Source organism: uncultured Enterovirga sp. (assembly GCF_964242715.1).
GTDB lineage: Bacteria > Pseudomonadota > Alphaproteobacteria > Rhizobiales > Beijerinckiaceae > Enterovirga.
Map to the genome: position 1 here is coordinate 1 of NZ_CAXTAZ010000001.1, position 111,323 is coordinate 111,323.

Sequence of the window (111,323 nt, forward strand, 5' to 3'; positions counted from 1 at the left end):
TGCCCTACAAGTATTACGGCAACCAGCAGGGCGTGCCGGATTACGGCTTCAAGGAAGAGTGACACGCCCCGCGCCGCGACGCGGATTGCCATGGCCGTGACGGTTCGGCCGTGACAGGATCCCGGCGACGGAGGGGGAAGACCGGATGAACGCGGCGGACTTCATGGCGCGGGCGATCGCGCTGTCGCGGCAAGCGCTCGAGACGGAGGGCGCCGCTCCCTACGGCGCCGTGGTGGTGCGAGCGGGCGAGATCGTCGGTGAAGGCCTCAACCACGTCCGCGCCCGCCACGACCCGACCTCGCACGGCGAGGTCGAGGCGATCCGCGACGCCTGCCGGCGCCTGGGCACGACGGACCTGTCCGATTGCGACCTCTACTCGTCCTGCGAGCCCTGCGCGATGTGCGTCGCCGCGATGTCGCTCGCCGGCATCCGCAAGCTCGTCTACGCCGCGTCCCTGTCCGACAGCGCGGAGACGCTCGGCCACGTCTCGCCCAAGGTTCGGACCCGCATCGACTCCGGCCTTCTCCGCCGCGAGGCCGGCCTTCCCCCGGGCGAGCGCCGGATGCCCTCCGAACAGATCGGCCGAGAGGCAGCGATGGCCGCGATGGAGAGCTGGGCGAAGGCGGTCGGCGGCGAAGCCCGGTAGCAGGCCCCTGGCCAGCATCCTGCGCGTCACGCGCGAGCGGCTGAGTAATCCCCACGTTTGTGTGATGCCGTGTGTCGGGACTCCCGACCCTGGTTCGTCCTCCGGACACAGGCCGGCCATCCGGGCCTGGGATTCCGGGCGCCCACGAGGCAGGATCGACGCCTCACGCCCGAAACCGAGAGGGAGCGCCCACATGACCTATATCGACGGCTTCGTCATTCCCGTCCCGACGGACAGGAAGGACGCCTATCGCGAACTGGCCGCCAGGGTAGCGCCGGTCTTCATGGAGCACGGCGCGACCCGGGTCGTGGAATACTGGGGCACCGACATTCCCGACGGCAAGGTCACCGATTTCCGCCGCGCCGTGTTGGCCGAGGCCGCCGAGACGGTCGTGTTCTCCTGGATCGTCTGGCCCTCGAAGGAGGCGCGCGATGCCGGCAACGCGAAGGTCATGGCCGACCCCCGCATGAAGCCAGACGGCGAGATGCCCTTCGACGGCAAGCGCATGATCTTCGGCGGCTTCGAACTCCTGCTCGATCACGGCTGAGCGCGGCACGCACGCACATCTCCGGCGATCGCGATCGACTGCGGCGTTCTGGGTTGCTTCGCTCCGCTCGCAAGGACGAAGGAGCGGCCCCGACCCCGTCAGAGCTTCGTCGTCGCCCGGGCGAGCAGGAGCCAGTCGGAGCCGCGCTTCTGCCAGACCATCAGGACGTGAAGGTTGGTGTCGGTCGTCCGGCCGTCCGTCGCGACCTGCTGACCGACCCAGTTGAAGCGCACGATCGCGGCATAGTCGACGATGCGAATGCTGGGATTGCGGTATTCGAGCTTGGTGAACCTGCTGCGGCCGGCGGTCGCGTTCGTGATGAACGCGGCCTTGTCCTCGACGCGCCCGTCCGAGTGGCTGTAGGTGAGCTCGGGCGCGCAGAGGGCGTCGAGCGCCTTCGGGTCGGCCGCCACCTGCGCGGCCCGGAAGGCCTCGACCCGCTGGGCGACCGCGTCGTCGGCCGGGGATGCGGCGCGCAAACCCGTGGCGGCCGAGACGGCGGCTGCCGCCAGCAAGACAGGGATCGTTCGACGGGTCGTAGTCATGTGATCCTCCCTCGTTCTTGGCCGCCACGGTAAGACGGCGGCGAGAGAGATGCCAGCGCACGTTCGCCGTCGCTGAGCGGGGTGCTCGTCGATCCTGTCGCAGGATGCTCTGCCGCGACATCGGACGGCCCGACGGCGGCCCGCCGCATCGTCCCGGTCTGCGGCTCCGTCCCGACCGCGCCTTGCGCCATGCGGCGTAGGGCGAACTCGTCGAAAGATGAGAGCAGAGTCTGTTCGCAAGGTGCCCCGAGAGGTCGCCCCGTTCGAGTCCTGAGCTGGCCGAAAGCGGCCACCCCGAATCTCCGGTCTCGGGCGAGCGCGTGATGTCCGGAGTTGGCGCAGGACCGACCAAGTCAGTCGGAATGCAAGTGACGCGGCACGAGGCGAAGCGTCTCGCGTCGCCACCAGCGCGCGAGCAGCATGAGGGAGACCGCCGCGAGCCCGATGGCGAGGCCGATCCAGAGACCGGTCCCGCCGAGCTTGCCCGGGAAGGCCAGCAGCAAGCCCGCGGGCGTTCCGATCCCCCAATATCCGAGCGCCGCATAGAGCATCGGCCGGCGCGTATCCTTGAGGCCGCGCAGCATGCCGGCACCGACGACCTGCGCCCCGTCGGCGAGCTGGAAGACGGCCGCGAAGAACAGGAACTGCACCGCGAGCGCGATCACCGGGCCGTTGCCCACGGCCGCGGGATCGAGGAAAGCGCCGACCAGCATCCCCGGCACGGCGACGAGCAGGAGCGCCGTCAGGCAGCCGAATCCCATGGCGACGCCGAACGCGGCCCAGCCGGCGATGCCCACGGCCGCCGGATCAGCGGCACCCAGGGCATGCCCGACCCGGATCGTCGCGGCCTGGCCGACCCCGAGCGGCACCATGAAGCAGAGCGCCGCGATCTGCAGCGCGATCGTATGCGCGGCGAGTTCGGTCGTCCCGATCACGCCCATGAGGAGGCCGGCGCCGCCGAAGAAGGCGACTTCGAAGGCGAGGGTCACGGCGATCGGCAGGCCGATGCGCCAGATCGACCGGAAGCGGTTCCAGTCCGGGCGCCAGAAGCGGCCGAAGAGGTGATAGCGACGGAACCGCCTGTCCGTCATCGCTACGGCGGAGAGCGCCGCGAAGGCGAGCGCGGCCGTGATGGTGGTCGCGATGCCGGCTCCGGCGAGGCCGAGGGCCGGCGCGCCGAGCCGGCCGAAGATCAGCATCCAGGCGAGAAGAAGGTTCACGGGCAGCGCGAGCAGGCCGATGGCGAGCCCCCAGCCCGGGCGGCCGAGCGCTGCCATGAACAGGCGCAGGACCACGAAAGCGAGATTCGGCAGCAGCGCCCATTGCAGGGCGTGCAGATACCCGCCCGCCGCGGCGGCGAGCGTCGGCGTCTGGCCGAGGGTCCGGAGCAGCGTCTCCCCCTGGGAGAGGAAGAGCCAGGACGGAGCGCAGATGGCGATCGCGACCCACAATCCCTGCCGGACGCTGCGCCGGATGTCGCGCACGGAATGGCGGCAGCGGCCGTATTCGGCCGCGACGAGCGGCGAGACCGCGGTGACCAGACCGATCGCGCTGATCAGCACGGCATGGAAAAGGTTGGTCGCGAGCGCCGCGGCGGCCAGGGGCTCCGGCCCGAGCCGGCCGATCAGGACGAGGTCCATGGTCGCGAGCGCCGTCCCGGCGAGGTTCGACAGGATCATGGGCCAGGCGAGCGTCAGCGTCGCCGCCACCTCGCGCATCCAATCGGCCCGCAGCGCCGCCCGCCTGATCTCGCCTGCCGTTGCCTGATTCATGGGCAGCGTGTAGCCGTGCTGCCCGTCTGGTGCCAGGAGCGCCGGATTCCTCCGCTGTGAGGGCACCTTCGAAACGATTGCTGTCGCCGACGACGAGGGATGCGTGACCGCCGAGGAATGCCCCGTCCTCCCGGCCCGCTTCCCTCGTCGCACCGGCCGGAGGCGCTGGCGCGACAGCGCGAGGCGCTCGGCCGGCCGACCGCAGCCCGAAGCGGCAGGGCGACATGGTCGACCATGCCGCAGTCAGGAGACCGCGAAGCCCCGGCTCTCGGCCCGGCGAGGCCAGGCCTGACATGGGTGGCCCTACCGCAACAGGGCCGCCCAGGCCGGCAGGGTCACGAGCGCCGCCAAGTGTTGCAGCGTGATGGTCGCGGCCATCAGTCTCGCATCGCCGCCGAGCGCACGGGCCATGACATAGGCGGTGGTGGCGGTCGGCATCGCCATCACGAGCACCGCGACCGACGCCGCCTGCCCCTCCAGGCCGAAGGCCCAGGCGAGTGCCAGCGTCACGGCCGGCACGGCCACGAGTTTCTGCACAGTGATCGCGACCTGGGTCGCGGGCGCCTCGCGCAAGGATGCGAGGGACAGTCCGGCGCCGACGCAGAGAAGGCCGAGCGCCAGCGACGCCTGGCCGAGCGATCTCGCGAGCGGCCCGATTCCGGGCGGCATGCCGCCGGCTGCCGCGAAGGCGAAGCCGACGAGGCAGCCGAGCAGCAGCGGGTTCGAGACGACCTGGACCAGGATGCGGAGCGGCGACACGCGCCGCCCGTCGCTCACCACAAAGACGACGGCCAGGATGGTCTGCGCCCCGGTCACGACGAGACCTCCCACGACGCCGCCGAGGGCGAGCCCCTCCTCGCCGTAGAGGCCGGCCGAAATGCCGAGCGCGGTGTAGGTGTTGAACCGGATGCCACCCTGGACGATCGAGGTCATGGCGGCCCGGTCATGCCCGAACAGGCGGGAGATCCCGATCGCCGAGGCCGTCGCCAGGAGGAGCGTCAGCCAGAGGACCGTGCCCAGCGAAGCGAGCGGCAGGGTCGAGAGTTCGACCCGCGAGATGGAATGGGCGAGGAGCGCCGGAAGCAGGACCCAGAAGGTGAGCGTCTCGAGGCCGCGCCACACGGCGGCGTCCGTCAGCACGCGCGCACGCAGGATGCTCCCGAGCGCGATGAGGCCGAAAGTCGGCAGGAAGGCGTCGATCCAGGCCGTCATCGGGCCCGTGTGCCGCGCCCGGCTTCCCGGCTCAAGCGCATGGCCCGCATGGCCGCCCGGAGGTCGACGACGGCCCTCGCGCAGGCTATCGGCGGAGGATGCGCACGGCCGAGAGCGACATCATCATCGTCCCGGGATTGGGCGGCTCCGGCCCGGACCATTGGCAGACGCGCTGGCAGCTGAAGCTCTCGACCGCCCGCCGGGTCGAGCAGGAGGATTGGGACCGGCCCGATCCGGCGAGCTGGAGCGAGCGCATCGTCGAGGCCGTCGCCGCGAGCCGCCGGCCCGCGCTCATCGTGGCGCATAGCCTGGGCGTGGTGGCCGTCGCGCATGCGGCTCCGGCCTTTCCGGAGGGTATCGTCCGGGGCGCGTTCCTCGTCGCGATGCCGGATGTGGAGCGGCCCGACCTTCCGGCCCATCTCCATGCCTTCTCGCCGATCCCGCGCGATCCCCTGCCCTTCCCGTCCCTGCTGGTCGCCAGCCGCAACGATCCCTATGCCGATTATGCCCGGGCGGAAGACCTGTCCTATTCCTGGGGCGCCGCCCTCGTCGATGCGGGCGAGGTCGGCCATCTCAACGCGGAGAGCGGGTTCGGGCCATGGCCGGAGGGCCTGATGCGGCTGGCCGGCTTCATGAGACATCTCTGACCGGGTCTCATGCGGGACCAGCGGCGTGAAAGATGGCCGCATCTCCTACATCGGTTGCCGGCTATCCCGCCGCGAGCAGGGCATTCTGGGCTGCCTCGACCTCAGATACCCGCGATCCGGAGGCCGGAGCTGGGATGCGGCGGTGACCCGGATGGCGCGCTCGCTTCGCGTCTAGCGAGCGCAGATGCGAGCGCCCGTCCCGTCGCCGATCCAGCAGGCCCGATCCCCCTTCGACAGCCGATAAGGCCCCGGCAGCGACACGTTCCGGCCCGTACCGAAATCAGCGAAGACAGAGGCGATCCCGGGCTCGTCGACCTCGATCACATAGGTCGGCTTTCCCCTGGCCGAGATCCGGAAGCTGCCCTTGCCGTCGGTGGGCCGGAAGTCGCAGGCGTAGCGGCCCTCGTCGGTGGTCTCGCAGGTCGCGGGCCGGGCGGCGGCGACGCCGTGGCCGAGGACGAGCAGAGCGGCAGCCATCATGATCCTGATCGTCACGTCGACCTCCCGTTCGTGGGCCTCAATAGCGGATGATCGCCCTCAGGCCCGCCACGGTGGCGTTGCCGATCGGCCGGCCATACGGGTCGCGCGGATTGATCACCCCTCCGCCCGGACGGATGATGTATTGCAGGTCGGGCTGCAGCGTGATGCCGGGCGCGAGCACGGCCTGGTAGGTCGCCTCGAGCACCGCCTCGCCCGACCTGACCGGGACCGGCTGGCCGCCGAAAAGCGCGACGTCCCGGTCCAAGGCGGACGCGGCCCGGGAGATCCGGGACACGCCGAACCCGAAGCCCATCGTGTCGTTGGGCCGCCCTTCGAACAGGCCTTTGTAGGCGATACCGGCATCCAGGTAGAGATCGACGAGGTTCCGGTCCGACGGTGAAGCCGAGGCCCGCAGGAAGACGCTGGCGCCGTTATTCTGGTTGTCGGCCTCGCGATAGATGGTCTGGTCGATGATGCCGTAGACGCCGCTATTGCCGCGCAGCCGTCCCGCATTCCCGCTCGAGGACGGGTCGGCGCGTGAGAGCCCGTCCGCGTCGAAGCGCTGGCTGTCGAAGCGGGAGAGATGGTGCCAGCCGCCAAGGGTTACAGTTCCGGGCTCGCCAGGCGAGCCCTTCTCGGTGTTGTAGGCGTAGGCCGCCTCGCCGATGAGGAAGGCGGGGTCACGAAGCCGGAAGTCGGTGCCGCAGCAATTTCGTCGCTGCGGGTCGGGGACGTCCGACGTGGGGCCGGCCGGGTCGCCGTTGAACAGGCCGACCTGGAGTGACAGGCCTTTGGCCGGCAGGAATTTCGCCCGGATGCCGGGAGTCGCGAGCGGATAGCTCGGGCCGCCGCTCGGCAGGTTCACGCCCGTGATGTTCGGCCAGCCGAAGGTCGAGTTCACGAACAGGGTGGCGGTCTGGCTCACCAGGAATTCGGTATCGGCGGCAAGCTGACCGACACGGATCGAGAGCGCGTCGGCGAAAAGCTTCTGCTCGAACCAGATCTCGTAGAGTCGCGAGGCCGGAAGAGCCTCGATCGAACTCACGGTCAGGAGATTGCCGACGAACCGGCCAGAAAGCCCCTGGCCATGGATGAAATAGGCATTGGTGTGGAAGGTCGCCCCCTTCCAGCCGGCGAGCGTCTCGAGATCGGCGTCGAGCTGCAGGTCGAGCCGACCCGTATAGACGGCGCCGCGCCGAACCCCGCCGCGCGCATTGCCGAGCGTCTCGGCGATGTAGGTCGCGCTGTATTCGATCCCGCCCGACTTGAGGAAGGACCGCACCCCGCCCGGATCGCCGAGGGGCCCGAGCGCGTCCTGGATCGACGTCGTGAGATCGGCCGAGGGTCGCGACGAGGCCTCCGCTTCTGCCACCGCGGTCTGCGGGTCGCCGCCTGCGCCGGCTCCTCCGATGTCGTTCGCCGGGCCGGTCGCCGTCTGGCCGAGCGCTCCGCCCGCCTGCAGCACGCTTACGACGATCGCCGTCGCGCACCATCGTCCGCCGAGGCTGAGCGACGCGCCCAGCCACCCGGTCGACCAGTTCATCGAGGGCAGCCCTTTTCGCGCTCGACCTGCGCGATCACCGCCGCATTGGCACGCTCGACCCGGCTGAGCGGGACCGCCGCCATGTCATCGAAGCGGCAGCCCTCGTTGCCGAAATAGCTGATCGCCCGCGCCGTCCGAAAGCAATAACCCCTGTCCTTGAAGATCTGATTCCGCATGGCCCACAGGAACTCGCAATTCGGACCGCCGCGGAGATCGGCCGCGCGAAAGTCATCGCGCTCGGTGCACCCGAACACGTCGTAGCAGGCGGCCTCCGCCGCCGGGCTCCAGGCCAGCGCAAGGAGACGAGGGCAAAGGTCAACGAGCGTTTCAAGATTGCCACCGTTCCGTTTTTCAGGCGGCGCGATCCTGTCCGGCGCGAGCCGTTTGTCCAGAGCCACGGTGCGGTGCCGCACAATGTCGCCCGGCCTCTCGGGCGTTCCTCCGGGAACGTTGCTCCGGGACAACAGAAGCGGAGAGCCAGCGATCTCTCAGCCGGGGACAAATTCGCGGGGCTCCCGCACCGGCACGCCGAAGCCCGCCAGGCCGAGGAAGCCGTAATGACGGCCGAGTTCCTGGGCATCGGTCCTAAACCAGCCTGAGATCCAGGCGCGATACTCGGCCTCCGCGGCGGCAGCCGGCATGCTGCCACCGAGGATTCCGGACGCGAGATGCGCGGCCATCATGCCGGACATGACGGCCTTCAGCATGCCGTGCGACGACAGGGGGTCGAGGCGGGCGCCCGCGTCGCCGACCAGGAGCCAGCCCGGGCCGGCGGGCTCCCGCGAGAGCTGCCATGTCACGTCTGCCCCGCGAGCCGGACCCGTCGGCGTCAGCCCGGCCAGGATCGGGGGCGGCTGCCGGTCCGGCTCCGCGCCGACCCCGAGCCTCACCCAGCCGTAGAGCCCCGCGCCCACCCGGGCCGTCCAGGACCAGCCTCGCGGTGCGCTCTCGAGCCAGGGTGCCTCGTCGCGCTCCGGGCAGGTGCCCCGGGCATAGCCGTAGCGGGCGAAGAGCCGCGGGGAACAGATGGACGAGGCGAGACCGAGCTTCCGTTCCAGCCAGCGCGCGGAGGCGCTCGCGTCGATGAGGTAGCGGCATCGGACCGGGCCCGACCCGGTCGCAACCTGCCAGGTCCCGTCCGGATCGCGCGCGATCTCGCCGACCCGACAGGGTTGACGGATCTCGGCGCCGGCCTCCCGGGCGCGCTCCAGCAGGAGCGTGTCGAACGCGGCCCGGCCGACCTGGTAGCCGAGCCACGGACCCGCCTCGTCCCTCCCGAACGGCTCGAAACGCGGCTCGCCCGCCCAGCTGATCCAAATTCCGGGATGACGCGCGCCGACGACGTCAGCCAGCCGCCCAGCCAGTCCGAGTTGGCCCAGCAACGGCTCGATGCCGGGATGCAGCGACTCGCCGGGCCTTTCCCCCACGAAAACGTCGCGCTCGACGAGAACGACGCGAAGCCCCCGGGCAGCGCAGGAGATCGCAGCCGCGCTTCCGGCCGGTCCCCCGCCGACGATCAGGACGTCGGGATCGAGGCGTCGAGCTGCCACGCCCCGTCCCCCCGCTTCAGGAGGACCTGGCCTGATCCGACGAAGGCGACCGCCTGTTCCTTCAGCTCGACGAGGACGCTCGCCATGTCGCTCGGATGCCGTGTCTCCTGGCCGGGGCGGAAGACGTGGAAGCGGTAGCGGCGCTCACCCGCGAGCCGGGCCGACGTCGCTGCCTCGGCCGCGGCGAGTTCCGGATCCCCCGGCTCCGCCGCCCGGAAGGACAGGACGGCCCAGCCGGCCTTGTCCTTGATGGCGTCGATCACGGCCTGCCGGTCTTCCGGCGTAATCGCCCGGCCACCCGCCGGCGGCTCCGGATCGCGGAGCCCCAGCGCCCAATAGAGCGACGCCGTCGCCAGGACCCGGGCCTTGGTCTCCGGCAGGTCGATCTTGGCCAGCAGCAGGGCCGTCATCCGCTCGAGACCGGTCAGGTAGTCGACCCGGTTGATGTCCGGGTAGCGAACGCGGGCTCCGTCGCCGGCGGTCTCGAGACGGGGACCCCGCACCCCGTCCCAGGGCAGGTAACGTTCGCCCTCGACCGGCACGATCCCGAGTTCCACGTCGGTCAGCGGCACCACCGTCGGCCAGGGATAGTCGAAACCGGGCCCGCGCCGGAGGGGCGAGAAGGTGCGCGAGCTGTCGGGCGCGACCCCCGGCCAGTAGCTGCCGAGCGCGGCGCAGAGCTTCACGTCCTCGACGAAGGGCGTGCCGAGGCCGAAATTCTGCATGTAGGGCTGGAGCGTGTCGGGATCCCCGTAGCGCTGTCCGAGGCTCGTATCCCAGCCCGGATCGAAGATCCCGGGCGAGGCATCCGGCAATCCGGAATAGCGGTTCGTGCGGGCCGCCTTGGTCGCGAGCTCCGGCAGGGCGGGCGCGTCCGACGTCGTCCGGAGGGCGGGCTCCGCCCGAGCGGTCGGATGGGAAACGAGCGCCGTGATCGTCGTATCGTTGATGCTGAAGCCGAGCCCGAGATTGACGTTGCCGGCGAGCCGGCGCTCGGCCAGCGAGGTCGGCGGCACGGCCCAGAGCGCGCCGCGCAGCCGGGTCGGCACCTCGGTCTGCCACCAGATGCTGAGATCGCGCTGGCTGACATAGGGGAAGAAGTCCGGCGGCGCGATCATGCAATAGGCCGGAAGGCGCGTCTTCACCTCGCCTGCCAGCTGGGGGACGGTGGCCATCACGGCGCCATCGCCGGCATAGTCGATGAAATGCTGCGCGCGGTAGCCGCCCTTGGCGATGATCTCCATCAGCTCGGGGTGAGCGCTGAGATTTTCCAAGGTGCCGTCGGGCCGGACCCGATGCCGGATGCTGATATATTCGGGCGCGGGCCGGTCGGTCGTCGGGCCGAGCCCGTGCATGTAGCTCGGCGCCGTCTCGGCCCCGCCCGGCAGCAGCTGGGCGGTCGAGAAATACATGACGCCGGGGCGTCGGACGAAATCGGGCGGCACCTCGAAGGTGAGCCACGTGTCCTGGTAGCGGGCCCGGATGGCGAGCGGGCTCGGCTTCGGCTCGATCACGCCGGCCGCCATGTCCGGCCGGCGCGAGAAATTCGCGATCGCCTCGTCCCGGATGATGAAGGGGAAGCGGTTGAGGTCCTCGCCGCCCCAGCTGCTCGGAAAGCCCTCGATCTCGAGATAGCGGTGGAAGCGGCGGAGCTTCTCGTTCTGCAGCGAGCGCGTGAGCTGTACGCGCAGGTCAAGCCCGGCCAGGCATTCCCGGCCGTCGAAGAGCTTGTGGAGCGGAACCCAGAAGCCGAGTTCGTCGTCGCCCTTCAGGAAGTCGCGCGGCAGGTAGGTAGCCTCGTCCCCGGAGAGCCGCACGGCCAGATAGGCCGCGAAACGCTGAGGAATCGTCCGGAAGCCGAAAGGCCGCGCGGGATCGAGCGGCTCGAAGGCCCGGGCCTTCGCGTCGTAGCGAGGCTCGAAGGTGCCCATCCGGGCGATGCCGGTGCGAGAGAAGCACAGGTCGGCGTGACGGCCCTGCGCGGATTCCGCGGCGCGCCGGTATTCCAGGCTGAACACGGCGATGGCGAGCGGATGGTCGCCGGCCCGGCGCCGGATGGCGTCGAGGCTCGGCGGCTCGGCGCCGTAGACGTAGTTCTCGACCGCCTCGATCTCGGACATCGTCGGGAAGCCCCCGAGAGGCCTGCCCGTCGCATCCGCGACGACCTCCGAGGAGGCGAGCGCGTGGTAGAGGAGGCTTGCGGCGGGCTGGCCCGGCTCGACGCCGCGGCGGCCGTCAGGCGTGAACTCGGCCAGCCCCGGAAGCGAGCGGTCGATGCGCGTCAAAGGTTTCGCGAGTTCGGCCCGAAGATCCCGGGCCAGGATGTCGAGCTCTCCTCCGGTCGCGGTCAGGAGGTAGCCGCGCCAGCCCTGAGGTCCGAGCCGGCGGCAGGCGGCCGTCACGCCGTCGATCAGTCGACGGGATGCCGGTGCGGCCACGGCCTCGAGACAGACACCGGTCGCAACACCGACTGCCGCGCCCTCGAGCAAGCCGCGCCGTGTCCACATGCTTCCCCCCAATCCTATGCAGACTGGGAGCAACTTAGATTCAAGCTTGACCATTCGCCGCGACGACATGACGCCGCAGCCTACTCACGTCAGCCGCCGAGTCCGGGCGGATCCGAGTCGGGGCGAGCGAAACGCCTCGCCTGTCGGGATCAGGCCCTGGACGCGGTCCGGGCCAGCGGCCGCGCGCGGATCGGCCGGCGCTCGACCAGAACCGACCGATGGCCGGCCGAGATCGACACGGTCCGGGGCGGCAGCTTGGGGACATGGGGCCGAACCTCTTCGACGGAGACGCCCATCAGGCCGGCCGCGATCTCGACCTGGCTGTCCGGGTCCGACGTCAGGCCCTGCGCGGCGCTGACCGCCTCGTCGATGGTCGGATATTCGCGTCGGACGCGAGGAGGAGGAAGGACCCGTTTGGGTTTCGCTTTCATGGCGCGACCGTCAATTCCTGGGTTCATGCTGCATTGCACCATAAGCGCGGCCGCTTGTCGAGATCCGTCCTGACCTGAGGCCGTGTTTACTGCTACGTCGAAACAGGCAGGTGACGACCCAGATGCACGACGGCTATTTCGAGACGCTGACGCTCGAGGCCATGAGCCCCGACCAGAGACGGGTGGCGGACCGGATCCTGGCGGGGCCACGCGGGAGCCTGCAAGGACCGTTCCAGGCGCTGCTGCGATCTCCCGGTCTGGCCGATCCCGTGCAGCAGGTGGGCGAGCATATCCGCTTCAACTCCTCGGTCCCCCGGAAGCTCAACGAACTTGCGATCCTCGTGACCGCCCGGGCCTGGTCCTCGCAATTCGAGTGGTACGCGCATCACCGCATGGCGCTCGACGCCGGGCTCGATCCGGCCATCGCCGAGGCCGTCGCCGAGGGACGCCGACCCAACGGGATGTCTCCGGACGAGGCGCTGGTCCACAATTTCGCCCGCAGCCTGCTCGCGTCCGGCGGGGCGTCGCTCGAGATGACGGACGCGGTCCGGGAGCGGTTCGGCGAAGGCGGGCTGGTCGACCTCACCGGCGCGGTCGGGTTCTATTGCCTGATCTCGCTCGTCCTGAACGTGGCACGCGTCCCCGTCCCGGACGGAGTGGAGCCGCCGCTGAAGCCCCTCCCGAACCAGCCTCGGGGTCAGGGAGGCTGAACCGCTACTCGAGCCTCTCGTCGTTCCGGTTCAGCGACAAAGCCAGCTGAAAATGCGGATCGGCCTGGAGAACCTCTCGCCAGAGCTCCCCGAACCGCTCCCGCTCGGCCAGGAATCGGGCGCGTTTGCTGCCCCGGTCGAGCCCGCGCGACGCCGATTCGCGATGCCGCAGGACGGCATGGGGCGTGTAGATGTTCCTGAGACCCCGAGCCTGGAGCCGCAGGCAGAAATCCACGTCGTTGAAAGCCACCGCGAAGCTCTCGTCGAAGCCGCCCACCGCCACGAAATTGGCCCGTGAGACCGCCAGACAGGCAGCGGTGACCGCCGACACCTGGTGCCGGGATGCCCCCCGGCCAAGATGATCGAGCGCGCCGTCCGGCATCAGCCGGCCGAAATGTCCGGCATAACCGCCCCAGCCCACCACCACGCCGGCATGCTGGATCCGGCCATCCGGATAGAGGAGCTTCGCCCCGACCGCGCCGGTCCCGGGACGGCGCGCGAGCGAGACGAGTTCGGTCAGCCACCCGGGTTCCAGCACCTCGGTGTCGTTGTTCAGAAGCACGACGATGTCGGCCTCGACCTGGGCGACGGCCATGTTGACGATGCGGGAAAAGTTGAAGGCACCCGGCACCTGGAGGACCCGCAGCCCGGGTCGCTGCTGCAGGGCGGTCAGGTAGTCCAGCGTCGCGGACTCGCCGGAATCGTTGTCCGCAACGATGAGCTCGAAGGCGGGATGCACCGTGCGGGCGAGAACGCTCTCGACGGCGGGACGCAGGAGGTCGAGCCGGTCTCGGGTCGGCATGACGATCGCAACGGCCTCGGAACCGGGCGGATACGACACCTGAACGCGGCCGTGCGACGCAACGATCCGGCATTCCGGAGAGGTTTCGGCCAGATGCGCCTCGACGGCCGGCAGGATGTCCAGGTCTCGAACCTGCCTCTTGCGCGAAGGATCATGCTGGACCGCGACCCTGGCGAGATGCCCGGTGCGATCGCCGCGCAGCCGATCCGCCGCCCTCAGGAGCATGCGGCGCGAGAACGACACGTCCTCCGGATCGAGCCCCGCCGCGAGGGAGCGGGCCACGCCGGCCTCGACGAGGCAGAGTCCTTCGGGCTCCCGTCCGGACAGCAGGAATTCGGGACACCAACCGGCCTCCAGCCGCACCGCCGAGAGCTCGCCGGCAGCACCCGCGGTCGCGCTGTCCGTGGTCAGAAGCGCGAGACCCGGCCGGGCCCCGATTTCCGAGCGGAGCGCCAGCACGGCCCAATCCGGCAGACGATCGCCCGGCGACAGCCAGCCGAGCCAGAGAGACCCGGCCCCATCGAGCCAGCCTGGCAGGCCCGCCATGCCGCCCAGGCGGACGGCGACGCGCTCCGTCAAGCCGGCCAGCTTGGCCTGATCCTCGATCCGGGCGGCGCTTTCGGCCGTCTCCGCAAAGACGGTCAGCGACCAATGCGGGTCCGCCTGGCGGCCGAGCGAGGCGAGGGTCGGGGCGACATCGTCGCCCTCGCCGCGAACGAGCAGGAGGAAGCCGATCTTTGGTGCGACCTCGGGAGAGGATACGGGGTCGAAGGAACCGGCCTCCAACGGCCGCGACCGCGCCCTGGCAAAGCGATCGACACGGGACGGCGGCTCCTGCAGCAGAGCCATCCGGACATTGTTGACCCGGCCCCGCGTGGTTCGGATCAGCCCGGGGACGATCTCCTTCAGGAAGGCGAAGGGGTGTTTGGCCGCGAGTCGGAGGCGCATCAGCCAGTTCGGGACCGAGGAGATGCGCTCCATCCGGAACAGGGCTGCGTCCGGCAGGGCCGCCCAGATCTCGTAGCGGATCAGATCGCCCGGCATGAGCCCGACCCATCGCCCGCGACCGAAGATGGCCGCCGGAAGAATGGCATCGTGACGAGCGCCGTTGCTCCTCCAGACCCGCAGCATCGGCCGAACGGGCCGCCAGGCGAAGCTCTGAGCGTAGTCCAGGATCAACCATCGGCCCCGCAGGCCATCGGTCCCCTGGGCCTCGCTCACCTTCCGCATGGCGCGGGGAGGCTCGGCCGGTTCGTTCGGGCTCGAAACACCATCCGCAGCCGGGACGACCGGGGCTTCGGATCGCGTTCGGAGGTGAGGCGGACCACTCTCAGGAATCGAGAGCCTCCTCGTCACAGATCACCTGGCTCGTTTGCGCGGCCTCCCGCGTCCAATCCGGCGAGGTCGCGACAGGGCCGTGCGCCTCGCCTCCCGCGTGACGGAGAAACAGCCGCATGACGTGGCGAATGCCGGCCTCGTTCACGGAGCGGAGATCGTCGCGAAAATACCGTCCACCGGCCACGGGCGAGGTAATGATCTCGAAGGACGGGAAGTAGAACACCTCCGGCCGGGCGCGACACACCTCCTCGGCGGCCACCCGAAGGGCCGATTTCGAATAGGCGTTCGACACCATGACATGACGGTCCTCCATGGTGGCGACCATCGGAACCGGGGAGACGGTCAGGATCACCCGAGACGGCGGGTTCAGCTCGCGCAATCCGTCCACGAACCTAACGAGGTCATCGGTCATGGACGAGGCCGTCGCGTTCACGAAGGCGTAGCGGTCGCGATCCCAATCCCCCGCGACGACGCCCGGCGGGACGGGAAGCGCCGCGCCGTCGAGGCGGTCGGTCCAGCCTTCCGTCAGCCCGAGCGTGAAAACGAAGGTGTCGAGCGTCTCGAACAGGTCCCGCACGCAGGCCAGATGCATCTCGCGCGCGGCTTCGACCTCGGCCGGGCTGCCGTAGCCGGACGGCTCGACGGTGGGCCGGAACGGGTCGACGAAGCGTCCGTCCGGACGCTGCCAATGCGAGAGGGCCGGCCGGAACCGCCCGCGAGCCCGGTCAAGCAGCTGAACCAGATGGCGCGTCGTGTAGATATTGCCGTATCGGGCCGAGAAGAGGGTCCCCGCCTCGGGGGAGGCGGTCTCGGCACGGGCGGGCGGCGGCTCCGCCACATGATAGTGATAGCCGGAATCCTGCAGCACCCGGGCGACCTCCTGGGCGAAGCAGCTGCCGGCCGTCGCGATCTTCTCGGTGCGGGTCAGCTGGAAAGCGTCGGGCCGCGTGGGATCCAGCGCGAAGGGCGGGACACCGGCCACCGCCTTGCGCCAGTACCGCTCGGCCGGTAGCCTGGCATAGGGGTGATCCGCCATTCGTTCTCTCCAGATCGCGCCGCGGCTTTGGGGCGCGAGGTCCCTCCGCACCCGTCTTACCGACCTCGTCTCCCGTGGACCAGCCAGCTGGTTCTCGGACGGAAGACGGGCGGGGTCTCCCCGCATCGGGGTGATCGGCAACTGCCAGGCTTCCGCCGTGGGCCAGTCCCTCAGGCTCCTGCTGCCCGAGGCAGAGGTCACGTTCCAGAATATCTACAAGCTCTCGAACACACACGGGGGAATGGAGGCCTTCATCGTCGCCCATCGGGACTTCGACGTCATTCTGGCGTCCAGCATTCCCGCGAATAGCGGAAGTCCTTCCGATCCGACGCTCCTCGGCCCGACCCCTCGCACCGTTCTCCTGCCGAACATCTTCTTTCCCGCCTTCCACCCAGACCTCGTCTATGTCGGCGACGTCGACGGTCCGCCGCGCGGCCAGCTCGAATCGCCGGTCGGACCCTATCATTCTGCTCTCGCGCTCTACGGGTTTCGTCGCGGCGCTTCCGTCGAGGACACGCTGGGTCTGTTCCGACGGGAAGTTTACGCCCGGGTGGGCTACCTCGATGCCTGGCCCGGGGCCACGAAGGGTCTCTCCTGGCTCGCCGGCCAGGCCGGTTGGGAGATCGGCCCGGACTTGGCCCGCTGGTCTCGGCGAGGCGCCTTCATGCATTCCCCGAACCACCCCCGCATGTTCGTGGCGGCCGACATCGCGCGGAGCTTTCTCCGGAAGGCGGGCATCGCGTTCGACGATTTCGACATCGAGCCCTACCTGCATGACGAGCTCCTCGCCCAGGGCTCGTGGCCCGTCTATCCCGAGATCGGGGAGCTGTATGGGCTCGCGGGTGCCTACGTCTTCTTGCCGCGCTCGCGCCGCGGCAGACGGCAGCCCGAGCCGTTGACCCTGCGGAGATTCGTGGAAGGCAGCTTCGCCATCTACCGTCGGCGAAGCGCGTCCGACCTCGCCTGCGCGAGGGTCGAGGCCTGGCTCGTGGACGAGACGCTGGCCCGCGATCTCCGGGACCACCTCCACCGCTGACGGCGCTCCAGCCAGTGCCGGGCCGACGTCAGGCCATGTTGTTTCGGACGAGCGACACGAGCCCGCAGAGGATCAGCCACGAGACGAGACCGACCGCGAAGGTGACCCCGATATTCCACGCCCGACGCGGGTAGCGCGCCTCCTCGGCTGCGACCGGCCGGACGAAGCTCGTCAGGTAGATCTGCTTCGACAGACTTGCCGCGCGGGCACGCTCCAGCGCCGCCGTCGCCCCGCCATATTGCGATTCGGCGATCTGCCGCTCCAGATTCGCAGCCGAGAGGCGGGTCATGGACGCCGACAAGGTCGGACCTTCGACGGCCGTCTTGGAGCGGGTGAGCTCCGCCTGGAGCTGCTCGAGCTGGCGCTCCGCGGCCTGGATCTGGAGGCGCAAGTTCCGCATCTGGGGCGCATCGGGAGACACGGTCCCCTTCACGGAATCATATTGCTGCTGCATCTCCAAGAGGCGGGTCCGCACGTTCCCGATCACGGTCCCGGCCTTGCTCGCCTCCGTCGAGGCGTCGAGCAGACCTTCCTGGTTGCGGACGATCTCGAGCTCGGCCCGGACCGCCGCCAGGCGCTGGGCCGCCAGCCTCAGCTCGCGGTCGGCCTGCTCGACCGCGTCCCGGCGGCTGCGCTCATTCATGTCGTTGACGAGCTTCTCGCTGGCCGCAACCACGGCATCGACGACCTTGACCGCTTCCTCCGGCGTGAAGGCCCGCACCTGCAGCTCCACGATGCCGCCCGGCATATGGATCGAGGAATAGGACATTTTTTTCCAGTATTTGACGATTTTCTCGATCGGCTCCTCAGGGTCGAGGCGCGCGAAGTAATCCGCCTCGGGCCGGGCGTAGATGGCCTTCAGGTCGAGCTTGCCGGACAGGTCGTCCAGAAGGGCGCGGCTTTCGACGTAGTTCGTGACGACCTGCGTGTCCTGGATGATCTGGACCGAGGGGACGCCCGTCAGCGCCGTGAACGCATCGAGGCCGGCGGTGACGCCGCTTCGGACGGCGAAGCGGGCCTCCGCCACATACTGGTCGGAGGCGAGGAAGCTGAAATAGACCAGGGAGGCGAGCGTCGGGATCGCGACGAGCGCCAGGAAGCTCACAACGTTCGTGACCCGGACGAGCAGCCGGCCTCGTCGCGCCCGCAGGCTGTCGCCGGTGCCGCGACGCCCGCCGGTCGTGAAGCGGAGAACCCGCGCGGCCTCGGCCAGCTGGCGCGAGACGCGCTGGGCGCGTTCCTGCGGCGACAGCGCCTGAGGCGGCGTGATGACCGGTTCGGCGCTCATCGCCCTGTCTCGCGCTGGCTCATGGTCGGTCCGGTCCTCGCCATCAGCGGTTCAACCGATTGTACATCTCGATCGCCTGATCGACATCCTCGAACATCAAGATGCGACCGTCGACCAGGACGGCGCCACGGGTGCAGAATGCCTTCACGGTCGCGATCGCGTGCGAGACGACGATCAGATCCGTGTTCTCGCGCCGGCGCTTGAAGACCTCGTCGCACCGGGCCGCGAAGCGGGAATCGCCCACCGCCGTCAATTCGTCGATCAGGTAGCATTCGAACTCGATCGCCATCGAGAGGCCGAAGGCGAGACGCGCGCCCATGCCGGACGAATAGGTCCGCATCGGCGCGTCCATGTAATCGCCGATCTCGGCGAAATCCTCCACGAAGCGCGACACGCGGATCGGATCCTCGCCGTAGATCCGGGCCACGAAATGCACGTTCTCGCGACCCGTCATGAGCGGGTGGAATCCTCCGGAAAAGCCGAGCGGCCACGAAATCCGGGTCGTCCGGCGGACCCGGCCGGAATTCGGCAGCTCGGTTCCGGCGATGATGCGGAGCGTCGTCGACTTGCCGGCCCCGTTCACGCCGAGCAGGCCGTAGGACCAGCCCGATTCGAAGGTCGTCGAGACATGGTCGAGCACCACCTTGCGATGGCGTTCGGTCTTGTAGAATTTCAGGACGTTGGCGAGCTGGATCATGTCCGTTCGGTGCCGGCTCGCGCCACCATTCCTTGCAGCTGCAGGTCGGCTCTGGCGTGTCCGGCACCGTCATCCTGTCTCTCCGGAATGGGCATCCATGATGGCTTCTTCAAGACATCGTCACCTGGCTCCGGGTGCAACGCTCGACGTCCCGCCCTTGCCGGACCGGCCCGGCTGGCGCGACGGCGGGCGAACCGATACCTGACGTGATCCCCACGGACCGCGCGCGCCCTCCCCTTCGATGCTGTTTCCCGTCATCCTCCCCCGCACGGTCGGGCTGAAGCGAACGGGCCCGTTCCGCTGGCGCGCGATCGACGACGACCCCCAATTCAAGTTCCTGCTCGGGTGGTGGCGGCCGCGGCACCTGATCTTCGTGCTGGACGGTCTCGACGCGCAGGTCGACCCAGCCCTCTACCTGGATATCGGAGAGGGGTTCGAGGAGCATGTGAGCGCGAGCTTCCGATCCGCCGGGCGGTTCGTGTGCCGCATCGACCTCCACCAAATGCCCGAGGTCCGCCGCGTCCGCCTGGACCCAGCCTCCCGGCCGGCATCGATCGGCCTCGTCGCCTGGGCGGCCGCGAGCTCGATCGCGGCGAACTGGCTGATGAAGCGCCTCAGCCGAAGCCGCGTCCCGACCGGGCCGACCCGCGTCCAGACCGTGCGGGAGAGTGCAATCGCCACGGTCGACTTCGGGTCGGGGCTCGAACAGCGCCGCTATCCGAAGACCGAGGATCACTATGCCGAACTCCTCGCGATCCGCCCGGACTGGGCCGCCGCCGCGCGACCCGGCGCGAATCCCGTCATCTCCTTCCTGATCCCGACCTTCGACACGCGCCCGCGCTTCCTGGACGATCTCCTGCGATCGTTCCGGGCGCAGCCGGACGGGCTCGCCGAACTCGTCTTCGCCGACGACGGATCGTCATCGGCCGAAACCCACGCCTGGCTGGCTGCCCACGCGGACGAGCCGGGCGTAACCATGGTCCCGGGCGGCACGAACCAGGGGATCGCCTCGGCCACGAACCGGGCGCTCGCGGCAGCGACCGCGCCCTGGGTGGCGCTGCTGGACCACGACGACGCCCTGACGGAAGGCGCGGTCGGCCTCCTCGTCGGCACGCTCGAGCGGTACCCCGATACCCTTCTCCTCTACACCGACGAGGCCGTGTCCGGCATCGACCTGCGGGTGCGCGACTACCTCCTGAAGCCGGCCTACGATCCGGTGCTCCTGTCCGGCGTGAACTACATCAACCACCTCTCGCTCTACCGCCGCGACCGGCTGAGCGAGATCGGCGGACTGCGGGACGGGTATCAGGGTTCCCAGGATTACGACCTGCTGCTCCGGTATCTCGACGGCATCGACCCGGCCCGGGTGCGCCATCTCCCCTATCCGGCCTATGTCTGGCGAAGGCACGAGACGAGCTTCTCGTCGGAGCATGAGGGCGTGGCGGTCGCGAGCGCCCGCCGTGCTCTCGCAGAGCGCTACAGCCGGGACGGGGTCTCGCCGTCCGTCGAGCCCGCGCTCTCGCCCTCGCTCCATCGAATCAGGTTCGACCGGGGCCGCACCGCCTGGCCCCGCGTCTCGGTCATCATCCCGAGCCGGAACGCCTTCGCGCTGATCCGTCAGGTCCTGGAAGGGCTGACCGGCCGAACGGACTACCCTCGCCTCGAGATCATCGTCGTCGACAACGGTTCGGACGATCCCGAGGTCGCCGAGCTCTACGAGAGGCACCGGCGCGAAACGCCGGACTTCCGGGCGGACATCGTCGTCGAACCCTTCAACTTCTCGCGCTCCGTCAATCGCGGCCTTTCGCACGCCACGGGCGAATACGTCCTGCTCCTGAACAACGACATCGAGATCGTCGAGCCCGGCTGGCTGAAGGAGATGGTCAGCTGCTTCGCCTATCCGGGTACGGGGATCGTCGGCGCGCGGCTCCTCTACCCGGACCGCACCATCCAGCATGCGGGGGTGATCGTCGGCGCGGGGGGCCTTGCCGGGCATTGGTACGAAAGGAAGCCCGAGCACTTCCGCGGTCCGCTCGGCCGCCTAACCGTGCGCCAGACGATGACGGCCGTGACCGGGGCCGCGATGCTGGTCTCCCGCCGCTGCTTCGATGCGGTCGGCGCGTTCGACGAAGAGCTGTTTGCGATCGCCTACAACGACATCGATTTCTGCCTGAGGGCCCGGGAACACGGCTATCGCGTGGTCTGGACGCCCTTCGCGACGCTGATCCACCACGAATCGGCGAGCCGCGGCAGCGACGTTCTGCCCGAGACCATCGAGCGCTTCCGGAGGGAGCAGCACAATCTGCGGACCCGGCACGGGACGCAGAGCTTTGCCGACCCGGCCACCAATCCGTGGTATACGCGGGACCGCTCCGTGCCGCTCCTGCGCGGGTTGGACGAACTTCCCGAGTCGCGCTGACGGGGGTCGGTCTCCCGCCGGGAAGCCGTCGCGATCTCGGGGCGCGCCTTCAAAAAGTCAGGAATCGGGGGCTAGGGTGATGGTCTTCAACCGAGCGAGCGGGGACATCGGGCCGGGCGCCCGGTTTGTTGGGCTGGGTTGATGGCTTCGAACAGAACGTCTCGGGATCAAGTCATCGACGTCAGGAGCGAAGTGGTCGCTCCCGTCTCCGGTGTGCAGACCGCGGTCGAGCGCGCGTCGAGCGATGGGCGCGCGGTCAGGACCTACCGTAAGGCCCGAAGCCTGTTCCGCCGGAACGATCCCCCCGTTCCGCGGGCGCAGGTGGCGTATCTGCCGAGCGATCTGCCCCGCACCTCACATTTCCCGATCGGCCCCGTCAGCTTCGCCATCTGCGTCCTCGTGCCGGCGATCGTCGCCGCGATCTATTTCGCGCTGCTGGCCACCAGCCAATACTCGGCCGAGATGCGATTCGTGATCCGGCAGGGCGCGCAGGACACTGGGCGTTCGCTGATGTCCTCCGTCGGGGGGGTGTCCGGAGCTGGGGGCAGCGCCGCAGGCGGCGCGCTGGCGGTCGCGGCCGGGGGCGGATCTTCCGGCACGGCGGCCGAAGACGCCCACATCGTCACGAGCTACATCCACAGCCGCGCGATGATCGACGACATCAGCAAGGTCGTGAACCTGCGCGAGATCTTCAGGCGACCGGAGGCGGATTTCTACGCGCGTCTCGGACAGGACGTCACCGCGGACGAACTCCTCACCTATTGGACCAAGATGACCACCACGGCCATCGAGGGCACCTCGGCCATCGTGACCGTCATCGTGCGGGCCTTCCGCCCCGAAGACGCGGTCCTGCTCGCCGAGGCGGTCCAGAGGCTGAGCGAGAAGCTGGTCAACGACATCTCCGCCCGGGCCCGCCGCGACACGCTTCAGCGTGCGACCGACGAGGTGGCGCGCGCCCAGGGCCTGATGACCGAGGCCCTGCGCGAGCTGGAGCGCTATCGCAACGCGGAAGGGCTGATCGATCCGATCCAGACCGCGACCGAGACCGGCCGGCTCCTGACGCGGGTGCTGACGGACCAACTCACGGCGGAGAACCAGCTTTTCGTCATGCAGCGCTCGCTCGGCGCCGATTCACCGACCGTCAGGAACCTGCAGACCCGCGTCGACACGTTGAGAAAACAGACGACGGCCCTCCGCGAGCAGATGGCCGGGACCAAGGGCGACACCCGGAACGTCGCCTCCGCGCTCGTCAGGTTCGAAGAAATCCTGGTGAAGCAGAAGGTGGCCGAGACGCTCTACGCCCTGGCGGAGGGCGGTCTCGACCGGGCCCGGCGGTCGGCCGAAGCGCGCTCGGTCTACCTCACGCCCTTCGTCCGCCCGAGCTTGCCCGAGGAGGCGTCCTACCCGAAGCGGGTGATGTTTCCGATCGCGGTCGCGGTCATCTGCCTGGTCCTGTGGAGCATCGTCGCCCTGATCTGGGCGTCCGTGGAAGACCACCGGATGCGCTGAGTCGGGCGCTCCCAGCCGGGCGAATTCCGCAGCAGAGGCCGGAGTGCGGCACCCGACCGGGACCTCTAGACCCACCGCATCGACGGATGCGGAAAGGGAGCGGGTCATGGATACCGCAGCAGAGCTGAGCCGGATGGAGCCGATGGTCGCGGGAGCGGAAACCGACACGGATCCAAGATGGTCCTCCATTGCGGCCCGAGACGCCGCCGCGGATGGGCGCTTCGTCTATGCGGTGACGACGACCGGGGTCTATTGCCGCCCATCCTGCGGATCGCGCCTCGCGAAGCCCGAAAATGTCCGGTTCTTCCAGGACGGCCCCGAGGCCAGGGACGGCGGCTTCCGGGCCTGCCTGCGTTGCCGGCCGGACGAGGCGCCGCTCTCGCAGGATCACGCGGGCCGGATCGCCCTCGCCTGCCGGGCCATAGAGGCAGCCGAGACGGCTCCCTCGCCGGAACGCCTGGCCAGGATCGCGGAGCTGAGCCCGTCGCATTTCCACCGGGTGTTCAAGGCCGTCACCGGACTGACGCCCAAGGGCTATGCCGACGCGCACCGCGCCCGGCGGGTCCGCGAGGAACTCGCCCGGCCGGACACGAACGTGACGGAAGCGATCTACGAATCCGGGTTCAACTCGAGCGGCCGCTTCTATGAAGCCGCGGACGGCGTGCTGGGCATGAAGCCGACCGCGTTTCGCGCGGGCGGCGCCCGGACGGAGATCCGGTTCGCGGTCGGCGAATGTTCGCTCGGCTCGATCCTGGTCGCCCAGAGCGAGCGCGGGATCTGCGCCATCCTGATCGGCGACGATCCGGACGCCCTCGCCCGCAACCTCCAGGACCGTTTCCCGAAGGCCCGGCTGATCGGCCAGGATTCCGGCTTCGAGGCGCTGGTCGCCCGCGTGGTCGGCCTGGTGGAGGCTCCGGGCATCGGTCACGACCTGCCGCTCGACATTCGGGGTACGGCCTTTCAGGAGCGGGTCTGGCGAGCGCTGGCCGACATCCCGGCCGGCACCACGTCGACCTATGCCGAGATCGCGAAGCGGATCGGCATGCCGGGCTCGGTCCGGGCCGTCGGCACGGCCTGCGGAGCCAACGCCATCGCCGTCGCGATACCCTGCCACCGCGTGGTCCGAAGCGACGGCGGGCTCTCCGGCTATCGCTGGGGCGTCGAGCGAAAGCGCACGCTGCTGGACCGCGAAAGGGCGGCGCGATGAGCTCGGCCGCCGCCACCCGGGCAATGCCCTCGCCTATGCAGGATGTGGCAGCGCTGGACTGGATCCGGATCGCACGCGAACTGGACGAGGTCGGCTGCGCCGTCGTGGGCCCGCTTCTGGACGAGCCCGGCTGTCGGCGCCTCGCCGGCCTCTATCCCGAGGAGGCGCCGTTCCGAAGCCGGATCGTCATGGCGCGGCACGGCTTCGGACGAGGCGAGTACAAGTATTTCTCCTATCCGCTCCCGGACACGGTCGCGTCGCTCCGGGCCCCGCTCTACGAGCGGCTCGTTCCGACGGCGAACCGGTGGAACCAGGCCATGGGCATGCCGGCCCGCTACCCGGCGGAGCATTCGGCGTTCCTCGAACGCTGCGCGGCTGCCGGTCAGACCCGGCCGACGCCGCTGCTGCTGCGCTATGGCCCGGGCGACTATAACTGCCTGCACCAGGACCTCTACGGCGAGACCGTCTTCCCGCTCCAGGTCGCGATCCTGCTCTCCGAACCCGGCCGGGATTTCGCGGGAGGCGAGTTCGTCCTGACCGAACAGCGGCCGCGGATGCAGTCGCGGGCCGAGGTGGTGCCGCTGCAGCAGGGCGAAGCCGTGATCTTCGCCGTGGCGAACCGGCCGGTCCAGGGCACGCGCGGCACCTACCGGGTGAACCTGCGCCATGGCGTCAGCCGGCTGCGCTCGGGCGAGCGGTTCACGGCCGGCATCATCTTCCACGACGCGGCCTGAACGAAGCCGAGCGTCCCGGGCAGGCTTGACGCCCTGTTGGCGCGACCCGACAAGGCGCGCCCATCGGGAGCGCCTCCTCTGTCCGAACCCCGCCATTCGGCCGATCCGGCCCAGGCCGATGCCGCGCGCGGCATCGCGCTCATGCTCCTCGGCATCCTGGTCTTCTCCCTCAACGACGTGATGGGGAAATGGCTGGTCTCGACCTATTCGGTCGGGCAGGTGCTCCTGTTCCGGAGCCTCGCGGCCTTGCTGGTGCTCCTGCCGTTCATCGGACGGCCGGGTGCGTGGCGGATCTTCCATGGTCGGCCTGGGCTCCATGCGACGCGGGTCGTCCTGTCCACCGCCGAGGTGATGCTGTTCTACGGCGCGGTGGTCTACCTTCCCCTCGCGGACGCCATGACCTTCTGGCTCGCCGCGCCGATCTATGTCGCAGCGCTCTCGCCCCTGCTCCTCGGCGACCGCATCGGATGGCGCCGCTGGACCGCGATCGCGGTCGGCTTCGCCGGCGTCCTCGTGGCGCTCCAACCCTCCGCCGCGACGCTGACCTGGCCGGCAGGGGTCGCGCTCGCGGGCAGCGTCGCCTTCGCCTTCATGATGGTGACGGGCCGGCTCCTCAGGGACACGCCGGACATCGCGCTCATCTTCTGGCAGACGGTGGGAGCCCTCGCGGCCGGACTCGTGACCGCTCCCTTCGGCTGGGTCACCCCGAGCGGGCGCGACCTCGCCCTCCTGTCACTGCTCGGCATCGTCGCGACCGGCGCGCATATGTGCATCAACCGCTCGCTGAAACTCGCCTCCGCCGCGACCGTGACGCCGTTCCAGTACACGCTCCTCCTCTGGGCCCTCTTGTTCGGCTATCTCGTCTTCGGCGACGTGCCTCGACCGTCGATGCTGCTGGGAGCGGCCGTGATCGTGGCCGCGGGCCTGTTCATCCTGTTTCGTGAGGCGCGGCGTCAACGAGGCGTCCCGAGCCGTCCGAGCGCGATCGAAGGTCTTTGACAGCGGGGCCCCCTAGCGACAGCATTCGCCCGCGGTTGGAGAGCTGCCGACCGAACGGAGCCCGAGCGATGGACAAGCCCCCTGTCATCGATCTCGCCAGCGTCACGCGCGAGCTCGCCGAATCCGGCCGGCGCGTGAAAGTGCTTTGGCAGGAGCCGGACTCGCTCGCCTTCGTGGCCCGCGGCCGCGAATACCGGAGCGAGTTCCACATCAACGACAGCGACGAGTTCACCTACATGATCCGGGGGACGATGAACCTCCACTACCGCACGCCCGAAGGAAAGGAGGAGGTCTGCGTCATCCCGGAGGGCTCGACGAATTTCATGCCCGCCAACACCCCGCATTCGCCGCGTTTCCCGCCCGACGCCTTCGCCCTGATCACCGAGCGCGGCCGCCGCACCGGCGAGATCGACCGCTTCCGATGGTATTGCCCGCGTTGCGACGAGCTCTTGCACGAGGAGCAGGCGGCGGTGGACGATTACGGCAAGGATTACGTGAGCCAGGCCTACCGCAACTTCTTCGACAGCCTGGAGCACCGCACCTGCGGCAGCTGCGGCCATGTCATGCCGAGACCCGAGGGGGTTTGACATCCTCGCAGCACCGGGCCGGGCCTTTGCTCGCGACCTGATTGGCGTAGGGTGAGCATCGAGTCGGCGGGACTCCAAACGGCGAGCGAATCGACGGCGTGGCGATGTTCGACTGAACCAGCGCGCACGAGATCGTGTCTCAGTGCGCCGGCAGCGCAGGGAACGGAGGCCGCACCTCTCGCTTGACGGGCTTCTAGCATCGGAGGCGCGGGCGAAAGCGCGTGGCTCCGGTACCGTGGAGCCGAGATTGCGCGTGCGATTGAAGCCGATCCGAGAGCAGGTGGTCGTCGTCACCGGTGCGAGTTCCGGCATCGGGCTCGTCACGGCCCGGCGTTTTGCCGAGGCGGGTGCAGCGGTGCTCCTGGTCGCCCGGACCGAAGCCACGCTCCGCGACATCGTGATGGACATTCGTCGCCGTGGCGGCAGGGCCGAATACGCGGTCGCCGACATGGGCGACGAGAGCGCGGTACAAGGCGTCGTCGAGACCGCCGTGGCGCGGTTCGGCGGCTTCGACACCTGGGTCAACAATGCGGGGGTCGCGATCTATGCGCGGCTCGACGAGACCCCGACCGCCGAACACGAGCGCATGTTCCGGACCAATTACTGGGGCGCGGTCTTCGGCTCGCTCGCCGCCGTCGCGCATTTGAAAGCGCATGGCGGCGGCGCCCTGATCACGGTCGGGTCTATCGCGGCCGACATGGGTACGCCGATCCTCGGGGCCTACGCGGCCAGCAAGCATGCCGTGAAGGGTTTCATCGATTCGCTTCGGATCGAAATCCTGCGCGACGACGCGCCGATCTCGGTGACGCTGATCAAGCCGAGCGGCATCGACACGCCGCTCGCGCATCACGCGGCAAACCATGTCGGGGCGGGATTGCGCATTCCCCCGCCCGTCTACGCACCGGATCTCGTCGCCGACGCGATCCTGGACGCGGCGCAGCATCCACGGCGCGAGGTCACGGTCGGCGGCATCGGGGCCGCGCAGACGGTCTTCGCGACGCACGCGCCGGCGCTCTTCGACAGTCTGGCCGGCTACATGGAACCGCTCCTCTCGGACCCTCGCCGGTCTCCGGAGCCGCGGGACAACCTCTTCGAGGCCGAAGGCGGCGGGCGCGAGAGGTCCGGCATCATGTGGGGACGGCCGTTCAGCCTCCACGCCACGATCCGGAACCGCGCGCCGCTTCTGGCGGGCGCGGGTTTGGTGGCCGGGCTCGCTCTGCTGGCGTCGCGCCGGTCAGGCCCACGCGGCGGCGCATCGCCCCGGTTGCGCAGCCGGGGACGGTAGCGGGCCGGAGCACGCCGGGCGCCGGGCTTCGAGCATCGCGCCGGCGCGGAGTATGTACGTTTCGTGACGGGCGGACCCGCCGGCGGGCGGCGCTGGCCGCTCGGGCCCCTCCAGCCCGTTCGGCTCCGAGGGCCCGTGCTTGACGCTGTTGGAGCCTTCTGTAGGGGTACAAAGCTCTCCGGGCGGCGGCGGCATCCTGCTGGCGGGCCGGAGCGTTACAGGAGGGCCTCGACGTCGTCGGCCCCAGAGGTCCAGGCCGTGCCGATGCCGCGTTGCACTTCCGTCAGACTCGATTTCGCGTCAGCCCAGATTGAAGCGGGAGGCGGCTGGTGAGCCGCAAGCTGCGCGTCGGCCTGGTCGGCGTCGGCAATTGCGCCTCATCCTTCGTCCAGGGCCTGACCTATTACGCTGACGCCGCATCGAACGAGCCCGTACCCGGCCTGATGAATGTCGATCTCGGCGGCTACCATGTCGGCGACATCGAGGTGTCGGCGGCCTTCGACGTCAGCGCCCGCAAGGTCGGGCTCGACGTCTCGGAGGCGATCCTCGCCGGTCCGAACAACACCTTCGATTTCGCCAAGGTCCCGACTTCGGGCGTCAGGGTCGAGCGGGGTCCTACGCTGGACGGCATCGGCCGCTACATGGCGGACGAGATCCAGGAATCCGACGAGCCGGTGGGTGACATTGCGGCGATCCTGGCCCGGACCCAGACCGACATCCTGGTCTCCTACCTGCCGGTCGGGTCCCAGCGGGCGTCGGAATTCTACGCCGAGCAGGCCATCGAAGCAGGCTGCGGTTTCGTGAATTGCATTCCGGTGTTCCTCGCCTCCGATGCCGGGTGGCGGCGCCGGTTCGAGGAGCGCGGTCTGCCGATCGTCGGCGACGACATCAAGAGTCAGGTCGGCGCGACCATCGTTCACCGCGCGCTCGCCAACCTCTTCCAGGAACGGGGCGTCCGGCTGGACCGCACCTACCAGCTCAATTTCGGCGGCAATTCCGACTTCCGGAACATGCTGGAGCGCGAACGCCTCGAATCGAAGAAGATCTCCAAAACCCAGGCCGTGACGAGCCTCCTCGACGTGCCGCTCGCGCCCGACCAGATCCATGTCGGGCCGAGCGACTTCGTGCCGTGGCTCACGGACCGGAAATGGGCCCATATCCGGCTCGAGGGCACGACCTTCGGGGGCGTGCCGCTGAATGTCGAGTTGAAACTCGAAGTCTGGGATTCCCCGAATTCGGCCGGCGTCGTGATCGATGCGGTCCGCTGCGCCAAGCTCGCGATGGACCGCGGCATAGGCGGCGCCCTGATCGGGCCGTCGAGCTATTTCATGAAGTCGCCGCCGAAACAGTTCACCGACGATGAGGCGCGCGAACGCTGCCGCGCCTTCGTGGACGGCAAGAGCTGACGAATGGGCGAAGCCACGACCGTCTACCTGGTCCGCCACGCCGCGCATGACCGCGTCGGGCGCGTGCTGTGCGGCCGGATGCCGGGCGTGTCGCTCGGGGCCGCCGGACGGAGCGAGGCCGCCGCACTGGCCGCGCGTTTCGTGGGCGAGGAGATCGCCGCCGTGATGTCGAGCCCGCTGGAGCGGGCACGCGAGACCGCCGGGCCGATCGCGGCCGCGCTCCGTCTTCCGGTCACGACGTGCCAGGACCTGAACGAGATCGACTTCGGCGCCTGGACGGGACGGGCCTTCGCCGATCTCGACGGCGACCCGGCCTGGGCGGACTGGAACCATCATCGGGCCGAGGGCTGCCCGCCCGGGGGCGAGGCGATGCACGTAGCGCAGAGCCGCGCGGTCGGGGCCGTGCAGGGCTGGCAGGGGCTGTTCCCGGGCCGAGCGGTCGTCGCGGTCAGCCACGCCGACGTGCTGAAATCCGTGATCTGTTCCGTCCTCGGTCTCTCGCTCGACCGGCTGCACAGCTTCGACGTCGCGCCGGCCTCGGTCAGCGCCCTCGTGCTCTGGGCCGGTGGCGGCAAAGTGCTGTCGGTGAACGAGAGGGTCGCCGGCCCGACAGAGGCCAGCCTCTCCGGGCTCGCGGCATGAAGATCGTCATCTTCGGCCTGACGATCTCGTCCTCCTGGGGCAACGGTCACGCCACCTTGTGGCGGGGCCTGGTCGGCGCTCTCGCGAGGCGCGGGCACCACGTCGTCTTCTTCGAGCAGGACGCGCCCTATTACGCGGCGGCCCGGGACCTCACCGAACTGCCGGGCGGCGAACTCGCCATCTACCCGGATTGGGAGAGCATCGCCCGCCGCGCCGAACGCGAGATCGCTTCCGCCGACGTCGCGATCGTGACCTCCTATTGCCCTGACGCGCTCGCCGCGACCGAGGTCGTGCTCGCCGCGCCCCGGGCGACCCGGGTCTTCTACGACCTCGACACGCCCGTGACCCTGTCGCGGCTCTCGCGCGGCGACGCGACCGGCTATGTCGGGCCGGACGGGCTCGCCGGGTTCGACCTCGTCCTCAGCTATACGGGCGGGGGCGCCCTCGACGAATTGCGGACGCGGCTCGGCGCGAAGCGGGTTGCGCCGCTCTACGGCCATGTCGACCCGGCCGTGCACCGGCCGACCGAGCCGAGCGAGCGTTTTCGCGCCGACCTCTCCTATCTCGGCACCTATGCGGCCGACCGCCAGGCGGCGCTGGAGACGCTGTTCGTCGCGCCGGCGAGGCGCGCGCCGGAGCGGCGCTTCCTGATCGGCGGCGCGCAATATCCGCAGGATTTTCCCTGGACGCCGAACATCTATTTCGTGCGCCACCTGCCGCCGGCCGAGCACCCGGCCTTCTTCTCCTCCGGCCGCCTGACCCTGAACGTCACCCGCGAAGCCATGGCCGCCATGGGCTGGTGCCCGTCGGGGCGGCTCTTCGAGGCCGCCGCCTGCGGCGCGCCCATTCTGAGCGACAATTGGGAGGGCCTCGACGCCTTCTTCGAGCCCGGCCGCGAAATCCTGGTCGCCGGCACGACGGAGGAGGCCGAGATCGCGATAGCGACCGGCGACGACGATCTCGCCCGCATGGCGAGGGCCGCCCGGGAGCGCGTGCTGGCCGAGCATACCTCGGACCGACGGGGGCAGGAGCTGGTTGGCCTCCTCGAAGCGGCGCGCGCGCCCGCCCTTGCGGAGGCCTGAGCGATGGCTCGCCTCCCGCTCATCCCGGCGCAAGCCGGGATCCAGGACCGCCAGGGCAGCGAGCCCGCAAGCTGGGCCCCGGCTTCCGCCGGGGTGAGCGGCCGCCACCACGCCGCGGAGAGCTGAGCCATGTGGGGGATCGTTCCGGCCGCGGGCCGCGGCAGCCGCATCCAGCCGCTCGCCTTCTCGAAGGAATTGCTGCCCGTCGGCAGCCGCCTCGAAGGCGGGATCGAGCGGCCCTGCGCGGTGAGCGAGTACCTGGTCGAGCGCATGATCCGGGGCGGCGCCGACAAGATCTGTTTCGTGATCTCGCCCGGTAAGTCGGACATCCTCGCCTATTACGGCGCCGGCTATCAGGATGCCGCCATCGCCTATGTGGTCCAGCCGCAGGCCTCCGGCCTCTGCGACGCCATCTTCCGGGCGGCGCCGCTGATCTCGCCGGACGAAGCCGTGATCGTCGGCCTGCCGGACACGGTCTGGTTTCCGGCCGACGCCCTCGCCGAACTCCCGGATGACCAGCTCTCCTTCCTGCTCTTCCCGGTCGACGATCCGGCGCATTTCGACGCCGTCGTTCAGGATGAGGACGGAAGCGTTCTCGAAATCCAGGTGAAAAGCCCCGATGCCCGCTCGAACTGGATCTGGGGCGCCTTCAAGATGCCGGGCTTCGTGCTGCACGAACTCCGCGCGCTCTGGCGCGAGCGGCTCTGCGCCGACGAGTATATCGGTACCCTGGTCAACGCCTATCTGGCTGCGGGGGGCCGGGCCGTCGGGGTCAAGGCCGGTCAGGCCTATGTCGATGTCGGGACGCTCGGCGGGTATCGCTCGGCCGTGACGCTCCTCGGCGAGGCGGGCGAGGACGGGCATGCGCTCGGCTCCGGCGCCCGCGTCGGCCTCGCGCGCCCGTCGGGCCAGCGGGCGCTCGAAAGCCATGCCGAGCCCCTCACCGCAGGTCGGAACACGTGAGCAAAGTGATGCGGGCGGACGAGATCAGGCAGCGGGCGGAGGCGCTCGGGCCCTGGTTCCACAATCTCGATCTCGGCGGGATCCGGACCGCCCCCGAGCATTTCCTCGGCGACTACCCGAACGTGAAGTTCCAAGGCTTTGCCCACGTAATCCCGGACGACCTCACCGGCAGGTCGGTGCTCGATATCGGCTGCAACGGCGGCTTCTATTCGATCGAGATGAAGCGCCGCGGGGCCGAGCGGGTGCTGGGCATCGATTTCGACGAGGATTACCTCGCCCAGGCCCGCTTCGCGGCCGAGGTCAGCGGCGCCGAGATCGAATTCGCCAAGCTCTCCGTCTACGACGTCGCCGCGCTGGGCGAGCGCTTCGACCTCGTCGTCTTCATGGGCGTGCTCTATCACCTGCGTCACCCTCTCCTCGCGCTCGACCTCATCCACGAGCATGTCGCGAAAGACCTCCTCCTCTTCCAATCGATGCAGCGCGGCTCGCCCGAGATCGAGCCCGTGCCGGACAATGCCGACTTCTTCGACGAGGCCATGTTCGACCGGCCCGGCTACCCGAAGCTGCATTTCATCGAGAAGGAATACGCCAACGATCCGACGAATTGGTGGGCGCCGAACGCCGCCTGTTCGGCCGCGATGCTCCGCTCCGCCGGTTTCGAGATCCTCGAGCACCCCGAAAGCGAGGTGTTCTTGTGCCGGAGGGTCGCGATCGAGACGCCGCCCTGGTCGGGCGCGGTGTATCCCATGAAAGGCAAGGAACCGGCCCGATGATCGAAGCCGCGATGATCTGGAACGAGCCCAACAATAAGTCGCATTGGGACCCGGCCGTCGATCCCGACTGGACCAAGTTCGCCGCGATGACGAAACTCGCCGCGCAGGCGATCCGGGCCGAGAACCCGGACCTGCCGCGCGTGCTCGGCGGCATGTCGCCGATCGACCCGTCCTTCGTGAACCGGCTGACCGGCTTCGGATTGCTCGATCATCTCGACGCGATCGCCGTGCACGGCTTCCCGCTCGACTGGAATCTGTGGTCGATCCACGACTGGCCGAAGAAGATCGACGAGATCCGCGCCGTCACCGACAAGCCGGTCTGGGTGTCGGAGGTCGGCATTTCCAGCTTCGGGGCGGAGGAGGTGCAGGAATGGGGCCTCCGCCGCACGGCCGAGCTGCTGACCGGGCGCGCACCCCGCATCCATTGGTACAGCCTCTACGATCTGCCGCAGGCCTGGGAGGCGACGACCCGGCACAAGGAGGCGGAGGGCTCCTCCTACTTCCGTCATTTCCACATGGGCATCCTGCGCGAGGACGGCACGCCGAAACCGGCCGCCAAGATCTTCCCCGAATTCACCCCGGCGCTCGGCCTCTGCCAGTGGTTCCACTACGAGGACCACCGCCTGGACGACGCCGTCGCCTGGATGAAGCGGCTCGGCGTCACCTATCTGCGAACCGGGTTGTCATGGGCCGATTCCTTCCGGCCGGACGCGCTGCGCTGGTTCGACCGCCAGATGGAGGCGCTGCGCGACTTCGACGTCACGGTCACCTTCTGCTTCACGCCGGAGCATCTCGGGATCGAGCCGCACCATTCGAGCGCGCCGCGGGAGCCGGAGCTCTTCGCGGAGTTCTGCGCCGCGATGGTCCGGCGCTACGCGCCCGCTTCCGTGCGCGCCGCGGCCGAGTGACGGAAACGCTGCGGCCGGCGCCGGCTCCGCCAAGTCCGACCCGCATCGTCCTGCTGCACGGCATCTTCCGGCGATCGAGCAGCATGGCCGGGCTCGACGCGGCTTTGAGGCGACGCCGCGCCGCGGTCCTGAACCTCGGATACCCGTCCCGGCAGAGGAGCTTGTCTGAGCTCGCCGATGACATTCATCCAGCGATCCAGGGCTTCAACCCGGATTCGAATGGTACTCTCCATCTCGTCACGCATTCGATGGGCGGCCTCGTGGCCCGGGTCTATCTCGACCGCCACCGCCCCGCCAATCTCGGACGAGTGGTCATGCTCGCACCCCCGAACCAGGGCAGCGAGGTCGCGGATCGGCTGCAACACAGATTCTGGTTTCGATGGGCTTTTGGTCCCGCAGGTCCGGAGCTCACCACCGCGCACGCGGCGACGTTGCCGGCGCCGGACTATCCGGTCGGCGTGATCGCCGGCACGCGCAGCATCTACCCGCTGGCCTCGCGGCGCCTCCCCGGCCCGAATGACGGCCGGGTCACCCTGGCCCGCACCAAGCTTGCGTCCCCCCGGCCGGACGGGGATTGGATCGCGATCCCGGCCACCCACCCGTTCATCATGCGAGACCCGGAGGCGATCTCGCTCACGATGCGCTTCCTCGAGACCGGGTCGTTCTCGCCGCCGGCCGGCGGGACCGAAGGGCAGGCTTGAGGATGCGGCGACCTTCAGCTCACGTTCTCGCGGACGTCGCAGCCCCGGACCGACCGGTGATCCTGGAGCCAGCCCTGATCGTGGTCGCGCATCCGGACGACGAGACGCTGGGCTGCGGCGTTCTCCTGCCGCGCCTCGCGAACCTGGCCATCCTCCACGTGACCGACGGCGCACCGCGGGATGGAGCCGATGCCCGCCGGCACGGGTTCCCGACACCGCAGGCCTATGCAGCCGCCCGACGGGAGGAGCTGGCGACTGCACTCGCGGAGGGCGGGGTCGCCGGCGCGCATGTCGTATCGCTCGACATCGCCGACCAGGGCGTCGCCCACGCGATGTCCGAGATCGCCGGACGACTGGTCGAGCCGATGCGGCGGGCCGAAATCGTGTTCACCCACGCCCTGGAGGGCGGCCATCCCGACCATGACGCCACCGCCTTCGTGGTGCGGGCCGCGGCGCGACTCCTGGGGCCGGAGGCGCCCGCCCTCGTCGAGATGCCGTTCTACCGGGCCGACCCGGCCGGCGACGGCTGGTTGCGGCAGAGTTTCGGCGGGGCTCCGGGCGTCACGGTCCTGCGCCTCACCGAGGAGGAACGGCGCCGGAAGCAGGCGATGCTGGCCGCCCATGCGAGCCAGGCCGGGACGCTCGCCGCCTTCGGCGCCGCCGACGAGAGCTTCCGGACCGTTGTGCCGCGCGACGTGACCCAGCCGGACGGCAGTCAGGCTCTCTACGATCGCCATGATTGGGGAATCACGTCGGCGCAGCTTCGGGCCCGGATGGCCGAGGCAGCCGTCGAACTCGGGTTGTCTGACGCGTGGCTTTGACCATCCTCAGCGTCGCCTATCCGCTCGCCCCCGTCTCGACGGACGCCGTTGGCGGAGCCGAGCAGGTCCTGGCAAGGCTCGACCGCGCGCTGGTCGCAGCCGGTCACCGCTCGATCGTCATCGCGCAGGAGGGATCGCGGGTCGCCGGCGAGTTCGTATCGGTGCCCCGCGCCTCGGGCGTCCTCGACGAAGCCGAAAAGGCCGCTGCCCAGGCCCGTCATTGCGCCGCGATCGCAGAGGCGCTCGCCCGGTTCCCGGTCGACCTCGTCCACCTGCATGGGATCGATTTCGACCGCTATCTGCCGCCGCCGGGGCCGCCGGTCCTCGTCACGCTGCATCTCCCTCCGGACTGGTACCCGGCGGGCGCACTCTCGCCCGAGCGGCCGGACACCTGGTTCCACGCCGTCTCGGAGACTCAGCACCGGGCCTGCCCGGCGAACCCGCGCCTCCTTGCGCCGATCCCGAACGGGATCGAGGTCGCGGATTATGCGACGGCCTACCGCAAGCGCCGCTACGCCCTGATCCTCGGCCGGCTCTGCCCCGAGAAAGGCATTCATCTCGCCATCGAGGCAGCGCGGCAGGCCGGCATTCCTCTCGCCATCGCGGGAGAAGCCTATCCCTATACAGCCCATCTCGACTACCTGCGCGACGAGATCCGGCCGCGGCTCGACCGGTCCCGGCGCCTGATCGGTCCCGTCGGCGGACGGCGAAAGCGCCGGCTTCTCGGCTCGGCGACCTGCCTCCTCGTGCCCTCGCTCGCACCCGAAACCTCCTCCCTCGTCGCCCGCGAGGCGATCGCGGCCGGGACGCCGGTCATCGCCTTCCCGGCCGGAGCGCTCCCGGAGACCGTGGACCACGGCCGGACCGGGTTCCTGGTGGAGAACGCTGACGAGATGGCGCGCGCCATTCCTTTGGCCGCCACGCTCGACCCGGAGCATTGCCGGGCCGTCGCGCGCGAGCGCTTCTCGGCCGACCGGATGATCGCGGCCTATCTGGCGCTCTATGGCCGGCTCGCGAGCGGGTGCCCGCAATGAGGGAGCCCCATGTCGCGACGACGGTCAGGACATGGCAGGAGCTGGAGGCGCTGGCTTCTGACTGGTGGGATCTCTGGCGTCGGTGCCCGACGGCTACGCCCTTCACCTCGCCGGCCTGGCTGCTGGCCTGGTGGCACAGCTTCGAGCCCGGGTCGCTCAGGACGGTCGCGGTGCGGGAGAGCGGACGGCTGGTCGGCCTCGCGCCCTTCTATCTGGAGGATGGGCCACTCGGGCGACGCCTTCTCCCGCTCGGAATCGGGCTCAGCGACCTCTTCGACCTGCTGCTCGATCCCGCTTCGGAGGGCGTCGCCGAGGCGATCCTCGAGGCCATGGCCGCGGAACCTGATTGGACGAGCTGGCATCTCGAGGAATTGCCGGAAGGCGCGGCAGCGCTGACCCTCCCCTGCCCTGCTGGCTGTACGGACCAGGTTGCAGCCCAGAGCGCACGGCCCGTGCTCGACCTCCCGGACAATCGGATCGACGCTCTCGCCACGCTGCCCAGCGCCAAGCGCCGAAAACTCCGGATGGCCGGCCACCGGGTGGCGCGCCGCGGCGGCATCGTCGAGACCGTCCGGGCGGAGGACGTCCCCGGCTTCCTCGCCGACCTGATCCGCCTCCACGGTGCACGCTGGACCGCGCGGGAGGAGGCCGGCGTGCTGGCAGACGACCGTGTTCGCCGCTTTCACGACGCCTCGCTGCCCGCACTGGCCGAGGCCGGGCTCGCACGCCTCTATCGCCTCGTGATCGAGGGGCAGGTCGCAGGCGCCTATTACGGCCTCCGGCACGGCCCCGCCGCCTACGCCTATCTCGGCGGCTTCGACCCGGATTTCTCCTTCGAGAGCCCGGGCACCATCCTCCTCGGCCATGCCATCGAAGCGGCCGCGCAGGAGGGCGCGGTGCGGTTCGACCTGCTGCGCGGCCGCGAGCCCTACAAATACGAGTGGGGCGCCGCCGATCGCTGGAACCAGCTTCGCGTCATCCGGCGGGCCGGACCGCATGGCTGAACACCGCCTCGCCGCCCTCCTGGGGCGCTATCTGGAGGGTGGGCTGCCCGCGAACGTGGCGCTGATGCAGCTTCTCGTCGAGGCTGAATCCGCGGCCGAGGTCGAAAGCGCGATCGAGGACCGGGTCAGGCGCGCCGAGCCGGCGGGCCGGAAGCGGCTGACGGCACTTCTCACGCTCCTCCGCGCCCATCCCGATGCCTGGGCGACGATCCGGAGCGTGATGGCGGAGGCCGAGCACGACGCGGCGGGAGGGCCGGCGCATTGGGCGGCGGTGTTCGACCGTCTGGCCCGGACCAGACCCGAAGCGTCGGTCGCCCTCTACGCGCTCGGCTCGCCCGACATCCTGCGGGCGGCGACCGCCGAGGTGGTCGAGCGGCTTCGCCTCTGGGGCCTTCTCGGCCGCGAGCGGCGCCTCCTCGACATCGGCTGCGGCATCGGCCGGCTCGCCCTCGCGCTCGCGCCCGAGATGGCGGAGGTCGTAGGCCTCGATGTCTCGGGCGAGATGATCGCCGAAGCCCGTCGCCGCGGGGCCGGATACCCCAACACGCGCTTCGTGCAGACCGACGGTCGCGACCTCGCCGACATGCCCTCGGCGCATGTCGATCTGGTCCTCGCTGCCGACGTATTCCCGTATCTGGTCGCGTCCGCGCCGGGTCTGGCCGACCGGCACATCGAGGAGGCCGCCCGCGTCCTGCGGCCCGGGGGCGCGCTCCTGATCCTGAACTACTCCTATCGGGGCGACGACGGTCTCGATCGTGCCGACATCGCGGCGGCCTTCGGCCGGAGCGGCCTCGCCCTTGAACGGGAAGGGACTCGGGATTTCTCGCTCTGGGACGCCACGGCCTATCTCGGCCGCAGGCGCCCGGATGCCTTCTGATCCGGCGTCGAACCATCAGGCCCGAGCATTGGCCTCGACCTTCCGCTCGCGCCGATCCATCTCGTCGAGCACCGCTTCGGGCGCCACGTCCTGCTTGATCTCCGGGATTTCCTCGTCGGCCTCCGATTTGATCCCGAGATGGTCGGAGATGGCCGCCACCATCGCGACGAGCCGCGTCACCTCATGTTCCGCCAGAAGACCGACCTGGAGATCCAGATCGGCCCGTTTCGCGTCCGCGGCCGACATCCGGTTCTGGCTGATAAGGACGAAGGTCGACAGGAAGATGGCCTCGACGGATGCCGAGGTCCCCAGGATGACGAAGCTCTCGTCCCATTTCGGCAGGATGGGCATCCAGCCCGAATTGACGAGGGCCCACACCCCGAACACGACCAGGTGCACGATGACGAAGGTCATGCTGCCCGCGAATCTCGTCACGGCGTCGGAAACGCGATCCTGAAGCGAGGCGGAGGCGAGTTCGTTCCGACGTCGCTCCTGCAGCGCCTCGATGTTGCGCGACAGGACCGGGCTCAGGCCGCCCGGCTGGGGTGGGGGCACGACGGGCGGCTTCGTGTCCGCGGCCTGCCGGTAGCTTCTCTGATCGCTCAATGGACGTCTCTCCCGCAAGTTTCGCCCGGCTACGTCGAGCTGGCTTACACCGCGACCGAGCGGCCGCTCTCTCGCTCCGCTCCGTTCGTCACGCGCGGCCGCGACAGCTCGCGGGTGAAATAGGCGATCGTGTCCTTGAGCCCCACCTCCAGGGACACCTTCGGCGACCAGCCGAGCACCGCCTCGGCCCGCGCGATATCCGGGCGCCGGCGCTGGGGATCGTCGACCGGAAGCGGCTTCCGGACGATGCGCGACGCGGATCCGGTCAGGCCGACCACCTTGTCCACGAGGTCGGCGACGCTGAGCTCGTTCGGATTGCCGAGATTGACGGGTCCGGGCGCCGGGCCGTCATGCGAGCCGAGCCGCAACAGCCCGTCGACGAGGTCGCTCACGTAGCAGAAGGAGCGGGTCTGCCGGCCGTCGCCGTAGAGCGTGATGTCGGCTCCCGACAGCGCCTGGCAGATCACGTTCGAGACGACGCGGCCGTCATCGACCTGCATGTTCGGACCGTAGGTGTTGAAGATGCGGGCGACCCGCACATCCACGCGCCCGGCACGCTCGTAGTCGAAGGCGAGCGTCTCCGCGGCGCGCTTGCCCTCGTCGTAGCAGGCGCGCGGCCCGATCGGGTTCACGTTGCCCCAATAGCTCTCCGTCTGGGGATGTATCGCTGGATCGCCGTAGACCTCGCTCGTCGAGGCCTGGACGAAACGGGCGCCCGCCCGTTCGGAGAGGCGCAGGAGCGCGTCGGTCCCGACGACGCTCGTCATCATCGTGCGCACCGGATCGGCCTGGTAATGCGGCGGGGAGGCTGGGCAGGCGAGATTCATCACGAGCGCCGGCTTGAACGATGCGGATCGCAACACCGCCGGGAGAGTGGAGACGACGTCGCCCTCGACAAAGCTGAAACGAGGCTCGCGCTCGAAGGCCCGCAGGTTGGCGCGCGTGCCGGTCTGCAGGTTGTCGAGGCAGACGACGTCCGCCCCGCTCGCGAGCAGCGCACGACACAGATGCGAGCCGATGAATCCGGCTCCGCCTGCAACCAGGACCAGGCGCCGACGCCCTTGCGTCATGTGTTTGTCATCCGTGCCGTCTTCCTCGATCATCTTCTTTGTAGCTCATGTCACGCCGCGTCATCAAACAGGGCTGGTTGGTCCCGTTGCGCACAGACACTCTCAAGAGCCGACAAGCAGGCCCGCTTCCGCGTGTCCGCGTACCGATGTCGCCTCGCGAAGATACCGCTCGAGCGTTTCGGCCCGATGGGCGGACGTGTGCTCCCGGGAGACGCGGGCCCGCCCCGCGGCGGCGAGTTGCCTGCGCTCGTCCTCGGACCGGTCCCGAAGGATGCCGATGACCTCGTCCGCGCTCTCCGCCAGGAGGATGTCCCGCCCGGGCGCAAGGATCGACTCCAGACCTGGCCAGCGATCGGAGATGATCGGCACGCCGCAGGACCCGGCCTCGAACAGCCGGACGCTCGGCGACCAGCCGGCCGCGACCATGTCGGCCCGGGTCACGTTCAGCGTGTAGCGGCTCACGCCGTAGAATTCGGGATGGTCGGCCGGGCCGACATGCGGCAGCCGCTCGACATTGTCGGGCCAGTCGAGATCGTCCGGATATTGCGGGCCCGCGACCACGAAGCGGAGATCCGGGCAGCGCCGCGCCGGATCGATCAGCAGCCGGTCCAGCACGGGCTGCCGGTCCGGGCTATAGGTACCGAGATAGGAGAGGTCCCAGCGCTGCGGCAGGTCGCGGGCCGGATAGAGGTCGGGATCGACCGAGCAATAGAGGGCGCGCGCGGCGGGCGAGCCGTAACGCCGCTCAATCTCGCGCAAGGTCGGCCCGCCCGTGAAGGACAGGTAGAGGTCGTAGCCCGGGATCAAGTCGGGCGAGAGATACTCGAACTCGCCCCGCGCGAGCTTGGCCAGCGTCACCGGGGTGTCGATGTCGTAGAAGGCCCGCACGCCTTCCGCGAGGTCCTGGACGAGCTGCCCGACGGCGACGCCGTCCGGCACGTAGGACCCGACGATCACGGCGTCCGCGCGTCGGATCTCGTCGCGGTGGCGGTCGAGGGCGCCGAGGTCGTCGTAGAGGACGAGGCGGCACCAGTCGGGATCGACGAGGTCGCGATGCGCCGCGTACCAGGGAACGTCGCGCTCCAAAAAGGTGACCTCGTGCCCGCGCGCCGCAAAGGCCCGTAGCAACGCCCGGTAGGTGGTCGCGTGCCCGTTGCCCCAGGACGAGGACAGGCTGAGCCCGAGGACGACGAGCCGGAGCCCTCCCGTCACGCCGCGTTCCTCTTGCGCTTGAGGGCTGCCTCGCGCCGCAGCAGCGCGTCGAGCTCGAGGCCGCGGCGCTCGTAGGTGTGCTCCGCCAGGATCCGGCGACGGCCGGCCTCGCCGATGGCGCGGGCCCGCTCGGGCGTGAGGTCGCGCAGATGCGCCGCGACATCGGCGCCGTCCCGGGCGACCAGCACCTCCTCGCCCTCCGCGAGGAAGAGGTCGAGCCCGACCCAGCTATCCGTGATCAGGCAGGCGCCGGTGCCGGCCGCCTCGAAAACGCGGGTCGCGGGCGAATAGCCGACCGAGGCCATGGAATCGCGGGCGATGTTCAGGACCGCGAGCGGGGATGCGTTGAAGGCGTTGTGCTCGCGCGTGTAGACGTGGCCGAGATGGCGGACATTGCCCGGCATCGCCTTCGTCTCCCAGCCATTGCCGCCGATCAGGAAGGCGCGCTCGGGCAGGCGCGCCGCCGCATCGAGAAAGAAGGTCTCGACCCGGGCCTCGCGGTCCGGCAGCCGGTTGCCCAGGAAGGACAGGTCGACCGCGAAGCGCGGGTCGGCCGGCACCGGATGGTGGGTCGCGGGATCCAGCGCATTGTAGATCGGGACGCAGAGCCGCGCGCCCAGTTCCTCGTAGGCCGCGATCACCGGCGGGCCGCCGCCATAGGTGATGACGAGGTCGAGATCGGGCAGGACCTCGTGCATCGGGTGGTCGTGATGGGCCTTCAATTCGGCGAGCGTCGCGGGCGCGTCGACGTCGCAGAACATCCGGATGGCGCCGGGCCGCGCGGCCGCCATCACGCCGGCCAGCAGCACGTCGTCGAAGACCCCGACGCCGCTCGCCTTGATCACGATGTCGGCGCCGGCCGCCTCCGCGATCACGGCCCGGACGCCCTGGTCTGTCGCCGCATAGACCTTAACAGCGGCGTAATCCGGCGGCTCGATGTCGCGATGCTTCTGCCGGTCGAAGGCGTCCGGCTCGTAGAAGGTGATGGAATGGCCGTGCCGGGCCAGGGCCGACAGGAGCCCGCGATAATAGGTGGCGGCCCCGTTCCAATAGGAGGAGAGGAGGCTTGATCCGTAGAAGGCGATCTTCATGCAGTTTGCCGGATCTCGGTCGCAAGGGACTGGACGATGGCGAGAAGCTCGTCGGCCCGGTGCGCGCAGGTGTGGCGGGCCAGGATCGTCTCCCGGCCCCGGGCGGCGAGCGAGCGCCGAAGGTCCGGATCGGCCTGGACGGCACGGAGATGGTCCTCCATCTCGCGCTCGTTTTGGGCCATGAGGAAGTCGGTCCCGACCCGGAACAGCCGTTCCGAATCCTGCCACGGCGCGGAGACGAGCGGGATGCCGCAGCTCAGCGCCTCGAAGACCCGGATCGTCGGGATGCCGGGCAGGTGCTCGACATAGAAGCGCCGCGGCACATGCGCGGTCGCGAGATGGCGGGCGAAGATCGCGGGCGCGGCCGCATTCGCGGCCCAGCCATGGTAGCGGGCGCCGTAGCGCGCGAGCGTCGCCAGCGCATGGTCGGGATAGCGCACGCCGTAGACGTCGAGCCCGCGGCCGAGCTGCTGGGCCGGGCGGAACAGGTAGCCTTCCAGCTCCTCGCTCCGCTCCTCATCGCCCCAATTGCCGATCCAGACGAGGCGGTCGCGACGGCCCTCGCCCGTCGGCGGGCAGAACAGCAGGTGATCGGCCGCCTCGTGCCAGACGAAGGCGCGGTCGCGCCAGCCCCAGTCGCGGTAGCGCAGGGCGACGGTCTCGCCGAAGGCCAGGATGCCGTCATAGCCGTCGAGATCGTAGCGCCGCATCGCCTCGGGGTCGCTGACGACGCGGTGATGGGTGTCGTGGAACAGGAGGGTGAACCGCCCGCCGGCGACGCGCTTCGCGCCGATCGCTGCCACGAGCCAGGGCTCGTTCCACTCGTGGACGAGGACCAGGTCGGCGCCGTCGAGCATCCGGTCGAGGTCAGGTTCGGGCCCGTAGGCGAGGGACGTGAGCTCGGGATAGGCGGCCCGGTAGGCCGCGAGCGCGTCCTCGCCGTGGTCGCGGCGCAAACTGTCGAGGCTCCAGGAATCCGCGGGCTCGTACGCCACGACCTCGTGGCCCTTGCGGGTCAGGTCCCGCAGCACACCGCGGAGGAAATGCGCGTTGCCGTGGTTCCAGCAGGAGAGCAGCGAGTGGGTGAAATAGACGATCTTCACGAGGCGAGGCTCAGGGGCGCGTCGTGCCGGGTGGCCAGCACGGCCCGGTAAACCGCGAGGGTGCCGTCGATCATGGCGTCGGCGGTGTAGCGGGCTGCCCGATCCCGGGCGGCCGCGCCGAGCCGGCTTCGCGCCTCGGGATCCGCGACCAGATTCGCGAGCGCGGCGGCGAACGCGCCGGCATCGCGCGGCGGCACGAAGATGGCCGCACCGTCCCACAATTCCCGGAAGGTCGGGATGTCGGACAGGACGAGTGGGCAGCCGGCCTCCGCGGCTTCCAGCACCGCGAGCCCGAAGGGCTCGTAGAGCGCGGGCGAGCAGAAGACCGGACGCGCGGCGAGTTGGGCCGCGACCTCGGCCGGCGTCAATTGGCCGAGCGGCTGGATGTGCCGGAGTTCGACCTGGGTGCCGTTCGGCCCGGCCTGCGACCCGGCCGCCAGGACCGGGCAGGACAGCCCGGCCGCCGCGCGGTCGAGCGTGGCGACGTCCTTGCCGTTGTCCCAGAGCCGGCCCGCCGTGAAGACGAACGGCTGGCCGGCCTCTCCCTCCCCGGAGGGGAGGGCCGAGTCGGCGAAGCCGAACCGGGGCGGGGACACGTGGCCCGGGCTGTCCCCACCCCGGTTCGAAGCTGCGCTTCGACTCGCCCTCCCCTCCGGGGAGGGAAAGGCGCGGAAGCCACCCTCGGACGCACTAACCCGCCCATTCGAGACCACCTCCGGCTCCCGCGCGAGGCCGTAGGCGGCGGCGGTGGCGCGGGCGAAGCTGCGGCTCGGGGCGACGAGGGCGTCGACGGCCCGGTAGCCCCGGCCGACCATGTCGGCCTGCCAGCGGAAATCCGGGTCGAGCGGCGTCAAGCGGACCGCGTCCCACCAGGTCCGGACGCAGGAATGGCACAGGCCGACCACGGGCCCCGCGAAGGGGCGATCGGCCGCGAAGGCGGGGCTGTTCAGATGGACGAGGTCGACGCCGCGCTCCCGCGCCAGGGTCGCAAGAGCCTGGCCGGTGGCCCGGACGTCGCCCGGCCCCTCGGCGAGCCAGTCAAGCGGCAGCCCGGTCTCGACGAGGTCGAGGCCGTCGATCGCGCGGGCGGCCTCGCGTTCGCCGTCTCCGGGAGGCGCGCCGAGTGTGGCCAGCGTCAGCCGGGCCCCGCGCTCGCTGAGGCCGCGCGCGAGGTCGAGCGCGTAGGTCCAGACGCCGCCGACCGAATCCGCCGTCACCAGGACATGCAGGCCGGAGGCCGGCGAGCCCTCGCTCACGCCACCCCCGCCAGTGGGGCCGCAGCCAGTGCGTCGAGGCCGCGCTCGGCCTGGAGCCAGCGCGCGAGCGCGTCGACGCCGCGCCGCCACGGCACCGGCGCCCGCAGGCCGAGCGCGGCCCGGGCGGCGCGGGCGTCGGCCACGAACCAGCGCTGGTCGCCGGAGCGCCAGTCGAGATACTCGGTCCGGACCGGCCGGCCGGTGAGGCCGCCGAGATGGTCGAGGAGGTCGCGCAGGCTGATCGCGTTGGCCGGCCCGCCGCCGAGATTGAAGGCCCGACCGCCGACGCTGCCGATCCGCTGCCAGGCCGCCAGATAGGCCTCGACCGCATCCGAGACGTCCATCACGTCACGGACCTGCGAGCCGTCGCCGAAGATCGAGACGGGCCGGTCCTCGAGCGCCGAGATCGCGAAATGCGCGACCCAACCCTGGTCCTCCGTCCCCATCTGGCGCTGCCCGTAGATGCAGCTCATCCGGAGCACGACCGTCGGCACGCCGAAGGAGCGGGCATAGTCGAGGACATACTGGTCCGCCGCGCCCTTGGAGCAGCCATAGGGGGTGTGGAAGTCGAGCGGCCGCTGTTCCGAGATGCCGTAGCGGCGGATATTCGGATCGCGCGGCAGGTAGGCCCGGTTGGTGGATTCCAATGCTACGTCAGCGAGATCGCCGTAGACCTTGTTCGTCGATGCGAAGACGAGCGGCGCCGGGCGGTCGCGCCGGCGCAGCGCTTCGAGCAGCCGGAAGGTCGACCGGACATTGATGTCGAAATCGCTCGCCGGGTCGGCCAGGCTCGTCGTCACAGCGACCTGGGCAGCGAGGTGGAAGACGGCGGCCGCGTCGCGAGCCGCGTCCGCCAGGGCCGCGTCGTCCCGGACGTCGGCCTTGACGACCGAGATGCGGGCCGAATGCGTCCCCTGCAGCCAGGCGAGGTTCCGCTCGACGCCGGGCCGCGCCAGCGCGTCGTAGACGAGGACGTCGTGGCCGTCCCGGGCGAGGCGATCGGCAATGTTCGAGCCGATGAAGCCGGCCCCGCCCGTCACCAGGACCGGCCGACGCCCGACCAGCGCGGGCGCGCCCTCGCCCGTTCCCGTGGCCGTCAAGCCACCAGCCCCCGCGCCTCGAGCTCGCGCCGGGCCTCCGCGACCTTGTCCTGCGCGCTCCCGGCCTCCTGCTCGGCCACCCACTGAGCGAGTTCGGCGAGGCCGCGCCGGAAATCCATCGCCGGTCGGTAGCCGAGTTCCTCGCGGACCTTCCCGATGTCCGGGATGTTGTGGCGGACGTCGCCGGTGCGGGCCTTGCCGGTGATCTCCGGTCCGAGATCGGGCCGGTTCATGGCCTCGGCCAGGAGGTTCGCGACCTCGGTCACGGTGCGGTCCTCGCCCGAGCCGACATTGTAGATGCCGCCCGCCGCCTTCGGGGTCTGGAGCGCGAGCAGGAAGGCCTGGGCCACGTCCTCGACATGGACGAAGTCGCGCCGCTGCTCGCCGTCCTCGAAGACGAGGGGCCGGTTGCCGTTCGCGATCCGGGACGCGAAGATCGCCAGCACGCCCGTATAAGGGTTGGAGAGGGCCTGGCCCGGCCCGTAGGCGTTCCAGAGCCGGAGCGCGACGCCCTCCATGCCGTAGACCGGCGCGAGGGTGAGGGTGAGCCGCTCCTGGACGTATTTCGTGAGCGCATAGACGGAGGCGAGGTTCGGGCGTTTCGATTCCGGCGTCGGCACGGGACGGAGCGGCCGCCCCTTGGCGTCGACCGGATCCCAGGGCTGGTCGGGCGACGTGCGGGGGATGCGGACCGCGTCTTCGACGAGGTCGCCGTCGACGCTGCGATAGAGGCCCTCGCCGTAGATGCTCATCGACGAGGCGACGACCACGCGCCGGACCGGCCGCTCGATCAGCTGCTGCAGCAGCACCGCGGTGCCGTGATCGTTGACCGAGACATAGCGGTCGACCGCATACATGCTCTGGCCGACGCCGACCTCTGCCGCGAGATGGATGACGGCATCGACGCCAGCGAGCGCGCCGGCCACGCGGGCCTCGTCGCGGATGTCGCCGACGACGAGCTCGACATCCCTGTGCAGGGCGTCGGGCCGGTCGCGGCCGCCATGAACCTGCTCGATCAGGCTGTCGAGCACCCGGACCTCGTGGCCCTGGGCCAGCAGGGCACGCGCGACGTAGCGGCCGATGAAGCCGGCTCCACCCGTGATCAGAACTCTCTCGGCCAAGTCACACCCGCTCGCCGCCCGGTCCGCCGGGCCTTCCGTCGACGGCCCTAGAACGCCTAAAGCGCCGTCACATCAAGAGCGGCGTCCCGCGAGGGACCCGTTTTCGGGCGATTTCCCACCAAGAAGATGAAGATGAAGCTGGCCCCGGTAGCGGAGGACGGCTGCGGCGAGCAGTTCCCGATCCGGTCCCTCGGGCGAGCCCGCCTCGGCCATCGTGTAGGAGCCAAGCTGGAAGGCGAGGTAGGCAGACTGCATGAAGCGAAGCAGGTCGGGATCAACGATGTCGCCCCCGCCCGCTTCGATCGTCCCAACGAGACCGGCGATTTCCTCCGCGGACAGCCGAAATTCGACCGTGGCGCCCGCCACGTCCCAGGCCATGTCCTGCGCGCCGACGAGGTCATGGCCGACATGGTGGTCCAAGGCATCGGCCTTGAGGAGGCCCCGCTCCGTCACCAGCCATTCCCAGAGGTGAAGCCGGTTGTCGGTCGCCACCGGCCGCCGGCGTCGCTCGAGCCGGTCGAGGTCCGGCGCCCATCGGTCAGCCGCCATGGCGGCCTGACCGCCGAGCGCCTCCTCTGCGTTGCTGCGCAGCATCGCAAACAATGCCGGAACGGAGGCGCCGCTCTCGGGCCCGGAAGGAAAATGGTCGGCCCGGAAGGCGAGATAGGCGCCGAGCCGGTCCACCAGGGCCCCGCGATCCTGCCCGCGATCCAGGGCGCGAGCGTCACCGTGCCAGCGCTCGACGAGGAAGCCGTGTTTCCAGCCGGCCGGTTCCGGCACGAAACCGCCCTCGAAGAGCTGTCGGGCCATCTCGAACTTGCGAAGGCCGGTGCGGCCAAGGCCGGCGAAGCGCAGGAGCCAGGTGCCGGTTTCGGTCTCCAGCAGGAACTTGCGGCGCTCCTGCCAGGGATGGCAGGGCGGCCGCTCGGGGCCGAAACCGGATCGCTCCTCGCGCCACGCCCCACCGGAGATGTCCCGCAAGGGCGCGATCGGGGCGCCGACGAGGTCCCGGCACCAGTGTTCGAGCCGGCGCTCGTGCCGGCCGGAGCCGAGCAGGACGTCGTCCAAGGTGAAGACGTCACGCGCGATCCTGCCCCAGAGGGCGCGCGTCGCATTGCTCGCCTCCGGTCCCGGCTCGCCGCCATGGCTCGGCAAGATGTGGAGCCGCTCCTCTGGGGTTCCGACGTCGCCGAGAAGGGTCGCGACCGCCGCGATCGAGGAGCCGGACAGGCCCGGCCCTTCGTCTACGATCACGAAACGGTGGTCGGAGAGCCGCGACAGCGCCGCCCGCAGGACCGGCGAGGCCGCGACGTGGCGCCCGAAGGGATGGCCGACCGGACGGACCGTGAAGGCCGGGGTCCCCTCCGGCAGGCCGGAGCAGGCCATGGCGGCGAGCGTCGTGCCGATGCTCCGGATGCCGACGACGCAGACCGGGGCGTCCCGGGGCAGTCGGCCGACGGCCTCCAGAAAGGCTTCGGGATAGACGGCGTAATGGGCGAAGCCTTCCGGCACCTTGATCTCGAGCGGACCCGGGGGCGCCAGCAGGTCCAGGCGGGCCAGCGCGAGGTCCGTCGCCTCCTCGTCGCCGATCTCGCGAAAATCCGATCGCCACGACGCGGCGACCTGCCGGGCCAGGGCCCGAGCGAGCGAGAGGGCGGCGTCGGCCGGCTCCGACGGATCGTCCACCTCGCCATTCTCGGCGAAAATCCGGTCTGCGATCCCCTGGGCGAGCTCGCCGGCCTCGATCAGGGCCGCGACGAGGCGGCCGTGGCGGTCGATCCCGGCGAGCGACGCCGCCTCGCGGAGCGAGCGGCGGATGCCGTCCAGCATCTCGCCCGCGGTCTCCCGGCGCCTCGCATCGCCATAGACCAGCATCAGCGGGCGAGGAGGTGGCGGTAGGCGATCGTCTTGAAGGCCTCGAAGCCGGGCAATGCCCAGCCGTCCGGTCCGGATCCCGGGTGCCGCTTCAGCCAGGCGACCCAGCATTCGTATTGGGCCGGGCTCGGCGAGACGAGATCGCGCCGGTCCTTGGCGAGGCGGAGGGCCGCGAGCGGCTCCATCCCGCGCTCGACCAGGATGCAGAGCGCGAGCGTGGCGGAGCGGCCGATGCCATGCTCGCAATGGACAAGGAGCCGGCGGCCATCGCGCGCGGCCCTGGCCGCGAAGGCGGCGCCGGCGTCGATGTCAGTGGGCCGGAGCGCGCCGTGGTCATCCGTCGGCAGGTGCAGGAAGCGGATGCCGTGCGCCTCGAGATGGTCGCTGTCGTCACGATCCTCGCTGCGGAGATCGACGACGGCACCGATCCCACCGGTCTCCGCGAGATGCGCCACCCTCTCGGCCGGAACGCGGCCGCCGACGGCGAGGTCAGGCGTGATCCAGGTCAGGTTCGGCTGCCACTCTCCCGCGGCCGCGAGGCAGCCGCAGCCGAGGGCGGCGTCGGTGACGGGCTCGGCGACGATTGGCCGGCCGCGGGAGGCGCCGGATGGTGAGCGCGGCATGGGGTCTCTCTCCGGCCGAGCCGGCCCGTTCCGGCGCGGCATGCCAGCAGCGGGCGCCGCAGCGCAAGGGGAGCGGTGGCCGACGCCGTGACTTCGGCGCCGGCACTCGCTAGGCACCGGCCCGGATCCGAGGAGCGGACGTGAGCGGGACCAAGATGGACGGGACGATGCGGGCCGCGATCCTGACGGGGCCGGGCCGGATCGAGGTCGAGCGGGTCGCGATCCCGCAGCCCGGACCGGGACAGGTCCGGATCCGGCTCGAAGGCTGCGGCGTCTGCGCCTCGAACCTGACGCCCTGGGCCGGGCCCGAGTGGATGACATACCCGACCGAGCCGGGCGGACTCGGGCATGAGGGCTGGGGGGTCATCGACGCGGTCGGCGAGGGCGTCGACACGGTGGCGGTCGGGGAACGGGTCGCTGCCCTCTCCTACAAGGCTTATGCCGAGCACGACTTGGCCGACGCCAAGGCGATCGTGACGCTGCCGGCCTCGCTCGCCGAAAGCCCCTTTCCGGGCGAGCCGCTCGGCTGCGCCATGAACATCTTCCGCAGGTCCGAGATCCGGGCCGGGCAGACGGTCGCGATCCTCGGCATCGGCTTCCTCGGCGCCATCCTGACCCGGCTCGCGACCGAGGCCGGCGCGCGCGTGATCGCGATCTCGCGACGGCCCTATTCGCTCGACCTCGCGCGCCGGATGGGCGCCACCGAGGTGATCCCGATGGTGGATCACGGGGAGATCATCGGCCGGGTGAAGGAGCTGACGGACGGGCGCTTCTGCGAACGGGTGATCGAGGCCGTCGGCAAGGCGTGGCCGCTCGACCTCGCCGGCGAACTCTGCGCCGAGCGCGGCCGTCTCATCGTCGCCGGCTACCACCAGGACGGGCCGCGGCAGGTCAACATGTGGCTCTGGAACTGGCGCGGGCTCGACGTCATCAACGCCCACGAGCGCGATCCCAAGATCTATGTCGAAGGCATCCGGGACGCCGTGAACGCGGTCGCCTCCGGCCGGATCGATCCGGCGCCGCTCTATACCCACCGCTTCGCGCTGGACGATCTCGGCGCCGCGCTCGACGCCACGCGCGACCGGCCGGACGGCTTCCTCAAGGCCCTGGTCTCCTTCTCGTGAGCGCGCGCCCCCGCCTCGGCTTCCTGGGCGTCGGATGGATCGGCCGGCACCGGATGAAGGCGATGCTCGGCACCGGCCTGGTCGAGGCCGCCTTCATCGCGGATGCCTCGCCGGAGGCGGCCGAGGCCGCCCGCGAGGTCGCGCCGAAGGCCGAGATCGTGGCCGGCTTCGACGAGATGCTCGACCTCGCCCCGGACGGGATCGTCATCGCAACCCCGAGCGCCATGCATGCGGAGCAATCGATCCGGGCGCTCGAGCGCAAGGTCGCGGTGTTCTGCCAAAAGCCGCTCGGCCGGACGGCGACGGAGGTGCGGGCCGTCGTCGAAGCCGCGCGCCGGGCCGACCGGCTGCTCGCGGTCGACCTGTCCTACCGCTACACGACCGGCATGAACCTGATCCGCGACGCCGTCCGGGCCGGCGAACTGGGCCGGGTCTTCGCCGCGGACCTCGTCTTCCACAACGCCTACGGGCCGGACAAGCCGTGGTTCTACGACCCGGCGCTCTCCGGCGGCGGCTGCGTAATGGACCTCGGCATCCACCTCGTCGACCTCGCACTGTGGGCGCTCGATTTCCCGCGGGTCCTCGACGTGTCGAGCACGCTCCTGGCCGGGGGGCAGCCCTTGGCTGCGCGGACGAACGTTGTCGAGGACTACGCCGTCGCGACGCTCGAGCTCGAAAGCGGCGCAGTCATCCGGATCGCCTGTTCGTGGCGGCTGCAGGCCGGCTGCGACGCCGTGATCTCGGCCGATCTGCACGGGACCGAAGGCGGCGCCTCGTTCCGCAATGTCGGCGGCTCCTTCTACGACTTCCGGGCCGAGCGTTTCCGCGGCACCGCACGGGAGACGCTGACCGACCCGCCCGACGAATGGGGCGGCCGGGCCGCGGCGGATTGGGCCCGGCGTCTTGCCGAAGGAGCGCGCTTCGACGGCTCGGCCGAGCGCCTCCTCGAAAGCGCGCTCGTGCTCGATGCGATTTACGGGCGCGTGCCGATCACGTCCGCCGCCCCGGAAGCCAGGTAGGCGGAGCAACCGCTCTCACTCTCCTTCGCGCCGGAACCGGTTCCAGAATTGCCGGAGGCCGCGGTAATGGCGACTTTGGGCATGGGCGTGCCCGGTCCCGTCCTCACGCACGAGGAAGATTTCGCGGTCGTGATACTGCTCGAGGCCTGGACGGTGACCGACGCTGAGGACGGTCGCGTCCGCGAGTTCGTCGCGCAGGAAGCCCATCATCTTGGCCTGGCTCATCTCGTCCAGCGCCGAGGTCGCTTCGTCCATGATGATGATGTCGGGCGGATGGATCAGGAGGCGCGCGAAGGCGATGCGCTGGCGCTCGCCGCCCGACAGGATCTGGTCCCACTGGTCCTCGTCGTCGAGCCGCGCCGCGAGATGTGAGAGGCCGCATTCCCGAAGCGCGTCGCGCAGCTTGTCATCGGAGACGCGGCCGTCGTCGTGCGCCGGGTAGATCAGCGCGTGCCGCAGCGTGCCGAGCGGCAGGTACGGGCGCTGCGGCATGAAGGCGACGGAGGAGCGTTTCGGCCGCAGGATGCGGCCCGATCCCCAGGGCCAAAGCCCGGCCATCGCACGGATCAGGGTCGATTTGCCGGTGCCGGATTCGCCCTTCACCAGCACCTTCTCGCCGCGTCCGATCGTGGTCGAGGCGCCCTCGATCATCACCGTGCCGTTCTGCTGGGTGAGCGACAGGTTCTCGATATGGATCGAGTCGTCGGGGCTGAAGCCGAGGACGACCGTGTCGCTCGAGCCGTAGCGGCCGATCGACTCGTCGAGGTCGTCGAGCGCGTCCGTGAGCCCGACGACGCGCTGCGCGGAGGCCAGCGTCTCGGCGAGCCGGATCGCGTTGTCGATGAGCCAGTTCAGCGCGATCTGGACCTGGGTGAAGGCCGTCGCGATCTGCATCAGTTCGCCGAGCGTGAGCTCGCCGGCAAGGTATTTTGGCGCGCCGAGCAGCAGCGGCACGACCGGCGCCAGGACCGAATTCGCATTCGATATCCAGGTCATGTGCGCCTGTTTGGCGATCACCGACATCCAGCGCTGGGCAAGGGCCCCGAAGGTCTCCGTCAGCCGCTCGCGCTCGTCGTCGTCGCCGCCGATCAGCGCGATGTTCTCGGCCGATTCCCGGACGCGGGTGAGTTCGTAGCGGAGCCGCGCCTCGGCGGCGTTCTTCTGCTCGACGCGCTGGATCAGGGGCTTGCCGATCAGCACCATGCCGGTCGAGGTCAGCGCCGCATAGGCCATGGAGGCGAAGACCATGTAGCCCGGGATCGTGATCGGGCCGACCGTGATCGAGCCGGCGACCGCCCAGAGCACTCCGAAGAAGGCGGCTGCCGCCAGGACGGCGTTCGTGAGTCCGATCGCGAAATCGACGAGCGGCTCGACCGCGAGCCGGACGTCGTCCGCGATGCGGAACTCGGGATGGCCGCCCTCCCCCGCCACGATGGTGAGCTGGTAGAAACGCCGCTCCGAGAGCCAGCGCTCGATCAGGTTGTTCGTCAGCCATTTGCGCCAGGCGAGCTGCAGCCGCATCCGGACATGGACCATGGTGACCGCGACGGCCGCGGCGGCGAGCGCGAGCCCCAGGATGATCAGGATGCCGAGCCCGACATTCGACACGTCCTTCCGCTCGAGCGAATCGAAGAAGAACTTGTTCCAGCGGTTGATCAGCAGCGCCACGCCGAGATTGACGATGATCAGCGCGAACAGGAGCGAGGTCAGGAGCCACGCCCGGCGCTTCGTCCGCCCCTTCCAGAAGCCCGACGAGATGTCGAAGAAGGCGCGCGCGGTCCGGGACGGCGATGGCTCTTCGGTCGATGCGGCCGTGTGTGCGATCACGCGGTCGACAGGGCTCATCGATCCTCACGGAGCTCGGGTCGCGACCGGAGGGCCGACAACTCCGTCCTAAGTAGGACGTCCGACGTCCGGCCGCGAGGGTCCGGGGCGGACGACGTCATCACGGATCGCGGAACTGCTTCGACAGCTTCAGGTCCTGGCCCTGGTAGTTCGAGGTTCCGATCGCGCCGTAGAGCGCGTCCGGCTCCGCCGCCATGCGCTCATAGGCGAGCCGGCAGACCATCTGGCCGTCCTCCAGGTTGAACGGCACCTCGTGGCTGCGGACCTCCATGACGGCGCGGCTGCCCGGATGCCCCGTCGGGGCGAAGCCGAAGCCCGGATCGAAGAAGCCGGCGTAATGGACCCGGAACTCGCCCATGGACGGATCGATCGGCACCATCTCGGCCGCGAGCGCCGGCGGAATGTGGAGGCGCTCCTTCGAGACCAGGATGTAGAATTCGTTCGGATCGAGAATGAGCCGGCGGTCCTCGCGGGCCGGGATCGGCTCCCAGTAATCCTCGGGCCGATAGGCGCCGACCCGGTCGAGGTCGATCACGTCCGTGTGCCGCTGCGCCCGGTAGCCGATCGGCCGGCCCGGTCCGGCCCCGGCAAGATCGATCCGCAGCACGAGACCGTTCCTGACGGAGAGCGGCCCGTCGACGAGCGGCGATTGCGCATGCAGGTCCCGCAGCTTCGCGTCGGGGAGACGGAAGTCGGACAGCTCCTCCTGCTGCGAGTTGCGGCGGCGGAAGCGGATCTGGTTGAGGCGCGTGCCCTTGCGGACCTTGATCGAGAAGGTCCGGGGCGAGACCTCGGCATAGAGGCGACCCTGGTAGCCGCTCTCCACGGAGTCAAACACCTCGCTCCGGTCGGTGATCAGGCGGGTGAAGACGTCGAGGCGACCGGTGGAGCTCTTGGGGTTCGCGGCCGCCGAGATGCTGTCCGGCAAGTCCAGCCATTCGAGCAGCTCGACGACGTAGACGCAGCCGCGCTCGAAGATCGCGCCTTCCTCCCGTGCGAGGTCGATCTCCTCCCAGCGCAGGGCCTCCAGCTTGTCCTCGACGGTCGCGCCCTGGCCGGGCAGGAAGCTCGCCCGCACCCGGTAGGCCCGCCGGCCGAGCCGGAGGTCGAGGCTCGCCGGCTGGTACTGGCTCTCCCGGATCGGCTCCTCGCCGCGCAAGAAATTCCGGCGCACGAGGTCGCGGATGTCCTGCCGAGGCATCAGGCCGGTCGGCCCGAGGAGAACGGAGCGCGGTCGCGCGCGGCCGAGATCTGTCACGTCGTTCATCGGCCGGACGCTAGTCGAGGGTCAGCACTTTCTCCAGCCACGGGCGAACCTCATGAAAGGTTATCTCGCAGGCCGATGCTGGACGGAGGGGGACCGAGCGCCTAACCGTCCAGCGTCCTAAAACAACCTGGAGAGAACGCCGTGGTCTATGAATTGAGGGTCTATCGCTGCCTGCCCGGGCGCCTGCCGGCGCTCCTGAAGCGCTTCGAGACGATCACGCTCGCGATCTGGGAGCGGCACGGGATCCGGCAGGCCGGTTTCTGGACCACGCTGGTCGGGCCCTCGAACCAGGAACTGACCTATATGCTGGCCTGGGATTCCCTCGCCGACCGCGAGCAGAAGTGGAACGCCTTCCAGTCGGATCCGGAATGGATCGAGAAGCGCGCCGGGACCGAGAAGGACGGCCAGATCGTCGACAATATCGTAAGTTCGTTCCTGGCGCCGACCGGGTTCTCCTCGGTCAAGTAGCGGCCCGACCGGCCTCCGGCCACATGGCCGGCGCGGCGTAGGGCCTGGACCGGGGCGTAGCCGCCTATCGTGGCGCCAGGATCATGATCATCTGGCGGCCTTCCAGCATCGGCTCGCTCTCGACCTTGGCGATATCTGCCGTCTCTACCTTCACCCGTTCCAGCAGGCGCAGGCCGAGATCCTGGTGGGCCATCTCACGGCCGCGGAAGCGCAGGGTCACCTTGACCTTGTCGCCTTCCTCGAAGAACCGCTGCACGGCCTTCATCTTCACGTCGTAATCGTGCTTGTCGATGCCGGGTCGGAGCTTGATCTCCTTCACCTCGACGGTCTTCTGCTTCTTTCGGGCCTCGGCCTGCTTCTTCTGTTCGAGGAAGCGGAAGCGGCCGTAATCGAGGAGCTTGCAGACCGGGGGAACCGAGTTCGGGGCGATCTCGACCAGATCGAGCCCCGCATCTTCTGCCGTCTTCAAGGCGTCGACGAAGGGAACGACACCCTGATTCTGTCCCTCCTGATCGATCAGTTGGACGTCCCGAACGCCGCGGATGTCGCGATTGGCGCGCGGCCCGTCCTTTTGCGGGACCGGCATGGCTCTCATAGGTCGGCGAATGGTTGAAACTCCTCTACCGTTGCGTGCCGGGCGGCCCACCTCGGGAGGCTATCTCAATCGGGGGCGGCCGGCCGTAGCACCTCATGTGGCACATCGTCCGGCCAAGTCAATAACTGCCAGGAGCCGGACGGCGGGACTCAGGTGGCGGGCGGAGGGTCCGGGAGCATGCGGGGATCGTCCCGGGCAAGGCCCACCGAGCGCCCCGCTTCCACGAGCGATTCCCAGGTCTGCCGCGAGATCGGGATGCCGTGTTCCGTCCGGTCGGCCCGGGCGCGTCGCTCGGGGTCGCCCGGTATGAGCACGGACGAGCCCGGCTCGGCCGGCCGCGTGTCCCGGACGAAGTCGATGAAGGCGCGCGCCTCCGCGGCGATCGCGGAATCCGAGCCGAAGGCCGCAGGCGACATGTAGATCGACACCATGCCGTTCGCGAAGCGGTAGGGGCCGGGCGGGCCGGAACAGCCGGAGCCGGCCAGCACCCCGCCGAGGAGCTCGCACATGAGGGCCAGTCCCGACCCCTTGTGCTCGCCCATCGCCCGGATCGCACCCTCCCCCTTGGCGTGATCGCGCAGGCTCGTCCCTTCAAGCGGACCGTAGAGCGTCGCGGGGTCCGTCGAGAGCGCGCCCTGGGGCGTGATCAGGCTGCCCTCCGGAAGCGGCTTGCCGCCCTGGGACGCCACCATCACCTTGCCCTCGGCAACGGCCGAGGTGGCGAAGTCCAGCACCACCGGCGGCTGGCCCTCGACCGGGAAACCGAAGGCGATCGGGGCCGTCGAAAAGCGCTTCTCGACACCGCCGAAGGGGGCGACCAGACGGGATTGCGCGACGTTGACGATATGCAGGGAGGCAAGGCCTGCCTCGAGCGCCATCTCGGCCCATTGCCCGATGCGACCGAGATGGCCGGCATGGCGAAGTGCCACGATCGCGACCCCCGTTTCCCGCGCCTTCTCGATCCCGAAGCGGACCGCCTCCCGACCGACTGTCGCGCCGAAGCCGTATTGCCCGTCGAGCACCGCCATCGCGGCATTCTCGCTCACGACCGCGACGTTGCGTCCGGCCTCGACCTCGCCCTCGCTCAGCCAGAGAAGGTAGCGCGGCACCCGCACCACGCCGTGGCTGTCGTGGCCCGTGAGATTCGCGTCCACGAGCCCCGTCGCGATCGCGTCGGCCTCCTCGGCCGAGCAGCCGGCGGCCGCGAAGGTCGCGGCCACGAAGCCATGCAGGCGCCGCAGATCGACGCGCAGATCGTCGGGAGCGGCCATGAGCTACGCCTGCTTCTTCTTCTCGAGGAGGAGTTGACCCTCCTTCTCGATATAGCCTCTCGCCTTCTCGGCGATCATGGCCAGCATCCAGGGAAGCTGCACCTCGACCCGGACATGGTCATCGGCGACATCCAGCCCCCCCGAGACGCTCTGGCCCATGGCCTTCACGTCCACGTCGAGATGGTCGCCGGACCAGCGCTCGTCGATCGAGCCGACCTTGTCGCCGAATTTCGCTTTCAGGGTCCCGACCCCGTCCTCCAGCCGCTTGCGAGCACCTTCGCGCCCGAGCTGATGGGGAATGACGACGACCAACGGCTTCGACATGAGCGCTCCTCCGCCTGCCACATAGCACGGCGCGAGGCGGCGTCGAGCCCAGGCCGGCCACCCTCCGGGTGAAAGGGCGGCGCGCGGTTGCGCGAGCGTTTGCGATCGGCCATCCGGAGAGCCGGCGCCCGTCGTGGCGCGGAAGCCGGAGCCTGGCATGGACATCCGCTCGAGCGTCCTCGATGCGATCGGCCGCACGCCCCTGATCCATCTCCGTCGCGCCTCGGAACTGGCGGGAGGCACGATCCTCGGGAAGGCCGAGTTCATGAATCCCGGCGGATCGGTCAAGGACCGGGCGGCGCTGTTCATCGTCCGTGACGCCGTGCGGCGCGGCGAACTCAGGCCGGGCGGCACGATCGTCGAGGGTACGGCCGGGAATACCGGGATCGGTCTTGCCCTCGTTGGTAATGCTATGGGCTTTCGGACCGTGATCGTGATCCCGGAGACGCAAAGCCGCGAGAAGAAGGAGATGCTCCGGCTCGCCGGGGCCGAACTCGTGGAGGTGCCGGCCCTGCCCTATGCGGATCCCGGCAATTACGTCCGCCGCTCGGGACGGCTCGCGGCCGAACTCGCGACGAGCGAACCGGCGGGGGCGATCTGGGCGAACCAGTTCGACAATCTCGCCAACCGCGACGCGCACGCCGCGACAACCGCCCCCGAGATCTGGGACCAGACCGGCGGCCGCATCGACGGCTTCGTCTGCGCGGTCGGCACCGGCGGCACGCTGGCCGGGGTGGCCCAGGGGCTTCGCGAGCGCGATCCGACCATCCGGATCGGGCTCGCGGACCCGATGGGAGCCGCGCTCTACAGTTACTACAAGACCGGCGAACTCCGTTCGGTCGGCTCCTCGATCACCGAGGGGATCGGGCAAGGCCGCATCACGCGGAATCTGGAAGGCCTGGTCGTCGACGACGCCTATCAGATCCCGGACGAGGAAGCCCTGCCGATCGTCTTCGACCTGCTCCGGCACGAGGGCCTCTGTCTCGGCGGCTCGTCCGGCGTGAATGTCGCGGGAGCCATCCGGCTGGCCCGCGAGATCGGACCGGGCGCGACCGTCGTGACCATCCTGTGCGATTCCGGTACCCGCTACGCCTCGAAGCTCTTCAACCCGGATTTCCTCGGCTCCAAAGGCCTGCCGATCCCGCCCTGGCTGGACACACGGCAGGCCCATGCCGAACAGGAGCCTAGGCTCTAGACCGGCCGCGACATCCAAAGTCGGAACCGCCCTCCCGAGCGGGAGTTCACTCCGTGATTTACGGGATCCGCTCAGTGCGTGCGTGCCGCAACACTTCGCTATCGCGGCGCACGGGCACCCTAGGCCGGATAGGGCGAATTCGGCTGTCGGCGGTCGTTCTTGCGCCGGGAAACCGGCCGGAAGGGCAAGCCTCGGTCGGACGAAGATGAGATCGCTGTTCGAGCGCCCCACCTATCTCGGCCTCAGCCGGCGGCGGCTTCAGACACTTTATCTGGTCGCGGCAGCCGGACTCGCGGCGCTCGTGCCCTTGATGCTGCTTGCGGGGTTCTGGATCCGGGCGGAGTTCGGAAAAGGGCAGCGCGACATCGAGACACTTCTAGGCGCCCGTGCGTCGTCTCTCGCCCAGCAGGTCGATGCGGATCTGCAGCAGCAGCTCTCCGCCTTGCAGGCGCTATCGGCCCTGCCAACGCTCGACGGTAGCGTGGAGAGTTTCGAGGAGACGGCCGGGCGCATGACGGCGGTCATGCCCCATTGGACGACGTTGAGCCTGGTCGATGCCGCAACGGGCCGGATCGTCGTCTCGACCCGGGCGGAAGCGCGGGACGAGCCCTCCGAAGCGCGGCTCCGCGACGTCGTCGCCGGCGGGAAGCCCTTGATCGAGACCCGGCCCATTCAGGCGGGCCAGGACGGCGGCATTCTGCTCTACGTTCCGGTGGTGCGCCGCGAGGCAACGAGATTCGTTCTCCTGATGACCTTCAATGCGAAGGAGATCCAGGACATCGTTCTTCGCCAGCCCCGCGACGGCGCCTTGCTGTCGGTGGTCGTCGACGGCGAGCACCGCATTCTCGCCCGTTCCCACGGCTTCGACGCGATCGGGACAGAGGTGATGCCGACCTTCCAGGAGGCCATCAAGGGGCGGGAATCCGGCCTCATCAACGCCACCTCCCGCGAAGGCGAGCCGATCGCGAGCGCATTCCGGCGCTCTCCCCTGACCGGTTGGGTGTCGATCACCTCGATCAGCCGGCGCGAGAGCGACGGGCTGATGAGCCGTACGGTCTGGGCTACCTCGGCCGCGGGCGCGCTGAGCCTTATCCTCGCCGGCATCCTGGCCGTGTTCATCATCCATACCGTGATGGAGCGCCGGGTGAGCGAGGAACGGCTCGCCGCCTCTCGCGCGCTGGGCGACCTCGATGCGCGCCTCCTCGCGACCACCCAGGAGGCCCTGGGAGAACAGCGCAAGGCGGCGTCCGAGCGCGAAGTGCTGCTGCGCGAGATCTATCACCGCGTGAAGAACAACCTGCAGATCGTGCAGAGCTTGCTCCGGCTCGGATCGCGCGACCTCCATCCGGACCAGCGCGAGCCGTTCGAGAACGCGGTCCGCCGCATCGGCGCCATGGCCCGGGTCCACACGCTCCTCTACAATTCGCCCGATCTCGCCTCGATCGACTTCAAGGATTACCTCGACGAGCTCCTGAAGGAGCTGTCCGAAGGGTTCGCGGCCGGCGAACGGGGAATCGAACATGTCCTCGACGCGAACGCGATGAGGATGCCCCTCGACACGGCCGTGCCGCTCGCCTTCATCGCGGTCGAAATCCTGACGAATTCCTTCAAGCACGCCTTCCCCGAAGGGCGGGCGGGGCGGATCACGGTCGAGGTTGGCCGGGGGGAATCCAGCGCCGTCCTGCGGATCCGGGATGACGGCGTCGGCATGAAGAGCGGCGGCGCGAGCAAGCGCCGCCTCGGCCTCACGATCGTCCGCAAGCTCGTGCAGCAGATCGGCGGCACGCTCGAAGAGCCGCCGCCGGGTTCGTCCGTCTTCGTCGTGCGGTTTCCGCTCGATCCCGAGAAGACGCTGGCCGTGTTGTCGCCCCAGGCACCGGTCCAGGCTTGATCGCGCGAACAGCCCGCCCATATCGTGACAAGGAGGTTCGAGGTGCCAGCAGGGCTTCGAACCGCGAAGTGCCGGAAGGGCTTCGAGATGTCGCGTTTGTCGCCCTTCGGGCATCCTTTTCTCCTGGGCTTCGACGAGATCGAGCAGGCCCTCGATCGCGTCGCCAAGAGTTCCGTCGACGGCTATCCGCCCTATAATATCGAGCGCATCGCCCGCACCGGGGCGAAGCCCGAGAAGATCCGCATCATGATCGCGGTTGCGGGTTTCACGCCCGACCAGCTCGACGTGATGCTGGAGGAGAACCAACTCGTCGTTCGGGGACGGCAGAGCGAGGACAAGGACCGCCACTTCCTGCACCGCGGCATCGCGGCCCGCCAATTCCAGCGAACCTTCGTGCTGGCGGACGGAATGGAGGTCCTGGGAGCGGACCTGTCGAACGGTCTGCTCTCGATCGACCTCGTGCGGCCCGAGGCCGCGCGAGTGGCCCGCCGCATCGACATCGCCTCACGCGACTAGCTGAAACCGCCGCTCACAGGAGGGCATCGTGACCGACTTCATCCAGGACACCACCAATTCCGCCGCCGCGGGCTTCGACGACCGTTCGCTGGCAGCCCTCGGCGAGGGCCAGATCGCCTATGTGAAGCCGATCTCCTCCGACGAGGTGCGGCGTATCTTCCCGCAGGCCCCCGAACTCGCGCCGGGTCTCGCGCTTTTCGCGCTCCTCTCCGCGAGCGGCTCGCCCATCCTGCTGACGGATTCGCGCGACACAGCGATCGCGAATGCCTGGGCGCATGACCTTCAGACGGTCAGCCTCAACTGACCTGCCGGGTCGTCGGGAGCCGCGTTCCGGACGGCCGAGGCGACGACGTGGACGAGCCTGTCGAGGTCCTCGGGCCGCGACAGGCGGTGGTCGCCGTCCCGCACGAGCGTGAGCTGCACCGCATCCCCCGGAAGGCGCTCGACCAGCCGCATCGCATGCTCCCAAGGCACGTCGGGGTCCTGCACCCCCTGGATGATGTGAACCGGGCAGCCCGTCTCGACAGGCCCGTCGAGCAGCAGATGCTGCCGCCCGTCCTCGATCAGGGCGCGCGTGATCGGATAGGGCTCGTCCGAATAGAGGGACGGGCGCTCATAGACGCCTTCCGCCATGATGCGGTCCCGGACCTCGCTCGGAAATCCGTCCCACATCAGCCGTTCGGTGAAATCCGCCGCCGGCGCGAGAAGCACGAGCGCGGCCGGCGCCCGCGACGGCCCGGCCGCCCGGAGAGCGCGCGCGGCGAGGAGCGCGAGCCAACCACCCATCGACGAGCCGACCAGGATGGGCCGGGCGGGCGCGAAACGCTCCAGCACCGCCAATCCGTCCTCGAGCCATCGGGTGATCGTGCCGTCCCGAAACACGCCGCCCGAGACGCCGTGGCCGGAATAGTCGAATCGGACATAGGCTTGGCCGGACTCGGCGGCCCAGGCATCCAGCGCATCGGCCTTGGTGCCGGCCATTTCCGAACGAAAGCCGCCGAACCACACGACCGGCGGCTCGCGGCCAGGTCGTTCCAGCACGGCGATGCGGCGCGCGGCCCCGCCTTCGCCGACCTCGATATCGTGCCGCTGCCGCATACTTAACCGGACCTCAACCCCGACCGGCGAGGTTTAGCCCCCGCCCACGTCTCCGAGCCCTTCATAGCCCTGTGAACAGCGCGCCGCGACACCGTCCCGCCTTTCCGCGCGCATCCGTTCCGCCGCTGGAAGGCGTATGCATCCTCCAGATCATCCCCGAACTCGATGCGGGAGGCGCGGAGCGGACCGCGATCGACGTCGCCGCCGGGCTCGCGGCGGCGGGTGCCCGGGCTCTCGTGGCAAGCGAGGGCGGCCGTCTCGTCGGGGAACTCCAGGGCAAAGGCGGCGAGTGGGTTCCCTTCCCGGCCGCGACCAAGAACCCGCTCAGCATGCTCCGCAACGTGCGCCGTCTCGCCCGCATCGGCCACGACGAAGGCGCGGCCCTGATCCACGCGCGCTCACGCGCCCCGGCCTGGGTCGGGCTCGGTGCGGCCCGTGCCCTCGGGATTCCCTTCGTCACGACCTATCACGGCAGCTATGCCGGCCGGTCGCCGCCGAAACGGCTCTACAATTCGGTGATGGCGCGGGGCGACGCCGTCATCGCGAATTCGGCCTACACGGCCGGGCTGATCCGCTCGGTCTATCCCGCGGCTTCGGACCGAATCCGCATCGTCCATCGGGGCACCGACCTCACGCGTTTCTCCCCGGGCGCCGTCGGGCCGGACCGGGTCGATGGCCTTCGGCGCGCCTGGGGCGTCGCGCCGCACGAGCGGATCGTGCTCCTCGCCGCGCGGCTCACCGGTTGGAAGGGCCAGAAAGTCCTGATCGAGGCCGCATCACGGCTTCAGGCCGCCGGCCGAACCGACGTCGCCTATGTGCTGGCCGGCGACCCGCAGGGCCGCGAGAGCTACGCCCGGGAACTCGACGCGCTCGTCGCCTCGCGCGGCCTCGACGGCATCGTCCGGCGGGTCGGACATTGCGAGGACATGCCGGCCGCCTTCATGGCCGCGTCAGTCGTGGCCGTGCCGTCGACCGAGCCCGAAGCCTTCGGCCGCACGGCCGTCGAGGCGCAGGCGCTCGGCATCCCGGTCGTCGTCTCCGATCTCGGCGCGGTGCCCGAGACCGTGGTCGCACCGCCGGACGCCCCGGCCTCCTCCCGCACGGGATGGCGCGTCCCAGCCGGCGACGCGGCCGCGCTGGCCGAGGCGATCGAAGCCGCGCTCGCGCTCGGCGCCAGCGCCCGCGACACCATGGCGGCTCGGGCCCGCGCCCATGTGGAGCGGCATTTCTCCCTGGACACGATGGTGGCCGACACCCTCGACACCTATATCGCGCTGCTCCGTCGCCGATGAGCGCCGGGCGTCGGGGAGAGGTCAGGATGTCGACTTTCGAGCGCTGGATGGGCGGGTCGCCCCTCGCGGTCCTGCTCAGGCTCCTGTTCCTGTCGCTGCTGGTCGGGATCGTCCTCGCTGCGATCGGCCTGACGCCGTTCGGGCTGCTCAGGTGGGTTACCGAGGGCTTCCGCGCCCTGATGGAACTCGGGTTCGACGCCTTCCACGATTTCGGCCGCTACATCCTGACCGGCGCCATGATCGTCATCCCGCTCTGGCTTCTGTCTCGCCTGATGAGCGCGCGGCGCTGAACGTCACGCTCCGCCCGGCCGGCCCCGTCGCATCTTCCAGACGCCCATGGCTGTCGCGACGAGCCGGTCGCCGACGGCGAGATCGCCCTGCATGAACAGGAGCGCGTTCGTCTTCCGGACGACCCGGCAGCGCGCCTCGACGAATTCGCCCGCCTGGACGCTCGAGATGAAATGGGTGTCGAGCTGGATCGTCACCTGAGGCCGGTCGCCGTTCGCGGCCCAGGCCGCGAGGCCGAGCGCCTGGTCGGCGAAGGTCATCACCATGCCGCCATGGACGACCCCGCCCCGGTTCAGATGGCGGCGTTCGGCCAGGAAGCCGTAGCGCGCGCCGCCGCCCTCCGGCCTCGTCCAGAGCGGACCAACGAGGCCGACGAAGCCGTCGTCGTGCCCCGGGACCCAGCCGGCGCCGGCGGGATCGAAGCTCCCGGCCTGGCGCGCGGGATCGACGGCAAGCGCCGCCTCGACGTCGTGGCTGCCGTCCGGCCAGATCGGCAGCGGAACGACGGACGAGACGGCCGAAAGCGGCAGCGGGCCGTAGAGATGGGGAAACAGGTCCCCTCCCCGGGAGGGCTCCCAGCGCAACGCGTGTCCGAGGGCCGCCGCGTCGACGGCGACGAGGAGGAGGTCGGCCTGGCCCCGGAAATGCCGGTGCGCCGTCTCGGCGACCTGATCGGCGGTCGAAAAGTGGATGTACCCGTCCGCGAGGTCGACCGGAGCACCCGCAAAGGACCCGCTCTGCCCGGCCTCGCGCCAGAGCGCGGCCGGGCAAATCTTGTAGACGAGCTGCATCCAGTATCCTTCGTGCGGGCGACGGCAGGTCCTCGTCTTAGCGGCTGCAGCGGGCGGGTCGAGAGCGGGAAGAGAATGCGCGCCACATCGCCATCTCACTTGCTTGCTGTATAATTTCCTAGTACAATTTAGGCTTCTCCCTCCTCTGCACGAGGCCCGACCGTGCTCTCCCATGCCCGCATCTGGACCGCGATCGACCAGCTCGCCGAGCGCTACGGGCTGTCGGCCTCGGGCCTCGCCCGAAAGTCTGGCCTCGACGCCACGAGCTTCAATCGCTCGAAACGCCAGGGACCCGACGGGCGCGACCGCTGGCCCTCGACGGAATCGATCGCCAAGGTGCTGGTCGCGACGGGAGCGAGCCTCGACGAGTTCATGCGGCTCGTCGATCCCGGTGAGGGATCGTCCCGGTCCAAGGTGCCGCTGATCGGCCTCGCCCAGGCCGGAGCGGGCCGCCTGTTCTCGGATGACGGGATGCCGGCCGGTGGGCCTGGCTGGAACGAGGTCGTCTTCCCGGACCTCGCGAACGAACGCGTCTTCGCGCTCGAGGTGCAGGGCGATTCGATGCGTCCGCTCTACCGCGAGGGCGACATCGTGATCGTGTCCCGGAGCGCCGCGATCCGGAAGGGCGACCGGGTGGTGGTCCGCACCACGGACGGCGAGGTGATGGCGAAGGAGCTGAAGCGGAAAAGCGCCAAGGGCGTCGAGCTCACCTCGCTCAACCCGGACCATCCCGACCGGACCATCCCGGCCGCCTCGATCGACTGGATGGGCCGCATCATGTGGGCGCGGCAATAGCCGATCGTCATTCCGGGGCTCGCGAAGCGAGAACCCGGAACCCACGACTCGCCCGGCCCGTGGATCGCTTCCCTGATGGCACGCTCCCCTGATGGCGCGCTTTCATGGTTTCCGGGTTCCGCTTCGCGGCCCCGGAATGACGGCGTCTTCTACTCCGCCGCCCCGGCCAGATGCCCGAAAGCCGCGACGACATTCTCGTAGACCGGCCGTTTGAAGGGAATGATCAGACCGGGCAGGTTTCGCAGCGGCTCCCAGCGCCAGCCGTCGAACTCGGCCTTGTGCCGCCCGCCGCCGGGCGAGGCGATCTCGATCTCGTCGTCGGAGCCCGTGAAGCGGAAGGCGAACCATCTCTGCATCTGGCCGCGGTAGCGGCCGCGCCAGACCTGCCCGGCGATCGGCGCGGGCAGGTCGTAGGTATACCAGTCCGGCGCCTCGGCCAGGAATTCCACCGAGCTGACGCTCGTCTCCTCGTAGAGTTCGCGCAGCGCCGCCGCATAGGGCTCCTCGCCCGGGTTGATCCCGCCTTGCGGCATCTGCCAGGAACGCCCGTCCGCATCGACATGTTCGGGGCCGGCATCCTGCCGCCGGCGGCCCAGGAAAACGAGCCCGTCGCGGTTGAAGAGCGCGATCCCGACGCAGGGACGATATGGCAGGTCCGCGTTCGGAGGCCGCCCGTGGCGCCGGCTCACCGGCTCGGGACCTCGCGCGAGGCCTGTGCCTGCGTCAGCGCCGCGCTGACCGGGACCAGCAGGATGCGGCGCGCCGCCAGGCCCTCAGACCAGCGTGCGATCCGGTCCATCGTGACCGGGAGCGCGCTCGCGGTCGCGGTCGCGATCCGGCCCGAGGCCGCGATGGTCTCGAGCCGGGCGAGCGCCTTGTCGATCATGTCGGCCCGGGGCACGGCATCGAGGACCAGGTCGGCGCGCGCGGCCGGTGTCGCGCCGGCGACCGCCGTGACGAGGGACCGTGACGAGGAGCCGTCGTCGAGCACGCCCAGCCCGCGCTGGCCTGCTTCCCGCAGCAAAGGGGCAAGCGCGCGCTCGTCCGAGGTCACCTTGGCGCCCATGTAATTCATGAGCCCCACATAGCCCGTAAAGCGGCCCATGGACCAGTGCAGGTGATCGATGTTCTCGGCCGGTTTCGCGGCCGACAGCAGGGTGTGTGGGCCGGGATCGCTGTCCGGATAGTCGAACGGCTCCATCGGGATCTGCAGCATGATCTCGTGCCCGTTCGCCCGGGCACGGCCGGCGAGGCGTGGCAGATCCTCGCCGTAGGGGGCGAAGGCGAGGGTCACGGGCGCGGGCAGGCGCGAGACCGCGTCCTCGGTCGCAGTCACGCTGATGCCGAGGCCGCCGATCACGATCGCGATGCGGCCCACCGGCTTGGCCCCTCCGGGCAACTCGCCGACCGGGCGGGCGTAGGCGTCGAGCGGCCGCAGGCCGCCGGGGCCGAGGCGCGGCAGCGCTCCGCTGCGGCCCTTTTCCAGAAGGCGAGGATCGGCGTCCGGATTCGCCCGGGCAGGTTCCGCGTCGGGAACCCGGACTACGATCGACCCAGGTGCGGAGGTTCCGTCCGGACGCACGACTGAAACGCCGGATTCGGTCTCGACCGTGACGGCGTCGCGGCGGGATGGGTCGGCCCCGGCCGACGGTCCATCCTGCGATGCGATCTGGCTGGCAACCTTCCGAGACGCCTTGGCCGGCTCGGCTGGAGCCTCGGCCACGATCGGCGTGCGGACGGAGGGGCGCCCCCCGTGCGTGTCGCCGTAGATGGCCGCCGCGAGAAAAGCCGCGCCGGCCAAGGCGGCGAGGCAGGTCGCGACCCGGTTCGCTGCGACCGCCGTTGCGCGCCCGAAGCGTGGAACGCGCACCGGCCCGAGCCCGAGAGGGGCCGTGAGTTCGTTTGCGGCCGGGTTCAATGGTCGAGACTCCGCCACCTCGGGCAACTCGCCGGAGCTCCGGCGGCGATCATGCCTGCCGGCTCCGGCCGAATCAGGCCGCATTATCATGGCGAGGTTTGGTTAACCATCCGGCGCTTCAGCGCCGAGCGCGCAACGTGCAAACATGGCTTGCAGAAACAGCAGCAGGCGTCGCCCGCTTCGCGCATCCCTTAAGCGGTGAACCGGACGAGATTCGACTGCTGCCAAACCTCCTGCCCTGCCCCTCCCCGCCAGGGAAACGGCTTAAGGGCGTCTATGGGATCGACGCGCCGAGGCGGCGCGTCGACTCAGTTCGGAACGGCGGGCTTCGAACTGTCCTGGCCGCCGGCGCCCTCGGGCGGGGGCGTCGTGTTTGCGGCGCCCTTGCGGGTGCCGCGCAGGTGTTCGAGCGCCGCGATGAGCTGCTTGTCCTTGGTCGGATCCGGCGGGACATAGGCCGACGAGCCGCCCTTCTCCTCGCCGTTCTTCAGATGCCCGCGCAGCCCGGCCTCGCCCTTGGTTTCGTCCTTGCCCTTCAACTCGTCCGGGATGTCCTGCAGCACCTCCTGGTCGGGATCGATGCCCTTGGCCTGGATGGAGCGGCCGGCCGGCGTGTAGTAGCGCGCGGTGGTGAGGCGGACCGCGCCGTTGGGACCGAGCGGGATCACGGTCTGGACCGAGCCCTTGCCGAAGGAACGGGTGCCCATGACGAGCGCCCGCTTGTGATCCTGGAGCGCACCCGCGACGATCTCGGAGGCCGAGGCCGACCCGCCATTGATCAGCACCACGAGCGGCTTGCCCTTGGTGAGGTCGCCCGACTTGGCGTTGAAGCGCTGGTTCTCTTCCGAGTTCCGGCCCCGGGTCGAGACGATCTCGCCACGGTCGAGGAAGGCGTCGGAGACCATGATCGCCTGGTCGAGCAACCCGCCCGGGTTGTTGCGGAGGTCGATCACGAAGCCCTTGAGCTTGTCGGCGCCGATATCGGTCGTGAGCTTGTCCACCTGGGTGCGAAGGCCCTCGAAGGTCTGCTCGTTGAACTGCGTGACGCGCAGGAAGCCGACATCGCCCTCGACGCGCGACCGGACGGGACGGATCCGGATGACGTCGCGGGTCAGGGTGACCTCGAACGCCTCCCGGCCGGCGCGCTGGATCTTCAGGCGCACCGGGGTGTTCACGGGTCCGCGCATCTTGTCGACAGCCTGGTTCAGGGTCAGGCCCTGCACCTGGTCGTCCTCGATCTGCACGATGACGTCGTTGGCCATGATCCCGGCCTTGGCGGCGGGCGTCTCGTCGATGGGGGTGACGACCTTGATCAGGCCCTCTTCCATCGTGACTTCGATCCCGAGCCCGCCGAACTGGCCGGAGGTCTGGACCTGCATGTCACGGAAGCTCTTCCGGTCCATGTAGGAGGAATGCGGATCGAGCGAGGCCAGCATGCCGTTCACGGCCGCCTCGATCAGCTTCCCCTCGTCCGGCTTCTCGACATAGTCGGTCCGAACCTTCTCGAAGACGTCGCCGAACAGGCTCAGCTGGCGATAGGTCTCGGCCGAGGCCGCCACCGCGGCCGTCGACGAGAGGAGGTGGGTTTGCGATGCGACGGTCGCAGCGCCGGCGCCGATGGCAGCACCAACCAGAACGAGAGAAAATCTGCGCATCACCCACGAGCCCTTTCGGCCTGAGACTTCGCCCACCAGGGACCGGAATCGATCGGATTCCCATCCTTACGCAATTCTACATAGAGAACAGGCCCGTCAGCCTCAACGACGCCCAAAGCCGCAGAGGCTGCCGCAACCTCGCCCATCTGTCCGACCGGCTCTCCGGCCAGGACGAACTGGCCGATTCGGACGTTGATCTGGTCCATGCCGGCCAACAACAGATAGTAGCCGCCACCGGCGTTGATGATCAAGAGTCGTCCATAGGACCGGAAGGGCCCGGCGAACACGATCCAGCCATCGGCGGGCGTGGTGACCACGGCGCGAGGCCGCGTCGCGAGCGCGCTCCCCCGCAGGACGCCGCCGCTCCCGTCCGGAGCACCGAAATCCCGCAAGGTCGAACCCGCGGCCGGACGGATCAGGAGCCCACGCGTTTCCGCGAAAGGCTGCCGCGGGGTGAGGCGCACGGGATCGCGAGCCGCCGCCGCCGCGAACCGCTCCCGGGCCTGCCTGGCCTCGACGTCGGTCGCCGCACGGGCCTCCTCGGCCGCACGCCGCTCGCGGGAGGCCTCCCCCTCCATGCGGTCGATCAGCTCGCGCAGGGTCCGGGCCTCTGCGCCCAGGCTCTCGGCGCGGGAGCGTTCGTTGCCGATCGCGCCCTCGGCGGCGGCCAGGCGCTCCTGCCGGGCCTGAATCAGCACGGCCAGCCGGTCGCGCTCGCCCGCCAGCGCCACGAATTCGGAATCGAGCGCGAGCCGGTCGGCCAGGATCGCCTCCCGAAAGCGCACGAGCTCGGCGAGGTCGGTCGCGAGAACGCGCGCCTGTTCGCGCAATCCCGGCATCACGGCTCCCAGCATGGTCGCGGCCCGTACGGCTTCGAGGATGTCCTCGGCCCGGAGAAGCAAGGCCGGGGCCGGATTGCGACCCATCCTCTGCAGAGCCGCCAGAACCTCAGCGATCAGCCCGCGACGGTCCGCAAGCGAGCGGCGAAGATCGGCCTCGCCGGCCAGCAGCGAATCGAGCCGCCGCTCGGCGGTGCGCGCCCGTTCCTCGGCCGCGCGCGCGCGCGCGGCGGCGTCGAGCAGGGCTGCGGAGAGTTTCGGCCTGTCCGATCTGATGGCCGCGATTTCGGCCTCGAGGCGTCGGCGGGACTCCCCGCTCTGCCGCGCCCTTTGCTCCAGGATGCGGAGGGCGTCCTCGCGCTGCGCCCGCTCGGCCGCACCGGCCGGCGCCGGCGATTCGAGCGCCGGACCCGACGGGGCATCTTGCGGCAGGGCGGTCCCGGCGGCCGAAAGCAGCGCGACCAGCGACGCGGCCCATGCCAGCCTCGCCCGCGTCATGCCTCGCCCCCGCTCCGGTGGTAGGGATGGCCGGTGATTATGGTGAAAGCTCGATAGAGCTGCTCGAGCGCCAGGACCCGCACGAGCTGATTCGGCAGCGTCATCCGGCCGAAAGACAGCGCCCAAGCTGCCTCGGCCTTGAGGGCGGGAAGGAGTCCGTCGGGCCCGCCGATCACCAGGGCCAGCGCGGACCGGCCAGCGTCCCGCGTTTGTCCCAGCCGCATGGCCACGTCGTCGCTGGTCGGCGACGAGGCCGCTTCGTCGAGGATCCAGAGGTGTGACCCACCGGCCCGATCGCGGATGCGTGCGGCTTCGTCGACCTGGCGCTCCTCCGCCCGGCGGCCGCGCCCTTCGGGCAGTTCCAGGAGGTCGGGCCCGCTAAAACCGAGGCCCCGCGCCAGGGCAGCCGACCGCGCGTGGTAGCGCAGCACCAGGTCCCGCTCCGGTCCCGCCTTCAGGCGTCCGACCGCGATGACCTGGAGTCGCAACCCGAATCAGCTGGCGGCGACGAGATCGAGCGGCCGATCCGCGCCCCACATCTTCTCGAGATTGTAGAAGCCCCGCACCTCGGGCCGGAATACGTGGACGATGACGTGGCCGGCATCGATCAGAACCCAGTCGCAGGCCGGCATGCCCTCGATCCGGACGCGACCGAAGCCATGCTCCTTCAGCGATTGCACGACCTTGTCGGCGATGGACCCGACATGGCGCTGCGAGCGGCCCGTCGCGATGATCATCGAGTCGGCGATGGAGGTACGCCCGACGAGGTCGATGTCGACGACATCCTCGGCTTTCATGTCGTCCAGCGACGCGAGCGCCAGCGTCTTCACGTCCGCGGGTGGAGGTACCTCGGCTCCGACGGGAGGGGGAGGCGCGTGCACGGTCGACACCGGCAGGAGAAGTTCGTTCAGCTCTGTGATCTCCGACAGCGGCAACAGAGAAGCCGCCGCACCACGAAGATAAGGTGACGGTCGCGCGAATTTCAACTCTTGGCCGGGTGAGGACGTAACTTATCCCGAAGAGCCGTCGAGGACAGCGTGGAGCGCGGGCCGTGCAGGAAGGTCCAGGCCGGGGCGTGACGATCGACGAGGTCGGAGGCAACCTCCTCAGGAAGGCGGGCCTCGGCGAGCGCAACGGCCGCGGGCGAATGGGGTGCGCGCAACGTCCAGCCGGGCCGGTCGACCACGGCGAAGGGGACTAGCGAGGCGATCTCGCGCCAGGACCGCCACCGGTGAAACCCGACCAGGCTATCGGCTCCCATGATCCAGCAGAATCGCACCCCTGGGCAGCGTCGGAGGAGAAAGCGGAGCGTATCGACCGTGAACACGGCCCCAATCGCCCCGTCGATGTCGGTCACGGCCATGCGGGGATGACGAGCCACGTCGCGGGTCGCGGCCAGCCGCTCCGGCCTGGAGGCGAGCCGGCTTCGGTCCTTCAGCGGGTTGCCCGGCGTCACCGTCCACCAGACCCGGTCGAGCCCGAGCCGACGAAGGGCCGTCAGCGCGACATGGCGATGGCCGGCATGGGCCGGGTCGAAGCTGCCGCCATAGAGCCCGATCCGCATCCCGGGCCCATAGGGCGGCAGGCGGATGGGCCGCCCGGCCCCGGTCTTCATACGGGCCGGATCTGGCCGGACCCGCGCACGCGGTATTTGAACGAGGTGAGCTGCTCGACGCCGACCGGGCCGCGCGCATGCATCCGGCCCGTCGCGATCCCGATCTCGGCGCCGAAACCGAACTCGCCGCCATCGGCGAATTGGGTGGAGGCGTTATGCAGCACGATCGCCGAATCCACCTCGGCCAGGAACCGCTCGGCCGCTGCCTGATCAGCCGTCACGATCGCATCGGTGTGGTGGGAGCCGTAGCGCGCGATGTGGTCGAGGGCGCCGTCGAGGCCATCCACCACCCGGACAGCGATCACGGCCTCGAGATACTCGGTCCGCCAATCCTCCTCGGTCGCCGCCTCGACCCGGCGGTCGGCCGCAATCGCATCCGCGTCGCCCCGGACCTCGCAGCCGGCAGCGATGAGGGCGGCGATCAACGGACGCAGATGCGTGTCGGCGCCGGTCCGGTCGACGAGCAGCGTCTCCGCCGAGCCGCAGACGCCAGTCCGGCGCATCTTGGCATTCACGACGATCTCGCGCGCCATGCCAGGATCGGCTGCGGCGTGGACGAAAACGTGATTGAGGCCTTCCAGATGAGCGAAGACCGGCACCCGCGCCTCGGCCTGGACGCGGGCGACGAGGTTCCGGCCGCCGCGGGGCACGATGACGTCGATCGCGCCGTCGAGGCCGGCCAGCATGGCACCCACGGCCTCGCGGTCGCGGGTCGGCACGAGCAGGACGGCATCGGCCGGCAGCCCGGCCTCAGCGAGGCCCCGCCCGATCGCATCGGCGATCGCCGAGGCGGTCCGGAAGGTCTCGGACCCGGCCCGCAGGATCGCGGCATTGCCGGCCATCAGGCAGAGGGCGCCGGCATCCGCCGTGACATTCGGCCGGCTCTCGAAAATCACGCCAATGACGCCGAGCGGCGTCGCCACGCGCTCGATCAGGAGGCCGTTCGGGCGTTCGATGGTGGCCAGCACCCGTCCGACGGGATCAGGAAGGTCCGCGATCTCGGCGACCGAGCGGGCCATCGCGGCGACGCGGCCGGAATCGAGCGCGAGCCGATCGATGAAAGCCGCGGGACGCCCGGCTGCCCGCGCATCGGCAAGGTCGAGCGCGTTTGCGGCGAGGATCGCCGGGCGGGCCGCCGCGATGCCGGCCGCGATGGCCCGCAGCGCGCGCCGCTTGTCGTTGGGGCCGGCAAGCGCCAGCCGGCGGGACGCGACCTGCGCGCGCCGGCCGAGATCCTGCATCATCTCGGCGACCGGCAGGTTCGGCCCAGCGCCTATCGCGTTGAAGGTCGGGAGCGTCAGCGCGATGGTCATGATCCGCCTCGTCTCCTCGGGCGCCGGAAGAGCGGCTCTCTAGCATGAGGGCGCGGGATCGCGCCACGAGGAAGACAGGCGGTCGATGGAGCCCACCGCCTGCCGACTGCGCCTTGGAGAGGTTGCTCTACCGCCGAACAATCCATGCTAAGGTGGTGATGGAGAATGCCATGCCCCTTCCCAAGACGGTCAGTCTCTCTCTTCCGTCGGACGTCGTGCAGGCCATCCGGTCGAAGGTCGCGACAGGTCGCTACGAAAGCGACGGAGATCTCGTCCGCGAGAGCCTGAAGGCTCTCGATTCTCGTGACACGGACCTCGACGAGTGGCTTCGAACCGAGGTGATAGCGGTCTACGACGCCCATGTCGTCGATCCGTCCCGGGCTCTGACCGCGACAGCGCTGACCGATCGCCTTCAGCAGCATTTCGCCCTGAGCCGTTCGCGCCGGCATGAGGCGTGACGTCCGCTTCGATCCTGCCGCAGAGGCAGAGATCGTCCGACTGCACGACTACATCCTCGATAGAACAGGCAGCCATCTGGTGGCGGAAGGCTACACGGATCGTATTGTAGACAGGTGCATGCGCCTTGCCGACATCCCGGAACAAGGCACGAGCCATGCCCATCTGAGGCCGGGCCTGCGCAGCATCGGCTTTGATCGCCGCGTCACCATCGCCTTCGTGGTCGAGGACACGTCCGTGACGATCCTCGGCATCTTCTACGGCGGCCGGGATACAGGCGGACTGCTCGGACGGTAGACCGACGAGCGGACCCGCTACCCGAGCGCGAGAACGAGGTCGTCGCGGTGGATCATCTCGGAGCGGCCGGCGTTGCCGAGGATCTGCTCGATCTCGCGGCTCGATCGCCCGATCACCCGCGCGGCATCCTCGGCATCATAGGCGACGAGACCGCGGCCGACGATGCCGCCATGCGGATCGCGCAGGAGCACGGAATCGCCCCGCGCAAAATCTCCCGACAGGGCCGTGACGCCGACCGGCAGGAGGCTCGCGCCGCCGCGCAGCGCCCGGGCCGCTCCCTCATCGACGAGCAGCGTCCCGCGCGGCTCGAGCGCACCGGCGATCCAGGTCTTGCGGGCCGTGGCGGGCGAGGACGGGGTCAGGAACCAGGTGCAGCGCGCGCCCTCGGCGACCTGCCGGAGCGGGTTCTTGGGCCGACCGTCGGCGATCAGCATGTGCGTGCCGCCGGCAGTCGCGATCTTGCCGGCCTCGATCTTCGTCCGCATGCCGCCGCGCGAGAGGGCGGAGGCGGCGCCGCCCGCCATCGCCTCGATCGCTGGCGTGATCCGCTCGACACTCGGGACGTGGCGCGCGTCGGGGTCGCTCGCGGGCGGGGCCGTGTAGAGGCCGTCGACATCGGAGAAGAGGACCAGGAGGTCGGCCCCGATCATCGTCGCGACGCGGGCCGCGAGCCGGTCGTTGTCGCCATAGCGGATCTCGCTCGTCGCGACCGTGTCGTTCTCGTTCACGACCGGGACCGCCCGCAACTCAAGGAGCTTCGTCAGCGTCGCGCGCGCGTTGAGATAGCGGCGGCGCTCCTCCGTGTCGGCCAGCGTGACCAGGATCTGCCCGGCCGTGATCGCATGGTGGGCCAGCATCTCCGACCAGATCCGGGCGAGCGCGATTTGCCCGACCGCAGCCGCCGCCTGGCTCTCCTCGAGTCGGAGCGACCCGGACCCGAAGCCGAGCACGGTGCGTCCGAGCGCGATCGCGCCGGAGGACACGACGAGCACGTCCACGCCCCGGCCATGCAGGTCGGCCACGTCCTCGGCGAGCGCCGCCAGCCAGGCATGGTTCAGCCGCGACCGGGCGCGGTCGACGAGGAGGGCCGAGCCGACCTTCAGGACGACGCGGCGGAATTGCGAGAGGGCGGGGGTCACGGAGTGTAGGCCGGCACGATGTCGGTCCGGGAGAAGTCATTGCCCTTGAACAGCAAAGGGACGCCGCAAACCTTCGCCACGGCATATGACAGGCAGTCTCCGAAATTCAGCTGCGCCGGGTGACCCTGGCCCTTGCCGTATCGGCGGTAGGCGTCCCGAGCCGCCTCGAACATCTCCCGCGAGAAATCGACAGTCCGGACGCTTCTCGCTTGAAGGAGCCCCGTCAGGAAACCGTTCGCGACCGGCTCGTCCAGCCGGCTCAGGACCGTGCTGGTCTCAACGAGCGTGGTTGTCCCGATGATGGCCCCGCGCGACGCAATCTCGATGATGTAGCGCCTCTCCTCGGGCTCTTCGAGAGCGATGGCGACGATGGCAGAGGTGTCGACGGCGATCACGTCGGCAGCCCCTTCTCGTCATAGAGCCAGCCGTGATCGGACGTGAGATCGGGCGGCGCGTGCTTTCCGGTCTGGCGAGCGAGGGTTCTAATTGCCTCATAATCCGCCCGCTGGTCGGCGGTCAGCCCGAGTTCGTCACGAGCGTCGGTCTTCTCGGAATAGGCCCGCAATGCGTCCAGCACGATCTCTGTCGTGGTTTTGTGGAAACGCCGCGCGAGGTCCGACGCCCGGGCATACGCCTCGTCGCTTCTCACGTTGAGTTGGCGCTGCTTGCTAGCTTTCATCCGTCAAGAGCTAGCAAGCCTAGACCGCCCGTTCAATGGGCAGCGAGAGCGGGCCAGCGCTCAAGGATGCCAGGTCGGCTCCGCGGCCCGGACCTGTTCCGTCCGGCTTGCCTCGCGGGTCGCCGCGATCATGTCCCACAACCGCCGAAGCGCGTCGGCAACGCCCTCGCCCGAGGCGGAGGACAGCGCGAGCGGCTCGCTTCCGCACGCCTCGGCGAGCCTGGCCAGCCGCTCGACCCGGAGTTCCGGATCGAGCGCATCGACCTTGCTCAGCGCCACGATCTCCGACTTGGCCGCGAGCTCGTGGCCATAAGCTTCGAGCTCGCCCCGCACGACACGGTAGGCCTCGCCCGGATCCTCGGACGTGCCGTCGACGAGATGGAGAAGGACGCGGCAGCGCTCCACATGGCCGAGGAAGCGGTCGCCGAGCCCCGCGCCCTCATGCGCGCCCTCGATCAGGCCTGGAATGTCGGCGAGCACGAATTCGCGTGCGTCCGACCGAACCACGCCAAGGCCGGGGTGCAGCGTCGTGAAGGGGTAATCGGCGATCTTCGGCTTGGCCGACGTCACGGTCGCCAGGAAGGTCGACTTTCCGGCATTCGGCAGGCCGACGAGCCCCGCATCGGCGATCAGCTTGAGGCGGAGCCGGATCCAGCGCTCCTGCGCATCCTGGCCCGGATTGGCGCGGCGCGGGGCCTGGTTCGTCGAGCTTTTGAAATGAGCGTTGCCAAAGCCGCCGTTGCCGCCCTTGAGGAGGCGGACCCGCTGCCCGACCTCGAGGATCTCGGCGATCAGCGTCTCGCCGTCCTCGTCCAGGATCTCGGTCCCGGCAGGGAGGCGGAGGATCGCGTCCTCGCCGTTGTGGCCGGCCCGGTTCTGGCCCATGCCGTGCTGGCCGCGCTCGGCCTTGAAATGCTGCCGAAAGCGATAGTCGACGAGCGTGTTCAGCCCGTCGACGCCCTCCGCCCAAACGTCGCCGCCCTGGCCGCCATCGCCCCCGTTCGGTCCCCCAAACTCGATGAACTTCTCGCGCCGGAACGCGACGCAGCCGTTACCGCCGCCGCCCGACGCGATGTAGATCTTGGCCTCGTCCAGGAATTTCATGTCGCTTCAGCTAGGGTGCCCGACCCGTCGGGACAACGGCCCGGCCGAAGGGCCGGGCCGTCTTTTCGTTAATGGGCGTGCGCCCATTCCTCATGCCGGCCTTGCGGCACGAAGCCGGTGCTCGACCACGCCTTGAAGCTTGCCCAGGTGCGCCGGTCGAGCCGGAACGTGTCGACCGGAAAGACGCCGCCCCGCGCCGGAAAAGCCTGGAGGCCCGATCCGGTCGCGTTGAAGCCGCACTTCTCGATGACCCGCCGCGAGGCCCCGTTGATGACGCGCGCGCTCGCGTGGAGTTCGTCGCCGTTCGTATAGGCGAAGAAAGAGTCGATCATGGCGCGGGCCGCCTCCGTCGCGAGCCCGTCCCCCCAATGCGGCGAACCCAACCAATAGCCGAGCGAGGGCCGGTTCTCCGAGGGCAGGACCCCGATCCGGACCGTGCCGATCAGCCGGGTTGGCTCACGATTCGGCGTGATCGCGAGCGTCAGCCCCGCCCCTTCCGCATTGGCCCGGCGGGTCGCGAGAACGAAGGCCGTCGCGTCCTCGGGACCGTAGGGGTGCGGAACGTGCGACGTCATCTCGGCCACGGCTTTCTCGCCGGCGAGACGTACGATCGCCGGCGCATCGGCCTGGCGCGGCCATCGCAGCCAGAGCCGGCGGGTCTCGAGCCGGAAGACGTCATCACGCGTGAGGTCGGGAAACATGCCGCTGCTCCGATCCTTGAGACCCGAGCCGATCTGGCCGGGGTCCTTGAGACGACGAAGGGGAGGTGGTTGGACCCACCTCCCCTTCGGATCGGAGCTTAGACCGTGACGGTCTGTCGGAGCTCGTTCCGCCGGTTCCGTGGGACCGGCGGAGGCTCCTTCGTCAGGGTCTCCGCCGTTACTCTGCCGCCTGCTGGGCGGGAATGGTCGCATCCGCGGCCCGGACCACCGAGACGAAGGCTCGGCCCGCTTTCGTGAGAAAGCGTACTCGGCCCTCGGCGGTCGCGAACAACGTATGGTCTTTGCCCATGCCGACATTCACGCCCGGGTGGAACTTGGTGCCGCGCTGGCGCACGATGATGTTGCCGGAGATCACCTGTTGATCGCCGAACTTCTTGACGCCGAGACGACGACCGTCGGAATCGCGGCCGTTGCGGGAGGAGCCGCCTGCTTTCTTGTGTGCCATGACGCGTGTCCTTGAACTTGAGCGTGACTTACTCGACCGCGGCCGATTCGGCCAGATCGGATTCCGCCACGGGGCTGCTGCGACGCGTCTCGGCCGGCGCCTCGGCCAAGGTCTCGCCGTTCAGCGAGATCATGCCGATCCGGACCAGCGTGTGGTCCTGGCGGTGGCCGCGCTTGCGACGCGAATTCTTGCGGCGGCGCTTCTTGAAGGCGATCACCTTCGGGCCGCGGCCCTGGGCCACGAGCTCGCCCGTGACGACCGCGCCGGCGACGCTGGGCGCCCCGACATCCACGCCGCCCTCGCGCGTCAGCATGAGGACCTCGTCGAAGGTCACGGCCGATCCGGCCTCGCCTTCGAGCTTGGCGATGGTGATGACGTCTCCGGCGGCAACGCGGAACTGCTTCCCGCCCGTCTTGATCACTGCGAACATCGTTCTCTCCGTGTTCATCCGAACTCGCCGGGCTCGCGCCCGAACCGGTTCGGCTTCTTGGCAGCTGTTGCGGGATGTCCGGGCGCTTTGCGCCCAAACGACGAACGCGCGGGTTGTCCACCCACGCGAGACCGGTGCTGATACGGGAGGGAGGACGGCAGGTCAACGACAAACGCCCCTCCTGGCCAGACGGCGGACCTGCTTTGAACCGGCGGCTGTCCGTCCTACATTGAGGAGACCTGTCGCAAGGTGCCCAATCCATGCAGGTCGAGGGCGACACCGCCGTTTCGGATCCCGATGACGCCCGAGCCGGCGATCATCGCGTCGCGTTTTTCCTGGCCGGAGGCGCGGCCCTGTGCCTCGTCGCGGCAGGCGGCCTGATGTGGTGGAAGCATGGAGATGCGATCTTCGGCAGCATGGTCACGGCCGCCCTCGCCTGGTGCTTCTGACCTTCGTCCATCATCCGGGATGACACGATGAGCCCTCGCGCGCGCCGCCTCGCGGCCCCGATCGCGGCCTTCCTGGTCGGCCTGGCGGCCCTGCTCGTAGCGGCCTACCTGACCCTCGCCCCCTCGCCCCGGATCGCCGCGGCCTCGACCGTCGGCGGTCCGTTCCGGCTCGTCGACGGCAATGGCCGGACCGTGACGGAGCGCGAGCTCAAGGGCGCCCCGCATCTCGTCTTCTTCGGCTTCACGCATTGCCCGGACGTCTGCCCGACCAAGCTCTTCGAGCTGTCCGAGATCTTCCGGTCCATGGCCGGACGCGGTCCGGCGATCCGGGCCCTGTTCATCACGGTCGATCCCGAGCGGGACACGCCGGAGGTGATGAAGAACTACGTGGCGAGCTTCGACCCTCGCATCGTCGGTCTCACGGGCGGACGGGACGAGGTCGATGCCGTCGTGAAATCCTACCGGGCCTACGCCAGGAAGATGCCGTTGAAGGACGGCGACTACACCATGGAGCACACCACGCTCGTCTACCTGATGGACAAGGAGGGCCGCTTCGTCGGCTCCTTCAACGTCGAGCGCCCGCCGGCCGAGGCCGCGAAAGACCTTCTCGCCCGGCTCTGATCAGGGCCGGGGCCGTGGCCCAGACGGTCCCGTCTCCGCCCGCGACGTGCGTGCGAGGCCGTGCTCGGTCTTGTTCCAGCGGTCGGGATCGCGTGCGAGCTCCCAGAGCGAGCGCCAGGCCGCCAGGCTGACCAGGAGGTAGTAGAAGGGCATCAGCGCCGCGTAGGGCCAGAGCCGCCACCCCCAGCGGCGTCGGCGGATGGCGACGAATCCCGGAACCGTCATCGCGAGCAGCCCGGCGCAGAGAAGGATGAAGGCTGACGCCGTCGCGACGGTGTCGGCGAGGCTGTCGCCTCCCATGATGTCGCCGGCCGCGATCGCCAGGACGACGAGACCTGTGAAGATCGGGTAGACGATCGCGGAGGCGAGCGCCCCGAAGATGAGCGCTGCGGCCCCGAAGAGCCGGGTCGGCCCGAGCCGACCGAGATTGCGGATCGGGCGTCGCGAATGGGTGATCGTGACCTGCGCAAGACCTTTCATCCAGCGCGTCCGCTGCCCCATCCAGGCCCCCACCGTCGAGGGCGCCTCCTCCTGTGTCGACGACGGGAGATCGCCGATCCGGTGCCCTGCCATCGCGAGCCGGATCGACAGGTCCGCGTCCTCGGTGACGTTCCAGGGGTCCCAGCCTCCGAGGCCACGAAGCACGTCGACCCGGAGATGGTTCGAGGTGCCGCCGAGCGGCATCGGAAGGTCGAAGCGAGGCAGGGCCGGGTTCACGACGTCGAAGAGGGCGCCATACTCGACGGTGAAGAAGCGGGTGAGATGGCTGTCGTCGATGTTGTCGATGACGAGCCGGGCCTGGAGGCACGCCACGTCCGGTTCGGCAGCGGCGAACATCGCGACGGCGTCCCGGAGCTGGCCGGGATCGGGCACGTCCTCGGCGTCGTAGACGACGAGGTAGCGCCCCCGCGCCATCGCGAGCCCGACATTCAGCGCCCGCGGCTTCGTCCGCGGCTGGCCGGGCGGAACGACGACCACCTCCAGGAAAGGCGGCAGTTGAAGCGCCGCGAGGGCGTCGGCCGTCTCCCGGTCGCCCTCCTCGATCAGGAGCTTTCCGTCGAGCTTGGCTGCCGGGTAGTCGCGGCCTTATGTATCAACTGCACCAAACGTATCGCAGACGATGGCATCGGTCAACTGGTATGATGCCCAGCGGCCGGGTGTGTCACTTGGCATAATGCCATTGTGGGCCATGTCCGATCCTCAGATTCTGAACACGCTTCGGGCCAAGCGGGTGAACCTGGAGAAGCAACTGGCCTTGCTGGACGTCCAGGTGAAGGCGGCACAGATCGCCCTCTCTCACGTCTCAGCCGTCATCCAACTCTACGAACAAGGCGACGAGCCGGTCCAGTTCCCGGTCCACATGGACTTGAACAGGCTATTCCGACGCGGGGAGATGTGGACGCTCGCCAAAGCCGCTCTAGAGGCCGCAGGCAGGCCGCTCACGACGCGGGAGATCGCCATTGCCCTCGTTGCCGCGAAGGGCTGGAACGCCGACGACGTGCCTCTGCGGAAGGCACTGGCCTACCGACTGGTCCAGGCGCTCACGATGCAGTGGCAGAGGGGGAAAGTTACCTCGCCGGGTAAACGGGGCGGGGTGAGGATTTGGAGCGCCGGCTCGCCTTCATAGCGCGACACGTTGCGGGAAGCCTCTACAAAAGCTATATCGGCGCGGAGGGGCCATGCCGTACAGCGCCATCAAAGTTGCGAACGAATTTTTGCGACTGGCGCGCGAAAGCGAGCCGGCCCGAAGCCTGACGCCTCTTCAGTTGATGAAGCTCGTCTATATTGCTCATGGATGGTCCCTCGCGCTTCGCGATAGGGCACTCTTGAGCGATACAGTCGAGGCTTGGAAGTATGGGCCTGTCATTCCTGACCTATATCAGAAGATAAAGAAGTTCGGTTCGTCCGGGATAACCGAAGAATTGAATGAGGGCATTTGGTCGTTCGGCGCGGCAATTTCCGATGATGACAGGGCGCTCATAAAAGATGTGCACGCGAAGTATGGAAAGTACAACGGAGTCCAGCTTTCTAATCTAACGCATATGCCAGGAACACCATGGGCAGAGGTATACGAGCCAAATACGTTCGGTATTGATGTTCCTGACAACATCATAGCGGCCCACTACAAGCAGTTGGCAAAAGAACGTGGAGGCAGATGAGCCTGGAATTGTCCCGGCCCCACCTGAGGGTTGGGCGGCTGACCGACCATGGCAGGCTGATCAATCAGCCACTGCGGAGAACAATAAGTTTGCAACTCTTGATGAGATCGAATCTCTTAAGAAAGATAATCGACTCAAAGTCCACAAAGTATTGGGTTGGTGTTTACCTGCGACGGTGACATTCGCGTTCATTTTGTTTTTGACCGGTATTCTGGTGTATGCATTGCATGTAGCAACGCCGTGGAACTGGTTGACGGCCGAGCAGCAAAAGGAGCTACACACGCTACTATTCAGCGGCGCCCTAGGCGCCGTAGTCGTCCAGGGCGCGCGGCGGTACCTAGATTGAGACCCGCTGCCAGTATCCCTTCCAAGCGCGGCTAATCGGAGCCGCGAGCGCCAGCCGGAGCGCCCGTGAAAACAGCGCCCCGTTCGGCTCCCGACGATGGTCCTCTTTCCAAGCCGCTTCGTGCGCGTACTGCGCGAGATAACGTGCCGAAACGTGATGGTGCTGGCCGTCCACCATACGGCGAAGACGGGAGAAGTAGGACTCGGCTTGGTTCGTGTTCGCCCCGTCTGCCGAGTAGGCTTCCGAGTGGTTGATGCGACCGGCCTCGGGGAAGATCGCGTGAAGCTCATCCCAATGGGCGGCTTCGTCGGCATAGACCTTCGTACCGGGGGCAACGAAGCGGCGGGCGAGATCGACGCCTTCGGCTTCCCGCTTTGTCACGAACGTCAGGGTGCGGCCCATGCGCTCGCGCAAGGCCACCACGACCCGGCGCTGATCTGAGAGGTTCGCCTTCAATCGGCGGTCCTTCCGATCCTCTACGCGGTTCTCAGGCCGCACCACGCCGCCGAAGTAGGCTCCGTCCATCTCGACTTCGCCGTCCAGTTCCATGCCTATCGTCTCGGAAGCCATGGCCTCGCGGACCTTGTGAGCGAGCACGAAGGCCGTCTTGTACTGGACGCAGAGGTCACGGGAGAGTTGGCAGGCCGAGAGGCCCTTCACCGCATTCACGACGATGCAGATCGCCGCGCACAGGTCCGTGAAAGCCAGCTTGCGGGACGCGAAGATGGTCCCCGAGGTCACGCTGAATTGGTGGCCGCAAGCCCGGCACTTGAAGCGGCGACGGGTCGGGATGTCATAGGCGTTCAGGCCACCGCAGCGGGGACATACGGGCTTGCCGTCCGTCGCCGGCCAGCGGAGCCGGGCGAACGTGGCCCGAGCGGCTTCCTCCCCGCCCTTGTAGATGTCTGCAAGGCGGAGGGTGCGGGAAGCGGCGCTGAGAAGGAAGTGAGCGGCCATTGCCATCGTCTCCGATACGTCTGCATCGGATATGATGGCATAGACGTATCGTTGTCAATGACAAACGCATCGCATATGGTGACAATCGAACGGGGGTGATTGCGCTGTGTCAGAGAACGTCGAGGAAGCCTGGGACAGCCGGGTGAAGGGTCTCCTGAAAGCCGAGTTGAAACGGAAGGGCGTGACCTACGGCCAGCTCGTCGACAAGCTGGCGGCCGTTGGCGTGAAGGAAACCGAGCCGAACATCCGAAACAAGCTCGCGCGCGGCAAATTTACGGCCGTGTTTCTAATTCAGTGTCTTCGGGCGATTGAGGTCGAGAATCTTCGAATTGGTTAGTGACTGCCAGCTCCTCTGCTGCTCTCCTGATCTGCGCTTCCTTAAACGGGGAGTAACCAGGTATATCTGGCTGAGAGTATCGAAGCTCAACAGCCAAATTACCAAGTTTTAGCGAAATATCTCCAATTTCTCTGCCCGATATACGCCGTGTAAGCCAGTGGTATTCATCCTCGTTGACGGATATACACTTACGCGAAAGCCGAACGACGCGCGTAACGGATGTAGCGTAAAGCTCTGCATATCTCTGTAGTTCCATCCCATCTACATCACTAAACGCCGACCCGTCGCTGTGAGGGCTACGAGCGTCAGCTATAAATGTAGCACGGCGTCGCCCTTCAAACTGTGCGTGGAGCGCAAGAATCTTAGCGCTCAAATCTTCCGCCTCATCTGCTAAGGCGTGCCGATCAATCTTTACCTCGGGTTCGGACGCTTGTCCGCCGCGCTTCCTGCGGCGCCACGCGAAGATGATCTCAATAGCAAACATTAAGACAAAGGCAGACAGGACGCCCGCCCAGTAGGGACCGATCCACTCAAGCATGGTCGTGCTCCATGGCCCGACGTGCGCTTGTAAGAACGGGGAGACCGTATCCTTCCAATAATCCTGAACGGTTACGTCGAAGATCGCCCTGAGTGTCGCTAGACAAAATGCGCCGAGCATGGCGAAAGCCAAACTGGCTAGGTAGGATGGACGGGGTGCGAGCATGGCTGCAACATGCCTCGCATGCTGGGACATGTGGAGTCGCTTTGTCTGTCACCGGGTGTCTCCTACCCGGACTTCGGCGCTCAGCACCCCTTGGTGCATTTGCTCCATAAGGCCGGGTAGTCGAGCGTAGCGAGCGCGCCGACCAAACGCGCGAGGACCCGGCTCTCGCGGAAGAGTGGCACCAGCAAGGTATAGACCGGAAGATCGCGATCGGAGATCCGGCCCGGGATCCGGGAATCCGGCGGCTGCACCCTCTCCAGGGCGGCCGCGAGCTTGATCGCGGTGAGGCCGAGGAAAGGCAGGCTCATCAGCATCGCCAAGGCCTGGCGGAGGCCGCCGCCCACCGCGAATGCCGCGAACGAGATCGCGATCGCGCCGCCGGTCATCCAGACGAGCTGGATCGGCGTCACGCCGTCGTAGAAGCTCTCGTCGGGCCGCAGGCGGGGAAGGCTCTCGGCGGCCGAGCGCGCGATCGCGACCGACCTCGCCTGGAACAGCGCCGTGCGAAGACGCTCCGGCGTGCAGATCGCCAGGCCGGCTAAGCGGCCCGGCGCTGCTCTCGCAAACGCGGCGAAGGCGGTGCCCCGGGGCGCATAGGCGAAGGTCGCCGGCTGCCCCTCGGCCAGCGGCACGATCCCGCCGAGCACGGCCTCGGGAAAGCGGGCCAGCGGATGGACCGCGAAAGGCTCCGCCAGATAGGGCATCCTCATCGCCGCGGCGAGCGCCCTGTACACCATGTCGGCCTGGGCGAGGCCCGAGGCGATCAGCGCCTCGTCTCCGGTGACGCCCCAGCGCTCCGCCAGCAGCGCGGCCCGCCGCAGGAGGTCCGGCGCAAAACCCTGCCCGGCGAGGATCGCGAGTTCCGGCGGCCAGTGGTCGCCGTCGTCCCTCGCTCGACCGTGTTGAGGTGGTGGCGCCGACACGATCCTGGTCCCGTCTTGTATAGCCAAGCGCAACGCTAGCGTGTCCGATAGCCAGACGAACGGCTGAGAGCTGCCCCGCCAGGAGGGGTCCGTGTTGCGCGCCCAGGAAGGCCGGCGGTATGCAGCCGGGCGGCACCGATCGCCGTGACCGGATGAGCACCATGTCACCGACCGAGACCGGCCCTTCGGAGGCGCCGAGCCTTGCGGAGATCCCGAGCCTGACGGAGGCGGCCCGCAGCGCGGGAGCCTGGCCGTTCGAGGAAGCCCGCAAGCTCGTGGCCCGGCTCGAGCGGAGCGGGAAGGACCACGTCCTGTTCGAGACGGGCTACGGCCCCTCGGGCCTGCCGCATATCGGCACCTTCGGCGAGGTCGCCCGGACCTCGATGGTCCGGCACGCCTTTCGAGTCCTGACCGAGGACCGGATCCCGACCCGGCTCGTCGCCTTCTCGGACGACATGGACGGGCTCCGGAAAGTGCCGGACAACGTCCCGAACCAGGCGATGATGGCGAGCCACCTGGGCAAGCCGCTGTCCCGCATCCCGGACCCGTTCTCGAACGAGCATCCGTCATTCGGGGCCGCGAACAACGCGCGCCTCCGCGCCTTTCTCGACCGGTTCGGCTTCGACTACGAATTCGCGTCGGCGAGCGACTATTACGCCTCCGGCCGTTTCGACCCGACCTTGCTCAAGATGCTGCGCGCCTACGACGAGGTCATGGAAATCATCCTGCCGACGCTCGGACCCGAGCGGCGGGCGACCTATTCGCCCTTCCTGCCGATCAGCGCCCGGACCGGGATCGTGCTCCAGGTCCCGACCGAGGAGCGAGACGTAGACGGCGGGCGTATCGCCTATCGCGACCCCGAGACGGACGAACTCGTCTGGACCAGCGTCACGGGCGGTGCCGTGAAGTGCCAGTGGAAGGCCGATTGGGCCATGCGCTGGGTCGCGCTCGGCGTCGATTACGAAATGGCCGGCAAGGACCTGATCGATTCCGTGAAGCTCTCGTCGCAGATCACGCGCGCGCTCGGGGCCGAGCCGCCCGAGGGATTCAACTACGAGCTTTTCCTCGACGAGGAGGGTCGCAAGATCTCGAAGTCGAAGGGCAACGGGCTCACGATCGACGAGTGGCTTCGCTATGGCACGCCCGAGAGCCTGGCGCTCTTCATGTACAACCGGCCGCGCGAGGCGAAGAAGCTGCATTTCGACGTGATACCGCGCGCCGTCGACGAGTATCTCGGCTTTCTCGCGCGCTTCCCGAACCAGGATGCAAAGAACCGCCTCGGAAACGCGGTCTGGCACATCCACGCGGGCGACCCGCCGGCGCCGGAACTCGTCGGCTCGGGCGCGGAGAACGCGACCACGCTGTCCTTCTCGATGCTGCTGAATCTCGTCGCGGTCGCCAACACGGAAGATCCAGCGGTCCTTTGGGCCTTCATCCGGCGCTATGCACCCAATGTCTCGCCCGAGACCCATCCGGTGCTGGACCGCCTCGTCCGGCATGCGGTGAGCTATTACGGGGAGTTCCGGCGGCCGGCGAAGACCTACCGCGACCCGAACGCGGCCGAGCAGGCCGCCCTTGCGGAACTCGAGGCCGCGCTCGCCGGACACGAGGGCTCGACGGATGCCGACGGCTTGCAGGCGATCGTCTACGAGGTCGGCCGCAAGCACTTCCCGGACACGTCAGGCAAGTCGAAGAGCCCGGACGGACGTACCGGCGTGTCGCAGACCTGGTTTGCCTCGATCTACAACGTGCTGTTCGGCGAGGCGCGCGGACCCCGCTTCGGCTCCTTCGTCGCGCTCTACGGCGTGGCGGAGACGCGTGCGCTGGTCCGGAAGGCGCTTGCCGGCGACCTCGTGCGCGAGCACGGGGCCTTTCTGGAGCGGCGGGCGGCGTAGGACGGCGAGGCACCCACCCGTCGTTCCGGACGCGGTGCAGCGCCAAGCGCTGCTCCGCAGATCCGGAACCCACGGAAGGGCCAGGATTGGGAAACGGTCACGGGCGTGCGCGCCGTGGGTTCCGGGTTCTCGCTTCGCGAGCCCCGGAATGACGGGGGTTGATCCCGCGCGGGTCGCGTCCCGCCCCTAAGCCGGCCTCACGTTGTACGGATACGGTGCGATCCCCTGCAGCACGCCCGTGATGCTCTTCCGGAAGGCCGTCTTGATAAAGAACTGGCCGACCGGGATCGTGGCGACATCCTCCATCGCGGCCTGCCCGATCGCCTCGGCGATGCGTCCCCGGCCTGCCTCGTCCGGCGCGGCGAGCCAGTCCTGGACCATGGCCTCGGCTTTCGGGTCGTCCGGCCAGCCGAACCAGGCATCCTTGCCCTGCTGACGCACGAGCGTAGAGATGGCCGGGGTCGCGTAGGTCGAGGCGCTGCCGAAGGAGTGGAAGACGCTCCAGCCGCCCTTCTCGACCGGCTCGCGACTGGTGCGGCGCTGCACCACGCTCCCCCAATTGCTCTCGCGAAGATCGACCTTGAAGCCGATCTTGGTCAGCAGGTCGGCCGTGACCTGGCCGAGCGGGCCGATCGACGGGAAGTCGGTCGGGTTGATCACGACCGTCGTCTCGCCCCGGTAGCCGGATTCGCCGAGGAGGCGCTTCGCCGCCTCGAAATCGCCCCGCATGGCCGATTTCCCGTAATCGCGCGCATACGGAGTGCCGCAGGAATAGGGGCTGCGGCACACGGCCCAGAGGCTCGTGTCGTCGCCCTGGGCGGCCCGCATGTAGTCTTCCTGATTCACGGCCATCATGAAGGCCTGGCGCGCCTTGCGGTCGTTGAACGGCGGGTGGAGGTGGTTGACGCGGGCGAAGGCGTGTCGTCCGCCCGGCTGGTCGACCTGCAGCGTGATCCCGGCCTTGGCGAGGCTCGGCAGAAGGTCGGCGAGCGGCTGTTCCCACCAATCGACCTCGCCGTTCCGGAGCGCCGCAGACGCGGTCGCCGGATCGGTCATCACGGTCCACTCGACCCGAGGGTAATGCGCGATCTTGCCGCCGGCTCCCCAGTCGACCGGTTCCTGGCGCGGCCGATAGCCATCGAATTTCGCGTAGGCCGAGCGCGCGCCGGACACATACTCGTTCGCCAGGAACCGGTAGGGGCCGGAGCCGACCACCTCGGTGATCGCCCGGTAGGGATCGGTCCGGGCGATCCGCTCGGGCATGATCCAGGCGACGTTGGCGTCGGGCTTCCCGATCGCCTCGAGGAGGAGCGGGAAGGGCCGCGTCAGCCGGATCACGAGGGTGCGGTCGTCCGGGGTCTCGTAGCGGTCGAGGACCTTGTCGAGGAGCTGCCCGAACGGATCGCGCTTGCTCCAGCGCTGCAGGCTCGCGGCGCAGTCCCGGCTGAGCACCGGCGTGCCGTCGTGGAAGGTGAGCCCGTCCCGCAGCCGGATCGTCCAGACCCGCCCGTCGTCCGAAACCTGATGGCCCTCGGCCATCTGAGGGCGCGGCTTCAGATCCGCGCCGGCCGCATAGAGGGCGTCGTAGACGTAATAGCCGTGATTGCTCGTGACGGTCGCCGTGGTCCAGATCGGGTCGAGCGAGGTCAGGTTCGCCTGCGGCACGAAGCGCAGCACCGGTGTACGCTGGGCGATGGCGGGCGCGGCCAGCAGCGCTGTCGCTCCGGTGAGAAACGTGCGGCGGCGCATGGTGACCTCCCTGGTCTCCGGCGCAGGTTACGCGCGATCCCCTGGCGGAGCCAAGACCCCGCGGGTCATGGGCCCGGGGCGATCCGGCGCGAGCGCCCGCATCAGTCGAGAGCGACGGCCCGCAGCCGGAGCGCGTTTCCGATCACCGAGACGGAGGAGAGCGCCATCGCGGCCGCCGCGATCATGGGCGAGAGGAGAAGGCCGAAGACCGGGTAGAGCAACCCCGCCGCCACCGGCACGCCGAGCGCGTTGTACAGGAAGGCGAAGGCGAGGTTCTGGCGGATGTTGCGCATGGTAGCGCGGGACAGGCGCCGCGCCGTCGCGATCCGGCCGAGATCGCCGCCCAGCAGCGTGATGCCGGCGCTCGCGATGGCGACGTCGGTTCCGGTCCCCATCGCGATCCCGACATCGGCGGCGGCGAGCGCGGGCGCGTCGTTGATGCCGTCGCCGGCCATCGCGACCACGCGGCCCTCCCGGCGGTAGCGCTCGACGAGCGCCGCCTTGCCGTCCGGCCGCACGCCCGCCTCCACCCCGTCGATCCCGAGCCGCCGCGCCACGGCCTCGGCCGTCGTCCGGGCGTCGCCCGTCACCATCACGACCCGGATCCCCTCCCCTGCGAGCGCGTCGAGGGCGTCCCGAGCCGAGGGTCGGATCGGGTCGGCGATCGCCATCATCCCGGCCGGCCGGTCGCCGATGGCAACGAAGATCACGCTCGCGCCCTCGGCCGCGAGCACCTCCGCCTTCGGGCCGAACGCCCCGACATCGACGCCCTCCTCAGCGAGCCAGGCGGCGTTGCCGAGCCGAATCCGCTGGCCCTCGACCGTGCCGGAGGCGCCGCGCCCGGTCGGCGAGTCGAAATCGGCGACAGGCGGTTGCGCAAGACCCCGCACCTCCGCGGCCCGCACGATAGCGTCCGCAAGCGGATGCTCGCTCGCCCGCTCCACGGCCGCGGCGAGCCGAAGCAGTCCTGCCTCTTCGAAGCCCGGTGCAGCGACGATGCGGGTCACGTCGGGCCGCCCCTCGGTGAGGGTCCCTGTCTTGTCGACGAGGAGCGTGTCGACCCGCTCCAGCCGCTCCAAGGCCTCGGCATCGCGGATCAGGATGCCGACCCCGGCGCCGCGGCCGATCCCGACGGTGATCGACATCGGGGTCGCAAGCCCGAGCGCGCAGGGGCAGGCGATGATCAGGACGGCGACCGCCGCCGCCAAGGCGTGAGCCAGGCGCGGCTCGGGCCCGAGCACGATCCAGGCCGCGAAGGTCAGAAGGGCGATGCCAAGAACGGCCGGCACGAAGAGGCCGGAGACGCGGTCCGCCAGGCGCTGGATCGGCGCGCGCGAGCGCTGCGCCTCGGACACCATCCGGACGATCCGGGCGAGCATCGTGTCGCGGCCGACCCGCTCCGCCCGGATCACGAGCGCGCCGGACCCGTTCACGGTCGCGCCGATCACGGTCGCCCCGACCTCCTTCGGGACGGGCATCGCCTCGCCGCTGACCATCGATTCGTCGACCGCCGAAAGCCCCTCGACCACGATCCCGTCCACCGGAACCGCCTCGCCGGGCCGAACCCGCAGACGGTCGCCGACCTGGACCGTGTCGAGCGCCACGTCCTCCTCCCGGCCGTCGTCGGCGATCCGGCGCGCGGATCTGGGCGAGAGGTCGAGCAGCGCCCGGATCGCGGCGGAGGTGGAATCGCGGGCCCTCAATTCCAGGATCTGTCCGAGGAGCACCAGCACGGTGATCACGCAGGCCGCCTCGAAGAAGGTCGGGACGGCCCCGTGATGGTCGCGCATCGCAGGCGGGAACAGGCCCGGTGCGACCGTCGCGACCACGCTGTAGAGCCAGGCGGCCGCGGTCCCGATCGCGATCAGCGTGAACATGTTGAGGTGGCGGGTCGCGAGGGAACGGGCGCCGCGAGCCAGGAAGGGCCAGCCGATCCAGAAGACGACCGGAGTTGCGAGCGCGAGGCCGAGCCAGTTCACGCTCTGTTGCGGCAGCCCGTGCCGGAGGCCGAGGAGGTGCCGGCCCATCTCGAGGGCGACCAACGGCAGCGTCAGCGCGAGCCCGACCGTGAACCGGCGCGTGAAATCCAAAAGTTCGTGGTTCGGTCCGGATTCCGCTGTGACGGTGTCCGGCTCGAGCGCCATGCCGCAGAGCGGGCAGGAGCCCGGCCCGACCTGCCGGACCTCCGGATGCATCGGGCAGGTGAAGACGGTGCCGTCCGGAACCGGGGCAGCGGGCGCCGCTTCGGTATCGCCGAGGTAACGGCCTGGATCAGCCACGAACTTCGTCCGGCAACCGGCGGAGCAGAACAGGAATTCTTCGCCGCTGTGATCTGCGCGATGCGTCGCCGTCGCAGGGTCCACCGTCATGCCGCAGACCGGATCCACCGCCGCCACCGGCGCGTGGTCATGCGCGTGACCGCTGCAGCAGGAGGGATCGGACGGCCGCTTTGCCGTCTTGAGATGGATCATGACATGCCGCTTCCGTCGCCGAGCATCAGCTCTTGCAGCGTGTCCTGCACCTTCCCATCATGGCAAGGTCAACACGTTCGGAGGAGATCATGCGGATCGGCGACGTGGCGGCGGCATCGGGCGTCTCGGCCAAGATGATCCGGCATTACGAGGCGATCGGGCTCGTGCCGCCGGCCGGCCGGCGTGGCAACACTTACCGGGATTACAGCCCGGCCGACGTCCACCGGCTGCAATTCGTCCGCCGTGCCCGCGACCTCGGCTTCGGCATGGACCAGATCCGGGCCCTGCTCCGGCTCTGGAGCGACCGGGACCGGTCCAGCGCCGAGGTGAAGCAGATCGCCCTCGGGCACGTGGCGGAACTCGAAGAGCGGATCGCCCGGATGCGTGAGATGGCCGACACGCTGCATCACCTCGCCGACGCCTGCCAGGGCAATGCCCGGCCCGAATGCCCTATCCTGCGGGGGCTCGCCGGGGACGTCGCCTCCGGGTAGCGGCGCGCTGAGCAAGGCCATAAGAGCACCGCGAGGAGGACCTCGCATGGCCGACCGCAAGCTCGATCTCGACGATCTCGGCGTCGGCCAGCGTTTCCGGAGCGCAGGGCATCTCGTCACCACGGAAGACATCAAGCGCTTCGCCCGCGAGTTCGACCCGCAGCCCTTCCATCTCGACGAGGAGGCGGCGAAGAGTTCGTTCTTCGGCGGCTTGGCCGCCAGCGGCTGGCACACGGCCGCGATCACCATGCGGCTCATCGTCGAGGATGGCTTCCCGATCGCGGGCGGCATCATCGGCAGCGGCGGCGAGCTACTCTGGACGAAACGGTCCGACCGGGCGACACGCTCACGGTGGAGAGCGAGATCCTGGACATCACGCCGTCCCGGTCTCAGCCCGGCCGGGCGACCATGCTGGTGCGGTTCCTGACCGTGAACCAGCATGGCGAGACGGTGCAGAGTTTCACGCCGAAGCTCGTCGTGTACCGGCGCGCGGAGCCGTCCGCTGTTGACGGTGCAGCCTCCCCTCCCGTATAGCCCGGCGCTTCACGATCGCGCTCACGACGCCCGGTCGCGGCGAGCCGTCCGGCTCGCCCGAACCTGCGGCCACGCTACCAGGAAGATCATCATGTCCCGTCGCTGCGAATTGTCCGGCAAGGCCGTGCTCGTCGGCAACCTCGTCAGCCACTCGAACCACAAGACGAAGTGCCGGTTCATGCCGAACCTCGTCAACGTGACTTTGCAGTCGGAAGCGCTCGGCCGCTCGGTGCGGCTCCGCATCACGGCGCATGCCCTCCGCTCGGTCGAGCACCGAGGCGGGCTCGATGCCTTCCTGGCCAAGGCTTCCGAGACCGAACTCTCGATCCGGGTGCGCCGCCTGAAGCGCGAGATTGGCGAGAAGCTGGCGGCCTGACACGCTATCTGAGACGGCTGCATCTCCGCTCACCCCGACGCAAGTCAGGGCCCAGAAGCGACGGACGGGCTGGATCCCGACTGTCGCCGGGATGACGAAGGGAACCGTGCCCTCGCCAGGCTTCGTCCTGCCAGAGACGCACGACTACGGTGCGCTCGCCGCGGGTTTCCGCTGGAACATTCCTGACCGCTACAATATTGGCGTCGACGTCGCCGACCGCTGGGCCGCGATCGATCCCGAGCGCCCGGCCGTGATCGACATCCTGCCGGACGGCCGCGTCGACATCCTCACACACGGCGCGCTCCGGGAGCGCTCGAACCGCCTCGCCCACGTGCTCCGCGCCCGAGGCATCGTGCCGGGCGACCGAGTCGCCGTGCTGCTGCTCCAGGGTGCGGCAGTGCCGGTCGCGCACGCCGCGATCTACAAGCTCGGCGCGATCGCGCTGCCTCTGGCTTCGGTGTTCGGCACCGACGCCCTCCTCTTTCGCCTCCAAGATGCCGGCGCCCGCGCGCTGATCACGGGCACGACCGGCGCCACCAAGGTGGCGCAGATCCGGGCCGAACTGCCCGCGCTCGAGACGATCCTGTCGATCCACGGCCCGGACGGCCCCGTCGAGGGATTTTGGGAGGCGCTGGAGCGGGCTTCGCCCGATTTCACGGCCGTCGACACCTCCGCCGACGATCCGGCGCTGATGATCTACACCTCCGGCACCACCGGCCAGCCGAAGGGCGCGCTCCACGCCCATCGCGTGCTGCTCGGCCACATGCCGGGCATCGTGCTGCCGCACGGGATGTTCCCGCAGCCGAGAGATCGGTTCTGGACCCCGGCGGATTGGGCCTGGGCCGGCGGCCTCCTGAACGCCCTCTTGCCGAGCCTGCGCTCGGGCGTGCCGGTGGTCGCCCGCAAATTCGATCGCTTCGATCCCGAGGCCGCCTTCCGGCTCCTCGCCGACCACGAGATCCGGAACGGCTTCATCCCGCCCACGGCGTTGCGGATGATGCGGTCCGTCCAGCGCCCTCGCGAAACCTTCGGCTTTCGGCTGCGCTCGGTCTGCTCCGCCGGCGAGGCGCTGGGGGCAGAGACCGCCGCCTGGGGCCGTGAGGCGCTCGGGGTCACCGTGGACGAGGCCTATGGGCAGACCGAGTGCAACCTCGTCATCGGCACGGCCTCGACCCTCGGCATCCATCGCCCGGGCGCAACCGGGAAGGCGATCCCGGGCCACAGGGTCGGGGTGATCCGGCCGGACGGTATGGCCTGCGAGCCGGGCGAACTCGGCCAGATCGCGGTCGCGCGCCCGGATCCCGTGATGTTCCTCGGCTATTGGAACGATCCCGACGCGACGGAGCGGAAATTCATCGGCGACTGGATGCTGACGGGCGACCAGGCCACGATCGATCCCGACGGCTACATCTCCTTCGTGGGCCGGGACGACGACGTCATCACATCCTCGGGCTACCGGATCGGGCCGGGCGAGATCGAGGATTGCCTTCTCCGCCACCCCGCCGTTCGGCTGGCCGCTGCCATCGGCAAGCCCGACGCGCTGCGGACCGAGATCGTGAAAGCCTTCGTCGTGCCGGCGCCGGGCTACGCGCCGTCGGACGCGCTCGCCGCGGAGATCCAGGCCTTCGTGCGCGAGCGCCTCTCGGCGCACGAATACCCCCGTGAGATCGCCTTCCGGTCCGAGTTGCCGCTCACCACCACCGGCAAGGTGATCCGTCGCATCCTGCGGGCAGAGGGATAGGCTAGGCGCGCGGTTCGCGGCTCGGCACCTTCACCCAGGCCTCGCCGTCGAGCACGGTCTCGGCCCCGACCGAACAGAGGCAGGCAAGCCGGGCGCGCCGCTTCTCCGGCATCAGCTCCGCGACCTTGACCTCGACCCGCACCGTGTCCCCGATCCGGACGGGCGCGCGAAAATTGAGCGTCTGCGAAATATAGACGGCACCGGGTCCCGGTAGCCTCGTCCCGAGCACGGCCGAGATCAGGCTCGCCGTGTAGAGCCCGTGCGCGATGCGGCCGCCGAAGGGCGTCTTGGCGGCGAAATGCTCCGACAGGTGGATCGGGTTCCGGTCTCCCGTCACCTCGGCGAAGCCGACGACGTCCGAGGATTCGATCCGCTTTTCGAGGATCTCGGTCAGGCCGAGGGTCAGGTCTTCGAAATGGAGGAGCTGCAATTCCAGGAACATGGCCGATCTCTCCCCATTGCCCATCGAATGCTCAGCGCTCCCGCGCCGTCCGGCCTATTCCGCCGTTTCCCCGCCACCGCGGCGCCGGTCAGCCCCGGCCGCTACCGCGGCGGGATGACCGTTCGTGCCCTGGGATGCGCGGCATCATAGGCCGCGAGAAGGCGCGAGGAGTCCACCTGCGTGTAGATCTGGGTCGTCGACAGGGAGGCGTGGCCGAGGAGTTCCTGGATCGCCCGCAGCTCGCCGCCGCGGGCGAGAAGATGGGTCGCGAAGGAATGGCGCAGCGCGTGCGGCGTCGCCGTGTCGGGCAGGCCGAGCGCTCCCCTGAGCCCCGCCACCGCGAGCTGGATGATCCGCGGCGAGAGCGGGCCGCCCTTCTCGCCGACGAAGAGCGGCCCATCCCCCGGCAGGTGGTAGGGGCAGAGCGCGAGATAATGTTCCAGCGCGCGCCGGACCGGCAGGATCACCGGGGTGGCGCGGGTCTTCCCGCCCTTGCCGAGGACACGGACGCTGTCCTCGTCGCCGACCGGGGCGTCGGCGCGCAAAATGCCGAGCGCCTCGGAGATGCGGAGGCCGGCTCCGTAGAGGAGCGCCAGCACGGCCGCGTCGCGGGCCAAAACCCAGGGCTCGCGCGCTTCCCCGGCGCGGGTCGCGTCGTCAACCATGGCGCGGGCGGCAGACGGCGAAACCGGCTTCGGCAGCCCCTTCGCGAGCTTCGGCCCGCGGATCGCCGCGAAGGCCGACGCGGTGCCGTGGCCCTCCCGTTCGAGGTGGCGCGCGAAGCCGCGGAGGGCGGCGAGCTGGCGCATCAGCGAGCGGCTCTCGACGCCGTCGCGGCGCCGCTGGGCCAGGAAGGCCCGGATGTCGAGCGGCTTCAGCCCGACGACCAGCTCGGGCGACGGGTTCTCGCCCAAATGTCCGGTGAGAAAGGCCGTGAATTGCCGGAGATCGCGGCCATAGGCTTCAACGGTCTTCGGCGACAGCCGCCGCTCGTCCGCGAGCGAGCCGAGCCAGCCTCGAGCGGCATCCTGGAGCTCGGGGGTCCCGGGGACGAGCTGAGGAACGGCCGGTAGTTCTGTCGAAGCAGCCGAGGCGTCGTTCTCTCCCCGTTGGGGAGAGGCGAGCAGGCGCGAAGTGCCGCCCGGTTGAGGGGGCGCGCGCTTCGTCGGCGAGGGCGCAGCCCCCTCACCCTGCCCTCTCCCCGCCGGGGAGAGGGTTCCGGTGCGGGCCTTCAGACCGGGTCTGGTCTGTCCACCGCCGCGAGACGGCACCACGCGCTTCGCCGGTTGCGTCCTCATTCGATCGCCATCATGTTCCCGTTTCGTCCATGATCGTGCCGCGTCAGGGTTACAGCTTCGCCAATGGACGCCACGGTCGCCGAGATCCTGATCCCGCTCGCGCTCGACCAGACCTACAGCTACGCGGTTCCGGAGGGAATCGTCCTCGCGCCGGGCGACGTCGTCGCCGTGCCGCTCGGGCCGCGGTCGCGGGTCGGGGTGGTGTGGTCGCTGCGGCTAGGCGGCGCCTCGAACCTGAAACAGGTCGAGGGCCGGGTCGACGCCCCTCCGCTGAGCCCGGCCCTGCGCCGGCTCGTCGACTGGCTGAGCTGGTACACGCTGGCCCCCAAGGGCTCCGCCCTCTCGCTCGTTTTGCGGTTGCCCGGCGACGCGCCGGAGGTGGCGCGGGTCGGGGTGAGGCTCGCCGGGCCGCCGCCCGCCCGCATGACGCCGGCCCGGGCCCGGGTGCTCGCGGTTGCCGAGGGCGGGCTCGTCCACACGAAGCGAGACCTCGCGCAACGGGCAGGCGTCGGCGTGGGGGTCATCGACGGGCTCGTCGACGAGGGCACGCTCGAGACGGTGGCGCTGCGGCCGGAGCCGGTCGCGGAACGACCCGACCCCGGCTACGCCCACCCGGCCCTGTCGGAGCATCAGCGCGCGGCGGCCGCCGCATTGGCCGCCGCCGTTGCCACGGCTGCGGCACCGGCGACGAGCGCACCATCACCCGTGATCCTCCTGGACGGCGTCACCGGCTCCGGGAAGACCGAGGTCTATTTCGAGGCCGTGGCGGAATGCGTGCGGCTCGGCCGGCAGGCGCTGATCCTGATGCCGGAGATCGCGCTGACCTCCGTCTTCCTGGAGCGCTTCTCGGCCCGGTTCGGGACGAAGCCGACCGCCTGGCACTCGGGCGTGTCGGGTCGCAGGCGCGAGCGCGTGCTGGCCGGCGTCGCCTCGGGCGATGTCCGCGCGGTGGCCGGCGCCCGATCCGCGCTGTTCCTGCCCTTCCGCGATCTCGGCCTCGTCGTCGTCGATGAGGAGCACGAATCCGCCTACAAGCAGGAGGACGGCGTCACCTACCACACCCGCGACATGGCGGTCGTTCGGGGGCGGCTGGAAGGCTGCCCCGTGGTCCTCGCCTCGGCGACGCCCGCGATCGAGACGCGGGTCAACGTCGCGCGAAAGCGCTTCGGCCGGGTCGCGCTGCCGGAGCGATTCGGCGGCCGGCGCCTGCCCGACATCCGGCCGATCGACCTTAGGGCCGACCCGCCCCCTCCCGGACGCTTCCTCTCGGAGAGCCTCGTCGCGGAATTGCGGGCGACGACGTCGGCGGGCGAGCAGGCCCTCCTCTTCCTGAACCGGCGGGGTTACGCGCCCCTCACGCTCTGCCGCTCCTGCGGGCATCGTTCCTCGTGCCCGAACTGCTCGGCCTGGCTCGTCGAGCATCGCTTCCGGCGGTCGCTCGTCTGCCACCATTGCGGCCATGCCGAGCGGGTTCCGGAGAGTTGCGTCGCCTGCGGCTCCGTCGGTTCGCTCGTGCCCTGCGGACCCGGCGTCGAGCGCATCGCCGAGGAGGTCGCGACGCTGTTTCCCGATTCGCGCCGCATCGTCCTGTCGAGCGACTTTCCCGGCGGCACGGAGCGGCTGCGGGCCGAACTGGCCGCGGTCGCGGCCGGCGACGCCGACATCGTCATCGGCACACAGCTCGTCGCCAAGGGCCACAATTTTCCCTCCATGACGCTCGTCGGCGTGCTCGACGCCGATATCGGCCTGACCTCCGGCGATCCGCGGGCCGCTGAGCGCACCTTTCAGCTGTTGCAGCAGGTGACCGGCCGGGCCGGGCGCGGCGCCAAACCGGGGCGGGCGGTGGTGCAGACCTACCAGCCCGATCACCCGGTCATCGCCGCCCTGATCTCGGGCGAGGCCGAGCGCTTCTACCGGGAAGAGACGGCGGCCCGCGAGGCGGCCGGATTGCCGCCCTTCGGGCGCCTCGCCTCGTTGATCGTCTCGGCCACCGACCGGGCCTCCGCCGAACAGCACGGCCGCGCCCTCGCCCGCATGGCCGACCCGCCGCCCGGGGTGACCGTGCTCGGACCGGCCGAGGCACCGCTGGCGCTCATCCGGGGCCGGCACCGCTTCCGCCTTCTCGTCAAGACGACCCGGGACGTGAGGCTGCAGGATTTCCTGCGCGAATGGCTGATCCGGACCGAGAAGCCGCGCGGCTCCGTCCGCGTCCAGGTCGATGTCGACCCGCAGAGTTTCCTGTGAGGCCGCTCTCAGCCGCGGCCGTCGCCGACCGAAATCTGGCAGGGCCGCTGGTAGCTCTGGCCCCGGTAGGTCCAGGTCTGGATGCCGGTGAGAAGACCGCCCGTTCCGCTCACCTCGCCGATGTAGCGCGCCTCGAAGGAGCCGGACTTCGTCTTGGCCCGTCCGGACAAGGACAGGCGGCCGCCGGAGAGCCTGCCGGTCCCCGTCTCGGTCCCGCCTGCCGCGTCCGGGCCATCCGCGGAGGTGAGCTTGCGGCTGTAGGCCGCCTTTCCGGAGGTGATCTCGAGGACGAACCGGTCCCGGACCGAGCCTGCCGTGAACGGGAGCTTGTCGCAGGAGATGACGGCCGGGTAGCTGCCCTCCGCGCGGCCTTGTGCCTGCGCGTCGGCGCCGACGAGGAGTTCGACGACGACAGCCGCAACGAGGATGATCCTGGACATTTCGTGATCGCCCATCCCGGGCTTCCCGGCCCGCACCACGCCGCCCTGATTGACCCGTCGCGACCGTGATGACAAGAATCGGGCCAACGAGAGATCGCCGAGCAGCGATCCAGGCAGCCTGAACGGCCGGTCCGGCAGGCGACTTGAACGAGGGGGAGCCCGGTGTGCCGGCGGCTTCGTTTCGGCGGGCACGTCGGGGCGAGCTTACGGACAGCGCGGCCGAGGGAGCAGGTCGCCGCGTGTCGTTGTTCTTCCAGCAGGTCCTGAACGGGTTGACGCTCGGCAGCGTGTACAGCCTCGTCGCGCTCGGCCTGACGCTGGTCTACGGCATCCTGCACATCCCGAACTTTTCCCACGGCGCGCTGTTCATGGCGGGCGCCTACATGGCCTTCTTCTTCGCCGGAACGCTGGGTGCGAATTACTGGGTCGCGCTGGTCGCCGCCGCGCTCGTCACGGCGGCTCTGGCCGTGCTCTGCGAGCGGGTCGTCTTCAGTCGCCTGCGCGACTCCCCTCCCCTGCACGACATGATCGCGGCGATCGGCCTCCTCCTCTTCATCGAGGCGGTCGCGCACGCGATCTGGGGCGCGGATTTCCGCCGCCTCGCCCCGCCCTATCCGGGCATTCTCCGCGTGGCCGGCACGGTGCTGCCGATCCAACGCGTCCTCATCATCGTGGGCGCCCTCAGCCTGATGGTGGCCCTGCACCTGTTCCTGAAGCGCACGATCATGGGGTCGACCATCGTGGCGATGGCGCAGAGCCGGGAGGGCGCGTCGCTCGTCGGCATCGACCTGACGCGGGTCTCGATGCTGACCTTCGCGATCTCGGGCGCCCTCGCGGCGGTGGCCGCCGTCCTCTTCGCGCCGATCAACCTCGTCTACCCGTCGATGGGGAGCCTCGTGATCCTGAAAGCCTTCGTGATCATCATCCTGGGCGGGATGGGCTCGGTGCCGGGCGCGATCCTGGGCGGCATGGTGATCGGCTTCGCGGAGAGTTTCGGAGCCTTCTACATCTCGACCGACCTCAAGGACTTGATCGCCTTCGCGGCGCTCGTCCTCATCCTCTCCATCCGGCCGCAGGGCCTGTTCCCGAGCTATTCGCGATGAGCGCCCTCCTGAACCGCCGCTCGCTCGTCGTCGGCGGGCTTCTGGCTGCGCTGGTCTATCCGTTCCTCGTCCCGAACGACTACTTCATCTACGTCATGGCGCTGGCCTTCATCTACGCCATCGCTGCCGTCGGCCTGAACCTGATCCTCGGCTATACCGGCCAGCTCAATCTCGCCCATGCCGGCTTTATGGCGATCGGGGCCTACGCGGTCGGCATCATGACGGTCGATTACGGCGTGCCGTACTGGCTCGCCTTCTTCCTGGCCGGCATCATCACGGCCGCGATCGGCGCATTGGCCGGTATCGTCTCGCTGCGCCTCCGGCACGATTACTTCGCGATCTTCACGCTCTGCGTCGGCATCATCATCTGGCTCGTGATCGAGAAGTGGGATTCGCTCACCCACGGAGTCGTCGGGATCATCGGCATTCCGGCCCCGACCGGGATCGGGCCGATCCGCTTCGAGTCGACGCTCGCGCAATACTACCTCGTCCTCGCCATGCTGATCCTGGCGCTGTTCGTGATGGACCGCATCGTCCATTCGCTGCTCGGCCGGGCTTTCGTGGCGATCCGGAACGGCGAGGCCTTGGCCGAGTCGCTCGGCGTGCCCCTGATGCGGACCAAGGTCACGGCCTTCGTGATCTCGGTCACTTACGCCGGCTATGCGGGCGCCCTTTATGCCGGCTTCGTGCGCTTTCTCGGGCCCGCCATCGCCTCGGAGGCGAACGCCTTCGACATGATCGCCTTCATCCTGGTCGGCGGGCTCGGCACGCTGTCCGGGCCGGTCCTCGGCGCCGTCATCCTGACCTGGGCGACGCAGTCGCTGCAATTCCTGCAAGATTATCGCCTGCTCATCTATGGGCCGCTTCTGATCCTCCTCGTCATGTTCATGCCTAAGGGGCTGATCGGGACGATCAAGGTCCGGCAGGCGCGCGAGGAGGGGGCGCGGGCTGCGGAGGCCCGGGCGAAGGCGGCCGCGACGGACGAACGGGCCTCGGCCCATGCTTGAGGTCTCCGGCCTGACGAAGCGCTTCGGCGGCCTAGCCGCCGTGAAGGATGTCTCGGCTCGGTTCGAGCGCGGCAAGATCACGGCTGTGATCGGCCCGAACGGGGCCGGCAAGACGACCTTCTTCAATCTCGCCGCCGGGACCTACCGGCCGAGCGCCGGGACCATCCGGCTCGACGGGCAGGACATCACCGGCATGCGGCCGGACAAGGTCGCGGCGCTGGGCCTCGCCCGCACGTTCCAGACGACGACCCTGTTCGAGGATGCGAGCGTGCTCGACAACCTCATCGTCGGCCACCGCCTGCGCACGCGCTCGACCCTCCTGGACGTCGTGCTCGTCACCGCCCGGCTCACGCAGGACGAGGCGGAATGCCGGAAGAAGGCCGAGGAAGCGCTCCGCTTCGTCGGGCTGGAACACGCGGCGCCGCGCGTCGTCGCCGACATCTCCCAGGAAGAGAAGAAGCGTGTCGCCTTCGCCCTCGCCCTGGCGACCGCCCCCCGGATCGTGCTGCTCGACGAGCCGGCCGGCGGCGTGAATCCGGAGGAGACGGTCGGGCTCGCGGCCCTGATCCGCAAGATGGCGGAGAGCGGGCTCACCGTCGGGCTGATCGAGCACAAGATGGGCATGGTGATGGGGCTCGCCGACCACATCGTCGTTCTCGACCATGGCGAGAAGATCGCCGAGGGCAATCCGGCCGACATCTCCCGGAACGAGGCCGTGATCGAGGCCTATCTCGGCGCCGACCACCCGCCGACCCCGAGCGCGGACCAGGTCCCGGCAGGAGCCCCGCATGCTCCGGTGTGAGGACGTCTCGCTCGATTACGGCAGCTACCGGGCGCTCGCCGGCGTCTCCATCCATGTCGACGCGGGCGAACTCGTGGTCATGTTGGGCGCGAACGGGGCGGGGAAGTCCTCGCTCTTCCTCGCCGTCAGTGGCCTTCGCAAGCTCGCCGCCGGCCGGGTCCTCCTCGGCGATCAGGACCTCGCCGGCCACAAGGCGTCCGCCATCGTCGAGGCGGGGCTCGTGCAATGCCCGGAGGGCCGGAAGCTCTTTCCGGGCATGAGCGTCGAGAAGAACCTGACGCTCGGCGCCTACGTGCATCGCGCCGACCCGGCAGGATCGAAGCCGATCCTGGAGCAGATCTTCGCGATGTTCCCGATCCTGCGCGAGAAGCGGCACGATCCGGCGGGCTCCCTCTCCGGCGGGCAGCAGCAGATGGTCGCGATCGGCCGCGCGCTGATGGGCCGGCCGAAGGTGCTGCTGCTCGACGAGCCGTCGCTCGGCCTCGCGCCCCTCCTGGTGAAGCAGGTGCTGGCTGCCGTGAAGGGCATCAACCAGGCCGGAACCACCGTGCTCCTCGCCGAACAGAATGCGTATGCCGCCCTCCAGATCGCCGACCGGGCCTATGTGCTGGAGAACGGCCGCATCGTGATGGAGGGCGCCCCCGACGAATTGCTCGGCGACGAGCGCGTCCGCCGGGCCTATATCGGGGCTTGAGGCTGGCCACGCCACGCCGTCATTCCGGGGCCGCGCAGCGGAACCCGGAACCCACGGAAGCGCACCGGACCGGAAGCGATCCACGGGCGGGGGCGAGCCGTTGATACCGGTTCTGCGGAGCAGCATTCCATGCTTCACCGCGCCCGGAATGACGTAGAGATCGGCACGAAATAACAGGAGAGGAAACGATGACTCAGACGAGACGAATCCTTCTGGCCGGCGCGGCCGCGCTCGCCTTCGCAGGTCCCGCCTTCGCTCAGGCCCAGGACACCGTCACCATCGGCTGGACCGGCCCCCTCTCGGGCGGTGCCGCACTCTACGGCAAGAACACGCTGACCGGCCTCGAAATGGCTGCGAAGGAGATCAACGATGCCGGCGGCCTCGAGGTAGCGGGCAAGAAGTACAAGCTCGAAGTCGTCGCCCTCGACGACAAATACTCGCCGTCCGAGGCGGCCGTTAACGCGAAGCGCCTGCGCTCGCAATACAAGGCTCCGGTGGTGTTCTGCCCGCATTCCGGCGGCAATTTCGCGATGCAGGCCTTCAACGAGCAGGACGGCTTCCTGATCGGCGCCTATACCAGCGTGCCGCAGATGACCGAGCGCGGCAACAAGCTGACGCTGCGCATCCCGCCCTCCTTCGCGGGCTATCTCGATCCCTTCATCAAGGTCGAGATGTCCACCTTCGGCAAGAAGCTCGGCATGGCGGGCGCGGACCACGATTACGCCAAGGCCTGGGCGGCCCTGATCGCACCGGCCTGGAAGAAGGCCGGCGGCACGGTCGTGGCCGAGAACCCGATGAGCTACAACAAGGACACCGACTTCTATTCCGGCGTGAGCCGCGTCACGGCGGCGAGCCCCGACGTGATGTTCGTCGGAGGCGCCTCCGAGCCGACCGCGCTCGTCATCAAGCAGGCGCGCGAGCTCGGCTTCGAGGGCGGCTTCGCCGTGATGGACCAGGCGAAGCTCGACGAGATGGCGAAGGTGCTGGGCGGCTACGAGATGCTGGAAGGCGCCATCGGCACGCTGCCCATCGTCTTCGACACCCGCGAGGGCCCGAAGGAGTTCGTGGCGAAGTTCCGCAAGATCTACAGCCGTGAGCCGGGCTCGGAGAACTCGCTCAACTACTCGGCCCTGAACGCCGTCGCGGAGGCGATGAAGCTCGCCGGCACGACCACCGACGCGGCGAAGATCCACGCCAAGCTGTCGGAGGCGTTCGGTGGCCTGGCCAAGGGTCGCAACCCGTCCGTGATCGGCGGAGTCGACGAGCGCGGCGGCTCGAACGCCGCGCTCCTCGTCGGCCTCGTCAAGGGCGGCAAAGTCGTCCCGGTGGACGCCTCGGGCGTCGTGCAGAACTGACGTCGTCCGGCAGATCCGGACGCCTTCACCCTCGGGCTTGACCCGAGGGTCGCTCGGGCAGCCCAACCGTCATCCGGGGCGCCGAAGGCGAACCGCTTCACGGCCCCGGAACGACAATCGAGGAAACGATGCCTCTCTCCCCTGAGACCCGCGACAAGCTCACGAAGGTGTCGACCGCGACGCTGACGACGGCGCTGTTCAAGCGCGGGTTTCGCCACCAGTGGATCCAGAACGTCCACCCCATCAACCCGAGCGCCGGGCCGATGGTGGGAGAGGCTTTCACGCTGCGCTACATGCCGGCGCGCGAGGACCTGAACCCGCTCTCGGTCTTCCAGGATCGCGCCCACCCACAGCGCAAGGCCGTCGAGGAATGTCCGCCCGGCGCCGTCTTCGTGATCGACAGCCGCAAGGATGCCCGCGCCGCTTCCGCGGGCGCCATTCTGGTCTCGCGGCTGATGGTGCGGGGCGTCGCCGGCGTGGTGAGCGACGGCGGTTTTCGGGACACGCCCGAGATCGCCGACCTCTCGATCCCGGCCTACCATCAGCGCCCCGCCGCGCCGACGAACCTGTCGCTGCATCAGGCGATCGACATCAACGTCCCGATCGGCTGCGGCGATGCGCCGGTCTTCCCTGGCGACGTCGTGGTCGGCGATGGCGAGGGCGTCGTCGTGCTCCCGGCCCATCTCGCCGACGAGCTGGCGAACGAGGCGACCGAAATGACCGCCTTCGAGGATTTCGTGATGGAGAAGGTGTTGGAGGGCCGATCGATCCTCGGCCTCTACCCTGCGACCGACCCCAAGACGGGCGTCGAATTCGCGGAGTGGCGGAAGGTGAACCGGCGCTAGCTTGACCCTTGCGGCAGCCGCCCATACGTAACATGTGACGCCACGGAGGCTGCAGCATGTCTCAGGCATCGAAGCCGAAGCCGGCCCGCGAACGGATGCGGGAGCACCGCGCGCGATTGAGGGCGCAGGGACTTCGTCCGGTGCAGTTCTGGGTACCGGACGTGGACTCGCCCGAGTTCAAGGCGGAGGCGCACCGGCAATCCCTCGCAGTTGCGACTTCTCCGCAAGCCGAGGAGGATCAGCGCTTCATCGATTCCATCACGGTCGGCTGGGGCGAGGAGTGAAGCGCGGCGAGGTCTGGACCGTCTCGGGCGGAGCCGACTATACGAACAAGCCGCGCCCTGCCGTGATCATTCAAGAAGAGGGCTTCGACGCGACGGATTCGATCACGGTCTGTGTATTCACGACGGAAGCGCGAGAAGCTTCCATCATCCGGCTTAAGATCGACCCGACCGAGCGGAATGGTTTGAAGCAACCTTCGCGGCTGATGGTGGACAAGGTCTCCAGTGTTCCTAGGACGAAGATGGGTACCCGCTTGGGACGGCTCGATCATGGGGACATTAGCCGCCTGAACGAAGCCTTGATCGTGTTCCTCGGCCTGAGTCGACCCATAAACACGGACCCCACGCAGGCTGGATGATGAACAATCCCCGCAAATCCCTCGCCGACCTTCGCTCGCAGCGCTGGTTCGGGCCGGAGGACCTGCGCTCCTTCGGCCATCGCTCGCGCGCGCTGCAGATGGGGTACGAGCGCGAGGACTTCATGGGGAAACCCATCGTTGCAATCATCAACACCTGGAGCGACCTGCAGCCCTGCCACCAGCATTTCCCGGCCCGGGTCGAGCATGTGAAGCGCGGCATCTGGCAGGCGGGCGGCTTTCCGGTCGAGTTGCCGGCCCTGTCGCTTTCCGAGAGTTTCACCAAGCCCTCGACGATGCTCTACCGGAACCTCCTCGCGATGGAGACGGAAGAGCTGCTGCGGCAGCATCCGATCGACGGCGCCATCCTGATGGGCGGCTGCGACAAGACCACGCCCGCGACCGTGATGGGGGCGATCTCGATGGACCTGCCCTTCATCTTCATGCCGGCCGGCCCGATGATGCGCGGCCATTTCGGCGGCACCATCCTGGGCTCCGGCTCCGACGTCTGGAAATACTGGGCCGAGAAGGAAGCCGGCACCATCACGAACCAGCAATGGAACGACATGGAGGCCGGCATCGCGCGCTCCGCCGGCACCTGCATGACGATGGGCACGGCCTCGACGATGACCATCATCACGGAGGCGCTCGGGCTGACGCTGCCGGGCGCGACCTCCATCCCGGCCTCGGACGCCGCCCATCCCCGGATGGCCGGCGCCTGCGGGCGCCGCATCGTCGAGATGATCTGGGAGGACCTGAAACCCTCGGACATTCTCGACCAACGCTCGGTCGAGAACGCGCTCGTCGTGCACAACGCGCTGGCCGGTTCGACGAATGCGATGATCCACCTCGTCGCCATGGCGGCACGGGCCGGCATCCCGCTCGATCTGAAGGAATTCGACGAGGTCGCAGGCCGCGTGCCGGTGATCGCCAACATCCGACCGTCTGGCGCCTGGCTGATGGAGGATTTCCACATCGCAGGAGGAACGCGAGCCCTGATGAAGCGGCTCGAAGGGCTGCTGCATCTCGATGCCCGCACCGTGGCTGGCGTGAGCCTCGGCGAGGGCATCGCGGACGCGATCGTCCATAACGACGACGTCATCCGGCCACTCGACCAGCCGATCGCGGCCTCGGGCGGCACGGCCATCCTCTACGGCAACCTCGCCCCGCATGGTTGCGTGATCAAGCCGCCCGCAGCCGAGCCGCGCCTCCTGCAGCATACCGGCCCGGCGCTCGTCTTCGACCATTACGACGAGATGTCGTCGGCCGTGAACGACCCCGATCTCGACGCGACGGCCGATACCGTCCTCGTGCTCCGCAATGCCGGCCCGATCGGCGGGCCCGGCATGCCGGAATGGGGCATGCTGCCGCTTCCAAAAAAGCTCCTGCAGCAGGGCGTGCGCGACATGGTCCGGATCTCGGACGCCCGCATGTCGGGCACGAGCTACGGCGCATGCATCCTGCATGTCTCGCCCGAAGCGGCGATCGGCGGCCCGCTCGCGGCCGTCCGGACGGGCGACCTCGTCACCATCGACGTCGCTGCCCGGTCGATCCACCTCCACGTCTCGGATGAGGACATCGCCGCGCGGCTCGCGACCTGGAAGGCGCCCCGGCCGGATTACCCACGCGGCTACAACCGCCTCTTCGCACAGCATGTCGGCCAGGCGCACGAGGGCTGCGACTTCGATTTCCTGGAAGGCGCGGGCGGCATCCCGGAGCCGGAGATCCACTGAGAGCCGCCGTCCCGCCCCAGCAGCCTGCCTCGAGAATGAAAAAGCCCCGGCATCGCTGCCGGGGCTCTTCGTCCTCGTCCCGAGCGCGGTCGCTCAGATGACCCGGCCGCCCGTGTTGATTCCGCCCGTGAGGAACAGGATCAGCAGGATGATGAGAATGATGCCGCCGAGGCCGAAACCGTGGTTCCGATAGGCGCCGCCGCCGTAGAACATGCCGCCGCCGCCGAACAGGAGGGCGAGGATGATGAGGATGACGATAAGGCTCATGGCCGGATATCCTTGCGCGGAACGCCCGCGTCCTGGCCTCAACAGGACGACGGCGGAGTTTGTTCCTCATTCCGAGCGGCCGGAGCCGTAAAGACGGTTAATCGAACCGCTGCCCCCTGGCGCGGTACCTACGCCTGAGCGGTCAGAACACGGTACCGTCGCTGACGACCGCGATCGGCGGAGCGCCCCCCGGTCGAACGGCGCGAGCGAGGCGGCGGCCCGTTGCCCAAGTGCCGCCCTCCAGGACCTTGGCCAGCGGGAAGCGTCGCGCGTCGAGGTCGAGCCGCTGGCGGATCTCCTGCGCCAGGAGATCGAGCAAAGCCACCGTCAGGGCCCGCCACTCGACGACGAGGGTCGAGCCGACCTCGTGCGGGTGCCCCGCCCCATCCGCCTCCCGAAGCTGCAGCACGCCCGTGTCGATGAACAATCCTCCGTTCCGGTATTCCGGAAGCCCGGTCAGCCCGTCGAGATCGACCACCGAGATCCCGGCCTCCTCGAGCGGCTCGATCAGCGAATAGGTCAGCCATTGCGAGAGCTTGTGGAAGGGCACGAGCCCGGCCTCACCCTCCCCGAGGGCCGGATGCCGCCAGGTGTCGCCAAGCCCGATCCCATCCAGATCGAGGCGGCCGGGCCAGACCGGGCCGAGATAGAGGAGGATCGCCTCGAGGATCGCCGGGGCGGGGATCTGCTCGCCTGCGGCCTGCGTCACGAGATGGTCGAAAAGGCCGCCGGGGCGCGGATCGTCACCAAGGGCGAAGACAGTCGGCGCGGCGGTCACCGCGTGGCCGAGCCGGTTCAGGAGTTCGGCCCGGCCAGGTAGTCCGACGAGCGGGTTGTCGAGCCGGACCTGGAAGCCGCGCGCGAGTTCGGCCGCATCGATCAGGGACAGCGGGCCGGCATCGGCCCGGAGCGGCGCGCCCGGATCGCCCGAGAAGGTCCCGCCGATGAACATGTCGAAACTCGCCACCGCGAGACCTTCGGACCGCGCGAAGGTGTCGCCCGTGCGGCCCTCCTCGTAGCACCAGTCGGGGCCGGCTCCCGCGTCGAGGAGGACGCTGACGATGGCGAGGTCGAAGGAGGCGCGGCCCCGCTCCGCCGCGTCCGCCCAGGGCAGGGCTTCGTTCAGCGTGCCCCAGCGGTCGAGGCCGCCGGCCGCGAAATGCCGCCATCGGGCGTGGAAGGGAATGTCGAGCGTCGGGTAGTCCGCCCGTATCGTCTCGATCACGGCCTCGGCCGTCGGCCCAAGACGGTCGAGGTGGACCGTGAAATGCTCGAGTTCGCCCTTCAGGCCGAGGTCCAGCAGCCGCCCTGCCCGCTCTCGCACGGCGGCTGCCGAGAGGAGATGCCGGACGGGGCTCGTCGCCTCCGGATCGTGGATCTGCACGGGTCCTGTCCTTTGCCTGCGCGGTGACGGGCCGACTCGCCTGCCTCAATGGCCCGGCAGCACCATAACCCGTGGCGTTCCGGGAAGCGTCGCCCGGCTGAGCGTCAGCGTCGGAGACGTCCGCCTCTCGACCGTGAAGCCCTGACCTTCGGCACGGGCCAGGAAGCGGTTGAGGGTCGAAGGTCCGAAAAAGTGCATCGGGATCGCGAGGCGGGGATTGATGGAAGCAAGAACCTCCATCATGCCGTCGAGGTCGAGCGTATAGCTTCCGTCCACCGGGACGAGCAGCACGTCGATTCGACCGAGTTGCTTCAGATGCTCCGGCGTCAGCGTGTGATGCAGGTGGCCGAGATGGGCGATGCAGAGATCGGCCGTCTCGAAGACGAAGATCGAATTCCCGTCCGGGATCGTCGCGTCGCCACCCCATTGCCGGATGTTCGTGACGATGTTGCGGATGCGGACATCCGCGGTCTGGACGTCGTGACAAGCCGGGCCGCCGGCCGGATTCCACCCCCGAAGGATCTGGCGGATGCCGGGCTCCGGATTGTTGGAGTAATGGGTCGAGTGGGCCCGGTTCATAGTGACGATGTCCGGCGTCACGCTCGGCCGGACATAGTCGTTGTAGTCCGTGGCGATCCGGGTTCCGCCTGCGGTCTCGAACAGGAAGGTGGAATGCCCGATATAGGTCAGCTCGATCTGGTCGGCGGCGAGCGAGGCCGGGATGATCGGCAGGCTGCGCCGCGCGACGAGCCCGGGACAACTTTCCTCGGCCGCGAATGCGGGTGCGCCCCATCCGGCCAGCGCCACAAGCGCCATGAGCGCAGTCACAAGCGTCCGGATCATGAGGGCCTCCGCCCTCAGGCTGCCCCAGCGCTCGGTTAGCGGCAAGCCTCAGAACGAGGCACTCGCCGCGGTCGCTTCAGGTTTCAAAGCGGGATGTCTCAGGAAAGCCGCCGCCCGGGGCTTCGCGAGGCAGAGAAGCCGGGACATGCCGGGGCACCGGCGCGGGGAGTAACGCGCCGTGTTGGTGCCGGCAGGTCCGGGCCTCAAGCGGCCCCGAAGCGACGGTCCTCGTAGCGGCCTCAGCGGCGCGGGGCCGTCTCGGCTGGCAGACGAACGAGCGTCGAGGTGTTCGGCGCGTCGCGGCGTTCGATCGTGATGGTGCGGACCGCCTTGCGGGCGGGAGCATCGGAGGCGTTGGCGATGCAGGTGCTGGCCACATAGGGCCAGATCTGCGCGCCGCAATCGGGGGAGGCGTCGCTCATGACGGTCTTCTGGGTGATGACGCTCGAGGCGTCAGCGAGCGAGATCGGAGCGTCCGGCGCGATGCGGTCATGGTAGATCTTGCCCGAGTCCGGCGCAGGCGCTTTCGGGGCCTCGTAGGCCGTGACGACGCCGGCGGAGAGAACGGCGCTCAGGCCGGCGAGCTTGAAAATCGTGATCATGACATCCGCCTCCGGTGCGAGCCTCGTTCGGCCCTCTTGGGCCCGTTCGGCCCCGCCGGGCCCTGGGGCCTCGTTCGATGGTGGCGTTTTAGGGGCCGACCTTTTCAGCCACGCGGCGTCCAGGCGGTTTTTGGTTTCGTCCGCGAGGTGAATTGTTTCGTGGGCGCGCCCCTCTGCGAAACAGACCCTCGCTCAGCGCTCGCGGCCGTCCGGCGAGAACAGGTAGCCGGCCCCACGGATCGTCTGGATGATGGTCGGCTGGCCCGGGTTCGGCTCGATCTTGCGGCGGATGCGGGTGATCCGCACGTCGATGGCGCGATCGAAGGCCTCGTCGTCGCGCGCACTCGCAAGGTCGAGCAGGCGCTCGCGCGACAGCACGCGCTGCGGATGGTCGGCGAAGGCCTTGAGGAGGTTGTATTCCGACGCCGTCAGCGGGTGGGCGACATCGTTCTCGTCGCGCAGAAGATGCGCGTCGAGGTCGAGCACCTTCGTGCCGAACTTCACCGTGCGGTTCGGCTTCACGGCCGGCCGTTCCGCCTCGGCCGCCGCCGCGGCCGCGCTCCGGCGGAGGACGGAGCGGATGCGGGCGACGAGCTCGCGCAGCTCGCAGGGCTTGGCGAGGTAATCGTCGGCGCCGAGTTCGAGCCCGACGACCCGGTCGATCGGGCTCGCGGTCGCGGTCAGCATGATCACCGGGATCGCGTGCCGGCGCTTCAGGTCGCGCACGATCGAGAGACCGTCCTCCTCCGGCATGTTGAGGTCGAGCACGATCAGGTCGGGCATGGCGCCCTCGATCGCCTGCCGGAGCGTGCGGCCGCCGTCGCAGAGCGTCACCGCAAAGCCGTGCATCTTCAGGTAATCGCCGACCATCTCGCGGGCGGGCGCCTCGTCGTCGACGACGAAGATGCGGGGAAGCGCACTCATCTCACGGAACGCCCTTCGGAATTCGGATCGTGAACACGGCCCCGGTGGGGCCGGGCTCGGCCGAGATCCGGCCTTTGTGCAATTCCACGATGCGCTTCGCAATCGAGAGGCCGAGGCCGGTCGAGCTTTCCCCGCCGGTCGGCTTGGCCGAGAGGCGCTGGAACCGCCCGAACAGACGCGCGGCATCCTCGGGCGACAGTCCTGGGCCGGTATCATGGACGTGGATCAGGGCATCGTCGCCCTCTTCCGCCAGCTCGACCCGCACCTTGCCGCCCGGCGGCGAATACTTGATCGCGTTCGAGACGAGGTTGTCGACCGCCTCCCAGAGCCGGTCATGGTCGCAGCAGGCAATGAGCGTCTCCGGACCCTGGATCGCAAGCTCATGGTCCTTGCGCTCGGCCAACGGGCGGTTCGCCTCGACCACGTCGTTCGCCAGCAGCATGAGGTCGAACGGGTCGCGGCGGACCGAGATGTCGAGCGCGTCGTTCATGGCGTCGGAGATCAGCGTGTCGACCATCCCGGTGAGCCGACGCGCCGCGTCGCGCACATGGCCGACCTGGGCGCCCACCGACTCGAGCGGGGTCGGATCGAGCGCGAGGAGATCGGACAGCATCTCGGCCCGCCCGAGGATCACGCCCAGCGGGTTCTTGAGGTCGTGCGCGATGGTGCCCAGGATCTCGCTCTTGAACCGGTTCGCGCGGCGGAGTTCGGCCGATTGCGCCGCGAGCCGCCGGTTCGCCATCCTGAGCTCGCCGGTGCGCTTGGCGACCCGGTCTTCGAGCTGCACATTCGCCTCGCCGAGCTGCTGGTAGAGAATGACGTTGTCGAAGGCGACGGCGAGGCGCGAGCAGAACACCTCGACGAGGGTCCGGTTCGTGGGCGACAGGTCCTTGGCGGCCTCGAGCAAGACTACCACCTCGCGGCCGCTGCCGGTGCGGAGGTAGAGGGTGGACCGCCTGTCCAAGAAATCGTGGCAGCGCCGCTCGAAGGCCTGCCGGACGACCTCCATCAGGTCGCCGTGGATCTCGGTCTTGCCCTCCGAGCCGACGAATTGGCGGTAGCAGCCGGAGCCGGCCAGGACCGAGAGCTGCTCGTCGACACGGTGGTCGTCGCGCAGCACCAGGATGCCGGCGCATTCCACCTCCAGCAGCGAGGCGAGCTGCGTCAGCACGCCCTCCGCCAGCCGCTGCATGGATTGCAGATCGAACAGGGTCGAGGCGGCCTCGATGATGATCTCGAGACCGCGCCGGGTCTCGACCATCCGGTG

The 111,323-nt window shown here is 69.2% G+C and carries 114 protein-coding genes and 1 pseudogene (1 of these 115 running past the window's edge); 55 read left to right on the top strand and 60 right to left on the bottom strand.

Annotated features, from left to right (window positions below):
* Window positions 1–145: 145 nt before the first annotated feature.
* Entirely contained in the window at window positions 146–646 is a 501-nt protein-coding gene (locus tag ACFE87_RS00005) for a nucleoside deaminase (protein WP_375457545.1), read from the top strand.
* A gap of 193 nt (window positions 647–839) precedes the next feature.
* Complete coding sequence (locus ACFE87_RS00010) at window positions 840–1,193, top strand: DUF1428 domain-containing protein (protein ID WP_375457546.1); 354 nt, start codon at window positions 840–842, stop codon at window positions 1,191–1,193.
* A 98-nt stretch (window positions 1,194–1,291) separates the two neighbouring features.
* Here ACFE87_RS00010 and ACFE87_RS00015 read toward each other — a convergent pair whose 3' ends face one another.
* From ACFE87_RS00015 to ACFE87_RS00025, 3 genes are all read right to left on the bottom strand, one after another.
* Complete coding sequence (locus ACFE87_RS00015; RefSeq protein WP_375457547.1) at window positions 1,292–1,738, bottom strand: nuclear transport factor 2 family protein; 447 nt, start codon at window positions 1,736–1,738, stop codon at window positions 1,292–1,294.
* Window positions 1,739–2,091: 353 nt separating this feature from the next.
* Window positions 2,092–3,510, bottom strand: a complete 1,419-nt coding sequence (locus tag ACFE87_RS00020; protein ID WP_375457548.1) for an MATE family efflux transporter — start codon at window positions 3,508–3,510, stop codon at window positions 2,092–2,094.
* Window positions 3,511–3,813: 303 nt separating this feature from the next.
* On the bottom strand, window positions 3,814–4,722 hold the full coding sequence (locus ACFE87_RS00025; protein ID WP_375457549.1) for an AEC family transporter: 909 nt from the start codon (window positions 4,720–4,722) through the stop codon (window positions 3,814–3,816).
* Window positions 4,723–4,820: 98 nt separating this feature from the next.
* Between ACFE87_RS00025 and ACFE87_RS00030 the strand changes: the two genes are divergently transcribed.
* On the top strand, window positions 4,821–5,369 hold the full coding sequence (locus ACFE87_RS00030; RefSeq protein WP_375457550.1) for an RBBP9/YdeN family alpha/beta hydrolase: 549 nt from the start codon (window positions 4,821–4,823) through the stop codon (window positions 5,367–5,369).
* A 171-nt stretch (window positions 5,370–5,540) separates the two neighbouring features.
* Here the strand turns inward: ACFE87_RS00030 and ACFE87_RS00035 are convergent, their stop codons facing one another.
* From ACFE87_RS00035 to ACFE87_RS00060, 6 genes are all read right to left on the bottom strand, one after another.
* Window positions 5,541–5,864 (bottom strand): hypothetical protein, encoded by a 324-nt coding sequence (locus tag ACFE87_RS00035; protein ID WP_375457551.1) that lies wholly within the window; start codon window positions 5,862–5,864, stop codon window positions 5,541–5,543.
* Between the two features lie 22 nt (window positions 5,865–5,886).
* Complete coding sequence (locus tag ACFE87_RS00040) at window positions 5,887–7,392, bottom strand: carbohydrate porin (protein WP_375457552.1); 1,506 nt, start codon at window positions 7,390–7,392, stop codon at window positions 5,887–5,889.
* Complete coding sequence (locus ACFE87_RS00045) at window positions 7,389–7,790, bottom strand: YARHG domain-containing protein (RefSeq protein ID WP_375457553.1); 402 nt, start codon at window positions 7,788–7,790, stop codon at window positions 7,389–7,391. Before ACFE87_RS00045 ends, ACFE87_RS00040 begins: the two co-directional genes overlap by 4 nt.
* Before the next feature lie 90 nt (window positions 7,791–7,880).
* Window positions 7,881–8,942 (bottom strand): NAD(P)/FAD-dependent oxidoreductase, encoded by a 1,062-nt coding sequence (locus ACFE87_RS00050; RefSeq protein WP_375457554.1) that lies wholly within the window; start codon window positions 8,940–8,942, stop codon window positions 7,881–7,883.
* A complete protein-coding gene (locus tag ACFE87_RS00055) occupies window positions 8,909–11,449 on the bottom strand; it encodes a hypothetical protein (RefSeq protein ID WP_375457555.1) in 2,541 nt (846 codons plus the stop codon). The genes ACFE87_RS00050 and ACFE87_RS00055 overlap by 34 nt, the downstream gene beginning before the upstream one ends.
* Window positions 11,450–11,598: 149 nt before the next feature.
* Entirely contained in the window at window positions 11,599–11,880 is a 282-nt protein-coding gene (locus tag ACFE87_RS00060; RefSeq protein WP_375457556.1) for a hypothetical protein, read from the bottom strand.
* Between the two features lie 110 nt (window positions 11,881–11,990).
* On the opposite strand from ACFE87_RS00060, the gene ACFE87_RS00065 reads away from it, so the two are divergent.
* Window positions 11,991–12,590, top strand: coding sequence for a carboxymuconolactone decarboxylase family protein (locus ACFE87_RS00065; protein WP_375457557.1), 600 nt, complete (start codon window positions 11,991–11,993; stop codon window positions 12,588–12,590).
* Window positions 12,591–12,594: 4 nt separating this feature from the next.
* On the opposite strand, the gene ACFE87_RS00070 is transcribed toward ACFE87_RS00065, so the two are convergent.
* Together ACFE87_RS00070 and ACFE87_RS00075 are read right to left on the bottom strand one after the other, a co-directional pair.
* Window positions 12,595–14,622, bottom strand: a complete 2,028-nt coding sequence (locus ACFE87_RS00070) for a glycosyltransferase family 2 protein (RefSeq protein ID WP_375457558.1) — start codon at window positions 14,620–14,622, stop codon at window positions 12,595–12,597.
* A 100-nt stretch (window positions 14,623–14,722) separates the two neighbouring features.
* Entirely contained in the window at window positions 14,723–15,766 is a 1,044-nt protein-coding gene (locus ACFE87_RS00075) for a GSCFA domain-containing protein (RefSeq protein WP_375457559.1), read from the bottom strand.
* 130 nt (window positions 15,767–15,896) lie between these two features.
* On the opposite strand from ACFE87_RS00075, the gene ACFE87_RS00080 reads away from it, so the two are divergent.
* Window positions 15,897–16,802: a WcbI family polysaccharide biosynthesis putative acetyltransferase gene (locus tag ACFE87_RS00080; RefSeq protein WP_375457560.1), complete on the top strand. Its 906-nt coding sequence runs from the start codon at window positions 15,897–15,899 to the stop codon at window positions 16,800–16,802.
* Window positions 16,803–16,830: 28 nt separating this feature from the next.
* Here ACFE87_RS00080 and ACFE87_RS00085 read toward each other — a convergent pair whose 3' ends face one another.
* Both ACFE87_RS00085 and ACFE87_RS00090 read right to left on the bottom strand, forming a co-directional pair.
* Window positions 16,831–18,090 (bottom strand): lipopolysaccharide biosynthesis protein, encoded by a 1,260-nt coding sequence (locus ACFE87_RS00085; RefSeq protein ID WP_375457561.1) that lies wholly within the window; start codon window positions 18,088–18,090, stop codon window positions 16,831–16,833.
* A 43-nt stretch (window positions 18,091–18,133) separates the two neighbouring features.
* Entirely contained in the window at window positions 18,134–18,787 is a 654-nt protein-coding gene (locus tag ACFE87_RS00090; RefSeq protein ID WP_375457562.1) for an ABC transporter ATP-binding protein, read from the bottom strand.
* A gap of 241 nt (window positions 18,788–19,028) precedes the next feature.
* Here ACFE87_RS00090 and ACFE87_RS00095 point away from each other — a divergent pair, with 241 nt between their 5' ends.
* The 18 genes from ACFE87_RS00095 to ACFE87_RS00180 all read left to right on the top strand — a co-directional run bounded on the left by ACFE87_RS00095 (window position 19,029) and on the right by ACFE87_RS00180 (window position 37,738).
* On the top strand, window positions 19,029–21,206 hold the full coding sequence (locus ACFE87_RS00095; RefSeq protein ID WP_375457563.1) for a glycosyltransferase: 2,178 nt from the start codon (window positions 19,029–19,031) through the stop codon (window positions 21,204–21,206).
* A 192-nt stretch (window positions 21,207–21,398) separates the two neighbouring features.
* Window positions 21,399–22,715 carry a capsule biosynthesis protein gene (locus ACFE87_RS00100; protein ID WP_375457564.1) on the top strand — a complete coding sequence of 439 codons (1,317 nt, stop codon included), beginning with the start codon at window positions 21,399–21,401 and terminating at the stop codon, window positions 22,713–22,715.
* 133 nt (window positions 22,716–22,848) lie between these two features.
* Window positions 22,849–23,922 carry a bifunctional DNA-binding transcriptional regulator/O6-methylguanine-DNA methyltransferase Ada gene (gene ada, locus ACFE87_RS00105; protein ID WP_375457803.1) on the top strand — a complete coding sequence of 358 codons (1,074 nt, stop codon included), beginning with the start codon at window positions 22,849–22,851 and terminating at the stop codon, window positions 23,920–23,922.
* Window positions 23,919–24,656, top strand: a complete 738-nt coding sequence (locus ACFE87_RS00110) for a 2OG-Fe(II) oxygenase (RefSeq protein WP_375457565.1) — start codon at window positions 23,919–23,921, stop codon at window positions 24,654–24,656. The genes ada and ACFE87_RS00110 overlap by 4 nt, the downstream gene beginning before the upstream one ends.
* A 78-nt stretch (window positions 24,657–24,734) precedes the next feature.
* Window positions 24,735–25,655 (top strand): DMT family transporter, encoded by a 921-nt coding sequence (locus ACFE87_RS00115; RefSeq protein WP_375457804.1) that lies wholly within the window; start codon window positions 24,735–24,737, stop codon window positions 25,653–25,655.
* Window positions 25,656–25,723: 68 nt separating this feature from the next.
* Window positions 25,724–26,242: a 3-hydroxybutyryl-CoA dehydratase gene (locus ACFE87_RS00120; protein ID WP_375457566.1), complete on the top strand. Its 519-nt coding sequence runs from the start codon at window positions 25,724–25,726 to the stop codon at window positions 26,240–26,242.
* A gap of 253 nt (window positions 26,243–26,495) precedes the next feature.
* On the top strand, window positions 26,496–27,527 hold the full coding sequence (locus ACFE87_RS00125; protein WP_375457805.1) for an SDR family oxidoreductase: 1,032 nt from the start codon (window positions 26,496–26,498) through the stop codon (window positions 27,525–27,527).
* A 326-nt stretch (window positions 27,528–27,853) separates the two neighbouring features.
* Window positions 27,854–28,933: an inositol-3-phosphate synthase gene (locus ACFE87_RS00130; protein WP_375457806.1), complete on the top strand. Its 1,080-nt coding sequence runs from the start codon at window positions 27,854–27,856 to the stop codon at window positions 28,931–28,933.
* Between the two features lie 3 nt (window positions 28,934–28,936).
* The gene (locus ACFE87_RS00135) at window positions 28,937–29,575 is read left to right on the top strand and encodes a histidine phosphatase family protein (RefSeq protein ID WP_375457567.1); all 639 of its coding nucleotides are present in this window, start codon (window positions 28,937–28,939) and stop codon (window positions 29,573–29,575) included.
* Window positions 29,572–30,657, top strand: a complete 1,086-nt coding sequence (locus tag ACFE87_RS00140) for a glycosyltransferase (RefSeq protein ID WP_375457568.1) — start codon at window positions 29,572–29,574, stop codon at window positions 30,655–30,657. Before ACFE87_RS00135 ends, ACFE87_RS00140 begins: the two co-directional genes overlap by 4 nt.
* 129 nt (window positions 30,658–30,786) lie before the next feature.
* Complete coding sequence (locus tag ACFE87_RS00145) at window positions 30,787–31,620, top strand: nucleotidyltransferase family protein (RefSeq protein ID WP_375457569.1); 834 nt, start codon at window positions 30,787–30,789, stop codon at window positions 31,618–31,620.
* Window positions 31,621–31,628: 8 nt separating this feature from the next.
* On the top strand, window positions 31,629–32,393 hold the full coding sequence (locus tag ACFE87_RS00150) for a TIGR04290 family methyltransferase (RefSeq protein ID WP_375457807.1): 765 nt from the start codon (window positions 31,629–31,631) through the stop codon (window positions 32,391–32,393).
* Window positions 32,390–33,301: a beta-xylosidase gene (locus tag ACFE87_RS00155; protein WP_375457570.1), complete on the top strand. Its 912-nt coding sequence runs from the start codon at window positions 32,390–32,392 to the stop codon at window positions 33,299–33,301. Before ACFE87_RS00150 ends, ACFE87_RS00155 begins: the two co-directional genes overlap by 4 nt.
* A complete protein-coding gene (locus ACFE87_RS00160; protein WP_375457571.1) occupies window positions 33,298–34,002 on the top strand; it encodes an esterase/lipase family protein in 705 nt (234 codons plus the stop codon). Before ACFE87_RS00155 ends, ACFE87_RS00160 begins: the two co-directional genes overlap by 4 nt.
* A 56-nt stretch (window positions 34,003–34,058) precedes the next feature.
* The gene (locus tag ACFE87_RS00165) at window positions 34,059–34,823 is read left to right on the top strand and encodes a PIG-L deacetylase family protein (protein WP_375457572.1); all 765 of its coding nucleotides are present in this window, start codon (window positions 34,059–34,061) and stop codon (window positions 34,821–34,823) included.
* Window positions 34,814–35,857 carry a glycosyltransferase family 4 protein gene (locus ACFE87_RS00170; RefSeq protein WP_375457573.1) on the top strand — a complete coding sequence of 348 codons (1,044 nt, stop codon included), beginning with the start codon at window positions 34,814–34,816 and terminating at the stop codon, window positions 35,855–35,857. The genes ACFE87_RS00165 and ACFE87_RS00170 overlap by 10 nt, the downstream gene beginning before the upstream one ends.
* Window positions 35,854–36,861, top strand: a complete 1,008-nt coding sequence (locus ACFE87_RS00175; protein ID WP_375457574.1) for a GNAT family N-acetyltransferase — start codon at window positions 35,854–35,856, stop codon at window positions 36,859–36,861. The genes ACFE87_RS00170 and ACFE87_RS00175 overlap by 4 nt, the downstream gene beginning before the upstream one ends.
* A complete protein-coding gene (locus ACFE87_RS00180; RefSeq protein ID WP_375457575.1) occupies window positions 36,854–37,738 on the top strand; it encodes a class I SAM-dependent methyltransferase in 885 nt (294 codons plus the stop codon). Before ACFE87_RS00175 ends, ACFE87_RS00180 begins: the two co-directional genes overlap by 8 nt.
* Before the next feature lie 15 nt (window positions 37,739–37,753).
* Here ACFE87_RS00180 and ACFE87_RS00185 read toward each other — a convergent pair whose 3' ends face one another.
* From ACFE87_RS00185 to ACFE87_RS00230, 10 genes are all read right to left on the bottom strand, one after another.
* On the bottom strand, window positions 37,754–38,344 hold the full coding sequence (locus tag ACFE87_RS00185; protein ID WP_375457576.1) for a DUF1003 domain-containing protein: 591 nt from the start codon (window positions 38,342–38,344) through the stop codon (window positions 37,754–37,756).
* Window positions 38,345–38,388: 44 nt separating this feature from the next.
* Window positions 38,389–39,414, bottom strand: a complete 1,026-nt coding sequence (locus ACFE87_RS00190) for a UDP-glucuronic acid decarboxylase family protein (protein WP_375457577.1) — start codon at window positions 39,412–39,414, stop codon at window positions 38,389–38,391.
* Between the two features lie 102 nt (window positions 39,415–39,516).
* Entirely contained in the window at window positions 39,517–40,626 is a 1,110-nt protein-coding gene (locus tag ACFE87_RS00195; RefSeq protein WP_375457578.1) for a glycosyltransferase, read from the bottom strand.
* Window positions 40,623–41,717, bottom strand: coding sequence for a glycosyltransferase (locus ACFE87_RS00200; RefSeq protein WP_375457579.1), 1,095 nt, complete (start codon window positions 41,715–41,717; stop codon window positions 40,623–40,625). Before ACFE87_RS00200 ends, ACFE87_RS00195 begins: the two co-directional genes overlap by 4 nt.
* On the bottom strand, window positions 41,714–42,820 hold the full coding sequence (locus ACFE87_RS00205) for a glycosyltransferase (protein WP_375457580.1): 1,107 nt from the start codon (window positions 42,818–42,820) through the stop codon (window positions 41,714–41,716). The genes ACFE87_RS00200 and ACFE87_RS00205 overlap by 4 nt, the downstream gene beginning before the upstream one ends.
* Window positions 42,817–44,076 carry a glycosyltransferase family 4 protein gene (locus ACFE87_RS00210; protein WP_375457581.1) on the bottom strand — a complete coding sequence of 420 codons (1,260 nt, stop codon included), beginning with the start codon at window positions 44,074–44,076 and terminating at the stop codon, window positions 42,817–42,819. Before ACFE87_RS00210 ends, ACFE87_RS00205 begins: the two co-directional genes overlap by 4 nt.
* Window positions 44,073–45,176 (bottom strand): SDR family NAD(P)-dependent oxidoreductase, encoded by a 1,104-nt coding sequence (locus ACFE87_RS00215; RefSeq protein WP_375457582.1) that lies wholly within the window; start codon window positions 45,174–45,176, stop codon window positions 44,073–44,075. Before ACFE87_RS00215 ends, ACFE87_RS00210 begins: the two co-directional genes overlap by 4 nt.
* On the bottom strand, window positions 45,173–46,297 hold the full coding sequence (locus ACFE87_RS00220; RefSeq protein WP_375457583.1) for an NAD-dependent epimerase/dehydratase family protein: 1,125 nt from the start codon (window positions 46,295–46,297) through the stop codon (window positions 45,173–45,175). Before ACFE87_RS00220 ends, ACFE87_RS00215 begins: the two co-directional genes overlap by 4 nt.
* Before the next feature lie 72 nt (window positions 46,298–46,369).
* The gene (locus tag ACFE87_RS00225) at window positions 46,370–48,172 is read right to left on the bottom strand and encodes a hypothetical protein (RefSeq protein WP_375457584.1); all 1,803 of its coding nucleotides are present in this window, start codon (window positions 48,170–48,172) and stop codon (window positions 46,370–46,372) included.
* Window positions 48,172–48,795, bottom strand: coding sequence for a dual specificity protein phosphatase family protein (locus ACFE87_RS00230; protein WP_375457585.1), 624 nt, complete (start codon window positions 48,793–48,795; stop codon window positions 48,172–48,174). Before ACFE87_RS00230 ends, ACFE87_RS00225 begins: the two co-directional genes overlap by 1 nt.
* A gap of 155 nt (window positions 48,796–48,950) precedes the next feature.
* On the opposite strand from ACFE87_RS00230, the gene ACFE87_RS00235 reads away from it, so the two are divergent.
* Together ACFE87_RS00235 and ACFE87_RS00240 are read left to right on the top strand one after the other, a co-directional pair.
* A complete protein-coding gene (locus ACFE87_RS00235) occupies window positions 48,951–49,919 on the top strand; it encodes a zinc-binding dehydrogenase (protein WP_375457808.1) in 969 nt (322 codons plus the stop codon).
* The gene (locus tag ACFE87_RS00240; protein WP_375457586.1) at window positions 49,916–50,938 is read left to right on the top strand and encodes a Gfo/Idh/MocA family protein; all 1,023 of its coding nucleotides are present in this window, start codon (window positions 49,916–49,918) and stop codon (window positions 50,936–50,938) included. The genes ACFE87_RS00235 and ACFE87_RS00240 overlap by 4 nt, the downstream gene beginning before the upstream one ends.
* A gap of 15 nt (window positions 50,939–50,953) precedes the next feature.
* Here ACFE87_RS00240 and ACFE87_RS00245 read toward each other — a convergent pair whose 3' ends face one another.
* Entirely contained in the window at window positions 50,954–52,783 is a 1,830-nt protein-coding gene (locus ACFE87_RS00245; protein ID WP_375457587.1) for an ABC transporter ATP-binding protein/permease, read from the bottom strand.
* A 100-nt stretch (window positions 52,784–52,883) separates the two neighbouring features.
* Window positions 52,884–54,050, bottom strand: coding sequence for a 2'-deoxycytidine 5'-triphosphate deaminase (locus ACFE87_RS00250; RefSeq protein WP_375457588.1), 1,167 nt, complete (start codon window positions 54,048–54,050; stop codon window positions 52,884–52,886).
* Between the two features lie 141 nt (window positions 54,051–54,191).
* Here ACFE87_RS00250 and ACFE87_RS00255 point away from each other — a divergent pair, with 141 nt between their 5' ends.
* Complete coding sequence (locus ACFE87_RS00255) at window positions 54,192–54,518, top strand: NIPSNAP family protein (protein ID WP_375457589.1); 327 nt, start codon at window positions 54,192–54,194, stop codon at window positions 54,516–54,518.
* Window positions 54,519–54,582: 64 nt separating this feature from the next.
* Here the strand turns inward: ACFE87_RS00255 and infC are convergent, their stop codons facing one another.
* From infC to ACFE87_RS00270, 3 genes are all read right to left on the bottom strand, one after another.
* A complete protein-coding gene (gene infC, locus ACFE87_RS00260; protein WP_375457590.1) occupies window positions 54,583–55,104 on the bottom strand; it encodes a translation initiation factor IF-3 in 522 nt (173 codons plus the stop codon).
* Between the two features lie 158 nt (window positions 55,105–55,262).
* Window positions 55,263–56,384 carry a malate/lactate/ureidoglycolate dehydrogenase gene (locus tag ACFE87_RS00265; protein ID WP_375457591.1) on the bottom strand — a complete coding sequence of 374 codons (1,122 nt, stop codon included), beginning with the start codon at window positions 56,382–56,384 and terminating at the stop codon, window positions 55,263–55,265.
* 3 nt (window positions 56,385–56,387) lie between these two features.
* Window positions 56,388–56,708, bottom strand: a complete 321-nt coding sequence (locus ACFE87_RS00270) for a polyhydroxyalkanoic acid system family protein (protein WP_375457592.1) — start codon at window positions 56,706–56,708, stop codon at window positions 56,388–56,390.
* Window positions 56,709–56,865: 157 nt separating this feature from the next.
* Here ACFE87_RS00270 and ACFE87_RS00275 point away from each other — a divergent pair, with 157 nt between their 5' ends.
* The 4 genes from ACFE87_RS00275 to ACFE87_RS00290 all read left to right on the top strand — a co-directional run bounded on the left by ACFE87_RS00275 (window position 56,866) and on the right by ACFE87_RS00290 (window position 60,614).
* On the top strand, window positions 56,866–57,903 hold the full coding sequence (locus ACFE87_RS00275; RefSeq protein ID WP_375457593.1) for a cysteine synthase A: 1,038 nt from the start codon (window positions 56,866–56,868) through the stop codon (window positions 57,901–57,903).
* A gap of 205 nt (window positions 57,904–58,108) precedes the next feature.
* Complete coding sequence (locus ACFE87_RS00280; protein ID WP_375457594.1) at window positions 58,109–59,794, top strand: sensor histidine kinase; 1,686 nt, start codon at window positions 58,109–58,111, stop codon at window positions 59,792–59,794.
* 87 nt (window positions 59,795–59,881) lie between these two features.
* Complete coding sequence (locus ACFE87_RS00285; protein ID WP_375457809.1) at window positions 59,882–60,310, top strand: Hsp20 family protein; 429 nt, start codon at window positions 59,882–59,884, stop codon at window positions 60,308–60,310.
* A gap of 28 nt (window positions 60,311–60,338) precedes the next feature.
* Window positions 60,339–60,614: a DUF1150 family protein gene (locus ACFE87_RS00290; RefSeq protein WP_375457595.1), complete on the top strand. Its 276-nt coding sequence runs from the start codon at window positions 60,339–60,341 to the stop codon at window positions 60,612–60,614.
* Here ACFE87_RS00290 and ACFE87_RS00295 read toward each other — a convergent pair.
* Window positions 60,593–61,408 carry an alpha/beta fold hydrolase gene (locus ACFE87_RS00295; RefSeq protein ID WP_375457596.1) on the bottom strand — a complete coding sequence of 272 codons (816 nt, stop codon included), beginning with the start codon at window positions 61,406–61,408 and terminating at the stop codon, window positions 60,593–60,595. The two genes, ACFE87_RS00290 and ACFE87_RS00295, sit on opposite strands and share 22 nt — an antisense overlap.
* A 71-nt stretch (window positions 61,409–61,479) precedes the next feature.
* Between ACFE87_RS00295 and ACFE87_RS00300 the strand changes: the two genes are divergently transcribed.
* Both ACFE87_RS00300 and ACFE87_RS00305 read left to right on the top strand, forming a co-directional pair.
* Entirely contained in the window at window positions 61,480–62,700 is a 1,221-nt protein-coding gene (locus tag ACFE87_RS00300) for a glycosyltransferase family 4 protein (protein WP_375457597.1), read from the top strand.
* Between the two features lie 26 nt (window positions 62,701–62,726).
* Window positions 62,727–62,990, top strand: coding sequence for a DUF6460 domain-containing protein (locus ACFE87_RS00305; RefSeq protein ID WP_375457598.1), 264 nt, complete (start codon window positions 62,727–62,729; stop codon window positions 62,988–62,990).
* Between the two features lie 3 nt (window positions 62,991–62,993).
* Here the strand turns inward: ACFE87_RS00305 and ACFE87_RS00310 are convergent, their stop codons facing one another.
* Together ACFE87_RS00310 and ACFE87_RS00315 are read right to left on the bottom strand one after the other, a co-directional pair.
* Complete coding sequence (locus tag ACFE87_RS00310; RefSeq protein ID WP_375457810.1) at window positions 62,994–63,302, bottom strand: PaaI family thioesterase; 309 nt, start codon at window positions 63,300–63,302, stop codon at window positions 62,994–62,996.
* A gap of 138 nt (window positions 63,303–63,440) precedes the next feature.
* Window positions 63,441–63,779: pseudogene (locus ACFE87_RS00315) on the bottom strand (DUF952 domain-containing protein); the annotation flags it as partial.
* Window positions 63,780–63,941: 162 nt separating this feature from the next.
* Between ACFE87_RS00315 and ACFE87_RS00320 the strand changes: the two are divergent.
* Window positions 63,942–64,574 carry a helix-turn-helix transcriptional regulator gene (locus tag ACFE87_RS00320; RefSeq protein ID WP_375457599.1) on the top strand — a complete coding sequence of 211 codons (633 nt, stop codon included), beginning with the start codon at window positions 63,942–63,944 and terminating at the stop codon, window positions 64,572–64,574.
* Window positions 64,575–64,723: 149 nt separating this feature from the next.
* On the opposite strand, the gene ACFE87_RS00325 is transcribed toward ACFE87_RS00320, so the two are convergent.
* The 8 genes from ACFE87_RS00325 to ACFE87_RS00360 form a co-directional block, all read right to left on the bottom strand.
* Complete coding sequence (locus ACFE87_RS00325; protein ID WP_375457600.1) at window positions 64,724–65,263, bottom strand: RNA pyrophosphohydrolase; 540 nt, start codon at window positions 65,261–65,263, stop codon at window positions 64,724–64,726.
* Window positions 65,260–66,492, bottom strand: coding sequence for a divergent polysaccharide deacetylase family protein (locus tag ACFE87_RS00330; RefSeq protein ID WP_375457601.1), 1,233 nt, complete (start codon window positions 66,490–66,492; stop codon window positions 65,260–65,262). The genes ACFE87_RS00325 and ACFE87_RS00330 overlap by 4 nt, the downstream gene beginning before the upstream one ends.
* A 308-nt stretch (window positions 66,493–66,800) precedes the next feature.
* Complete coding sequence (locus ACFE87_RS00335; protein ID WP_375457602.1) at window positions 66,801–68,147, bottom strand: S41 family peptidase; 1,347 nt, start codon at window positions 68,145–68,147, stop codon at window positions 66,801–66,803.
* The gene (locus ACFE87_RS00340; protein ID WP_375457603.1) at window positions 68,147–69,484 is read right to left on the bottom strand and encodes a murein hydrolase activator EnvC family protein; all 1,338 of its coding nucleotides are present in this window, start codon (window positions 69,482–69,484) and stop codon (window positions 68,147–68,149) included. Before ACFE87_RS00340 ends, ACFE87_RS00335 begins: the two co-directional genes overlap by 1 nt.
* Window positions 69,481–69,972: a 23S rRNA (pseudouridine(1915)-N(3))-methyltransferase RlmH gene (rlmH, locus tag ACFE87_RS00345; protein WP_375457604.1), complete on the bottom strand. Its 492-nt coding sequence runs from the start codon at window positions 69,970–69,972 to the stop codon at window positions 69,481–69,483. The genes ACFE87_RS00340 and rlmH overlap by 4 nt, the downstream gene beginning before the upstream one ends.
* Before the next feature lie 6 nt (window positions 69,973–69,978).
* Entirely contained in the window at window positions 69,979–70,314 is a 336-nt protein-coding gene (gene rsfS, locus ACFE87_RS00350; RefSeq protein ID WP_375457811.1) for a ribosome silencing factor, read from the bottom strand.
* Window positions 70,315–70,466: 152 nt separating this feature from the next.
* The gene (locus ACFE87_RS00355) at window positions 70,467–71,048 is read right to left on the bottom strand and encodes a nicotinate-nucleotide adenylyltransferase (protein ID WP_375457812.1); all 582 of its coding nucleotides are present in this window, start codon (window positions 71,046–71,048) and stop codon (window positions 70,467–70,469) included.
* A gap of 47 nt (window positions 71,049–71,095) precedes the next feature.
* The gene (locus ACFE87_RS00360) at window positions 71,096–72,343 is read right to left on the bottom strand and encodes a glutamate-5-semialdehyde dehydrogenase (RefSeq protein ID WP_375457813.1); all 1,248 of its coding nucleotides are present in this window, start codon (window positions 72,341–72,343) and stop codon (window positions 71,096–71,098) included.
* A gap of 239 nt (window positions 72,344–72,582) precedes the next feature.
* Here ACFE87_RS00360 and ACFE87_RS00365 point away from each other — a divergent pair, with 239 nt between their 5' ends.
* Both ACFE87_RS00365 and ACFE87_RS00370 read left to right on the top strand, forming a co-directional pair.
* Window positions 72,583–72,870 (top strand): type II toxin-antitoxin system ParD family antitoxin, encoded by a 288-nt coding sequence (locus ACFE87_RS00365; RefSeq protein ID WP_375457605.1) that lies wholly within the window; start codon window positions 72,583–72,585, stop codon window positions 72,868–72,870.
* Entirely contained in the window at window positions 72,860–73,165 is a 306-nt protein-coding gene (locus ACFE87_RS00370) for a type II toxin-antitoxin system RelE/ParE family toxin (protein ID WP_375457606.1), read from the top strand. The genes ACFE87_RS00365 and ACFE87_RS00370 overlap by 11 nt, the downstream gene beginning before the upstream one ends.
* Before the next feature lie 17 nt (window positions 73,166–73,182).
* Here ACFE87_RS00370 and proB read toward each other — a convergent pair whose 3' ends face one another.
* The 7 genes from proB to rplU all read right to left on the bottom strand — a co-directional run bounded on the left by proB (window position 73,183) and on the right by rplU (window position 77,684).
* Window positions 73,183–74,304, bottom strand: a complete 1,122-nt coding sequence (proB, locus tag ACFE87_RS00375; RefSeq protein ID WP_375457607.1) for a glutamate 5-kinase — start codon at window positions 74,302–74,304, stop codon at window positions 73,183–73,185.
* Window positions 74,301–74,699 (bottom strand): type II toxin-antitoxin system VapC family toxin, encoded by a 399-nt coding sequence (locus tag ACFE87_RS00380; protein ID WP_375457608.1) that lies wholly within the window; start codon window positions 74,697–74,699, stop codon window positions 74,301–74,303. The genes proB and ACFE87_RS00380 overlap by 4 nt, the downstream gene beginning before the upstream one ends.
* Window positions 74,696–74,953, bottom strand: coding sequence for a type II toxin-antitoxin system VapB family antitoxin (locus ACFE87_RS00385; protein ID WP_375457609.1), 258 nt, complete (start codon window positions 74,951–74,953; stop codon window positions 74,696–74,698). The genes ACFE87_RS00380 and ACFE87_RS00385 overlap by 4 nt, the downstream gene beginning before the upstream one ends.
* Window positions 74,954–75,043: 90 nt before the next feature.
* Window positions 75,044–76,087, bottom strand: coding sequence for a GTPase ObgE (gene obgE, locus ACFE87_RS00390; RefSeq protein WP_375457610.1), 1,044 nt, complete (start codon window positions 76,085–76,087; stop codon window positions 75,044–75,046).
* A gap of 68 nt (window positions 76,088–76,155) precedes the next feature.
* Window positions 76,156–76,788, bottom strand: a complete 633-nt coding sequence (locus ACFE87_RS00395) for a GNAT family N-acetyltransferase (RefSeq protein ID WP_375457611.1) — start codon at window positions 76,786–76,788, stop codon at window positions 76,156–76,158.
* A 178-nt stretch (window positions 76,789–76,966) separates the two neighbouring features.
* Window positions 76,967–77,254 carry a 50S ribosomal protein L27 gene (gene rpmA / locus ACFE87_RS00400; RefSeq protein ID WP_375457612.1) on the bottom strand — a complete coding sequence of 96 codons (288 nt, stop codon included), beginning with the start codon at window positions 77,252–77,254 and terminating at the stop codon, window positions 76,967–76,969.
* 28 nt (window positions 77,255–77,282) lie between these two features.
* Window positions 77,283–77,684, bottom strand: a complete 402-nt coding sequence (rplU, locus tag ACFE87_RS00405) for a 50S ribosomal protein L21 (protein ID WP_375457613.1) — start codon at window positions 77,682–77,684, stop codon at window positions 77,283–77,285.
* Between the two features lie 260 nt (window positions 77,685–77,944).
* Here rplU and ACFE87_RS00410 point away from each other — a divergent pair, with 260 nt between their 5' ends.
* Window positions 77,945–78,133 (top strand): hypothetical protein, encoded by a 189-nt coding sequence (locus ACFE87_RS00410; protein ID WP_375457614.1) that lies wholly within the window; start codon window positions 77,945–77,947, stop codon window positions 78,131–78,133.
* Between the two features lie 27 nt (window positions 78,134–78,160).
* Window positions 78,161–78,754, top strand: coding sequence for an SCO family protein (locus ACFE87_RS00415; RefSeq protein ID WP_375457615.1), 594 nt, complete (start codon window positions 78,161–78,163; stop codon window positions 78,752–78,754).
* On the opposite strand, the gene ACFE87_RS00420 is transcribed toward ACFE87_RS00415, so the two are convergent.
* Window positions 78,755–79,801 carry a glycosyltransferase family 2 protein gene (locus ACFE87_RS00420; protein ID WP_375457814.1) on the bottom strand — a complete coding sequence of 349 codons (1,047 nt, stop codon included), beginning with the start codon at window positions 79,799–79,801 and terminating at the stop codon, window positions 78,755–78,757.
* A gap of 142 nt (window positions 79,802–79,943) precedes the next feature.
* Here ACFE87_RS00420 and ACFE87_RS00425 point away from each other — a divergent pair, with 142 nt between their 5' ends.
* Window positions 79,944–80,381, top strand: a complete 438-nt coding sequence (locus ACFE87_RS00425) for a hypothetical protein (protein WP_375457616.1) — start codon at window positions 79,944–79,946, stop codon at window positions 80,379–80,381.
* Between the two features lie 52 nt (window positions 80,382–80,433).
* Window positions 80,434–80,913 carry a Panacea domain-containing protein gene (locus tag ACFE87_RS00430; protein ID WP_375457617.1) on the top strand — a complete coding sequence of 160 codons (480 nt, stop codon included), beginning with the start codon at window positions 80,434–80,436 and terminating at the stop codon, window positions 80,911–80,913.
* Window positions 80,914–81,250: 337 nt separating this feature from the next.
* On the opposite strand, the gene ACFE87_RS00435 is transcribed toward ACFE87_RS00430, so the two are convergent.
* Window positions 81,251–82,216 (bottom strand): IS1595 family transposase, encoded by a 966-nt coding sequence (locus ACFE87_RS00435; protein ID WP_375457618.1) that lies wholly within the window; start codon window positions 82,214–82,216, stop codon window positions 81,251–81,253.
* A gap of 106 nt (window positions 82,217–82,322) precedes the next feature.
* On the opposite strand from ACFE87_RS00435, the gene ACFE87_RS00440 reads away from it, so the two are divergent.
* Window positions 82,323–82,553 (top strand): DUF6471 domain-containing protein, encoded by a 231-nt coding sequence (locus ACFE87_RS00440; protein ID WP_375457619.1) that lies wholly within the window; start codon window positions 82,323–82,325, stop codon window positions 82,551–82,553.
* Window positions 82,554–83,336: 783 nt separating this feature from the next.
* Here ACFE87_RS00440 and ACFE87_RS00445 read toward each other — a convergent pair.
* The gene (locus tag ACFE87_RS00445; protein WP_375457620.1) at window positions 83,337–84,179 is read right to left on the bottom strand and encodes a hypothetical protein; all 843 of its coding nucleotides are present in this window, start codon (window positions 84,177–84,179) and stop codon (window positions 83,337–83,339) included.
* A gap of 152 nt (window positions 84,180–84,331) precedes the next feature.
* Between ACFE87_RS00445 and ACFE87_RS00450 the strand changes: the two genes are divergently transcribed.
* Window positions 84,332–86,074 (top strand): lysine--tRNA ligase, encoded by a 1,743-nt coding sequence (locus ACFE87_RS00450; RefSeq protein ID WP_375457621.1) that lies wholly within the window; start codon window positions 84,332–84,334, stop codon window positions 86,072–86,074.
* Between the two features lie 186 nt (window positions 86,075–86,260).
* On the opposite strand, the gene ACFE87_RS00455 is transcribed toward ACFE87_RS00450, so the two are convergent.
* Both ACFE87_RS00455 and ACFE87_RS00460 read right to left on the bottom strand, forming a co-directional pair.
* The gene (locus ACFE87_RS00455; RefSeq protein ID WP_375457622.1) at window positions 86,261–87,823 is read right to left on the bottom strand and encodes an ABC transporter substrate-binding protein; all 1,563 of its coding nucleotides are present in this window, start codon (window positions 87,821–87,823) and stop codon (window positions 86,261–86,263) included.
* A 101-nt stretch (window positions 87,824–87,924) separates the two neighbouring features.
* On the bottom strand, window positions 87,925–90,294 hold the full coding sequence (locus ACFE87_RS00460) for a heavy metal translocating P-type ATPase (RefSeq protein WP_375457623.1): 2,370 nt from the start codon (window positions 90,292–90,294) through the stop codon (window positions 87,925–87,927).
* Window positions 90,295–90,383: 89 nt separating this feature from the next.
* Here ACFE87_RS00460 and cueR point away from each other — a divergent pair, with 89 nt between their 5' ends.
* From cueR to ACFE87_RS00480, 4 genes are all read left to right on the top strand, one after another.
* Entirely contained in the window at window positions 90,384–90,785 is a 402-nt protein-coding gene (cueR, locus tag ACFE87_RS00465; protein ID WP_375457624.1) for a Cu(I)-responsive transcriptional regulator, read from the top strand.
* Window positions 90,786–90,831: 46 nt separating this feature from the next.
* Window positions 90,832–91,212: a MaoC/PaaZ C-terminal domain-containing protein gene (locus tag ACFE87_RS00470; protein WP_375457625.1), complete on the top strand. Its 381-nt coding sequence runs from the start codon at window positions 90,832–90,834 to the stop codon at window positions 91,210–91,212.
* A 198-nt stretch (window positions 91,213–91,410) separates the two neighbouring features.
* Complete coding sequence (rpmB, locus tag ACFE87_RS00475; protein ID WP_375457626.1) at window positions 91,411–91,695, top strand: 50S ribosomal protein L28; 285 nt, start codon at window positions 91,411–91,413, stop codon at window positions 91,693–91,695.
* Between the two features lie 91 nt (window positions 91,696–91,786).
* Complete coding sequence (locus ACFE87_RS00480; protein WP_375457627.1) at window positions 91,787–93,436, top strand: AMP-binding protein; 1,650 nt, start codon at window positions 91,787–91,789, stop codon at window positions 93,434–93,436.
* A gap of 1 nt (window position 93,437) precedes the next feature.
* Here the strand turns inward: ACFE87_RS00480 and croR are convergent, their stop codons facing one another.
* A complete protein-coding gene (croR, locus tag ACFE87_RS00485) occupies window positions 93,438–93,878 on the bottom strand; it encodes a 3-hydroxybutyryl-CoA dehydratase (protein ID WP_375457628.1) in 441 nt (146 codons plus the stop codon).
* A gap of 101 nt (window positions 93,879–93,979) precedes the next feature.
* Complete coding sequence (locus ACFE87_RS00490; protein ID WP_375457629.1) at window positions 93,980–95,176, bottom strand: tyrosine recombinase XerC; 1,197 nt, start codon at window positions 95,174–95,176, stop codon at window positions 93,980–93,982.
* A 63-nt stretch (window positions 95,177–95,239) separates the two neighbouring features.
* On the opposite strand from ACFE87_RS00490, the gene ACFE87_RS00495 reads away from it, so the two are divergent.
* On the top strand, window positions 95,240–97,420 hold the full coding sequence (locus ACFE87_RS00495; protein WP_375457630.1) for a primosomal protein N': 2,181 nt from the start codon (window positions 95,240–95,242) through the stop codon (window positions 97,418–97,420).
* 8 nt (window positions 97,421–97,428) lie between these two features.
* Here the strand turns inward: ACFE87_RS00495 and ACFE87_RS00500 are convergent, their stop codons facing one another.
* Window positions 97,429–97,875 (bottom strand): hypothetical protein, encoded by a 447-nt coding sequence (locus tag ACFE87_RS00500; RefSeq protein ID WP_375457631.1) that lies wholly within the window; start codon window positions 97,873–97,875, stop codon window positions 97,429–97,431.
* Between the two features lie 224 nt (window positions 97,876–98,099).
* Here ACFE87_RS00500 and ACFE87_RS00505 point away from each other — a divergent pair, with 224 nt between their 5' ends.
* The 9 genes from ACFE87_RS00505 to araD all read left to right on the top strand — a co-directional run bounded on the left by ACFE87_RS00505 (window position 98,100) and on the right by araD (window position 106,036).
* Window positions 98,100–98,963, top strand: coding sequence for a branched-chain amino acid ABC transporter permease (locus ACFE87_RS00505; RefSeq protein ID WP_375457632.1), 864 nt, complete (start codon window positions 98,100–98,102; stop codon window positions 98,961–98,963).
* Window positions 98,960–99,970 carry a branched-chain amino acid ABC transporter permease gene (locus ACFE87_RS00510; RefSeq protein WP_375457633.1) on the top strand — a complete coding sequence of 337 codons (1,011 nt, stop codon included), beginning with the start codon at window positions 98,960–98,962 and terminating at the stop codon, window positions 99,968–99,970. Before ACFE87_RS00505 ends, ACFE87_RS00510 begins: the two co-directional genes overlap by 4 nt.
* Complete coding sequence (locus ACFE87_RS00515; RefSeq protein ID WP_375457634.1) at window positions 99,963–100,772, top strand: ABC transporter ATP-binding protein; 810 nt, start codon at window positions 99,963–99,965, stop codon at window positions 100,770–100,772. The genes ACFE87_RS00510 and ACFE87_RS00515 overlap by 8 nt, the downstream gene beginning before the upstream one ends.
* Window positions 100,759–101,466, top strand: a complete 708-nt coding sequence (locus ACFE87_RS00520) for an ABC transporter ATP-binding protein (RefSeq protein ID WP_375457635.1) — start codon at window positions 100,759–100,761, stop codon at window positions 101,464–101,466. Before ACFE87_RS00515 ends, ACFE87_RS00520 begins: the two co-directional genes overlap by 14 nt.
* A gap of 188 nt (window positions 101,467–101,654) precedes the next feature.
* Window positions 101,655–102,821: an ABC transporter substrate-binding protein gene (locus ACFE87_RS00525; protein WP_375457636.1), complete on the top strand. Its 1,167-nt coding sequence runs from the start codon at window positions 101,655–101,657 to the stop codon at window positions 102,819–102,821.
* 128 nt (window positions 102,822–102,949) lie between these two features.
* Entirely contained in the window at window positions 102,950–103,666 is a 717-nt protein-coding gene (locus tag ACFE87_RS00530) for a ribonuclease activity regulator RraA (RefSeq protein WP_375457637.1), read from the top strand.
* Between the two features lie 56 nt (window positions 103,667–103,722).
* The gene (locus ACFE87_RS00535) at window positions 103,723–103,950 is read left to right on the top strand and encodes an antitoxin MazE family protein (protein WP_375457638.1); all 228 of its coding nucleotides are present in this window, start codon (window positions 103,723–103,725) and stop codon (window positions 103,948–103,950) included.
* Window positions 103,947–104,306, top strand: coding sequence for a type II toxin-antitoxin system PemK/MazF family toxin (locus ACFE87_RS00540; protein WP_375457639.1), 360 nt, complete (start codon window positions 103,947–103,949; stop codon window positions 104,304–104,306). The genes ACFE87_RS00535 and ACFE87_RS00540 overlap by 4 nt, the downstream gene beginning before the upstream one ends.
* Complete coding sequence (gene araD / locus ACFE87_RS00545; RefSeq protein WP_375457815.1) at window positions 104,306–106,036, top strand: L-arabinonate dehydratase; 1,731 nt, start codon at window positions 104,306–104,308, stop codon at window positions 106,034–106,036. The genes ACFE87_RS00540 and araD overlap by 1 nt, the downstream gene beginning before the upstream one ends.
* A gap of 93 nt (window positions 106,037–106,129) precedes the next feature.
* On the opposite strand, the gene ACFE87_RS00550 is transcribed toward araD, so the two are convergent.
* From ACFE87_RS00550 to ACFE87_RS00575, 6 genes are all read right to left on the bottom strand, one after another.
* The gene (locus ACFE87_RS00550; RefSeq protein ID WP_375457640.1) at window positions 106,130–106,303 is read right to left on the bottom strand and encodes a DUF3309 domain-containing protein; all 174 of its coding nucleotides are present in this window, start codon (window positions 106,301–106,303) and stop codon (window positions 106,130–106,132) included.
* Between the two features lie 142 nt (window positions 106,304–106,445).
* Window positions 106,446–107,687 (bottom strand): URC4/urg3 family protein, encoded by a 1,242-nt coding sequence (locus tag ACFE87_RS00555; RefSeq protein ID WP_375457641.1) that lies wholly within the window; start codon window positions 107,685–107,687, stop codon window positions 106,446–106,448.
* 45 nt (window positions 107,688–107,732) lie between these two features.
* Window positions 107,733–108,530: an MBL fold metallo-hydrolase gene (locus ACFE87_RS00560; RefSeq protein WP_375457642.1), complete on the bottom strand. Its 798-nt coding sequence runs from the start codon at window positions 108,528–108,530 to the stop codon at window positions 107,733–107,735.
* Between the two features lie 239 nt (window positions 108,531–108,769).
* Window positions 108,770–109,132 carry a hypothetical protein gene (locus tag ACFE87_RS00565; protein ID WP_375457643.1) on the bottom strand — a complete coding sequence of 121 codons (363 nt, stop codon included), beginning with the start codon at window positions 109,130–109,132 and terminating at the stop codon, window positions 108,770–108,772.
* A gap of 192 nt (window positions 109,133–109,324) precedes the next feature.
* Entirely contained in the window at window positions 109,325–110,056 is a 732-nt protein-coding gene (locus ACFE87_RS00570; protein WP_375457644.1) for a response regulator, read from the bottom strand.
* A 1-nt stretch (window position 110,057) separates the two neighbouring features.
* Window positions 110,058–111,323, bottom strand: partial view of a DUF3369 domain-containing protein gene (locus ACFE87_RS00575; protein WP_375457645.1) — the 3' portion only. Its footprint extends 477 nt past the window's final position; the window shows 1,266 of its 1,743 coding nt (coding positions 478–1,743); its start codon lies beyond the right edge, outside the window — the gene reads right to left on this strand; it ends in the stop codon at window positions 110,058–110,060.

Bases quoted from the DNA above. Each gene is read 5' to 3' on its own strand.
- ACFE87_RS00365 (WP_375457605.1), top strand. From the start codon at position 72,583: ATGCCCCTTCCCAAGACGGTCAGTCTCTCTCTTCCGTCGGACGTCGTG.
- ACFE87_RS00490 (WP_375457629.1), bottom strand. From the start codon at position 95,176: ATGAGGACGCAACCGGCGAAGCGCGTGGTGCCGTCTCGCGGCGGTGGA.
- ACFE87_RS00530 (WP_375457637.1), top strand. From the start codon at position 102,950: ATGCCTCTCTCCCCTGAGACCCGCGACAAGCTCACGAAGGTGTCGACC.
- ACFE87_RS00060 (WP_375457556.1), bottom strand. From the start codon at position 11,880: ATGAAAGCGAAACCCAAACGGGTCCTTCCTCCTCCTCGCGTCCGACGC.
- ACFE87_RS00410 (WP_375457614.1), top strand. From the start codon at position 77,945: ATGCAGGTCGAGGGCGACACCGCCGTTTCGGATCCCGATGACGCCCGA.
- ACFE87_RS00040 (WP_375457552.1), bottom strand. From the start codon at position 7,392: ATGAACTGGTCGACCGGGTGGCTGGGCGCGTCGCTCAGCCTCGGCGGA.
- ACFE87_RS00305 (WP_375457598.1), top strand. From the start codon at position 62,727: ATGTCGACTTTCGAGCGCTGGATGGGCGGGTCGCCCCTCGCGGTCCTG.
- ACFE87_RS00360 (WP_375457813.1), bottom strand. From the start codon at position 72,343: ATGATGCAGGATCTCGGCCGGCGCGCGCAGGTCGCGTCCCGCCGGCTG.
- ACFE87_RS00070 (WP_375457558.1), bottom strand. From the start codon at position 14,622: ATGCGGAAGGTGAGCGAGGCCCAGGGGACCGATGGCCTGCGGGGCCGA.
- ACFE87_RS00510 (WP_375457633.1), top strand. From the start codon at position 98,960: ATGAGCGCCCTCCTGAACCGCCGCTCGCTCGTCGTCGGCGGGCTTCTG.
- ACFE87_RS00085 (WP_375457561.1), bottom strand. From the start codon at position 18,090: ATGAGCGCCGAACCGGTCATCACGCCGCCTCAGGCGCTGTCGCCGCAG.
- ACFE87_RS00175 (WP_375457574.1), top strand. From the start codon at position 35,854: ATGAGGGAGCCCCATGTCGCGACGACGGTCAGGACATGGCAGGAGCTG.
- ACFE87_RS00010 (WP_375457546.1), top strand. From the start codon at position 840: ATGACCTATATCGACGGCTTCGTCATTCCCGTCCCGACGGACAGGAAG.
- ACFE87_RS00355 (WP_375457812.1), bottom strand. From the start codon at position 71,048: ATGCGGATCGGGCTCTATGGCGGCAGCTTCGACCCGGCCCATGCCGGC.
- ACFE87_RS00570 (WP_375457644.1), bottom strand. From the start codon at position 110,056: ATGAGTGCGCTTCCCCGCATCTTCGTCGTCGACGACGAGGCGCCCGCC.
- ACFE87_RS00120 (WP_375457566.1), top strand. From the start codon at position 25,724: ATGGACAAGCCCCCTGTCATCGATCTCGCCAGCGTCACGCGCGAGCTC.
- ACFE87_RS00230 (WP_375457585.1), bottom strand. From the start codon at position 48,795: ATGCCGCGCTCACCATCCGGCGCCTCCCGCGGCCGGCCAATCGTCGCC.
- ACFE87_RS00055 (WP_375457555.1), bottom strand. From the start codon at position 11,449: ATGTGGACACGGCGCGGCTTGCTCGAGGGCGCGGCAGTCGGTGTTGCG.
- ACFE87_RS00075 (WP_375457559.1), bottom strand. From the start codon at position 15,766: ATGGCGGATCACCCCTATGCCAGGCTACCGGCCGAGCGGTACTGGCGC.
- ACFE87_RS00495 (WP_375457630.1), top strand. From the start codon at position 95,240: ATGGACGCCACGGTCGCCGAGATCCTGATCCCGCTCGCGCTCGACCAG.
- ACFE87_RS00285 (WP_375457809.1), top strand. From the start codon at position 59,882: ATGTCGCGTTTGTCGCCCTTCGGGCATCCTTTTCTCCTGGGCTTCGAC.
- rplU (WP_375457613.1), bottom strand. From the start codon at position 77,684: ATGTTCGCAGTGATCAAGACGGGCGGGAAGCAGTTCCGCGTTGCCGCC.
- ACFE87_RS00150 (WP_375457807.1), top strand. From the start codon at position 31,629: ATGCGGGCGGACGAGATCAGGCAGCGGGCGGAGGCGCTCGGGCCCTGG.
- ACFE87_RS00395 (WP_375457611.1), bottom strand. From the start codon at position 76,788: ATGTTTCCCGACCTCACGCGTGATGACGTCTTCCGGCTCGAGACCCGC.
- ACFE87_RS00135 (WP_375457567.1), top strand. From the start codon at position 28,937: ATGGGCGAAGCCACGACCGTCTACCTGGTCCGCCACGCCGCGCATGAC.
- rpmA (WP_375457612.1), bottom strand. From the start codon at position 77,254: ATGGCACACAAGAAAGCAGGCGGCTCCTCCCGCAACGGCCGCGATTCC.
- ACFE87_RS00145 (WP_375457569.1), top strand. From the start codon at position 30,787: ATGTGGGGGATCGTTCCGGCCGCGGGCCGCGGCAGCCGCATCCAGCCG.
- araD (WP_375457815.1), top strand. From the start codon at position 104,306: ATGAACAATCCCCGCAAATCCCTCGCCGACCTTCGCTCGCAGCGCTGG.
- ACFE87_RS00180 (WP_375457575.1), top strand. From the start codon at position 36,854: ATGGCTGAACACCGCCTCGCCGCCCTCCTGGGGCGCTATCTGGAGGGT.
- ACFE87_RS00525 (WP_375457636.1), top strand. From the start codon at position 101,655: ATGACTCAGACGAGACGAATCCTTCTGGCCGGCGCGGCCGCGCTCGCC.
- ACFE87_RS00250 (WP_375457588.1), bottom strand. From the start codon at position 54,050: ATGAACGACGTGACAGATCTCGGCCGCGCGCGACCGCGCTCCGTTCTC.
- ACFE87_RS00430 (WP_375457617.1), top strand. From the start codon at position 80,434: ATGCCGTACAGCGCCATCAAAGTTGCGAACGAATTTTTGCGACTGGCG.
- ACFE87_RS00460 (WP_375457623.1), bottom strand. From the start codon at position 90,294: ATGATCCATCTCAAGACGGCAAAGCGGCCGTCCGATCCCTCCTGCTGC.
- ACFE87_RS00090 (WP_375457562.1), bottom strand. From the start codon at position 18,787: ATGATCCAGCTCGCCAACGTCCTGAAATTCTACAAGACCGAACGCCAT.
- ACFE87_RS00265 (WP_375457591.1), bottom strand. From the start codon at position 56,384: ATGGCCGCTCCCGACGATCTGCGCGTCGATCTGCGGCGCCTGCATGGC.
- ACFE87_RS00245 (WP_375457587.1), bottom strand. From the start codon at position 52,783: ATGAGCCCTGTCGACCGCGTGATCGCACACACGGCCGCATCGACCGAA.
- ACFE87_RS00415 (WP_375457615.1), top strand. From the start codon at position 78,161: ATGAGCCCTCGCGCGCGCCGCCTCGCGGCCCCGATCGCGGCCTTCCTG.
- ada (WP_375457803.1), top strand. From the start codon at position 22,849: ATGGAGCCGATGGTCGCGGGAGCGGAAACCGACACGGATCCAAGATGG.
- rpmB (WP_375457626.1), top strand. From the start codon at position 91,411: ATGTCCCGTCGCTGCGAATTGTCCGGCAAGGCCGTGCTCGTCGGCAAC.
- croR (WP_375457628.1), bottom strand. From the start codon at position 93,878: ATGTTCCTGGAATTGCAGCTCCTCCATTTCGAAGACCTGACCCTCGGC.
- ACFE87_RS00470 (WP_375457625.1), top strand. From the start codon at position 90,832: ATGGCCGACCGCAAGCTCGATCTCGACGATCTCGGCGTCGGCCAGCGT.
- ACFE87_RS00560 (WP_375457642.1), bottom strand. From the start codon at position 108,530: ATGATCCGGACGCTTGTGACTGCGCTCATGGCGCTTGTGGCGCTGGCC.
- ACFE87_RS00435 (WP_375457618.1), bottom strand. From the start codon at position 82,216: ATGGCCGCTCACTTCCTTCTCAGCGCCGCTTCCCGCACCCTCCGCCTT.
- ACFE87_RS00335 (WP_375457602.1), bottom strand. From the start codon at position 68,147: ATGCGCAGATTTTCTCTCGTTCTGGTTGGTGCTGCCATCGGCGCCGGC.
- ACFE87_RS00340 (WP_375457603.1), bottom strand. From the start codon at position 69,484: ATGACGCGGGCGAGGCTGGCATGGGCCGCGTCGCTGGTCGCGCTGCTT.
- ACFE87_RS00095 (WP_375457563.1), top strand. From the start codon at position 19,029: ATGCTGTTTCCCGTCATCCTCCCCCGCACGGTCGGGCTGAAGCGAACG.
- ACFE87_RS00140 (WP_375457568.1), top strand. From the start codon at position 29,572: ATGAAGATCGTCATCTTCGGCCTGACGATCTCGTCCTCCTGGGGCAAC.
- ACFE87_RS00025 (WP_375457549.1), bottom strand. From the start codon at position 4,722: ATGACGGCCTGGATCGACGCCTTCCTGCCGACTTTCGGCCTCATCGCG.
- ACFE87_RS00015 (WP_375457547.1), bottom strand. From the start codon at position 1,738: ATGACTACGACCCGTCGAACGATCCCTGTCTTGCTGGCGGCAGCCGCC.
- ACFE87_RS00270 (WP_375457592.1), bottom strand. From the start codon at position 56,708: ATGTCGAAGCCGTTGGTCGTCGTCATTCCCCATCAGCTCGGGCGCGAA.
- ACFE87_RS00155 (WP_375457570.1), top strand. From the start codon at position 32,390: ATGATCGAAGCCGCGATGATCTGGAACGAGCCCAACAATAAGTCGCAT.
- ACFE87_RS00535 (WP_375457638.1), top strand. From the start codon at position 103,723: ATGTCTCAGGCATCGAAGCCGAAGCCGGCCCGCGAACGGATGCGGGAG.
- obgE (WP_375457610.1), bottom strand. From the start codon at position 76,087: ATGAAATTCCTGGACGAGGCCAAGATCTACATCGCGTCGGGCGGCGGC.
- ACFE87_RS00110 (WP_375457565.1), top strand. From the start codon at position 23,919: ATGAGCTCGGCCGCCGCCACCCGGGCAATGCCCTCGCCTATGCAGGAT.
- ACFE87_RS00295 (WP_375457596.1), bottom strand. From the start codon at position 61,408: ATGCGGCAGCGGCACGATATCGAGGTCGGCGAAGGCGGGGCCGCGCGC.
- ACFE87_RS00030 (WP_375457550.1), top strand. From the start codon at position 4,821: ATGCGCACGGCCGAGAGCGACATCATCATCGTCCCGGGATTGGGCGGC.
- ACFE87_RS00275 (WP_375457593.1), top strand. From the start codon at position 56,866: ATGGACATCCGCTCGAGCGTCCTCGATGCGATCGGCCGCACGCCCCTG.
- ACFE87_RS00280 (WP_375457594.1), top strand. From the start codon at position 58,109: ATGAGATCGCTGTTCGAGCGCCCCACCTATCTCGGCCTCAGCCGGCGG.
- ACFE87_RS00550 (WP_375457640.1), bottom strand. From the start codon at position 106,303: ATGAGCCTTATCGTCATCCTCATCATCCTCGCCCTCCTGTTCGGCGGC.
- ACFE87_RS00515 (WP_375457634.1), top strand. From the start codon at position 99,963: ATGCTTGAGGTCTCCGGCCTGACGAAGCGCTTCGGCGGCCTAGCCGCC.
- ACFE87_RS00480 (WP_375457627.1), top strand. From the start codon at position 91,787: ATGACGAAGGGAACCGTGCCCTCGCCAGGCTTCGTCCTGCCAGAGACG.
- ACFE87_RS00370 (WP_375457606.1), top strand. From the start codon at position 72,860: ATGAGGCGTGACGTCCGCTTCGATCCTGCCGCAGAGGCAGAGATCGTC.
- ACFE87_RS00190 (WP_375457577.1), bottom strand. From the start codon at position 39,414: ATGACGCAAGGGCGTCGGCGCCTGGTCCTGGTTGCAGGCGGAGCCGGA.
- ACFE87_RS00235 (WP_375457808.1), top strand. From the start codon at position 48,951: ATGGACGGGACGATGCGGGCCGCGATCCTGACGGGGCCGGGCCGGATC.
- ACFE87_RS00425 (WP_375457616.1), top strand. From the start codon at position 79,944: ATGTCCGATCCTCAGATTCTGAACACGCTTCGGGCCAAGCGGGTGAAC.
- ACFE87_RS00520 (WP_375457635.1), top strand. From the start codon at position 100,759: ATGCTCCGGTGTGAGGACGTCTCGCTCGATTACGGCAGCTACCGGGCG.
- ACFE87_RS00500 (WP_375457631.1), bottom strand. From the start codon at position 97,875: ATGGGCGATCACGAAATGTCCAGGATCATCCTCGTTGCGGCTGTCGTC.
- ACFE87_RS00005 (WP_375457545.1), top strand. From the start codon at position 146: ATGAACGCGGCGGACTTCATGGCGCGGGCGATCGCGCTGTCGCGGCAA.
- infC (WP_375457590.1), bottom strand. From the start codon at position 55,104: ATGCCGGTCCCGCAAAAGGACGGGCCGCGCGCCAATCGCGACATCCGC.
- ACFE87_RS00200 (WP_375457579.1), bottom strand. From the start codon at position 41,717: ATGAAGATCGCCTTCTACGGATCAAGCCTCCTCTCCTCCTATTGGAAC.
- ACFE87_RS00455 (WP_375457622.1), bottom strand. From the start codon at position 87,823: ATGCGCCGCCGCACGTTTCTCACCGGAGCGACAGCGCTGCTGGCCGCG.
- ACFE87_RS00020 (WP_375457548.1), bottom strand. From the start codon at position 3,510: ATGAATCAGGCAACGGCAGGCGAGATCAGGCGGGCGGCGCTGCGGGCC.
- ACFE87_RS00565 (WP_375457643.1), bottom strand. From the start codon at position 109,132: ATGATCACGATTTTCAAGCTCGCCGGCCTGAGCGCCGTTCTCTCCGCC.
- cueR (WP_375457624.1), top strand. From the start codon at position 90,384: ATGCGGATCGGCGACGTGGCGGCGGCATCGGGCGTCTCGGCCAAGATG.
- ACFE87_RS00450 (WP_375457621.1), top strand. From the start codon at position 84,332: ATGAGCACCATGTCACCGACCGAGACCGGCCCTTCGGAGGCGCCGAGC.
- ACFE87_RS00225 (WP_375457584.1), bottom strand. From the start codon at position 48,172: ATGCTGGTCTATGGCGATGCGAGGCGCCGGGAGACCGCGGGCGAGATG.